82 protein-coding genes, 2 tRNA genes and 1 pseudogene are annotated in these 94275 nt (G+C 61.2%); 46 read left to right on the top strand and 39 right to left on the bottom strand.

Features of this window, described 5'->3' with window-relative positions:
* Positions 1 to 385, top strand: a pseudogene (locus AC1MDC_RS19445) (hypothetical protein); the annotation flags it as partial.
* Positions 386 to 444: 59 nt separating this feature from the next.
* Here AC1MDC_RS19445 and AC1MDC_RS19440 read toward each other — a convergent pair.
* The 4 genes from AC1MDC_RS19440 to rsgA form a co-directional block, all read right to left on the bottom strand.
* Positions 445 to 930 carry a toll/interleukin-1 receptor domain-containing protein gene (locus AC1MDC_RS19440; protein WP_085701321.1) on the bottom strand — a complete coding sequence of 162 codons (486 nt, stop codon included), beginning with the start codon at positions 928 to 930 and terminating at the stop codon, positions 445 to 447.
* The gene (locus AC1MDC_RS19435) at positions 930 to 1889 is read right to left on the bottom strand and encodes a caspase family protein (RefSeq protein ID WP_085701320.1); all 960 of its coding nucleotides are present in this window, start codon (positions 1887 to 1889) and stop codon (positions 930 to 932) included. Before AC1MDC_RS19435 ends, AC1MDC_RS19440 begins: the two co-directional genes overlap by 1 nt.
* A 2-nt stretch (positions 1890 to 1891) precedes the next feature.
* Positions 1892 to 2299, bottom strand: a complete 408-nt coding sequence (locus AC1MDC_RS19430) for a TIR domain-containing protein (RefSeq protein WP_480393512.1) — start codon at positions 2297 to 2299, stop codon at positions 1892 to 1894.
* Between the two features lie 210 nt (positions 2300 to 2509).
* Positions 2510 to 3541 carry a small ribosomal subunit biogenesis GTPase RsgA gene (gene rsgA, locus AC1MDC_RS19425; RefSeq protein WP_085701318.1) on the bottom strand — a complete coding sequence of 344 codons (1032 nt, stop codon included), beginning with the start codon at positions 3539 to 3541 and terminating at the stop codon, positions 2510 to 2512.
* A 107-nt stretch (positions 3542 to 3648) separates the two neighbouring features.
* Between rsgA and orn the strand changes: the two genes are divergently transcribed.
* Both orn and AC1MDC_RS19415 read left to right on the top strand, forming a co-directional pair.
* Positions 3649 to 4191 carry an oligoribonuclease gene (gene orn / locus AC1MDC_RS19420; RefSeq protein ID WP_007950739.1) on the top strand — a complete coding sequence of 181 codons (543 nt, stop codon included), beginning with the start codon at positions 3649 to 3651 and terminating at the stop codon, positions 4189 to 4191.
* 83 nt (positions 4192 to 4274) lie between these two features.
* Complete coding sequence (locus AC1MDC_RS19415) at positions 4275 to 4886, top strand: trimeric intracellular cation channel family protein (RefSeq protein WP_039766632.1); 612 nt, start codon at positions 4275 to 4277, stop codon at positions 4884 to 4886.
* On the opposite strand, the gene queG is transcribed toward AC1MDC_RS19415, so the two are convergent.
* Complete coding sequence (gene queG, locus AC1MDC_RS19410) at positions 4868 to 5947, bottom strand: tRNA epoxyqueuosine(34) reductase QueG (protein WP_480393511.1); 1080 nt, start codon at positions 5945 to 5947, stop codon at positions 4868 to 4870. The two genes, AC1MDC_RS19415 and queG, sit on opposite strands and share 19 nt — an antisense overlap.
* 63 nt (positions 5948 to 6010) lie before the next feature.
* Here queG and AC1MDC_RS19405 point away from each other — a divergent pair, with 63 nt between their 5' ends.
* From AC1MDC_RS19405 to AC1MDC_RS19350, 12 genes are all read left to right on the top strand, one after another.
* A complete protein-coding gene (locus AC1MDC_RS19405; protein ID WP_085701316.1) occupies positions 6011 to 7510 on the top strand; it encodes an NAD(P)H-hydrate dehydratase in 1500 nt (499 codons plus the stop codon).
* Complete coding sequence (gene tsaE, locus AC1MDC_RS19400) at positions 7498 to 7968, top strand: tRNA (adenosine(37)-N6)-threonylcarbamoyltransferase complex ATPase subunit type 1 TsaE (RefSeq protein WP_085701315.1); 471 nt, start codon at positions 7498 to 7500, stop codon at positions 7966 to 7968. Before AC1MDC_RS19405 ends, tsaE begins: the two co-directional genes overlap by 13 nt.
* Positions 7969 to 8019: 51 nt before the next feature.
* Positions 8020 to 9405, top strand: a complete 1386-nt coding sequence (locus tag AC1MDC_RS19395) for an N-acetylmuramoyl-L-alanine amidase (protein ID WP_371917950.1) — start codon at positions 8020 to 8022, stop codon at positions 9403 to 9405.
* On the top strand, positions 9402 to 11309 hold the full coding sequence (gene mutL / locus AC1MDC_RS19390) for a DNA mismatch repair endonuclease MutL (RefSeq protein ID WP_227234263.1): 1908 nt from the start codon (positions 9402 to 9404) through the stop codon (positions 11307 to 11309). Before AC1MDC_RS19395 ends, mutL begins: the two co-directional genes overlap by 4 nt.
* The gene (miaA, locus tag AC1MDC_RS19385) at positions 11309 to 12280 is read left to right on the top strand and encodes a tRNA (adenosine(37)-N6)-dimethylallyltransferase MiaA (RefSeq protein WP_480393510.1); all 972 of its coding nucleotides are present in this window, start codon (positions 11309 to 11311) and stop codon (positions 12278 to 12280) included. The genes mutL and miaA overlap by 1 nt, the downstream gene beginning before the upstream one ends.
* 93 nt (positions 12281 to 12373) lie before the next feature.
* On the top strand, positions 12374 to 12634 hold the full coding sequence (gene hfq, locus AC1MDC_RS19380) for an RNA chaperone Hfq (RefSeq protein ID WP_007902656.1): 261 nt from the start codon (positions 12374 to 12376) through the stop codon (positions 12632 to 12634).
* Positions 12635 to 12646: 12 nt separating this feature from the next.
* Entirely contained in the window at positions 12647 to 13948 is a 1302-nt protein-coding gene (gene hflX / locus AC1MDC_RS19375) for a ribosome rescue GTPase HflX (protein WP_085701311.1), read from the top strand.
* 96 nt (positions 13949 to 14044) lie between these two features.
* Positions 14045 to 15214, top strand: a complete 1170-nt coding sequence (gene hflK, locus AC1MDC_RS19370) for an FtsH protease activity modulator HflK (RefSeq protein ID WP_085685164.1) — start codon at positions 14045 to 14047, stop codon at positions 15212 to 15214.
* Positions 15214 to 16083, top strand: a complete 870-nt coding sequence (hflC, locus tag AC1MDC_RS19365; protein WP_085701310.1) for a protease modulator HflC — start codon at positions 15214 to 15216, stop codon at positions 16081 to 16083. The genes hflK and hflC overlap by 1 nt, the downstream gene beginning before the upstream one ends.
* A gap of 313 nt (positions 16084 to 16396) precedes the next feature.
* Positions 16397 to 17584: an ATP phosphoribosyltransferase regulatory subunit gene (locus AC1MDC_RS19360; protein WP_007950716.1), complete on the top strand. Its 1188-nt coding sequence runs from the start codon at positions 16397 to 16399 to the stop codon at positions 17582 to 17584.
* 54 nt (positions 17585 to 17638) lie between these two features.
* Positions 17639 to 18931, top strand: coding sequence for an adenylosuccinate synthase (locus AC1MDC_RS19355; RefSeq protein WP_085701309.1), 1293 nt, complete (start codon positions 17639 to 17641; stop codon positions 18929 to 18931).
* 140 nt (positions 18932 to 19071) lie between these two features.
* The gene (locus AC1MDC_RS19350) at positions 19072 to 21006 is read left to right on the top strand and encodes a methyl-accepting chemotaxis protein (protein WP_480393509.1); all 1935 of its coding nucleotides are present in this window, start codon (positions 19072 to 19074) and stop codon (positions 21004 to 21006) included.
* Positions 21007 to 21047: 41 nt separating this feature from the next.
* On the opposite strand, the gene AC1MDC_RS19345 is transcribed toward AC1MDC_RS19350, so the two are convergent.
* From AC1MDC_RS19345 to AC1MDC_RS19330, 4 genes are all read right to left on the bottom strand, one after another.
* Positions 21048 to 22613 carry an ABC transporter permease gene (locus tag AC1MDC_RS19345; protein WP_480393508.1) on the bottom strand — a complete coding sequence of 522 codons (1566 nt, stop codon included), beginning with the start codon at positions 22611 to 22613 and terminating at the stop codon, positions 21048 to 21050.
* Positions 22613 to 23623, bottom strand: a complete 1011-nt coding sequence (locus AC1MDC_RS19340) for an extracellular solute-binding protein (RefSeq protein ID WP_085703405.1) — start codon at positions 23621 to 23623, stop codon at positions 22613 to 22615. The genes AC1MDC_RS19345 and AC1MDC_RS19340 overlap by 1 nt, the downstream gene beginning before the upstream one ends.
* A gap of 191 nt (positions 23624 to 23814) precedes the next feature.
* Positions 23815 to 23901, bottom strand: a tRNA-Leu gene (locus AC1MDC_RS19335).
* Positions 23902 to 24081: 180 nt separating this feature from the next.
* Positions 24082 to 24168: transfer RNA gene (locus AC1MDC_RS19330), tRNA-Leu, on the bottom strand.
* Between the two features lie 225 nt (positions 24169 to 24393).
* On the opposite strand from AC1MDC_RS19330, the gene rnr reads away from it, so the two are divergent.
* The 11 genes from rnr (at position 24394) to AC1MDC_RS19275 (ending at position 41193) form a co-directional block, all read left to right on the top strand.
* Positions 24394 to 27024: a ribonuclease R gene (gene rnr / locus AC1MDC_RS19325; RefSeq protein ID WP_234206343.1), complete on the top strand. Its 2631-nt coding sequence runs from the start codon at positions 24394 to 24396 to the stop codon at positions 27022 to 27024.
* Complete coding sequence (rlmB, locus tag AC1MDC_RS19320) at positions 27021 to 27788, top strand: 23S rRNA (guanosine(2251)-2'-O)-methyltransferase RlmB (RefSeq protein WP_085701305.1); 768 nt, start codon at positions 27021 to 27023, stop codon at positions 27786 to 27788. Before rnr ends, rlmB begins: the two co-directional genes overlap by 4 nt.
* A 308-nt stretch (positions 27789 to 28096) precedes the next feature.
* Positions 28097 to 28525, top strand: coding sequence for a 30S ribosomal protein S6 (rpsF, locus tag AC1MDC_RS19315; RefSeq protein ID WP_007950702.1), 429 nt, complete (start codon positions 28097 to 28099; stop codon positions 28523 to 28525).
* Positions 28526 to 28553: 28 nt separating this feature from the next.
* Complete coding sequence (gene rpsR / locus AC1MDC_RS19310; protein ID WP_002551829.1) at positions 28554 to 28784, top strand: 30S ribosomal protein S18; 231 nt, start codon at positions 28554 to 28556, stop codon at positions 28782 to 28784.
* A 36-nt stretch (positions 28785 to 28820) separates the two neighbouring features.
* Positions 28821 to 29711, top strand: coding sequence for a YybS family protein (locus AC1MDC_RS19305; RefSeq protein ID WP_234206345.1), 891 nt, complete (start codon positions 28821 to 28823; stop codon positions 29709 to 29711).
* A 19-nt stretch (positions 29712 to 29730) separates the two neighbouring features.
* Entirely contained in the window at positions 29731 to 30177 is a 447-nt protein-coding gene (gene rplI / locus AC1MDC_RS19300; protein ID WP_003186385.1) for a 50S ribosomal protein L9, read from the top strand.
* A 120-nt stretch (positions 30178 to 30297) separates the two neighbouring features.
* A complete protein-coding gene (gene dnaB, locus AC1MDC_RS19295; protein ID WP_085701303.1) occupies positions 30298 to 31695 on the top strand; it encodes a replicative DNA helicase in 1398 nt (465 codons plus the stop codon).
* 112 nt (positions 31696 to 31807) lie between these two features.
* Positions 31808 to 34111: a YgiQ family radical SAM protein gene (locus AC1MDC_RS19290; protein ID WP_085701302.1), complete on the top strand. Its 2304-nt coding sequence runs from the start codon at positions 31808 to 31810 to the stop codon at positions 34109 to 34111.
* A 338-nt stretch (positions 34112 to 34449) separates the two neighbouring features.
* Entirely contained in the window at positions 34450 to 37725 is a 3276-nt protein-coding gene (locus AC1MDC_RS19285) for a transglutaminase family protein (RefSeq protein WP_480393507.1), read from the top strand.
* A gap of 88 nt (positions 37726 to 37813) precedes the next feature.
* Entirely contained in the window at positions 37814 to 40300 is a 2487-nt protein-coding gene (locus AC1MDC_RS19280) for a circularly permuted type 2 ATP-grasp protein (protein WP_085703409.1), read from the top strand.
* Positions 40300 to 41193 carry a transglutaminase family protein gene (locus AC1MDC_RS19275; protein WP_085685125.1) on the top strand — a complete coding sequence of 298 codons (894 nt, stop codon included), beginning with the start codon at positions 40300 to 40302 and terminating at the stop codon, positions 41191 to 41193. The genes AC1MDC_RS19280 and AC1MDC_RS19275 overlap by 1 nt, the downstream gene beginning before the upstream one ends.
* A 128-nt stretch (positions 41194 to 41321) precedes the next feature.
* Here AC1MDC_RS19275 and AC1MDC_RS19270 read toward each other — a convergent pair whose 3' ends face one another.
* The gene (locus AC1MDC_RS19270; RefSeq protein WP_085701299.1) at positions 41322 to 41501 is read right to left on the bottom strand and encodes a hypothetical protein; all 180 of its coding nucleotides are present in this window, start codon (positions 41499 to 41501) and stop codon (positions 41322 to 41324) included.
* 68 nt (positions 41502 to 41569) lie between these two features.
* Positions 41570 to 42157 (bottom strand): LOG family protein, encoded by a 588-nt coding sequence (locus AC1MDC_RS19265; RefSeq protein ID WP_085701298.1) that lies wholly within the window; start codon positions 42155 to 42157, stop codon positions 41570 to 41572.
* Positions 42158 to 42495: 338 nt separating this feature from the next.
* On the opposite strand from AC1MDC_RS19265, the gene azu reads away from it, so the two are divergent.
* On the top strand, positions 42496 to 42942 hold the full coding sequence (azu, locus tag AC1MDC_RS19260; RefSeq protein WP_085701297.1) for an azurin: 447 nt from the start codon (positions 42496 to 42498) through the stop codon (positions 42940 to 42942).
* Between the two features lie 55 nt (positions 42943 to 42997).
* Here the strand turns inward: azu and nadE are convergent, their stop codons facing one another.
* The 5 genes from nadE to AC1MDC_RS19235 form a co-directional block, all read right to left on the bottom strand.
* Entirely contained in the window at positions 42998 to 43825 is an 828-nt protein-coding gene (gene nadE / locus AC1MDC_RS19255) for an ammonia-dependent NAD(+) synthetase (protein WP_085701296.1), read from the bottom strand.
* Between the two features lie 4 nt (positions 43826 to 43829).
* Entirely contained in the window at positions 43830 to 45053 is a 1224-nt protein-coding gene (gene pncB / locus AC1MDC_RS19250; protein ID WP_480393506.1) for a nicotinate phosphoribosyltransferase, read from the bottom strand.
* Between the two features lie 79 nt (positions 45054 to 45132).
* Positions 45133 to 45363, bottom strand: coding sequence for a hypothetical protein (locus tag AC1MDC_RS19245; protein WP_139834851.1), 231 nt, complete (start codon positions 45361 to 45363; stop codon positions 45133 to 45135).
* Positions 45356 to 45625 carry a hypothetical protein gene (locus AC1MDC_RS19240; protein WP_480393505.1) on the bottom strand — a complete coding sequence of 90 codons (270 nt, stop codon included), beginning with the start codon at positions 45623 to 45625 and terminating at the stop codon, positions 45356 to 45358. Before AC1MDC_RS19240 ends, AC1MDC_RS19245 begins: the two co-directional genes overlap by 8 nt.
* 136 nt (positions 45626 to 45761) lie before the next feature.
* On the bottom strand, positions 45762 to 47222 hold the full coding sequence (locus AC1MDC_RS19235) for an alanine/glycine:cation symporter family protein (protein WP_480393504.1): 1461 nt from the start codon (positions 47220 to 47222) through the stop codon (positions 45762 to 45764).
* A gap of 176 nt (positions 47223 to 47398) precedes the next feature.
* On the opposite strand from AC1MDC_RS19235, the gene AC1MDC_RS19230 reads away from it, so the two are divergent.
* Complete coding sequence (locus AC1MDC_RS19230) at positions 47399 to 48208, top strand: helix-turn-helix domain-containing protein (protein ID WP_480393513.1); 810 nt, start codon at positions 47399 to 47401, stop codon at positions 48206 to 48208.
* Between the two features lie 3 nt (positions 48209 to 48211).
* Here AC1MDC_RS19230 and AC1MDC_RS19225 read toward each other — a convergent pair whose 3' ends face one another.
* Entirely contained in the window at positions 48212 to 49114 is a 903-nt protein-coding gene (locus tag AC1MDC_RS19225; protein ID WP_085701292.1) for a LysR family transcriptional regulator, read from the bottom strand.
* Positions 49115 to 49275: 161 nt separating this feature from the next.
* Between AC1MDC_RS19225 and amaB the strand changes: the two genes are divergently transcribed.
* The 8 genes from amaB to AC1MDC_RS19185 all read left to right on the top strand — a co-directional run bounded on the left by amaB (position 49276) and on the right by AC1MDC_RS19185 (position 59274).
* Positions 49276 to 50766 (top strand): L-piperidine-6-carboxylate dehydrogenase, encoded by a 1491-nt coding sequence (amaB, locus tag AC1MDC_RS19220; protein ID WP_266202091.1) that lies wholly within the window; start codon positions 49276 to 49278, stop codon positions 50764 to 50766.
* A gap of 165 nt (positions 50767 to 50931) precedes the next feature.
* Entirely contained in the window at positions 50932 to 52215 is a 1284-nt protein-coding gene (gene amaA / locus AC1MDC_RS19215) for an L-pipecolate oxidase (protein WP_085701291.1), read from the top strand.
* Positions 52216 to 52579: 364 nt separating this feature from the next.
* On the top strand, positions 52580 to 53713 hold the full coding sequence (locus AC1MDC_RS19210) for an ABC transporter substrate-binding protein (protein WP_085701290.1): 1134 nt from the start codon (positions 52580 to 52582) through the stop codon (positions 53711 to 53713).
* A gap of 256 nt (positions 53714 to 53969) precedes the next feature.
* Positions 53970 to 54884: an ABC transporter permease subunit gene (locus tag AC1MDC_RS19205; protein ID WP_085701289.1), complete on the top strand. Its 915-nt coding sequence runs from the start codon at positions 53970 to 53972 to the stop codon at positions 54882 to 54884.
* A gap of 3 nt (positions 54885 to 54887) precedes the next feature.
* A complete protein-coding gene (gene livM, locus AC1MDC_RS19200) occupies positions 54888 to 56189 on the top strand; it encodes a high-affinity branched-chain amino acid ABC transporter permease LivM (RefSeq protein WP_085701288.1) in 1302 nt (433 codons plus the stop codon).
* Positions 56186 to 57058 (top strand): ATP-binding cassette domain-containing protein, encoded by an 873-nt coding sequence (locus tag AC1MDC_RS19195; RefSeq protein ID WP_085701287.1) that lies wholly within the window; start codon positions 56186 to 56188, stop codon positions 57056 to 57058. Before livM ends, AC1MDC_RS19195 begins: the two co-directional genes overlap by 4 nt.
* Positions 57055 to 57771 carry an ABC transporter ATP-binding protein gene (locus AC1MDC_RS19190; RefSeq protein WP_085703415.1) on the top strand — a complete coding sequence of 239 codons (717 nt, stop codon included), beginning with the start codon at positions 57055 to 57057 and terminating at the stop codon, positions 57769 to 57771. The genes AC1MDC_RS19195 and AC1MDC_RS19190 overlap by 4 nt, the downstream gene beginning before the upstream one ends.
* 738 nt (positions 57772 to 58509) lie before the next feature.
* The gene (locus AC1MDC_RS19185; RefSeq protein WP_085701286.1) at positions 58510 to 59274 is read left to right on the top strand and encodes an SDR family oxidoreductase; all 765 of its coding nucleotides are present in this window, start codon (positions 58510 to 58512) and stop codon (positions 59272 to 59274) included.
* 43 nt (positions 59275 to 59317) lie between these two features.
* Here AC1MDC_RS19185 and AC1MDC_RS19180 read toward each other — a convergent pair whose 3' ends face one another.
* The 7 genes from AC1MDC_RS19180 to AC1MDC_RS19150 all read right to left on the bottom strand — a co-directional run bounded on the left by AC1MDC_RS19180 (position 59318) and on the right by AC1MDC_RS19150 (position 64646).
* Positions 59318 to 60451, bottom strand: coding sequence for an AGE family epimerase/isomerase (locus AC1MDC_RS19180; protein WP_480393503.1), 1134 nt, complete (start codon positions 60449 to 60451; stop codon positions 59318 to 59320).
* Between the two features lie 195 nt (positions 60452 to 60646).
* A complete protein-coding gene (locus tag AC1MDC_RS19175; protein ID WP_480393502.1) occupies positions 60647 to 61219 on the bottom strand; it encodes a HupE/UreJ family protein in 573 nt (190 codons plus the stop codon).
* A gap of 27 nt (positions 61220 to 61246) precedes the next feature.
* On the bottom strand, positions 61247 to 61861 hold the full coding sequence (gene ureG / locus AC1MDC_RS19170) for an urease accessory protein UreG (protein WP_007950645.1): 615 nt from the start codon (positions 61859 to 61861) through the stop codon (positions 61247 to 61249).
* Positions 61862 to 61883: 22 nt separating this feature from the next.
* Positions 61884 to 62558 (bottom strand): urease accessory protein UreF, encoded by a 675-nt coding sequence (locus AC1MDC_RS19165; protein ID WP_085701284.1) that lies wholly within the window; start codon positions 62556 to 62558, stop codon positions 61884 to 61886.
* A complete protein-coding gene (gene ureE / locus AC1MDC_RS19160; protein WP_085701283.1) occupies positions 62555 to 63055 on the bottom strand; it encodes an urease accessory protein UreE in 501 nt (166 codons plus the stop codon). Before ureE ends, AC1MDC_RS19165 begins: the two co-directional genes overlap by 4 nt.
* A 276-nt stretch (positions 63056 to 63331) precedes the next feature.
* Positions 63332 to 63964 carry a TetR family transcriptional regulator gene (locus tag AC1MDC_RS19155; protein WP_007950628.1) on the bottom strand — a complete coding sequence of 211 codons (633 nt, stop codon included), beginning with the start codon at positions 63962 to 63964 and terminating at the stop codon, positions 63332 to 63334.
* A gap of 175 nt (positions 63965 to 64139) precedes the next feature.
* Complete coding sequence (locus AC1MDC_RS19150; protein WP_085701281.1) at positions 64140 to 64646, bottom strand: hypothetical protein; 507 nt, start codon at positions 64644 to 64646, stop codon at positions 64140 to 64142.
* 382 nt (positions 64647 to 65028) lie between these two features.
* Between AC1MDC_RS19150 and AC1MDC_RS19145 the strand changes: the two genes are divergently transcribed.
* Positions 65029 to 67104, top strand: a complete 2076-nt coding sequence (locus tag AC1MDC_RS19145) for an AsmA family protein (protein WP_480393501.1) — start codon at positions 65029 to 65031, stop codon at positions 67102 to 67104.
* A 136-nt stretch (positions 67105 to 67240) separates the two neighbouring features.
* Here AC1MDC_RS19145 and AC1MDC_RS19140 read toward each other — a convergent pair whose 3' ends face one another.
* Together AC1MDC_RS19140 and AC1MDC_RS19135 are read right to left on the bottom strand one after the other, a co-directional pair.
* Complete coding sequence (locus AC1MDC_RS19140; protein WP_064379129.1) at positions 67241 to 67771, bottom strand: ferritin-like domain-containing protein; 531 nt, start codon at positions 67769 to 67771, stop codon at positions 67241 to 67243.
* A gap of 98 nt (positions 67772 to 67869) precedes the next feature.
* The gene (locus AC1MDC_RS19135; RefSeq protein ID WP_085703423.1) at positions 67870 to 68772 is read right to left on the bottom strand and encodes a LysR substrate-binding domain-containing protein; all 903 of its coding nucleotides are present in this window, start codon (positions 68770 to 68772) and stop codon (positions 67870 to 67872) included.
* Between the two features lie 119 nt (positions 68773 to 68891).
* Here AC1MDC_RS19135 and AC1MDC_RS19130 point away from each other — a divergent pair, with 119 nt between their 5' ends.
* From AC1MDC_RS19130 to AC1MDC_RS19120, 3 genes are all read left to right on the top strand, one after another.
* Positions 68892 to 69530: an FMN-dependent NADH-azoreductase gene (locus AC1MDC_RS19130; protein ID WP_480393500.1), complete on the top strand. Its 639-nt coding sequence runs from the start codon at positions 68892 to 68894 to the stop codon at positions 69528 to 69530.
* A complete protein-coding gene (locus AC1MDC_RS19125) occupies positions 69531 to 69836 on the top strand; it encodes a DMT family transporter (RefSeq protein ID WP_085701278.1) in 306 nt (101 codons plus the stop codon).
* A 91-nt stretch (positions 69837 to 69927) separates the two neighbouring features.
* Positions 69928 to 70818, top strand: coding sequence for an esterase/lipase family protein (locus AC1MDC_RS19120; protein WP_085701277.1), 891 nt, complete (start codon positions 69928 to 69930; stop codon positions 70816 to 70818).
* Between the two features lie 96 nt (positions 70819 to 70914).
* On the opposite strand, the gene AC1MDC_RS19115 is transcribed toward AC1MDC_RS19120, so the two are convergent.
* Positions 70915 to 71802, bottom strand: coding sequence for a DMT family transporter (locus tag AC1MDC_RS19115; RefSeq protein WP_085701276.1), 888 nt, complete (start codon positions 71800 to 71802; stop codon positions 70915 to 70917).
* A gap of 98 nt (positions 71803 to 71900) precedes the next feature.
* On the opposite strand from AC1MDC_RS19115, the gene AC1MDC_RS19110 reads away from it, so the two are divergent.
* From AC1MDC_RS19110 to AC1MDC_RS19100, 3 genes are all read left to right on the top strand, one after another.
* Positions 71901 to 72695 carry an AraC family transcriptional regulator gene (locus AC1MDC_RS19110; RefSeq protein ID WP_266202086.1) on the top strand — a complete coding sequence of 265 codons (795 nt, stop codon included), beginning with the start codon at positions 71901 to 71903 and terminating at the stop codon, positions 72693 to 72695.
* A 63-nt stretch (positions 72696 to 72758) separates the two neighbouring features.
* Positions 72759 to 73064, top strand: a complete 306-nt coding sequence (locus AC1MDC_RS19105; RefSeq protein ID WP_065258819.1) for a PsiF family protein — start codon at positions 72759 to 72761, stop codon at positions 73062 to 73064.
* Between the two features lie 214 nt (positions 73065 to 73278).
* Positions 73279 to 74292, top strand: coding sequence for an AI-2E family transporter (locus tag AC1MDC_RS19100; protein ID WP_085701018.1), 1014 nt, complete (start codon positions 73279 to 73281; stop codon positions 74290 to 74292).
* Positions 74293 to 74338: 46 nt separating this feature from the next.
* Here AC1MDC_RS19100 and AC1MDC_RS19095 read toward each other — a convergent pair whose 3' ends face one another.
* Positions 74339 to 75613 (bottom strand): Hsp70 family protein, encoded by a 1275-nt coding sequence (locus AC1MDC_RS19095; RefSeq protein ID WP_480393499.1) that lies wholly within the window; start codon positions 75611 to 75613, stop codon positions 74339 to 74341.
* Between the two features lie 293 nt (positions 75614 to 75906).
* Between AC1MDC_RS19095 and AC1MDC_RS19090 the strand changes: the two genes are divergently transcribed.
* On the top strand, positions 75907 to 76854 hold the full coding sequence (locus AC1MDC_RS19090) for a DnaJ C-terminal domain-containing protein (RefSeq protein WP_085685048.1): 948 nt from the start codon (positions 75907 to 75909) through the stop codon (positions 76852 to 76854).
* A gap of 23 nt (positions 76855 to 76877) precedes the next feature.
* On the top strand, positions 76878 to 77183 hold the full coding sequence (locus AC1MDC_RS19085; RefSeq protein ID WP_085701016.1) for a chaperone modulator CbpM: 306 nt from the start codon (positions 76878 to 76880) through the stop codon (positions 77181 to 77183).
* A 3-nt stretch (positions 77184 to 77186) separates the two neighbouring features.
* On the opposite strand, the gene AC1MDC_RS19080 is transcribed toward AC1MDC_RS19085, so the two are convergent.
* Positions 77187 to 78314 carry a sensor histidine kinase gene (locus tag AC1MDC_RS19080; protein ID WP_266202084.1) on the bottom strand — a complete coding sequence of 376 codons (1128 nt, stop codon included), beginning with the start codon at positions 78312 to 78314 and terminating at the stop codon, positions 77187 to 77189.
* A gap of 178 nt (positions 78315 to 78492) precedes the next feature.
* Between AC1MDC_RS19080 and AC1MDC_RS19075 the strand changes: the two genes are divergently transcribed.
* Positions 78493 to 85500 carry an NEL-type E3 ubiquitin ligase domain-containing protein gene (locus tag AC1MDC_RS19075; protein WP_480393498.1) on the top strand — a complete coding sequence of 2336 codons (7008 nt, stop codon included), beginning with the start codon at positions 78493 to 78495 and terminating at the stop codon, positions 85498 to 85500.
* A gap of 47 nt (positions 85501 to 85547) precedes the next feature.
* Here AC1MDC_RS19075 and ureC read toward each other — a convergent pair whose 3' ends face one another.
* From ureC to urtB, 10 genes are all read right to left on the bottom strand, one after another.
* Positions 85548 to 87248, bottom strand: coding sequence for an urease subunit alpha (ureC, locus tag AC1MDC_RS19070; protein ID WP_085701023.1), 1701 nt, complete (start codon positions 87246 to 87248; stop codon positions 85548 to 85550).
* A gap of 141 nt (positions 87249 to 87389) precedes the next feature.
* Positions 87390 to 87695, bottom strand: a complete 306-nt coding sequence (locus AC1MDC_RS19065) for an urease subunit beta (protein ID WP_085701013.1) — start codon at positions 87693 to 87695, stop codon at positions 87390 to 87392.
* Positions 87695 to 88228 (bottom strand): GNAT family N-acetyltransferase, encoded by a 534-nt coding sequence (locus tag AC1MDC_RS19060; RefSeq protein ID WP_085685035.1) that lies wholly within the window; start codon positions 88226 to 88228, stop codon positions 87695 to 87697. Before AC1MDC_RS19060 ends, AC1MDC_RS19065 begins: the two co-directional genes overlap by 1 nt.
* A 5-nt stretch (positions 88229 to 88233) precedes the next feature.
* The gene (locus tag AC1MDC_RS19055) at positions 88234 to 88767 is read right to left on the bottom strand and encodes a GNAT family N-acetyltransferase (protein WP_085703430.1); all 534 of its coding nucleotides are present in this window, start codon (positions 88765 to 88767) and stop codon (positions 88234 to 88236) included.
* A 9-nt stretch (positions 88768 to 88776) separates the two neighbouring features.
* On the bottom strand, positions 88777 to 89079 hold the full coding sequence (gene ureA / locus AC1MDC_RS19050; RefSeq protein ID WP_039766748.1) for an urease subunit gamma: 303 nt from the start codon (positions 89077 to 89079) through the stop codon (positions 88777 to 88779).
* Positions 89080 to 89112: 33 nt separating this feature from the next.
* Positions 89113 to 89952, bottom strand: a complete 840-nt coding sequence (locus AC1MDC_RS19045; RefSeq protein ID WP_480393497.1) for an urease accessory protein UreD — start codon at positions 89950 to 89952, stop codon at positions 89113 to 89115.
* 43 nt (positions 89953 to 89995) lie between these two features.
* Positions 89996 to 90694, bottom strand: coding sequence for an urea ABC transporter ATP-binding subunit UrtE (gene urtE / locus AC1MDC_RS19040; RefSeq protein WP_085685026.1), 699 nt, complete (start codon positions 90692 to 90694; stop codon positions 89996 to 89998).
* 45 nt (positions 90695 to 90739) lie between these two features.
* The gene (gene urtD / locus AC1MDC_RS19035) at positions 90740 to 91609 is read right to left on the bottom strand and encodes an urea ABC transporter ATP-binding protein UrtD (protein WP_085685022.1); all 870 of its coding nucleotides are present in this window, start codon (positions 91607 to 91609) and stop codon (positions 90740 to 90742) included.
* Entirely contained in the window at positions 91606 to 92685 is a 1080-nt protein-coding gene (gene urtC, locus AC1MDC_RS19030) for an urea ABC transporter permease subunit UrtC (protein WP_085701010.1), read from the bottom strand. The genes urtD and urtC overlap by 4 nt, the downstream gene beginning before the upstream one ends.
* A complete protein-coding gene (gene urtB, locus AC1MDC_RS19025) occupies positions 92685 to 94187 on the bottom strand; it encodes an urea ABC transporter permease subunit UrtB (RefSeq protein WP_480393496.1) in 1503 nt (500 codons plus the stop codon). The genes urtC and urtB overlap by 1 nt, the downstream gene beginning before the upstream one ends.
* Between the last annotated feature and the right edge of the window lie 88 nt (positions 94188 to 94275).

The raw sequence follows: 94275 nt of genomic DNA, 5'->3' as shown, positions 1-94275 counted from the left end.
TACGACGGCGATGGCGTTGTGGGAATGCATGCGCAGTTACATGGAGATCGGGCCAGAAGCATCGCCGGATGCCGCAGCGCTCAATTCAGGCGACAACCTGCGTTACTACGTCGATTACATGAAAGATAAAGCCAAAGAACGTGGCTGGTTCTTGACGTTGTTATGGGAAGGCGTATTCGGCGTATTCATTTTCAATGCACCTCTCGCGACTTATCTGCAAAGAAAAAAGCTATATCCGCCCCCCGACTTGCCCCATCCCGACATCATCGAATGGTCAAAACCCCTCCCTCCCGAACAATGGGCCAAACGCTCTCCTGAACTAGAGGTCGCCATCGCCCAGCGCGAGGCTGAACTCGCTGCACCGGCCAAAAGCGAGCGGGTTTGAGGCCGGCCCTGCACTCTGAATGCAAAAAAGCCGCGATAATCGCGGCTTTTTTGCGTCTGTCAGAACCCCCGCCGAATCCGGTTTTTCAGTTGTTCATGGAAGATTTCCGCGTTGCGTCTGTAGGTGCCGCTGAAGGATTCGTTACTTGAATCCAGCGTCATCGAGCGTTTGTTCGTCACTTCTTCACGGTAGGCGTCGATGAAGAAGTTCAGGTCGTTGGCCGTGCTCAGCTTCGGCCACTTGTCCAGGTACAGCGGCAGTTGGGCGGCGCCCGTTCTGAAGGAACAGATCCGTCGGTTGCTGATCGTCGCTTCGCCGATCTCGAACGGCACCCACCAGGACAACGCGGTTGACTCCGAGACCACCGCCAGCAGGTGGGTGCATTCAGTGATGTTGCGGGTGATGACCCCGGTGATGTCGTCGGTGGTCTGGGATTCGGGATCCAGCACGTCCAGATAGGTTTTGATATTGGCCTGCTTCAAGCGGGCATCGATCGCGAGGGCGTGGGCGCGGTCCATGTGGCGGTAGCTGATGAATACGGGCATCAGAAATGTCCTTTGAGGGCGAGTTCGCGGTAATAGGCACCCAGAGCTGTCAGGCGACACCCGGTAGAGTGCATGGCGGCGTAATACATGTGTTCGGCGTCCACCGGCTCGATCAGGCTGTGGCGGTTGCACATCTGCAACTGTTTGAAGATGTCACCGTGATCGGGATCGAACGAGGCGGCGGTGGGTTCGAAACTGGGGTCTAGCCGGAAGACAAAACTCGGTTCCGGAAACCAGTCCTTGAGCTTGCGCAGGGTTTCTTCGGCGATCAGCGGTGCGACCTCGCGCAGTGGTACGAACTGCGACACATTGGTCTTGAACACCGGCCGCTGCTCCCAGGCCCCCAGGGCATTGTCGACGAACGAGTAAACGCTGCCGGGAGTGACCTTGCCCAGCACGTTGGCGGCACCGCCATGCAGGGCTTGAAGCAGCAGGTCCGTGAACACGCCATGGCCACGGCTTTCCAGGGCGGACTGTTCTTTTTTGCAGGCGGTGAGAATGGTCACGCCTTCGCCGATCAGGCTGCTGCCGCCGCGCAAGTTGCGCACGGCACCGGCGGCGCCAGCCTGGCAGCAATCAAGGATGATGATTTTGTTCTTGATCTGCTGGGCGTTGTCGGCCCACTGCAGAATGTCGCTGATGCGAATGCCGTCGCCGCCGGGCTGATAGTCCTGGGGGATCAGCAACCCTTCATCGATGCTGGTATCGAACTGGCCATGGCCGGCGAAATACAGAAGCGCAACATCGCAGTCGCCCGAGAACAGGCTTTGGATGTGCTGCCTCATGGCCGTGAGCGAGAGGTCCTCCTCCGCCGAAGTCAGCACCTTGCTGCTGAAGTTGGGCCGTCCGCTGGCATGGCGCTCCAGCACCGAGGCCATGGCCATTGCATCATTGTTGCAGCCGCTGAGCGGCGAAACGTGGGTGTAGTGGTTAATGCCGATAAACAGTCCCTTGCGCATGATTACACCGCCGTATGAAGGCGTATGGCGCTGACGATGCTGTTGGTATTCCACGCACATTCGACATGCGCGGCGTCGCTGACCACTTTTGCGGTGCGTTCGGCGCCATGGGGACGAATCGCGATGATCACCTTGCCTAGACGTTTGGCAATCTCGATTTCCTTCTGAATCCATTTGCTGTAGGCCGAGTACATACCGGCCATGACCAGCACTGCCGAGCATGGGCGGATCTTGTTTTCGATGGCCTCTTCCAGCTCCTTGTCAGTGCGGGCGTCGATGATCGGATTATGCGGTGGCACCGAGAAATTCTTGAAGGTGAACGTCGGGTGATCGCTGAGCAGGCGGATCAGATTGTCGTGGGAGCCGGAGTAGTTCCAGGAGTGGCTGATGAACAAATGGTAGGTTTGCATGGGGCCTCGGAGGTCGCGACAGTGCGAAGGAGGAACCCAATGTAGGCATCTGGCGTGTGCCAACAAGGCCTGAGCGGTGAAAGAGAAATGTCCTGCAAGCAGGTGTGGGCGGAGCTGTCAGAAAGGTCTGATGTTTAACAGGTTACCGGGTTTGTCAGACGCGGTCCGACACACGGCAGCCCTCGGGCGAGGTGCTGCCGTCGCGGATGTTCAGTAACCGTTTTCCGGCAAGCTGGCGATGATCGAGCGGTAGCTGTTCATCCGCTGCTGCTGGATGCGTCCGTCTTCAAGGGCCTTGAGCAGTGCGCAACCGGGTTCGCGGTCGTGCTTGCAGTCGCGGAAGCGGCAGGTGCCGAGCAGGTCGTTGAACTCGATGAAGCCGGCTTCAACGTCGGCGCGGCTGACGTGGCCGAGGCCGAATTCACGGATGCCCGGGGAGTCGATCAGTTCACCGCCGCCAGGGAAGTGGAACAGCCGCGCGGTGGTCGTCGTGTGCTGACCCTGACCGGACCACTCGGACAATGGGCCGACACGGGTTTCGACATTCGGCAACAGGCTGTTGACCAGCGACGACTTGCCCACACCCGACTGGCCGACGAACACGCTGATGCGCCCGTCGAGTTGTTTCTGCAATTGCTCCATGCCGTTGCCATGGTGCGCCGAGACTTCCAGCACCGGGTAACCCAGCGTGCGGTAGACGGCCAGCAGAGCATTCAGCGCAGGGGCGTTCTGTTCGTCGATCAGGTCGAATTTGTTCAGCAGCAGCAACGGGCGGATGCCGGCGTGCTCGGCCGCGACCAGATAGCGGTCGATCAGGTTGGCATGGGGCTCGGGCATCGGGGCAAAGACGATGACGATCATGTCGACGTTGGCGGCCACCGGTTTGAGCTGGCCACGGCTGTCCGGACGGCACAGCTCGGTGGTGCGCGGCAGTTGCGCGACGATCACGCCGATGCCCTGGTTGCCGGCGCGCCAGACCACCTGGTCGCCTGTCACCAGCGCCGGCAGGTTGGCGCGCAAGTGGCAGCGGAAGACCTGGCCGGCCAGTTCGCCGTCAACGGCCTCGACCTCGACCTGCACACCGAAGTGGGCGATCACCAGGCCGTGTTGCTCCGGGCCCAGATCGCCGCCTTCAAGCGCCTCGACTGCTGAGGACTCGCGTTTGGCGGCGCGGGCGGCGCGCTCGCCCTGAATCTTTTCGATGCGCCAGTTTTGACGACGATTGAGTTGGCGTTTGGCCATGGGTGTTCCGTCTGAAGAATGCAGCGATTAGGTAAAACGGCCGCGAGTTTAGCACGCCCGGCAGGCTGCCTAGGCTAAACTGCGCAGCATTGCTCAGGAGCCGAAATATGCAAAACCCGCAGAATCTGATCTGGATCGACCTGGAAATGACCGGTCTGGATCCGGAAAACGACGTCATCATCGAAATGGCCACCATCGTCACCGACAGTGACCTGAACACCTTGGCCGAAGGTCCGGTGATCGCCATCCACCACAGCGACGAAGTCCTCGCCCGCATGGACGAGTGGAACACCCGCACGCACGGCAACTCCGGCCTGACCCAACGCGTGCGCGACAGCCGCGTAAGCATGGCCGAGGCGGAAGCCGAAACCATCGCCTTCCTCGAAAAGTGGGTGCCGAAGGGCAAGTCGCCGATCTGTGGCAACAGCATCTGCCAGGATCGCCGCTTCCTTTATACCCACATGAAGTCGTTGGAAAGTTACTTCCACTACCGCAACCTCGACGTCTCGACGCTCAAGGAACTGGCCGCACGCTGGGCGCCGGACGTGCGAGACAGCTTCAAGAAAGGCAGCACTCACCTGGCGCTGGATGACATCCGCGAATCCATCGCCGAGCTGCAGCACTACCGCAAGCATTTCATCAAGTTCTGAGATCGGCACCCGCGCCGGGGCGCCCTCTTTTGGTGCCTCGGCGAAGTGAGTAGACTGCGCGCCTTCCTGCCAGGATCGCCACCATGTTGCTGATGCTCTATCTCGTCGCCATTACTGCCGAAGCCATGACTGGCGCCCTGTCTGCGGGACGTCGCGGCATGGACTGGTTCGGCGTGGTGCTGATCGCCTGCGTCACGGCTTTGGGCGGCGGTTCGGTGCGCGACGTGCTGCTCGGGCATTACCCGCTGACTTGGGTGAAGCATCCGGAATACCTGGTGCTGACAACGATTGCGGCGATGATCACCGTGTTCACCGCACGCTGGATGCGTCACCTGCGCTCGCTGTTTCTGGTGCTCGACGCGGTCGGTCTGGTGGCATTCACTCTGATCGGCTGCATGACCGCCCTGGAAATGGGCCATGGCATGCTGGTGGCCTCGGTCAGCGGCGTGATCACCGGGGTATTCGGCGGCATCCTGCGCGACATCTTTTGCAACGACATCCCGCTGATCTTCCGCCGCGAACTCTACGCCAGCGTCTCGTTCGCCGCGGCGTGGTGCTACATGCTCTGTCTGTTTCTCAACGTGCCGAGTGAACAGGCGATTCTGATCACGTTGTTTGGTGGTTTTCTACTGCGGCTGTTGGCGATTCGTTTCCACTGGGAAATGCCGAAGTTCGTCTATAACGACGCGCCTTGACGGTCGGCGTGCTGTTTCAGCGCCCATTCCACATGTTCGCGTACCAGCTCTGAGGGGGAATCGCGTCGTGCCTTCAGTGCTTCCAGCACTGGAATGCTCGATGGCGCATTTCCCAACCCCACCGCCAGATTGCGTAGCCAGCGCTCGTATCCCGCGCGGCGTAGCGGCGAACCTTCGGTGCTGCTGAGGAATTTGTCTTCATCCCACAAGAACAGCTCGGCCAGCTCGGCGTTGTCCAGATTGTGTCGTGGCTTGAAGTCGATTTCGCCGGACGGGCGGGCGAAGCGGTTCCACGGGCAGCAGATCTGGCAGTCGTCGCAGCCGAACACGCGGTTGCCGATCAGCGGTCGCAGATCTTCGGGGATGGCGTTCTTAAGCTCGATGGTCAGATAGGAAATGCAGCGTCGCGCGTCCAGCACATAGGGGCCGACGAAGGCGTTGGTCGGGCAGATGTCGAGGCACGCGGTGCAGCGTCCGCAATGTTCGGTGCTGTGGGGTTCATCCACTGGCAGCGGCAGGTCGACGAACAGTTCGCTGAGAAAAAAGTAACTGCCAGCCTTGCGGTTCAGCACCAGGGTGTTTTTGCCGATCCAGCCCAGCCCGGCCTGTTCGGCGATGGCTTTCTCCAGCACCGGTGCGCTGTCGACGAAGGCGCGAAAACCGAACGGCCCGATCTCGGATTGAATCCTGTCCGCCAGTTGTTGAACGCGTTTACGGATCAACTTGTGATAATCGCGGCCCAAGGCATAACGCGAGATGTAGGCCTTTTCCGGTTTGGCCAGCAATTGCGCCATTTGTGTGTCGCCCGGCAAGTAGTCCATGCGCAGCGACACCACGCGCAAGGTGCCCGGCACCAGCTCTTCGGGGTGCGAGCGTTTGCTGCCGTGGGCGCCCATGTAATCCATTTCGCCGTGGTAGCCGGCCTCGAGCCAGCGTTGCAGGTGCTGTTCATGCTCGGCCAGATCCAGACCGCTGATGCCGACTTGCTGGAAGCCCAGCTCGCGGCCCCAGTCCTTGATGGATTGGGCGAGGGCAGGCAGATCTGTGGTGATGGCGGACATGAGGCGAGAGAAACCGGAGCTGAGGTGCGTATAATTCTGCCAGACATCGGAGCCCGAAGACGCATGCCGAACACTAAAGATCAATTACCCGACGCGCTGTACCGTGCCGCGCAGGTGCGTGAACTCGATGCACGACTGATCGCCGCCGGCACGCCTGGCTTCGAATTGATGCAGCGTGCCGCCCATGCCACGTGGCGCGCGCTGGTACGCCAATGGCCGGCCGCGAATCAAATGACGGTGCTGGCCGGGCACGGCAACAACGCCGGCGATGGTTATCTGGTGGCAGCGCTGGCCCATCGGGCGGGTTGGCAGGTTCAGGTGCTGGCTGTCGGCGAGCCGCAACGCTTGAAGGGCGATGCCGCCGTGGCACACGCCGAAGCCGTGGCCGATGGTGTCTCGATTGCCCCATGGGATCTGTCCTGCGAGTTGCGCGGTATCGTCGTTGACGCGTTGCTCGGCACCGGCCTGAGCGGCGATGTGCGTGAGCCCTACGCCGCTGCGATTGCGGCGATCAATGCCAGTGGACTGCCTGTGGTGGCGGTCGATATCCCTTCCGGGTTGTGCGCCGACACCGGTCATGCGCTGGGTGATGCGGTACACGCTGACCTCACCGTGACGTTCATCGGCCTGAAGCTCGGGCTGTTCACGGGTGCGGCGGCGGATCATGTCGGCGTACTGCTGTTTAACGACCTGCAGGCGCCTGCCGAACAATTCAGTGACTTGCCTGTCGCCGCTCGCCGGCTCAACGTGGCGAACCTTCCGCGTCTGGCTGCCCGTTCGCCGGCCGCGCACAAGGGACGATTTGGTCATGTGCTGCTGATCGGCGGTGATCACGGGTTTGGCGGGGCAATCCTGCTGAGTACCGAAAGCGCGTTGCGCAGTGGTGCCGGGATGGTCTCGGTCGCGACGCGCCCGGAACATGTCCCGGCGGCGCTGAGCCGGATACCGGAAGCCATGGCACTGGGCGCTTCTTCGGCCAATCAATTGATGGGGCTGCTGGAAAAAGTGTCCGTGCTGGTGGTCGGGCCGGGGCTGGGTCAGGCCGGTTGGGGCAGGGCGCTGTTGTCAGCTGCCGCCAATGCGCCGTTGCCGCAGGTGTGGGATGCCGATGCGTTGAACCTGCTGGCTTCCGGTTTTGTCAGTCTGCCCAGGGATTGCGTGATCACGCCGCATCCGGGGGAGGCCGCGCGGCTGCTGGGGATCAGCACCGCCGAGGTGCAGGCCGATCGTCCGGCGGCGGCGCTGGCATTGAGCAAAAAATATACAGCGGTGGTGGTGCTCAAGGGCGCGGGCAGTCTGATTGCTCATCCCGATGGTCGTCTGGCGCTGTGTCATCAAGGCCATCCGGCCATGGCCTCCGCGGGACTCGGCGATGTGCTGGCCGGTCTGACCGGCGCGCTGCTGGCTCAGGGCATGGACGGTTTCGATGCCGCGTGCCTGGCGGTCTGGCTGCACGCCAACGCCGGTCTGCAACAAGGTAAATTCGGCCGTGGGCTGGCGGCCAGTGATCTGATTCCAGTCATTCGTCAGTTGTTGGAGGAGCATGCACCGTGTCTGAAGTAACCCTGTACCTGGCCGATGAACAGGCCATGAGCGACTTTGGCGCACGCATCGCCCGTATCACCCAGGGCCATGGCCTGATCTTTCTCGAAGGCAACCTCGGGATGGGCAAAACCACGTTGTCGCGGGGCATCATTCGCGGTCTGGGGCACATCGGGGCAGTGAAAAGTCCGACCTTCACCTTGGTCGAGCCCTACGAGATCGGTGACATCCGGGCCTTCCACTTTGATCTGTATCGCCTGGTCGATCCGGAAGAGCTGGAGTTTCTCGGGATCCGCGACTATTTCGAAGACGATGCCCTGTGCCTGATCGAATGGCCCGATAAAGGTGCAGGCTTTTTGCCAAAGCCTGACCTGACCATTACCATTAGCCCGCAAGACAGCGGACGTTCGCTGACCATTTTGTCCCAGGGCTCGCGCGGCGAGGCCTGGTGTGCCGCTTTGGCATTGGAAACCAATTGAATGATGGGGTTAGGTATGCGCTTTCGCGCGTTGGTGGCTGCCGCTGGACTGATGTTGATGGCAGTAACCGTCAACGCTGTGGCCGACACGAAGGTCAACAGCGTGCGCCTGTGGCGGGCGCCGGACAACACGCGACTGGTCTTCGACCTGACAGGCCCGGTGCAGCACGGCGTCTTCACGCTGACCGCGCCGGATCGCCTGGTGATCGACATCAACGGCGCCACCCTCGGCGCGCCGTTGAATGTGCAGACGGCCAATACACCGATCACCGCCATACGTTCGGCCCAGCGCACGCCGACCGACCTGCGGGTGGTCATCGACCTGAAGAAGGCCGTCACCCCGAAAAGCTTCTCGCTGGCGCCGAATGCGCAGTACGGCAACCGTCTGGTGGTCGACCTGTTCGACAATCCGGCTGACGCCGCCCCGCCGCCTGCGCCTTCGTCGACTCCAACGGTTGCGACCGTTCCGGCGGTGCCCGTCACCCCGGCCGAGCCGGCGATCAAACTGCCACCCGCCCCGGCCGGCAAGCGCGACATCATCGTGGTCATCGATGCCGGACACGGTGGTGAAGACCCGGGTGCATCGGGTTCTCGCGGTCAGCGCGAAAAGGACGTGGTACTGCAGATCGCCCGCGAGCTGCAGCGTCAGGTCAACGGCATGAAAGGCTTCCGTGCCGAACTGACCCGTACCGGCGACTATTTCATCCCGCTGCGCGGCCGTACTGAAATCGCCCGCAAGAAAGGTGCTGACCTGTTCGTCTCGATCCACGCCGACGCTGCGCCGTCTGCGGCCGCGTTCGGGGCGTCGGTGTTCGCCCTGTCCGACCGCGGTGCCACCTCGGAAACCGCCCGTTGGCTGGCCGACAGTGAAAACCGTTCCGACCTGATCGGCGGTGCCGGCAACGTCAGCCTTGATGACAAGGACCGGATGCTGGCCGGCGTTCTGCTCGACCTGTCGATGACCGCCTCGCTGACCTCCAGCCTCAATGTCGGCCAGAAAGTCCTGACCAACATTGGTCGGGTCACCCCGCTGCACAAACAGCGTGTGGAGCAGGCCGGGTTCATGGTGCTGAAATCTCCGGACATCCCGTCGATCCTGGTGGAAACCGGCTTCATCTCCAACGCCAACGAAGCGAACAAGCTCTCGGCAGCGAGCCACCAGCAGGCGCTGGCGCGCTCGATCAGCAGTGGCGTACGCCAGTTCTTCCAGCAGAATCCGCCACCGGGCAGTTACATCGCCTGGCTGCGTGATTCGGGCAAGATCGCTCAGGGACCGCGTGATCACCGGGTAGGCCCGGGTGAAACCGTGGCGATGATTGCCGTGCGTTACCAGATTTCGCCTGCCACGCTGCGCAGTGCCAACAATCTGAAAAGCGATGATCTGAAAGTCGGTCAGCACCTGACCATTCCCGGCACCGAACTGGCGTCCAAAGAATGAATCAGGTCCTGAACGCTGCCCGCATCGAACTGCTCAGCCCGCGGCTGGCGAACCAGATCGCCGCCGGTGAAGTGGTCGAGCGTCCGGCCTCGGTGATCAAGGAGTTGCTGGAAAACAGCCTCGATTCCGGCGCCAGGCGCATCGACGTCGATGTCGAACAGGGTGGTGTCAAACTGCTGCGAGTGCGCGACGACGGCAGCGGCATTTCCGCCGATGACCTGCCGCTGGCTCTGGCCCGTCACGCCACCAGCAAGATCCGCAATCTGGAAGACCTCGAACAGGTGATGAGCCTGGGCTTCCGGGGCGAGGCGCTGGCGTCGATCAGTTCCGTGGCGCGTCTGACGCTGACCTCGCGCACCCGTGATGCCGATCAGGCCTGGCAGGTCGAGACCGAAGGCCGTGACATGGCGCCTCGCGTGCAGCCTGCTGCCCACCCGGTCGGCACCTCGGTGGAAGTCCGTGACCTGTTCTTCAACACCCCGGCGCGGCGCAAATTTCTCAAAACCGAAAAAACCGAATTCGATCACCTGCAGGAAGTGATCAAGCGTCTGGCGCTGGCGCGTTTCGACGTGGCGTTCCATTTGCGTCACAACGGCAAGACCATCCTCAGCCTGCATGAAGCCCACGATGATGCGGCCCGCGCCCGGCGTGTGGCGGCGATCTGCGGTTCGGGCTTCCTGGAGCAGGCGTTGCCGATCGAGATCGAGCGCAATGGTCTGCATTTGTGGGGTTGGGTCGGTCTGCCAACCTTCAACCGCAGCCAGGCGGACTTGCAGTATTTCTTCGTCAACGGCCGTGCGGTGCGCGACAAACTGGTGGCACACGCGGTGCGTCAGGCTTATCGCGATGTGCTCTTCAACGGCCGGCATCCGACGTTCGCGCTGTTTTTCGAGGTCGATCCGGCAGCGGTCGACGTCAACGTGCACCCGACCAAACACGAAGTGCGCTTCCGCGACGGGCGCATGGTGCATGACTTCCTGTATGGCACCTTGCACCGTGCTCTCGGCGATGTGCGACCGGAAGATCAGTTGGCCGGGTCGGTCACGACTGCGATCGTCCGGCCAACCGGCCTTGAAGCCGGGGAATTCGGGCCGCAGGGCGAAATGCGTCTGGCAGCCAACGCGTTGCTGGAGCAGCCGCAGGCGCAACCAGCGTTCAACACCGCTTCGGGTGCCAGCGCGGGCGGCGCTTATCAGTATCAATACACGCCGCGCCCGCAATCGACCGTGCCGGTAGCTGAGGCCCAGGCTGCGTATCGCGAGTTTTTTGCGCCGCTGCCCGAGGCGAATGCCAACGCGCTGCCGGCCGGTCAGGAAGACATTCCGCCGCTGGGCTACGCGCTGGCCCAGCTCAAGGGCATCTACATTCTGTCCGAGAATGCTCAGGGCCTGGTTTTGGTGGACATGCACGCTGCTCACGAGCGGATCATGTATGAGCGCCTGAAGATTGCCATGGCCAGCGAAGGCCTGAGCGGTCAGCCGCTGCTGGTGCCGGAATCGCTGGCGGTCAGTCAGCGCGAGGCCGATTGCGCCGAAGAGCATGCGGCATGGTTCCAGCGCCTCGGTTTTGAATTGCAGCGCCTTGGCCCGGAAACCCTGGCCATCCGGCAGATCCCGGCCCTGCTCAAGCAGGCCGAAGCCAACCGACTGGTGGGCGATGTGCTGTCGGACTTGATGGAATACGGCACCAGCGACCGGATCCAGGCGCATCTGAATGAACTGCTGGGCACCATGGCCTGCCACGGCGCGATTCGCGCCAACCGGCGCCTGGCCCTGCCGGAAATGAACGGCCTGCTGCGTGACATGGAAAACACCGAGCGCAGCGGTCAATGCAACCATGGCCGACCGACCTGGACCCAACTGGGCCTGGACGATCTGGACAAACTGTTCCTGCGCGGTCGTTGATGAGCCAGCTTCCTCCAGCGATTTTCCTGATGGGCCCGACCGCTGCGGGCAAGACAGATCTGGCCATCGAGCTGACCAAGGTACTCCCGTGCGAGCTGATCAGTGTCGATTCGGCGCTGGTCTATCGCGGCATGGACATCGGCACTGCCAAGCCGTCCAAAGAATTGCTGGCCGAGTTTCCCCACCGGCTGATCGACATTCTCGACCCGGCCGAAGCCTATTCGGCCGCAGATTTCCGTCGCGATGTGCTGGAGGCCATGGCCGAGATCACCGCACGCGGAAAAATTCCGCTGCTGGTGGGCGGCACGATGCTCTATTACAAGGCTTTGATCGAAGGTCTGGCGGACATGCCGGCGGCCGATCCCGAAGTTCGCGCGCAGATCGAAGAAGAGGCTGCACGCCTTGGCTGGCAGGCCCTGCACGATCAGTTGGCGGTCATCGATCCAGAGTCTGCGGCACGTATCCATCCGAACGATCCACAACGACTGAGTCGTGCGCTGGAAGTTTACCGGGTCAGTGGTCAGAGCATGACTGAACTGCGGCTGAAACAATCTGTACAAAGTACCGAAGCGGTCGCATCGGGATTGCAACAATTGCCCTATACTGTCGCGAATCTGGCGATTGCTCCAACTAATCGTCAGATACTGCACGAGCGCATTAAACAAAGATTCACAAATATGCTGGAACAGGGATTCATCGACGAGGTCGTAGCCCTGCGTAATAGAAGTGACCTGCATGCCGGGTTGCCGTCTATACGTGCGGTAGGCTACCGCCAGGTCTGGGACTACCTGGATGGCAAGCTGACGTCGGCCGAGATGCAGGAGCGGGGCATCATCGCCACGCGCCAATTGGCCAAACGCCAGTTCACCTGGCTGCGCAGCTGGAAGGATTTGCACTGGCTCGACAGTCTGGATTGCGACAATCTGCCACGCGCCTTGAAATACCTTGGGACGATCTCCATATTGAGCTGAGTCCTTGCAATTGCCGTCTATCCTTGGGGGTGTGGCGGCAAAAGCCATCTGTTTACCTATTTTTTATATTGAATCCTTAAAGGAGTGCGGCACATGTCAAAAGGGCATTCGCTACAAGACCCTTACTTGAATACTTTACGTAAAGAGAAAGTGGGGGTTTCCATCTACCTGGTAAACGGGATCAAACTGCAAGGCACGATCGAGTCGTTCGACCAGTTCGTTATCCTGCTGAAGAACACCGTCAGCCAGATGGTTTACAAACACGCTATCTCTACAGTCGTGCCGGTTCGTCCAATTCGTCTGCCAAGCGCAACCGAATCCGAAGCAGGTGACGCTGAGCCAGGTAACGCCTGATAGGAGTCTCCTTTGTTCTTTGAGCGCCACGGTGGTGGTGAACGAGTCATCCTCGTTCACTTGGATGGACAGGACCCTGAGGCGCGCGAAGATCCGCAGGAGTTTCAGGAACTGGCAAATTCGGCTGGCGCCGAGACCGTTGCGTTTTTTAACGTGCCGCGTCATCGGCCAACCGCCAAATACCTGATTGGCAGCGGCAAGGTCGAGGAACTGCGCGACCTGGTTCACGCCAAAGAAGCCGATCTGGTCATCTTCAATCACACCCTTACGCCCAGTCAGGAACGTAACCTCGAACGTGTCTTCGAGTGTCGCGTGATTGACCGTACCGGTCTGATTCTCGATATTTTCGCCCAACGCGCCCGTACCCATGAGGGCAAGCTCCAGGTAGAACTGGCCCAGCTTGACCACATGAGCACCCGGCTGGTTCGCGGCTGGACTCACCTTGAGCGTCAGGGTGGCGGTATCGGCCTGCGCGGTCCGGGTGAAACCCAGCTCGAAACCGACCGGCGACTGCTGCGGGTTCGCCTGCGCCAGATCAAGGGGCGGCTGGAAAAAGTGCGCAGCCAGCGCGAACAGTCGCGTCGCGGCCGCTCGCGTGCGGATATCCCAACCGTGTCTCTGGTGGGATACACCAACGCCGGTAAATCCACACTGTTCAATAACGTGACGAAGTCCGAGGTGTACGCGGCTGACCAGCTGTTCGCCACGCTCGACCCGACCCTGCGCCGTCTGGATCTGGATGACCTGGGGCCGATTGTTCTGGCCGACACCGTGGGTTTCATCCGCCACTTGCCGCACAAACTGGTCGAGGCATTTCGGTCTACGCTCGAAGAGTCGAGCAATTCCGACCTGCTGTTGCACGTGATCGATGCGGCCGAACCGGATCGCATGTTGCAGATCGAGCAGGTGATGGTGGTGCTGGGCGAGATCGGTGCCCAGGACTTGCCGATCCTCGAGGTCTATAACAAACTCGATTTGCTTGAAGGCGTTGAGCCACAAATCCAGCGCGATGAAAACGGCAAGCCTCAGCGGGTCTGGCTGTCGGCGCGTGATGGCACCGGTCTGGAATTGCTCGAGCAGGCGATTGCCGAGTTGTTGGGCAGTGACCTGTTCGTGGGAACCCTGCGCCTGCCTCAGCGGTTCGCGCGTCTGCGTGCCCAGTTCTTCGAACTGGGTGCGGTGCAGAAAGAAGAACACGACGAAGAAGGGGTCAGCTTGCTGGCCGTTCGATTGCCACGCTCGGAGCTCAATCGACTGGTCAGTCGTGAAGGCGTTGTGCCGACGGAGTTCATCGAGCAACACACTTTGCAATAAAAGCCTGGCAAAGCGGTTGTGCCGCAACGGCAGGCATTCTGTAGCATTGGTCGGCGCGCCGTGGGTGCGTCTTTGCTTTATCAGATGGAGAGCGCTATGGCTTGGAATGAGCCGGGTGGCAACTCGAACAATCAGGATCCTTGGGGTGGCAAGCGTCGCAACAACGGCGACCGCAAGGGGCCGCCGGATCTCGACGAGGCCTTCCGAAAGCTGCAGGAAAGCCTGAACGGGTTGTTCGGTGGTGGAAAAAAACGCGGTGATGACGGTGGCGGCTCGGGCAAGAGCGGCGGCTTCGGCGGCCTGCTCGGCATCGGCCTCGTCGTGCTGGCGGCGGTCTGGCTGTACAGCGCGGTGTACGTCGTGGACGAGCAGGAGCAAGCCGTGGTGCTGCGCTTCGGCAAGTACTACGAGACTGTCGGTCCCGGCCTGAACATCTATTTCCCGCCGATCGACAAGAAGTACATGGAGAACGTCACGCGTGAGCGTGCCTACACCAAGCAGGGCCAGATGCTGACCGAAGACGAGAACATCGTCGAAGTGCCGCTGACCGTGCAGTACAAGATCAGCAACCTGCAGGACTTCGTGCTGAACGTCGACCAGCCGGAAATCAGCCTGCAACATGCGACCGACAGTGCGCTGCGCCATGTGGTGGGTTCCACCGCGATGGATCAGGTGCTGACCGAAGGTCGTGAGTTGATGGCCAGCGAGATCAAGGAGCGTCTGCAACGTTTCCTCGATACCTATCGCACCGGTATCACGGTCACCCAGGTCAACGTACAGAGCGCAGCGGCACCGCGTGAAGTGCAGGAAGCCTTCGATGACGTGATCCGCGCCCGTGAAGACGAACAGCGTTCGCGCAACCAGGCTGAAACCTACGCCAACGGCGTGGTGCCGGAAGCTCGTGGTCAGGCCCAGCGCATCCTCGAAGATGCCAACGGTTACCGTGACGAAACGGTCTCGCGCGCCAAGGGTGAGGCGGATCGCTTCACCAAGCTGGTTGCCGAGTATCGCAAGGCGCCCGAGGTTACTCGCCAGCGTCTGTACCTGGACACCATGCAGGAAGTCTTCAGCAGCACCAGCAAGGTACTCGTGACCGGCAACAAGAACGGCCAGAGCAATCTGCTTTACCTGCCGCTGGACAAGATGATTCAGAACAGTTCGGGCAGCAATGCGCCGGTCACCGGTTCGGCTGCCGCCAGCAACAACACGGACGTCACGCCGCATGTCACTGACCTGCCGCAGTCGCGTACAAGGGAGACCCGCTGATGAGCAATAAATCGCTGATCGCCCTGATCGTTGGCGTTGTTGTGGTACTGATTGGCTGGAACTGCTTCTACATCGTCGCTCAGACCGAGCGCGCGGTGTTGCTGCAATTCGGTCGCGTGGTTCAGGCTGACGTCCAGCCGGGTCTGCATGTGAAGGTTCCATACGTTAACCAGGTGCGTAAATTCGACGCACGTCTGATGACGCTGGATGCGCCGACGCAGCGCTTCCTGACGCTGGAAAAGAAAGCCGTGATGGTCGATGCCTACGCCAAGTGGCGCGTGAAAGATGCCGAGCGCTTCTACACCGCAACGTCCGGCCTCAAGCAGATTGCCGACGAGCGTCTGTCCCGTCGTCTGGAATCGGGCCTGCGTGACCAGTTCGGTAAGCGCACCCTGCACGAAGTGGTGTCGGGTGAGCGCGATGCGCTGATGGCTGACATCACGGCGTCGCTGAACAAGATGGCGGAAAAAGAGCTGGGTATCGAAGTCGTCGATGTCCGGGTCAAGGCCATCGATCTGCCGAAAGAAGTGAACCGCAGCGTGTTCGAACGTATGAGCACCGAGCGTGAGCGTGAAGCTCGCGAGCACCGCGCCAAAGGTAACGAGCTGGCCGAGGGCATCCGTGCCGACGCCGATCGTCAACGCCGCGTGTTGCTGGCTGAAGCCTATCGTGAATCCGAAGAGATTCGCGGTGACGGCGACGCCCAGGCCGCTGCGATCTACTCCAAGGCCTACGGTCAGGATCAGGATTTCTACGCGTTCTACCGTAGCCTGCGTGCCTACCGTGAAAGCTTCGCGAACAAATCCGACGTCATGGTCCTCGACCCAAGCAGCGACTTCTTCAAGTATCTGGAGAAGGCCAAGCCTTGATACGACGTTGACCTGAATTACTCCGCCCGGCGGCTAAAACCTCGGGCGGGGTGATCCTTTGGGAAAACGTGTGTATGATGCGGCAGCCGGGAAATTCCCGGCTTTTTTGCGTCTGCACGTTTGATTGCTGTTTTTGTTGCAGAAGATCGGGTTGAATGGCCCGACAGTTTTTCGAGGAAAGTGATGGGCGAAGCCGGTAACAGGCCTTTCGCCGCGTCGTTCATGCGCGTGCGTTTTGAACGGGCCGGTCATTTTCTGCTTCACTCAAGGCTCGCCCTCGGGCTGGCCGCCCGGATCTAAGGGGAATGGCGTAATGGCAACGGTAGACCGCTGGCTGCTGCCAGATGGCATCGAAGAAGTACTGCCACCGGAAGCGGCGCGCATTGAAGTCGCGCGTCGTCAGGTGTTGGATCTGTTCCAGAGCTGGGGTTACGAGTTTGTCGTGACTCCCCATATCGAGTACCTGGAATCCCTGCTGACCGGCGCGGGCCAGGACCTGGATCTGCGTACCTTCAAGGTCATCGACCCGCAATCGGGCCGGCAGATGGGTTTCCGTGCCGACATCACGCCGCAAGTGGCGCGCATCGATGCGCACACCCTTCGTCGCGAAGGCCCGAGCCGTCTGTGCTACGCCGGCAGCGTGCTGCATGCCCAGCCGCGTGCCTTGTCGTCTTCGCGCAGCCCGATCCAGCTGGGCGCCGAGTTGTACGGCGATGCCAGCCCGAGCAGCGATGTCGAAGTCATCAGCCTGATGCTGGCCATGCTGCAACTGGCCGACGTGCCGGACGTGCACATGGACCTCGGGCATGTCGGCATCTACCGCGGTCTGGCTCAGGCGGCCGGTCTGTCGGGTGAAGTCGAGCAGCAGTTGTTCGATGCACTGCAACGCAAGGCCATCGACGAGGTCATTACCTTGACCGAAGGTCTGCCGGCCGATCTGTCCGGCATGTTGCGTGCGCTGGTCGATCTGTGCGGCGGCCGTGAAGTACTGACCGCTGCCCGCGAGCGTCTGGCCAATGCGCCGGCGCCAGTACTGGCGGCGCTGGAAGATTTGCTGGCGATCGCCGAGCGTCTGTCGGTGCGCTTCCCGGAGCTGCCGCTGTACTTCGACCTGGGCGAGCTGCGCGGTTATCACTATCACACCGGTGTGGTGTTCGCGGTGTTCGTGCCGGGTGTTGGCCAGTCCATCGCTCAGGGCGGTCGCTACGACGACATCGGCGCCGACTTCGGTCGCGCCCGTCCGGCCACCGGCTTCTCCACCGATTTGAAAACCCTGGTGACCCTGGGGCGTGCTGAGATCGAGCTACCGTCTGGCGGTATCTGGATGCCTGACAGTACGGATGCGGCACTCTGGCAGCAGGTTTGCCAGTTGCGCAGTGAGGGTCAGCGTGTCGTTCAGGCATTGCCTGGACAACCTTTGGCCGCCGCCCGTGATGCGGACTGCGACCGGCAATTGATCCAGCAGAACGGGCTTTGGCAAGTATCGCCACTGGCTTCCTGAGTTTTCCTGCCGGCCACCGCCGGCACCAAGTTTGCGCGAATGAGGACAAGTGTTATGGGTAAGAATGTCGTAGTCCTGGGCACCCAATGGGGTGATGAGGGCAAAGGCAAGATCGTTGATCTGCTGACCGAACATGCTGCCGCCGTAGTGCGCTACCAGGGTGGCCACAACGCTGGCCACACCCTGGTGATCGACGGTGAGAAAACCGTCCTGCACCTGATCCCGTCGGGCGTGCTGCGCGAAGGCGTGCAGTGCCTGATCGGCAACGGCGTGGTGGTTGCACCTGACGCCCTGCTGCGGGAAATCACCAAGCTGGAAGAGAAGGGCGTACCGGTTCGCGAGCGCCTGCGCATCAGCCCATCCTGCCCGCTGATCCTGTCCTACCACGTGGCACTGGACCAGGCTCGTGAAAAGGCCCGTGGCGAGATGAAGATCGGCACCACCGGTCGCGGCATCGGCCCGGCGTACGAAGACAAGGTTGCACGTCGCGGCCTGCGCATCGGTGACCTGTTCCACCGTGAGCGTTTCGCCGCCAAGCTGGGCGAGTTGCTGGATTACCACAACTTCGTACTGGTCAATTACTACAAAGAGCCGGCCATCGACTTCCAGAAGACACTGGACGAGTGCATGGAATACGCCGAACTGCTCAAGCCGATGATGCTCGACGTCACCGCCGAGCTGCACGACCTGCGTCGCGCCGGCAAGGACATCATGTTCGAAGGCGCTCAGGGTTCGCTGCTGGACATCGACCACGGTACTTACCCGTACGTGACCAGCTCCAACACCACTGCCGGTGGCATCGCGACCGGTTCAGGTGTCGGCCCGATGTTCATCGACTACATCCTCGGTATTACCAAGGCCTATACCACGCGCGTCGGTTCGGGTCCGTTCCCGACCGAACTGTTCGACGATGTTGGTGCGTTCCTCGCCAAGCGTGGTCATGAGTTCGGCGCCACCACCGGTCGCGCCCGTCGTTGCGGCTGGTTCGATGCCAACATTCTGCGTCGCGCCATCGACGTCAACAGCATCTCGGGCCTGTGCCTGACCAAGCTGGACGTGCTGGACGGTCTGGAAACCATCAACATCTGCGTGGGTTACAAGAACGCTGATGGCGCCATGATCGATGCACCGACCGATGCTGACAGCTACATTGGCCTGGAGCCGGTGTACGAGCAGATGCCGGGCTGGAGCGAATCGACCCTGGGTGCCAAGACCCTGGAAGAGCTGCCACAGGCTGCACGCAACTACATCAAGCGCATCGAAGAGCTGGTCGGCGCGCCGATCGACATTATTTCGACGGGCCCGGACCGCAACGAAACCATCGTTCTGCGCCACCCGTTCGCTTGATAAGTCGTTGATGTAAAAACACAAAGGCCCCTTCATCGGGGCCTTTGTCGTTTATGCCTGTTGGGCGGCATGACCTTTGCTGTGATTCTGTCTACAAGAGTGCCATCAAATTAATGGCGTCAGAAGTAGAGGGATTCAAAGTGTCAGCCGTTCTCTCACTGTTACAAAGCCGTCTGTTGCGGCCCGTGTTCGTTACCCTTGGTATCGCCCTTTTGGTGCAAGTGCTGGTGGCCGTTGCCCTGACGCGGAGCACCGTGACTGCGCTGGAAGCCGATCTCGGCACCCGCCTGGGCGCCGACAGCCAGAAATTGTCCGGTGAGCTGGAGCAGGCCGGGCGCGAAGTCACATTGAGCCTGGACAACCTGTCCTCAAGTACCCGTCAGCGTCTGACCGCCGGTCTTTCCTCGCGTCTGAAGGACGAGCAGGCGCAGTTGCGTGCGACGCTGGAAAAAGACCTGAAGGATTCGGCCAATGACATGGCTCAGTTGCTGGCCTCGGTGGCGCCTCGCGCCATGTGGGACAGCGACGTGCCGACCCTGTCCGAATTCGCCCGCCGGGCCCAGCGCAATCCCAACGTGCTGTTCGTGGTGTATGACGACGCCACCGGCCAGCATCTGACCCGCTACCTCAACCGTGAAAACCCGATCAACAAGGCCCTTTTGGAAAAGGGCCAGGGTGAGCGGGCACTGGATAAAGTGCTGGATGCGGCGAAGAACGATCCGTCGGTCTACTACCTGGAAGCCTCGATCAACCCCAATGGCGTGGAGATCGGCAAGGTATTGATGGGCGTCTCGACTGCTTCGGTGGAAGCCGATCTGGCGGCACTCGATCAGCGCTTCGCGGCGCTGATTGCCAGCAGCGATCAACTGGTCGGCGACAGCCTCAAGGGCGCTGCGGCCGACAGTGCCACCGCCATGCGTGCGCGCTTGCAATCGGCGCAGTCCACGGCTGCCGAAATGAAGGCCAACACCACCAGTACCGTGCAGGATGCTGCAGCCACCCTGCGCTGGCGCATCGGCATGGGCCTGGCGCTGGTCGGTGCCGGCGTGTTGTTGCTGCTGGCGGTCGTGCTTGGTCATCGAGTGGTCAAACGCCTGAAAATGCTCAATGCGGCGATGGATGATCTGGCAGCAGGCGAGGGCGATCTGACCAAGCGTGTGCAGATCAACAGCAAGGACGAAATCGGCGACATGGCTTCGGCGGTCAACCGCTTTGTGGATAAGTTGCAGCCAATCGTGCGTGAGGCCGGGGATGTGGCTCAGCGTACCGGTGTGGAAATCGGCGCCATGACTCTGCGCAACGCCGGTGCCGATGCGGCGGCCGGGATGCAGCGTGATGAAGTGGCTGAAAGTCTGCGGGCACTGTCGCAAATGGCCGACGAAGCACAGTCGGAAAGCCATGCGATGCAGGCCGCGTTGAAACAGGTGGTGGATATTCGGCAGGCCACCGACGAGAACACTCGCACTTCGGCGAAGGTCGGCAGCCTTATCGAGGCGTTGGCGGGACAGGTCGATACCGGGGCGAAAGTCATCGAACGGCTGGCGCAGCAAAGTGAACAGATCGAAGTGGTGCTGACCGTGATTCACGGTATCGCCGAGCAGACCAACCTGCTGGCGCTCAACGCCGCCATTGAAGCGGCCCGGGCGGGCGAGACCGGTCGCGGGTTTGCGGTGGTGGCGGATGAAGTCCGCGCGTTGGCGAGCAAGACCCAAAGTTCCACCGGCGACATTCAGGCGCACATTGTGGCTTTGCAGCAGGGAGCCCGTGAAGCGGTGGAAGCGATCGGCCAGGCCGGGCGTCAGGCCAGCGAAGGCTTGCTGGTGCTGCGAGACAGCGCGCGGTTGCAGCAGTCGGTTCAGGCGTCGGTCGAGCAGGTGCATGCGGCGATCGGGCTGGCGACTCAGGCTGCGGCGCATCAGGCGCAGGGCGCGCAGGCAGTGCGTGGGCGGGTCGAGACGATTCATGCTCAGGCCGAGAAAGCCGCTCAGGCGGTGGTCGAAACCACGGCCAGCGGCAAGGTGCTTGATGGTCTGGCGGCGCAGCTCAAGGCGAGTCTGGGGCAGTTTCGGGCTTGATGTGACAGGCAAAAAAAATCGCAGCCTCGGCTGCGATTTTTTTATCGGCTCAAATACATCCGGGTCGTCAGCAGGTAAACGGGCAATCCCGATACCACAATCAACAACGCCGCATAAGGCGCTGCCGCTGCAAACTCGACATTAGCGGTGTGCGCCCAGACTTCCGTCGCCAAGGTGTTGAGCCCCGTCGGACTCAGCAGCAACGTTGCCGTCAACTCCTTCATGGCATCCAGAAACACCAGCGCAAAGGCGGCGCCCAGTGCCGGGAAGATGATTGGCAGGGTCACTCGGCAGAACGCCGTGAACGACGATGCGCCCAGCGTGCGGGCGGCTTCTTCGAGTTGCGGTGCGGCCTTGTTCAGCGCCGTGCGGATCGGTGCCTGAGCCAGCGGCAGAAACAGCAGCGCATAGGCGATCAGCAGTAGCGCGGAGGTCTGGTACAGCACCGGCACGTAATGCAGGGCGAAATACACCAGCGTCAGGGCAATCACCAGTCCCGGCAGGGCGTGCAGCAGATAGGGCAGGCGTTCGGCCCAGATCGCCAGTTGGCCTTTGTAGCGCACTACCAGCAATCCGACCGGTACCGCCAGCACCAGACACAATCCCGCGCCACCCAGCGATAGCGCCAGTGAAGACAGCAAGGCTTCAGTGATTGCGGCCACCGGAAAGGCCGCTGACGATCCCACGGCGAGCCAGTAAGCCAGCATGCCCAGCGGAATCCCGCTGCCGACAACCGCCAGCATCAGGCAATACAACTGGCCTGCGATCGCCCACGGCCCAAGTCGCACTTGTTCAGCCCGACGCGCCGCGCCCTGGCCGGTACGCACATGGCGGCCCTTGCCACGCACGCGCAGCTCCAGCCACAACAGCATCAGGCACAGCACCAGCAAAACCGCCGACAGCATCGCTGCGTTGGCATTGCTGAATTCCAGTTCGAATTGCTGATAGATCGCGGTGGTGAAGGTTTGCAGGCCAATGATCGACAGTGCGCCGAACTCCACCAGCATGTGCAATGCAATGAGTAGCGAACCAGCCAGCAGTGAAGGCCAGAGGAGGGGCAGGGTGACACGGAAAAAAACGCCCAAGCGATTCTGGCCCAGCGTCCGTGCCGATTCCTCAAGGGAGGGATCAAGATTGCGCAGCGTGGCGGCTACCGGCAGAAAGATCAGCGGGTACTTCGACAGGCTCATCACCAGGATCGCCCCGCCGAGTCCTTCGAACTGCGCGCTGAGCGAAACCCAGGTAAAGCTGCTGACAAACGCCGGCACCGCGAACGGCAGGCAAAGAATCACGCCCCACAGCCGCCGGCCCGGCAGGTTGCTGCGCTCCAGTAACCAGGCCAGCGACAGGCCGATCACGCCACAAGTCACCGTCACGCCAACCATCAGCGCCAGTGTATTGCGCAGCAGGCCGAATACGTACGGGCGCCACAGCAAGTGCAGCGCTTCGGTCCAGCCCGCTTGCCAGGCTTTGAGGCCGACGTAGGCCAGCGGCAGCAGGCTCGTGACCACCAGCAGCAACACCGGCAGCACCAGCCAGATCGACGGCCGCTTGCGCCGTGGCACGTAACCCCCGCGCGTGGCGGGGGCGGATAACGATGTGGTCATCAGTTCAGGCCAACTTCGCGTTCCAGCTCCAGCGCTTCTTCGGCATTGCCGAGATCGGCGGGCGTGACATCCGGTGCTTCCAGTTCGTTGAACGGCTTGAGACCGCGATCCGATTCCATGCCTTTATGCAGCGGGTATTCGGCAGTGGTCTGGGTGATGACGCGCTGGCCTTCTTCGCTGGCCATGTAGGCGAGGAACTGCTGGGCTTCTTTTGGATGTTTGCTGGATTTCAGCACGGCTGCACTGGACACGGTGATCAGGCCGCCAACGTCGCCGCCGGTGAAGTAATGCAGTTTCGAATCAAGCTGACCTTTTTCCCGCTGCAGGGCGAACCAGTAATAGTTGTTCACCAGTACGGTGGCGACTTCGCCGTTTTCCACAGCCTTGAGGGCGACCATGTTGTTGCTGTAGGTCTTGCCGAAGGCGCGCAGTCCGGTCAGCCATTCTTCGGCGGCGTCGCGACCGTGCTTCTTGATGATGGCGACTGCCTGTTCCTGGAACGCGCCGCTGGTCGGTACGAAACCGACCTTGCCTTGCCACTGCGGGTCGGCGAAATCCAGCACCGATTTTGGCAGGTCTTTTTCATCGACCAGTTTCGGGTTGAAGGCCACCACGCGAACCCGGGCGGTGACGCCGATCCAGGTGCCGTTGCCGGCGACGTATTCTTTCGGCAGAACGGCCAGGGTCGCGTCGTCGGTCTTGGCCAGCAGGCCGAGTTCGCCGAGGTTGTTCAGCGGTGGGGATTCTTCGGTGTAGATGACGTCGGCGGGAGAGCGGTCGCCTTCTTCGATGATCTGGCTGGCCAGCTGATTGCTGCTGCCCTTGCGTACATTGACGTGAATGCCGGTCTTGGCTTCGAAGGCTTTGGCGATGGCGTCGCCGACCTCCTTGTGCTGACCGTTATAGAGAGTCAGGGAAACCGCGTCGGCAGCCTGGGTGAGGGGAGTGGCGAGTGCCAGGCTGAGCAGGGTGAAGGTCAAGCCGCGGCGCAGGGTATTTCGAAACATCATTCGCAGGGTTCCTCACTGTCGCATTGCAAAAACTTGCAACAATGATAAACGATATTGTTTCTCAAGTGCGCCTTGTGGGCAAAGGGTAGGTTTGGTAGACGTTTGGATTCATCTTTTCCAGACCCCGGAAACGCAAAAAACCGCTTTCGCGGGTTTTTGTGAAATTCAAGATCGTGACCTTGAATTTGAATTGGTGCCCAGAAGAAGACTCGAACTTCCACGACCGTAAGGTCACCAGCACCTGAAGCTGGCGTGTCTACCAATTTCACCATCTGGGCTTCATCTTCAGCGTTGCCGCCGTTGATGTGGCGCACTATACGGAGCGCCTTTTGATCTGTAAACCCCTGATTTGATTTTAATAAATCATTTTCAGAAAAATTCCGGGCGCAGAATGCACAAAACCCGCTTTCGCGGGTTTTGTGTGGGTCTTGAAACTGATCTAGTCTCAAACTCGAAATTGGTGCCCAGGAGAAGACTCGAACTTCCACGACCGTAAGGTCACCAGCACCTGAAGCTGGCGTGTCTACCAATTTCACCACCTGGGCATCTCGCCAACGTGTGTACGTCGTCGATGGCGCGCACTATACGGAGCGTGTTTTTAACTGTAAACCCCTGCCAGCAAAAAAAATGGTTTTTTTTACCAGCGGTGTTCAAAACGCCCTTCAGGCGTCGATACAAGGCTCCAGACGCGCCTTATATAGTCGGAAATTTCCCGTTTGATGGCGCCTATGCCAAACTAACCCGCATATAGACAAGGTGAAAACTCTCTAATGGCCGATTGGCAGTCCCTCGATCCCGAGGCCGCTCGTGAAGCGGAAAAATATGAAAACCCTATTCCCAGCCGCGAACTGATCCTTCAGCACCTTGCTGATCGGGGTTCGCCTGCTGCCCGCGAGCAACTGGTCGAAGAGTTTGGTCTGACCACGGAAGACCAGATTGAAGCCCTGCGCCGCCGCCTGCGCGCCATGGAGCGCGACGCTCAACTGATCTACACCCGCCGTGGCACGTATGCGCCGGTGGACAAGCTCGACCTGATCCTCGGCCGCATCAGCGGTCACCGCGACGGCTTCGGCTTCCTGGTGCCGGATGACGGCTCCGACGACCTGTTCATGAGCCCGGCGCAAATGCGTCTGGTGTTCGACGGCGACCGTGCCCTGGCCCGTGTTTCCGGGCTGGACCGTCGTGGTCGTCGCGAAGGTGTGATCGTCGAAGTGGTGTCCCGTGCCCACGAAAGCATCGTCGGCCGTTACTTCGAAGAGGGCGGTATCGGTTTCGTCGTCGCGGACAACCCGAAGATCCAGCAGGAAGTGCTGGTGACGCCGGGCCGCAACGCCAACGCCCAGATCGGTCAGTTCGTCGAGGTGAAAATCACCCACTGGCCGACTCCGCGCTTCCAGCCGCAAGGCGATGTGATCGAAGTCGTCGGCAACTACATGGCGCCGGGCATGGAAATCGATGTCGCCCTGCGCACCTACGACATTCCGCACGTCTGGCCTGAAGCCGTTCTGAAGGAAGCCGGCAAGCTCAAGCCGGAAGTCGAAGAGAAAGACAAAGAGAAGCGCGTCGACCTGCGCCATCTGCCGTTTGTCACCATCGACGGCGAAGATGCCCGCGACTTCGACGATGCGGTCTATTGCGAAGCCAAGCCCGGCAAACTGCGCCTGTTCTCCGGCGGCTGGAAGTTGTACGTGGCGATTGCCGACGTTTCCAGCTACGTGAAGATCGGTTCGGCTCTGGACAACGAAGCCCAGGTCCGTGGCAACTCGGTGTACTTCCCCGAGCGCGTGGTGCCGATGCTGCCGGAGCAGCTCTCCAACGGTCTGTGCTCGCTGAACCCCCACGTCGACCGTCTGGCCATGGTTTGCGAGATGACCATCTCCAAGTCCGGCGAAATGACCGACTACTGCTTCTATGAAGCGGTGATTCACTCTCACGCCCGTCTGACCTACAACAAGGTCAGTGCGATGCTGGAAACGCCGAAGGCCGCCGAAGGTCGCAAACTTCGTGGTGAATACACCGACGTCTTGCCGCATCTGAAGCAGCTCTACGCGCTGTACAAGGTATTGCTGGCTGCCCGTCACGTGCGTGGCGCGATCGATTTCGAAACGCAGGAAACCCGGATCATCTTCGGTTCCGAGCGCAAGATTGCCGAAATCCGTCCGACCACCCGCAACGACGCGCACAAGCTGATCGAGGAATGCATGCTGGCGGCCAACGTGGCCACCGCCGAATTCCTGAAGAAGCACGAGATCCCTGCGCTGTACCGCGTCCACGACGGCCCGCCACCGGAGCGTCTGGAAAAACTGCGTGCGTTCCTGGGTGAGCTCGGTCTGTCCTTGCACAAAGGCAAGGATGGCCCGTCGCCGAAGGATTATCAGGCCCTGTTGGCCAGCATCAAGGACCGTCCGGATTTCCACCTGATCCAGACCGTGATGCTGCGCTCCCTGAGCCAGGCGGTGTACAGCGCCCAGAACGAAGGCCACTTCGGCCTGAATTACGAAGCCTATACCCACTTCACCTCGCCGATCCGTCGTTACCCGGACCTGCTCACGCACCGGGCGATCCGCAGCGTGATCCATTCGAAACAGGACACCCCGCACGTTCGTCGTGCCGGCGCGATGACCATTCCGAAGGCGCGCATCTATCCGTACGACGAAGCAGCGCTGGAGCAGCTCGGCGAGCAGTGCTCGATGAGCGAGCGCCGTGCCGACGAAGCGACCCGCGATGTGGTGAACTGGCTCAAGTGCGAGTTCATGAAGGATCGCGTGGGCGAATCGTTCCCGGGCGTGATCACTGCCGTGACCGGTTTTGGTCTGTTCGTCGAACTGACCGATATCTACGTCGAAGGTCTGGTGCACGTCACCGCACTGCCGGGCGACTACTACCACTTCGACCCTGTGCACCACCGCTTGGCGGGCGAGCGCACCGGTCGCAGCTTCCGTCTTGGCGATACCGTTGAAGTGCGCGTCATGCGCGTCGATCTCGACGAGCGCAAGATCGACTTCGAAATGGCTGAAAAAACCATCAGCGCGCCGATCGGCCGCAAGAAGCGTGGCGCCGAGGCGACTGCTCCGGCGGCCAAGGCTGTGGAAGAAAAAGCTCCGGCAAAAACCGCCAGCCGTCGTCCGGCCAAGGAAAAAGCTGTCGAGGCCTATCGTCCGAGCGATGCCGTGGCGAAAAACGCCGAGCTGCGCAAAAGCCGTGAATTGAAAAAGGCCTTGCTGGCCGACGCCAAGAGCGGTGGTAAAGCGGCGTCCGGGGGAAAGACCGGACGGTCGGCGCCTGACAAGGCCTCCGGCGGCAAGACAGCCAAGCCGAGTAAACACCGCAAGGGCCCGCCGAAAGCGGGTTCCGCTCCAGCCAAAAGCGGCGGGGCACGTAAACCGAAGGCGAAGTCATGAGTCAGTTGGAAAAAATCTACGGCGTTCACGCGGTAGAAGCGTTGCTGCGTCACCACCCTAAGCGCGTCAAGCAGATCTGGCTGGCCGAAAGCCGTAACGATCCGCGAGTGCAGACGCTCATTGAACTGGCCAACGAAAACCGGGTTCAGATCGGTCAGGCCGAGCGCCGCGAAATGGATGCCTGGGTCGAGGGCGTGCACCAGGGCGTGGTGGCGGACGTTAGTCCGAGCCAGGTCTGGGGCGAGGCGATGCTCGACGAACTGCTAGATCGCACCGAGGGCGCGCCGCTGTTGCTGGTGCTCGACGGCGTGACCGACCCGCACAACCTCGGCGCGTGCCTGCGTTCGGCGGACGCAGCCGGTGCTTTGGCGGTCATCGTGCCGAAGGACAAGTCGGCCACTCTGACGCCTGTCGTGCGTAAAGTGGCCTGCGGCGCGGCGGAAGTGATTCCGCTGGTGGCCGTCACCAACCTTGCGCGCACCCTGGAAAAACTCCAGCAACGCGGGTTGTGGATTGTCGGCACGGCGGGTGAGGCCGAGGTCAGCATCTATGACCAGGACCTGACCGGCCCGACCATCCTGATCATGGGTGCCGAAGGCAAAGGCATGCGTCGCCTGACTCGCGAGCATTGCGATTACCTGGTGCACCTGCCGATGGCCGGTAGCGTCAGCAGTCTCAACGTTTCCGTGGCGACAGGCGTGTGCCTGTTCGAGGCCCAGCGCCAGCGCGGTGCCAAGGCCAGGGCGGCTGCCAAAAAGCCTTGAGCCATACGGCGATTAAAATGTGGGAGCGGGCGTGCTCGCGAAAGCGGAGTTACATTCAGCATCATTGTTGAGTGTTTCCCCCCAATCGCGAGCAGGCTCGCTCCCGCAGTGCTTTGTGGTGTGACCCGCAATGGTGACTGTTCAAATAATCACCAATTGCCTTGCACCTCTTCAGTCCCTTCTCTACAATTGCGCCCCTTGCTGTGGCGGCAGGCATGCATGTGCCCCGCGCCAGCAAGTCCATAAGTGTCATTCACTCCTTGTCTGACCGTTTTTGAGCGGCAGGCTACAACCCGTAAGGAGCATTCATGCGTCATTACGAAATCATCTTTCTGGTCCACCCTGACCAGAGCGAGCAAGTCGGCGGCATGGTTGAGCGTTACACCAAGCTGATCGAAGAAGACGGCGGCAAAATCCACCGTCTGGAAGACTGGGGCCGTCGTCAACTGGCCTACGCAATCAACAATGTTCACAAGGCTCACTACGTGATGCTGAACGTTGAGTGCACCGGCAAGGCCCTGGCCGAGCTGGAAGACAACTTCCGCTACAACGATGCTGTGATCCGTAACCTGGTCATCCGTCGCGACGAAGCCGTTACCGGCCAGTCCGAGATGCTCAAGGCTGAAGAAAACCGCAGTGAGCGCCGTGAGCGTCGCGAACGTCCTGAGCACGATGGCAGCGCCGATGGCGATGACAGCGATAGCGACAGCGACAACAGCGATAACGCTGACGAGTAATCCACGGACCTTTTAAGGAGCCTATCAAATGGCACGTTTCTTCCGTCGTCGTAAATTCTGCCGCTTCACCGCTGAAGACGTGAAGGAGATCGACTACAAAGATCTCAACACTCTGAAAGCCTACGTATCCGAGACCGGCAAAATCGTTCCAAGCCGCATCACCGGTACCAAAGCTCGTTATCAGCGTCAGCTGGCCACCGCTATCAAGCGCGCCCGCTTCCTGGCCCTGCTGGCCTACACCGACAGCCACGGCCGCTGAGACCGGGCAGTCGACAAGTAGCAAAGGATTGAATGCATGCGTGCCTTAGCTGAGTTCATCATGCGCGGCCGTATGCAGGCCACTCTTGTAGTGGCCGGGTGTGCAACATTGCCGTTGTTGTATTGGTTGGGTGCTGCCGCCGGAAGCCTGGTGCTTCTGCGGCGCGGATTGGCCGACGCCCTGGGCGTCGTGTCGCTGGGACTGCTGCCGGCATTGATCTGGTGGTTGTATGCCGATGACCCACGTGCGCTTCTGGTGCTGCTGGGGTCTTCGGGGCTTGCGCTGGTGTTGCGCGCAAGCGAGTCCTGGGTCCGTACGCTGCTGGTCAGCGTGGCCATGGGGCTGGTGTTTTCAGTGGTGCTCGGGGCGGCGTTTGCGCCCCAGATCGAGATGCTGGCGCAGGCCTTGATAAAGGTCATGCCCGCGCTTCTCGGTGATGCCTACCAACATTTGTCGGTAGACGAGCAGGCGCATTTCGCGTCGCTGATCGCACCGGTCCTGACCGGCCTGATTGCGGCCTTGTTGCAGATCGTCAGCGTGCTGAGCCTGATTGTCGGGCGGTACTGGCAGGCGTTGTTGTACAACCCGGGTGGTTTTGGTCGCGAGTTTCGCGCCATCCGGATCCCGCTGGGGCTGGCGATGTTACTGCTGGCGTTGATGCTTCTGGGCCCGAACCTCGGTGCACAGATGGCCATGTTGACGCCGTTGTGCAGTGTACCGCTGGTGTTCGCCGGGCTGGCCCTGATTCACGGGCTGGTGGCGCAAAGGCGACTGGCCGGTTTCTGGCTGGTGGGGTTGTACGTGACGCTGTTGCTGTTCATGCAGCTGATCTATCCGTTGCTCGTGGTTCTGGCCATTGTCGACAGCCTGATTGATTTTCGCGGTCGGGTGTCGAAAGACACCGATAACGCGAACGGTGAAGGTTAAAAGTTAAGAGGATTTCCACATGCAACTGATCCTTCTGGAAAAAATCGCCAACCTGGGCAACCTGGGCGACAAAGTAAACGTTAAGGCCGGTTACGGCCGTAACTACCTGCTGCCTTTCGGCAAAGCCACCGCTGCGACCGCTGCCAACCTGGCTGCGTTCGAAGAGCGTCGCGCTGAGCTGGAAAAAGCCGCCGCAGACCGTAAAGCATCGGCTGAAAGCCGTGCTGCCCAACTGGCCGAGCTGGAAGTGACCATCACTGCCACCGCTGGCGACGAAGGCAAGCTGTTCGGTTCGATCGGTACTCACGACATCGCTGACGCACTGACCGCCTCCGGCGTTGAAGTTGCGAAAAGCGAAGTTCGTCTGCCGAACGGCACCATCCGCAACGTGGGTGAATTCGACGTGGCTGTGCACCTGCACGCCGAAGTTGAAGCCACCGTACGCGTTGTCGTGGTAGCAGCTTAAGCAACACCCTGATCGACTGGCGGCTTGTCCGGCAGACGGTTAACATCGGGCACGATCCTGTTTACAGGTCGTGCCCTTTGTCTTTCTGCACTCCCTGCTTTTCCTGATTAAAAAGTGGCCATGAACGAAATCTCCGCTCCCGAGCAATATGATCTGCAAACCGCCGCGCTGAAGGTGCCGCCGCATTCCATCGAGGCCGAACAGGCCGTGCTCGGTGGTCTGATGCTGGACAACAACGCCTGGGAACGGGTGCTCGATCAAGTCTCCGACGGCGATTTCTACCGACATGACCACCGTCTGATTTTCCGAGCGATCGCCAAACTGGCCGATCAGAACCTGCCCATCGACGTCGTGACCCTTGCCGAACAACTGGACAAGGAAGGTCAGACCTCGCAGGTCGGCGGCCTCGGTTATCTTGGCGAGCTGGCGAAAAACACGCCGTCCGTCGCCAACATCAAGGCCTATGCGCAGATCGTCCGCCAGCGTGCGACGTTGCGTCAGCTGATCGGTATCAGCACCGAAATTGCCGACAGCGCCTTCAACCCCGAGGGTCGCACCGCCGAGGAAATCCTCGACGAAGCCGAGCGGCAGATCTTCGCGATTGCCGAGGCCCGGCCGAAAACCGGCGGCCCGGTGGGTGTCAATGACCTGCTCACCAAGGCCATCGACCGCATCGATACGCTGTTCAACACCTCGGATGCGATCACCGGCCTGTCCACCGGCTACACCGACCTCGACGAGAAGACCAGCGGCCTGCAACCGGCCGACTTGATCATCGTCGCCGGCCGTCCGTCGATGGGTAAGACGACTTTCGCGATGAACCTGGTGGAAAACGCCGTGTTGCGCAGCGACAAGGTGGTGCTGGTGTACTCCCTCGAGATGCCAGGCGAATCGCTGATCATGCGTATGCTGTCGTCCCTCGGTCGGATCGACCAGACCAAGGTGCGTTCCGGCCAGCTGGAAGACGACGACTGGCCGCGCCTGACCTCGGCGGTCAATCTGCTCAACGATCGCAAGCTGTTCATCGACGACACCGCCGGTATCAGCCCGTCGGAGATGCGTGCCCGGACCCGGCGTCTGGTGCGCGAGCACGGCGACATCGGCCTGATCATGATCGACTACCTGCAGTTGATGCAGATTCCCGGCTCCAGTGGTGACAACCGGACCAACGAGATTTCCGAGATCTCCCGATCCCTGAAAGCCCTGGCCAAGGAATTCAACTGCCCCGTGGTTGCCCTGTCGCAGCTCAACCGCTCCCTGGAGCAACGTCCCAACAAGCGTCCGGTGAACTCCGACTTGCGGGAATCCGGAGCGATCGAGCAGGACGCCGACGTGATCATGTTTGTGTACCGGGACGAGGTGTATCACCCGGAAACCGAACACAAGGGCATCGCCGAAATCATCATCGGCAAGCAGCGGAACGGCCCGATCGGTTTCATCCGCCTGGCCTTCATCGGCAAGTACACGCGCTTCGAAAACCTCGCGCCGGGCAGTTACAACTTCGACGACGACGAGTAACTCCGCCCTCGTCTGACAGCCCATGATATTTCCGACCACAGCCGTCGGAATTGGTCATTTTTTGTGCTATATTCCGCGCCCGCGATTTTGCACCTCAACACCGGTCATCGACATGCAAGCAGCCAAGCCGTTATTTGACTATCCAAAATACTGGGCCGAATGTTTCGGGCCGGCGCCATTTCTGCCGATGAGCAGGGAGGAGATGGATCAGCTTGGCTGGGATTCCTGCGACATCATCATTGTCACGGGTGATGCCTACGTCGATCACCCGTCGTTCGGCATGGCGATCATAGGCCGGCTGCTGGAGTCGCAAGGCTTCCGCGTCGGGATCATTGCCCAGCCTGACTGGCAGTCCAAAGACGACTTCATGAAGCTCGGCGAGCCGAACCTGTTCTTCGGCGTCGCGGCCGGCAACATGGACTCGATGATCAACCGCTACACCGCGGACAAAAAAATTCGCTCCGACGACGCCTACACCCCGGGCGGCATGGCCGGCAAACGTCCGGATCGTGCGAGCCTGGTCTACAGCCAGCGCTGCAAGGAAGCCTACAAGCACGTGCCGATCGTGCTCGGCGGCATCGAAGCCTCCCTGCGCCGCATCGCCCACTACGACTATTGGCAGGATCGCGTGCGCAACTCGATCCTGATCGACGCCAGCGCCGACATCCTGCTCTACGGCAACGCAGAGCGAGCGATTGTCGAAGTCGCCCAGCGTCTGTCCTACGGTCACAAGATCGAAGACATCACCGATGTGCGCGGCACCGCGTTCATCCGTCGTGACACCCCGGCGGGCTGGTACGAAGTCGACTCCACGCGCATCGACCGTCCGGGCAAGATCGACAAGATCATCAACCCGTACGTCAACACCCAGGACACGGCGGCTTGCGCCATCGAGCAGGAAAAAGGCCCTGTCGATGATCCGCAGGAAGCCAAGGTCGTGCAGATCCTGGCCAGCCCGAAAATGACCCGTGACAAGACCGTGATCCGCCTGCCGTCGATGGAAAAGGTGCGTAACGATCCGGTCCTGTATGCCCACGCCAACCGCGTGCTGCACCTGGAAACCAACCCGGGCAACGCCCGCGCGCTGGTGCAGAAGCATGGCGAGATCGACGTCTGGTTCAACCCGCCGCCGATTCCGATGACCACTGAAGAAATGGACTACGTGTTCGGCATGCCTTACGCACGTGTCCCGCATCCAGCGTATGGCAAGGAAAAGATCCCGGCCTACGACATGATCCGCTTCTCGGTGAACATCATGCGTGGCTGCTTCGGCGGCTGCACCTTCTGCTCGATCACCGAGCACGAAGGCCGGATCATCCAGAACCGTTCCGAAGAGTCGATCATTCGCGAAATCGAAGAGATCCGCGACAAGGTGCCAGGTTTCACCGGCGTCATCTCCGACCTCGGCGGCCCGACCGCGAACATGTACCGCATCGCCTGCAAGAGCCCGGAAATCGAATCCGCGTGCCGCAAGCCGTCCTGCGTGTTCCCGGGCATCTGTCCGAACCTGAACACCGACCACTCGTCGTTGATCCAGCTGTACCGCAGCGCCCGTGCGCTGCCGGGCGTGAAGAAGATCCTGATCGCCTCGGGTCTGCGCTACGACCTCGCGGTTGAATCGCCGGAATACGTCAAGGAGCTGGTGACCCACCACGTCGGTGGTTATCTGAAGATCGCCCCGGAGCACACCGAGGAAGGTCCGCTCAACCAGATGATGAAACCGGGGATCGGCACTTACGACCGCTTCAAGCGCATGTTCGAGAAGTTCTCGAAGGAAGCGGGCAAGGAGCAGTACCTGATTCCGTACTTCATCGCGGCCCACCCGGGCACCACCGATGAGGACATGATGAACCTGGCTCTGTGGCTCAAGGGCAACGGTTTCCGTGCCGACCAGGTGCAGGCGTTCTATCCGTCGCCGATGGCCTCGGCCACCGCCATGTATCACTCGGGCAAGAACCCGCTGCGCAAGGTCACCTACAAGAGCGACGGCGTGACCATCGTCAAGAGCGAGGAGCAGCGCCGCCTGCACAAGGCGTTCCTGCGTTATCACGATCCGAAGGGCTGGCCGATGCTGCGTGAAGCGCTGATCCGCATGGGCCGTGGCGACCTGATCGGGCCGGGCAAGCACCAGTTGATCCCGCTGCATCAGCCGGCCACCGACAGCTACCAGAGTGCCCGTCGCAAGAACTCGACGCCGGCCGGCAGCCATAAGGTCGCGAAAGAGAAGACCACCAAGATCCTTACCCAGCACACCGGTCTGCCACCTCGTGCCAGCGACGGCGGCAATCCTTGGGACAAGCGTGAACAGGCCAAGGCCGCGGCATTCGCCCGCAACCAGCAGGCCGCCAAGGAGCGCAAGGAAGCGGCGAAAGGCAAAGGGCCGAAACCGGCACGCAAGCCGGTCGTACCGCGCTGAAACGCACTTGAGCTGAACAGAACGCCAACCTTCGGGTTGGCGTTTTGCTGATCGTTCCCACGTCGAGGCGTCGAACCGTCTGTGTGGGAATGCCTCTAGGGACGCTCCGCGTCCAGTGACGCAGAGCGTCACGGGCTGCATTCCCACGCGGGAGCGTGGGAACGATCAAGTACCAAGCTGCTTTCGCAACATTTGCGTGCAACTGTGCCAAACCATTTCACCGCATCGCCCGATTTTGGTGCTGTACTGCCCTGAGCATTCCGGGAAAGCGCCCAAGCCTCTGCATGGCATAAGTCTTGCGCGCTTTCGAATACGCTTGGGCTCGCAGGAGGCACGCCGTGTCGATTCATGTCGCATTGCATCACGTCACGCATTACCGCTACGACCGCGCTGTCGAACTCGGCCCGCAGATCGTGCGTTTGCGCCCGGCTGCCCACAGCCGCACGCGGATTCTGTCTTATTCACTGAAGGTCTCGCCCGAGCAGCACTTCATCAACTGGCAGCAGGACCCTCAGGGCAACTACCTCGCACGCCTGGTGTTTCCCGAGAAAACCGCCGAACTGCGGATCGAGGTCGATCTGCTGGCCGAGATGGCGGTGTTCAATCCGTTCGACTTTTTCCTCGAGCCCTACGCCGAGAAAATCCCCTTCGCCTACGCCGCCGATGAACGCAAGGAACTGGCGCCGTACCTCGAAACCCTGCCGCTGACGCCGAAGTTCAAGGCGTACCTGGACGCCATCGACCGCACGCCGCTGCCGGCCGTGGATTTCCTGGTGGCGCTCAACCAGCGTCTGAGCGAAGACATCAATTACCTGATTCGCATGGAGCCGGGCGTACAGACCCCGGAGCACACGCTTGAACACGCCTCCGGCTCTTGTCGCGACTCCGCATGGCTGCTGGTGCAACTGCTGCGCAATCTCGGACTGGCGGCACGTTTCGTCTCCGGTTACCTGATCCAACTGACGGCCGACGTGAAAAGCCTCGACGGCCCGTCCGGCACCGAAGTGGACTTCACCGACCTGCACGCCTGGTGCGAGGTGTACCTGCCCGGCGCCGGCTGGATCGGTCTTGATGCGACCTCCGGACTGTTCGCCGGGGAAGGGCATATTCCGCTGGCCTGCAGTCCCGATCCGTCCTCGGCGGCGCCGATCAGTGGAATGGTGGAGCCTTGCGAATGCGAGTTCAGCCACGACATGTCGGTGGAACGGATCTGGGAAGCCCCACGCGTCACCAAGCCCTACACCGATGAGCAATGGCTGGCGATCCAGGCGCTGGGTCGGCAGATCGATGCCGACCTGCTGGAAGGTGATGTGCGCCTGACCATGGGTGGCGAACCGACCTTCGTATCCATCGACGACCCCGACGGCGCCGAATGGAACACCGCCGCGCTGGGCCCGGACAAGCGCCGGCTCTCCGCCGAACTGTTCCAGCGCATGCGCAAGCACTACGCACCCAAAGGGCTGGTGCATTTCGGCCAGGGCAAGTGGTATCCGGGCGAGCAACTGCCGCGCTGGTCGCTGAATTGCTACTGGCGTCGCGACGGCGTGCCGATCTGGCACAACAACGCGCTGATCGCCGATGAGCAGCAGGACTACGGCGCCGATGGCGCACTGGCCGGGCGTTTTCTGGCGAGCGTCGCCGAACGCCTGAAGCTGCCGACACGCTTCGTGTTCCCGGCCTACGAAGACAATTTTTATTACCTCTGGCGCGAGGGCGCCTTGCCGAGCAACGTCAGCGCCGAAGACTCGCGTCTGGAGGAACCTCTGGAACGTGCGCGACTGCGCAAGGTGTTCAGTCAGGGGCTGGACAAGGTCATCGGCCAGGTACTGCCGCTGGCGCGCACCGCCAAGGGCGATCAATGGCAGAGCGGGCGCTGGTATCTGCGCGATGAACATTGCCGGCTGGTGCCGGGGGATTCACCGCTCGGCTATCGCCTGCCGTTGGGCTCGCAGCCCTGGGTGAGGGCGGCGGAGTATCCGTTCATTCATCCGAATGACCCGAATCAGGACTTTCCCGAACTGCCCGAAACATCGCAGCTCAATGATCACCGTGAGCCGGCTGCGGTGGACGAGCGTGTGCCGAAGATTGACGAATCCGCCGACTGGCTGACCCGCACGGCATTCTGCGCCGAGGCCCGGGAAGGCCGGTTGTACCTGTTCATGCCACCGCTGGAGCGGGTCGAGGATTATCTGGAACTGGTGGCTGCCATCGAAGCCACTGCCGAGGAACTGCATTGCCCGGTATTGCTGGAGGGTTATGAGCCGCCGAGCGATCCGCGTCTGAGCAACTTCCGCATTACGCCGGATCCCGGCGTGATTGAGGTCAACGTACAGCCGTCGGCGACCTGGGATGAGTTGGTCGAGCGCACCGAGTTTCTGTACGAAGAAGCGCGCCAGACCCGACTGTCCACCGAGAAATTCATGGTCGACGGACGACATACCGGAACCGGCGGCGGCAACCATTTCGTGCTTGGTGGCGCGACTCCGGGCGATTCACCGTTTCTGCGCCGTCCGGATCTGCTGCGCAGCCTGATCAGCTACTGGCACAACCATCCTTCGCTGTCCTACCTGTTTTCCGGACTGTTCATCGGCCCGACCTCTCAGGCGCCGCGAGTCGATGAAGCGCGCAACGATGCGCTATATGAGCTGGAAATCGCTTTCGCGCAGATGCCGGCGCCGGGAGAAGACTGCCCGCCGTGGCTGGTCGATCGCTTGCTGCGCAACTTGCTGATCGACGTCACCGGCAACACCCACCGCGCCGAGTTCTGCATCGACAAGCTGTATTCACCGGATGGCGCCACCGGGCGCCTCGGTCTGCTGGAGTTGCGCGCGTTCGAGATGCCGCCCCATGCGCGCATGAGTCTGGCGCAACAGCTGTTGTTGCGGGCGCTGGTGGCGCGGTTCTGGCGCGAGCCTTATGCGCCGCCGAAGCTGGTGCGTTGGGGTACGGAATTGCACGACCGCTTCCTCTTGCCGCACTTCATCGAGCAGGACTTCGCCGACGTCATCGTCGAACTCAACAATGCCGGTTACCCCTTGCGCGCCGAATGGTTTGCGGCGCATCTGGAGTTCCGCTTTCCCAAGGTCGGCGACTACACCGTCAACGGTATCGAACTGGAATTGCGTCAGGCCCTTGAACCCTGGCATGTGCTGGGCGAGGAGGGCGCGGCGGGCGGTACGGTGCGCTATGTCGATTCATCGCTGGAGCGCTTGCAGGTCAAGCTTTCGGGGCTGCCGCCGCAGCGTTATCTGCTGACCTGCAATGGCATCCCGGTGCCGCTGCAATCGACCGGCCGGGTGGGCGAGTTTGTTGCCGGTGTGCGTTTTCGCGCATGGCAACCGGCCAACTGCCTGCAACCGACGATCCCGGTGCATGCGCCGCTGGTGTTCGACTTGCTTGATACCTGGATGCAGCGCTCGCTGGGCGGTTGCCAGTACCACGTCGCGCATCCGGGCGGGCGCAATTACGAAACGCTGCCGGTCAACGCCAACGAAGCGGAGAGCCGGCGCATGGCGCGTTTCTTCCGCATCGGACATACGCCGGGGAAACTTCCTATACCGAATCTGACTATTTCCGACGAGTTTCCGATGACACTCGATTTACGACGCTTTTGATTCGTACACGACCCCCGGATTTTTCGTATATCCGGGCGTCATGTGCCTGCGTTAGTCTGACCGAACCTTGCCGGCTGCCGAGCTTTCCATGCCTGACCTGCTTGACCGCTACCCGCTTACGGCGGGCACCTATCACGAACTGCTCGACGACAGCGGAGCGGTGCGCCCGCACTGGCGGCGACTGGTCGACCAATTGCAGCGCAGCACTCCGGCGCAACTGGCGCAGCGCCAGGCGTTGCTGACCCGGCAGATTCAGGAAAACGGCGTCACCTACAACGTCTATGCCGACCCCAAGGGTGCGGATCGTCCTTGGGAGCTGGACCTGCTGCCCCATGTGATCGCCGCCGATGAGTGGCAACAGCTGTCTGCCGGAATCGCCCAGCGCGCGCGGCTGCTCAATGCGGTGCTGGCGGACCTGTATGGCCCGCAACAGTTGATTCGCGAAGGCTTGCTACCGGCGGAGCTGGTGTTCGGTCACAACAACTTCCTCTGGCCCTGTCAGGGCATTGCGCCGCCGGATGGGGCCTTTCTGCATCTGTATGCCGTGGATCTGGCGCGCACGCCGGACGGGCGCTGGTGGGTGACGGCGGATCGTACTCAGGCGCCATCGGGTGCCGGTTACGCGCTGGAAAACCGCACCATCGTGTCCCGTGCCTTCCCCGAGATGTACCGGGATATGAAGGTGCAGCATCTGGCCGGATTCTTCCGCACCTTGCAGGAAACCCTGGCCCGTCAGGCGCCTTGCGACGATGACGCACCGCTGGTGGTGTTGCTGACCCCAGGGCGTTTCAACGAGAGCTATTTCGAACATCTTTATCTGGCGCGCCAGCTCGGTTATCCGCTGGTGGAGGGCGGTGACCTGACGGTGCGCGATGCCACGGTCTACCTGAAGACCCTCAGTGGCCTGCGCCGGGTACACGCGATCATGCGCCGGCTCGACGATGACTTTTGCGATCCGCTGGAGTTGCGCACGGATTCGGCGCTCGGCGTTCCGGGATTGCTGGAGGCGGTGCGTCAGGGCCGAGTGCTGGTGGCCAATGCGCTGGGCAGCGGGGTGCTGGAGTCGCCGGGGCTGCTGGGTTTCCTGCCGAAGATCAATCAGTACCTGTTCGGCGAAGAGCTGATCCTGCCGTCCATTGCCACGTGGTGGTGCGGTGAGGTGCCGGTGTTGGCCCAGGCGCTGGAGAAACTGCCGGAGCTGTTGATCAAACCGGCGTTTCCGTCGCAAAGCTTCGCTCCGGTTTTTGCCCGGGATCTGAGCGAAAAACAGCGTGAAAGTCTCGCCGCGCGCATGCAGGCCCGTCCTTATGCGTACGTTGCGCAAGAACTCGCGCAGTTGTCCCAAGCACCGATCTGGCAGCCCGAGGACGGGCAACTGCAACCCCGGGCAATCGGCATGCGCATGTACGCCGTGGCCAGTCACGACGGTTATCGGGTGCTGCCCGGTGGGCTGACCCGGGTCGCGGCCGAAGCCGATGCTGAAGTGGTATCGATGCAGCGCGGCGGCGCGAGCAAGGACACCTGGGTGCTGGGGGATCGGCCGCCGAGCGGCGAGCAGTGGAAAGCCCAGCGCAACATCGGCGTGCCTGATCTGGTGCGCCGCGATCCGTATCTGCCGTCGCGGGTGGTGGAGAACCTGTTCTGGTTCGGCCGTTACTGCGAGCGTTGCGACGACAGTGCACGGCTGCTGCGGATCATGCTGGCGCGCTACGTCGACGGCGATGACCCGCAGGCCCTGCAGGCTGCCGTGGAGCTCGGCGAGCGACTGATGCTGCTGCCGGACGAAGGCAAGCTGCCGGAGCGCCTGCTCGCGGCACTGCTCGGCGAGGACTGGTCGTTCAGCCTGCGCTCCAACCTGCAACGCTTGCAGTGGGCTGCATCCCAGGTGCGCGGCAAGCTGTCCCGTGAAAACTGGCAGGCGCTGGTGGAGCTGCAACGCGAGGCTTCGGAGCTGGACACCGACGAACCGGATTTTGGCGAACTGCTGGATTTTCTCAACCGATTGGTGATGTCGCTGGCGGCGCTGTCCGGGTTTGCTCTCGATGACATGACCCGCGACGAAGGCTGGCGTTTCCTGATGATCGGCCGGCGGATCGAGCGCCTGCAGTTTCTCAGCAGCAGCCTCGCGGGATTCCTGCGCGGCGCCGGGGCGTTCGATCAGGCCGGGCTTGAGTGGTTGCTGGAGTTGGGGAATAGCAGCATCACCTATCGCTCGCGTTATCTGGCGGTGGCGCAATTGATTCCGGTGCTCGACCTGTTGCTGCTGGATGAGCAGAACCCCCATGCGGTGCTGTTCCAGTTGAAGCTGGTGACCCGCACCCTCAAGCGTCTGAACGATGATTTCGGTGTGCCGAGGGAGGCTGGATTGCCGCCGCTGGTCGAGCGTCTGGCGCGTTTCGACCTGAGCTGTCTGGAGAATCCGCTGTTCGGCGAATCCAGCGTGCGCGCGGCCCTCGATGGTCTGGCGGATCTGTTGCAGGAGATCGCCGACGCCAGCAGTCAGGTGTCGGATCGTCTGGCGCTGCGCCATTTCGCCCATGTCGATGATGTCAGCCAGCGCACGGTGTCCGTCTGATGAGCGCCCATTACCAGATCTTTCACGACACCTGCTATCGCTATGACAGCCCGGTGTCCCTGGCTCAGCAACTGGCGCACCTGTGGCCGCGCGAATGCGAGTGGCAGCGCTGCACCGAACAGCAATTGCTGATCAGTCCGGAGCCGACCACCCGCCGTGACGAGCAGGATGTGTTCGGCAATCCGCTGACCCGCCTGGCCTTCGAACGGCCACACGATGAGTTGCAGGTCAATGCACGGCTGACGGTCGAGGTGCTGGCACGGCCCGTGGTGGATTTCCATCAGTCGCCGGCCTGGGAATTGACGCGTAACGCGCTGACCTACAGCAGCCAGCCGCTGTCTGCTTCGTTGCTGGAAGCCTGCCGCTATCGATTCCAGTCGCCCTACGTGCACCTGAAGCGCAGTTTCGTCGAGTTCTCGGAGAGCTGTTTCCCGGCCGGCAGACCATTGATGCTGGGTGTGCAGGCCCTGATGCAGAAGATCTTCAGCGAATTCACCTTCGACGCCGAAGCCACGCAAGTCGCGACGCCACTCGTTGAAGTGCTGGAGCGCCGGCGCGGGGTCTGTCAGGACTTCGCGCACTTGATGCTCGCCTGCGTGCGATCACGCGGGTTGGCGGCGCGTTACGTCAGCGGCTATCTGCTGACTCAACCGCCACCGGGGCAGCCACGGTTGATCGGTGCCGATGCGTCCCATGCCTGGGTTTCAGTGTTTTGCCCGGTGCTGGGCTGGGTGGATTTCGACCCGACGAACAATGTGCAGCCGGCGCTGGAGCACATCACCTTGGCCTGGGGGCGGGATTTCTCCGATGTGTCGCCGTTGCGCGGGGTGATATTGGGCGGTGGCAATCACGACCCGGAAGTCCGCGTCACCGTGATGCCTCTGGAGGAGTGAAGATCAAATGTGGGAGCGGGCTTGCTCGCGAAAGCAATATGTCAGTCACATCCATCGTGAATGTCACGGCGCTTTCGCAAGCAAGCCCGCTCCCACAGGAATTGCGTTCAGTGGTCCTGCGATATTGCTCAGGCCTCGGGTGCCTGGTCTTTCGGTGCCTCAACATCATCATCGGTCGCCACTTCACCGTCAGGGTTCAGTGCCGCTTCTTCAGCCATCTGTTTCTTGCGCTGAAGCTTTTCCTCTTTCTTCTGTTCCTTGGCCAGGTCACGTTGACGTTTGGCGAAGGAGTAATTGGGTTTGGCCATGGGCGATCCTCTGGGGTCGAAGGTGAGGTTGAGCGGCGCGTATTCTGCCCTGTATCGGTGCCCGGCGGTTAACCGGGTTTCTGGTCGACCCATTTGGGCGTGACGGTGGGCTTCCAGTTATCGAGGGCTTCGAGCAGCGTTTGCGGCGATTCACTCACTTGCAGCATGTCACGGTGTGGTGCGCGAACGAAGCCTTCGCCGACGATGTGATCGAGAAATGCAGTGAGTTTGCTGTAGAAGCCGTTCACTTCCAGCAGGCCCAGCGGCTTGCCGTGGTAGCCGAGCTGGCCCCAGGTCCAGACTTCGAACAGCTCTTCCAGGGTGCCGAGGCCGCCGGGAAGGGCGATGAACGCATCGCTGAGTTCGGCCATCCGCGCCTTGCGCGCGTGCATGCCGTCGACTACTTCCAGACGTGTCAGGCTTTTGTGACCGATTTCCTTGTCCATCAGGCTCTGCGGGATGATGCCGATCACTTCGCCACCGGCCGCCAGCGCGGCATCGGCGACAATCCCCATCAGGCCGACGGCGCCACCGCCATAGACCAGGGTCAGCTTACGTTCGGCGATAGCCTTGCCGAGGGCAATGGCGGCTTCGGTGTACGCCGGGGTGGTGCCGGCGTTGGCACCGCAAAATACACAAACGGATGTGAGAGACATGCCTTCCTCCTGGGTCAATCGGTCACAGGGTAATGGCTGGCACGCCCTGATCCAAGGGCTAGACTTCGTGTTTCGGGGTTTCATAAGTACCGCTGGCACCACAGGCGTAGGCGGCGAGCAGACTGCACAACAGGCTGTTGAAGGACATGACGGATGCTCCGGTTGAGTTGAGCCCTGAAGATACGTCCCGCCCAAACGTCTGGCTGTTAGATTGTTTCGATGAGTGTCATAGCCTGAAAGTTGTATACAATTTTTGACTCAAGTCATAGGAACTTGCGAAGATTTCAGGCAGTCTTCCAACCATTCGTGTTTTGTTAACCCTGCCTTGGAGATTCACCATGTTTTCCAAAGTTGTTGCGGTATCCCTGCTGGCGCTGGCCAGCAGCCAATTGATGGCTGCCGAGTGCAAAACCACCGTTGACTCCACCGACCAGATGTCCTTCAACACCAAGGAGATCGTGATCGACAAGAGCTGCAAGACCTTCACCGTCGAACTGACCCACTCCGGCAGCCTGCCGAAGAACGTCATGGGCCATAACCTGGTGATCAGCAAAGAAGCCGACATGCAGCCGATCGCCACCGACGGCCTGGCCGCCGGCATCGACAAGAACTACCTGAAGGACGGCGACGAGCGCGTCATCGCTCACACCAAAATCATCGGCGCCAAGGAAACCGACTCGCTGACCATCGACGTATCCAAGTTGAAGGCTGACGAAAAGTACGGCTTCTTCTGCTCGTTCCCGGGCCACATCTCGATGATGAAAGGCACCGTGACCCTGAAGTAAGCAACACAAGGTCAAAAAAAAGCGTCCCGAGGGACGCTTTTTTTATGCCCGGAATTCAAGGCGCAAACGGCATGACGCGCTTGTGATGAGTCTTTTTGTAGGTGTTGACGATGATGTCGAACGCCTCCTGACGCACCGGCTCGCCGTGCAGGAAAGCGTCGATCTCGGCGTAGGTCACGCCGTGGGACGCTTCGTCCGGTTTGCCCGGCGACAGGTCTTCCAGATCCGCCGTCGGCACTTTTTCCACCAGCGATTCCGGTGCCCCGAAGCTGCGGGCGATGGCCCGGACCTGGTTTTTCACCAGACCGCTCAGCGGTGCGAGATCGCAGGCGCCGTCACCGAACTTGGTGAAGAAACCCATTACCGCTTCCGCCGCGTGGTCGGTGCCGATCACCAGACCATGGGCCGCGCCGGCGATCGTGTACTGGGCGACCATGCGCATCCGCGCTTTGGTGTTGCCGAGCACGAAATCCACCGACACCGCGTGCTTGCCTTCGAACGCTGCGACTTCGCTGGCCAGGGATTTCACTGCCGGGCCGATGTTGACGGTGTGGCGCTCGTCCGGGGCGATGAAGTCCACCGAAGCCTGGGCATCGTGCTCATCGAACTGCACGTCGTACGGCAGGCGCACGGCGATGAACTTGTAGGCCTCGTCACCGGTGCGCTCGCGCAGTTCACGCACGGCGCGCTGGGCCAGCAGACCTGCGGTCAGCGAGTCGACACCGCCGCTGATGCCCAGCACCAGGGTCTTGAGCCCGGAATTGGTCAGGCAATCCTGGATGAAGGTGATGCGTCGGGCGACTTCCGCTTCGAGGGCCTGGTAATCGGCGAACGGCGGCTGAACGTTGAGCTGTTCAGCAATCTCACGCTGTACGGCTTGCATGAATTCACTCCTTGCTAGAAAGGCTGGAAACGGCAGGAACCTGGAAAACGTGTCGCAAATAGGCGACGAAATTCGGGTCTTTGCAGTGGGTCTTGCCCGGCTCGTCGGAGATCTTCGCCACCGGTTGGCCGTTGCAGGCGGTCATTTTAAGCACGATGCTCATCGGTTCGACACCCGGAATGTCACAGGTCAGGTTGGTGCCGATGCCGAAGCTGACATTGATCCGCCCCCGCAGTGCCCGGAAGATCTCCAGCGACTTTGGCAGCGTCAGGCTGTCGGAGAACACCAGAGTCTTGCTCATCGGATCGATGCCGAGCTTGTGATAGTGGGCGATGCATTTTTCGCCCCACAGCACCGGATCCCCGGAATCGTGGCGCAAGCCGTCGAACAGCTTGGCGAAGAACAGATCGAAGTCGCCGAGGAAGGCATCGGTGGTGATGCAGTCGGTCAGGGCGATTCCCAGCAGGCCGCGGTACTCGCGGACCCAGCAATCGAGGGCGGCAATCTGGCTGTCGATCAGTCGCGGGCCGAGTTGCTGGTGCGCCATGATCCACTCGTGGGCCATGGTGCCCAGTGGTTTCATGTCCAGCTCCCGGGACAGGTGTACGTTGCTGGTGCCGACAAAACGCCCGGGGAAATCGTGCTTGAGCACGTTCACCACTTCTTCCTGCACCCGGTAGGAAAACCGTCGACGGGTGCCGAAATCGGCGACCTGCAACTGCGACAGCTCGTCGGCCGAGGCGTTGGCGGTCAGCCAGTCGAACTTGCGATACAGCTGCTCGCGGGCCTGTTCCAGCACCGTCTCACGGTAGCGATAACGGTTGCGCACTTCGCTGACGATCGCCAGCAGCGGCACTTCGAACAGGATCACGTGCAGCCACGGCCCACGCAGACGGATGAACAACTCGCCGTTCTCGATGCCGGTGTGCAGGTAGCGCAGGTTGAAGCGGAACAGACCGAGGAAACGCAGGAAATCCGGCTTGAGGAACGAGATGCGCTCGAGAAAGCTCAACTGATCGGCGCTCAGACTCAACTCGGCCAGACGCTCGACCTGAAAGCGGATCTCCGCCAGATACGGACGCAGATCCTCACTGTTACGGCAACGAAACTCCCATTCGACTTCGACGTTGGGGTAGTTGTGCAGCACCGCCTGCATCATCGTCAGTTTGTAGAAGTCGGTGTCGAGCAGGTTCTGCACGATGCGATCGGCAAACACACTCTCGCTCATAACGGGGTCTCCAGGCGGGCCGCGCATTGGCGCGGTATCAATCAATGGCGCTAGTGGCGCATATCCTGAATGAAGATTGCTAGCGATTTTTTGCTCGGTGGCCTGCTTTCGTCTTTGAAGGCTTTTGCTTTTTTTGTCCTGAAGCAGTTTTTTGTTCGGGATACACATCGAGCGCCGCTTGAATGACCCGCTCAAGTCGCTCCCAGCTTTTTATGTACTCTTCGAGAAGCGAATGCCTAGGGATGAGATTTGTTTCAACCGCTTTGATCATTGCTGCCCTGAGCATTGCATAAGTGGCTGCTTCAGGCATTGGCGAAGCCCCCCTTGAAGGAAAGCTGATCGAGTGTCTCAACGCCATCCTGAAGCAATACATAAACTGGGAGTAGCAGTCGGTAAAGATCTGAGTCATTGATGTCCTTGATGGTTACGGATGTCAGAGTCTCTAAAAGGTCGACAGCCGCGCGGATTCTGAAACTGGCATCTTCGAATAGTTCGCTGGGCGCGGCGTGTGTATCTATTAAATAGGTCGGGCTGTTGGTCGAGTTGGCTTTAAGTGGGGAATAACGATTCATCGGGCGCGTCCTGATAATTGTTTTCGGCTTAATGAGTAGAAGAGCTGTTTGTTCTTTAATTCGATTCGGTGAAGTACTTGTGTATTGGTTAGCTGAGCCATCGCGGGTCAAATGGCTCAGCACTCGGCCTGATTTTTCAAGCTGATCGTGTAGTTGCTTCGTTGGTTACCGATGACGAACTGCGATTTATTGTTTGTACTTCCCTTGGTTGCGGCGGCCAGGCCAATGGGTCGAGATCAAGATCAAGAAACTTGCTGGAGTCGAAAAGGGGCGTCTTGATTCCGATACGACGCTGCTCGTCGTAATCTCGCAAGATCCGCAGGCAAACTTTAAACAGCAGTGCCATGGATACAAGGTTGACCAGCGCCAGCAACGTCATGGTGATGTCGGCGAAAGCAAGCACGGTCGAAAGATCCTCTACCGCCCCCCATAACACCAAAACCAATACCAGCGATCGGTAGAAGAACAGCGTTTTTCGGGGTTCGCCAAACATGAACCGAAGGCTGTTTTCCCCGAGGTAGTAGTTGTAGAGCATCGCCGTGAAGACGAACAGCGCCAGCACCACACTGATGAACATTCGCCCCCATTCACCGACCACGGCTGCCAACGAGTTTTGCGCCAGCGCAACGCCGTCGCCCTCAAATCCCGGCGAGTAGAAACCCGAAAGCAAAATGAGTAATGCCGTGCACGTACAAATCACGAACGTGTCGATGAATACGCTGAATGCCTGCACGACACCCTGTGCCACCGGATGGTCGGTTTTCGCCACGGCAGCAACATTGGGAGCGCTGCCCAGTCCCGCTTCATTGGAAAACACACCGCGTCTCACCCCCATGACTATTGCGCTGCCGACCAATCCACCAAAGGCCTGATCCAGACCGAATGCACTGCGGATGATGGTCATCAGCATTGGCGTAACCTGATCGAACTGCAGCACGATCACATAACTCGTAACGCCGATGTAAGCGAGAACCTTCAGCGGCACCAACAGGTCGGCTACGGCAGCTATTCGTTTTATCCCGCCCATGAAAACTACCCCGAGCAGTAGCGCCAATATGAGCCCTGACCCTATCGGCGCCAGACCGAAAGCGTCTTTCAGCGAATGTGAGACCGCATGTGATTCGAGACCATTGATTGCAAATCCAAACGTCACCAGCAGCAGAAGTGCTGCAATTGATCCGAGCCAGCGTTTGCCCAGTCCGTGCTCGATGTACCAGGAGGGCCCGCCTCGAAACAGGCCATTCCCATCGCTACGTTTGTAGAGCTGGCCCAGTGTGCATTCGAAGAAGCTGCTCGACATGCCGAGCAACGCTGTCATCCACATCCAGAACACGGCACCGGGGCCTCCCATGCTCACAGCAATCCCTACCCCGACGATGTTGCCCGTGCCCACCCGCCCGGCGAGGCTGAGGGTCAATGCCTGAAGCGAACTCAGTTGGCGACTGCCGCTGCGCCAACTGCCCGGTAAAACGGTAAACATGTGCAGGAAATATCTGAACTGGACAAACCTTGATCGGATGGTGAAATAGCTACCCAGTCCAAGGACTACAGGGATCAAAACCTTACCCGAAAGAAAGTCGTTGATGATGTCTAGCATTCAAAGCTCCTTGCTATTGAAAGTGCTGGCGTTTTTTATTGGCTGGTCAATTCCTGAAACCTTTCAGGGCTCGTAATATCCGGCCATATTTCGTTGGGCGCAATTTCGCAAGTTGCTTAAAAGTGATGCGGGTTGCTGCTATGTTTGTGTCTTCTAAAATCGTTTCAGGAATATTTATGTGGGAGTTTCTTCCAGCTAACTTAAGGCTTTTGTGCAGCTACTACAGATCTGTCGCGGAAGTCTGTAGGAAGATTCGAATTAATCGTGGGCAATTTAATAAGTATCTATGTGGGAATAGTGTGCCTACAGCTTTCAACTTGAAAAGAATCTGCGACTTTTTCGGGGTCGAGGCGTTTGAAATAGCGCTTCCGACAGAGCAATTCATCACACTGATCGGCATGAGATCGAGGAATCCCGGCACGGTCGAAGAACAAACTGCTTCGCAGAGAATGCTTGGACACCTGCGTCAACACTCCTCGTCGGAACTCAAGGTGCATACTGGTTACTACTACGAGTACTACCACGCTATGACGGAGCCTGGCTCGATCCTGTGCTCGCTGGTGCACGTCCGTGAAGAGGGATCAGACATCGTCTATGAGCGAAACGAGTGCTTACAGATTGCGGGTGCCGAAGGTGAGTTTGAAAGGTATCGATACATCGGGTTCGCTTACTACCTCAGAGATCGCCTGTTCCTTATCGACTACGAGTCACTGACCTCGAACGAGATCAGCCAGACCATTCTCATACCAAGCTTCAAGAGCTGCATCACTCGGCTTAACGGTCTGAAAATGGGCGTGTCCGCTGCGGATAATCGTGCTCCGGCTTGTTCGCGAGTCGTTTGGGAATATCTGGGCCAGGAAATCAATCGGATCGATGCCTATCGCCGAGTACGTCTTTATGACGTTGATGATCCGGTTATCGATGACGACCTGCGTGCGCGACTCACTCAAACCAAAGTCGTGGATGGGTTGTTTGTTATTGCCTGACCTTTAGCTAATAGGACTGTCGATCTGCTCCAGCATCCACTTCACGAAATCCCGTACCTTGGGTACTTCCGCCGCGTGTTCCGGGTAGGCCAGGTAATACGCATCGCTGCTGGGCATTGCATGCTGCCAGGGAATGATCAGTTTGCCGTCGGCCAATTCCTCTTCCACCAGAAACCTCGGCAGCAGGGCGACGCCGCAGCCGACCTGAGCGGCGCGGATGCACATATAAAAGGTTTCGAAGCGCGGGCCGTGGTAGCTGTGCTCGGTCTGGTAGCCCTGGCTGTCGAACCAGTCGTGCCACGCTTGCGGGCGCGAAGCATTCTGCAGCAGGACCATATCGGTGAGTTGCGTTGGATCAGTCAACGGCGTGTCCGGCAGGCTGCCGGGCGCGCAGACCGGCACCAACTCTTCGCCGAACAACTTCAGGCATTCGGTGCCGGGGCGTGAACCCTGGCCGAAATAGAACGCCAGATCGCTGCGCCCTTGCAGCAAATCATCGGCTTCCTGTTCGTTGCACAGATCCAGATGAATCGACGGATGGCGCAGGCGCCAGCCCTTGAGGCGCGGCACCAGCCAGCGTGCGCCGAAGGTCGAGGGCGTGGAAACGCGCAGGACTTCGGTCTCGCCGCCGTAGGAACGCAGGTAATGGGTCGACATCTCGACCTGGGTCAGTATTTTTCTGACTTCCACCAGGTACAGATCGCCAGCCGGGGTCATCTGCAAACGGCGGCGTACCCGGCGGAACAACAAGTGCTGCAGCAATTCTTCGAGCTGCGCCACCTGCTTGCTGACAGCGCTCTGGGTCAGGTTCAGTTCCTCGGCGGCCCGGGTGAAACTCAGGTGCCGGGTCACGGCCTCGAAGCACTGCAACGCGGTGATCGACGGCAAGTGGCGTTTGTTCAGCATGGGCGATCCTTTTCTTGTCTTTCTGCGCAGCATGAATAAACGGAATGATATCTCGCGTAAAGGTCGTTTGTTGCACAGCCTTCCTGACGCTACAACTAAAGGTCTGCCCGGTCGTGAAAACGCGCCCGCACACATTCAGTTTTTTGCTTGAGGAGTGACCCATGGTTGCCGCATTGCTTGATCGTCTAGGTGTGAACCCGGCCCTGTACCAGAACGGCAAAGTGCCGGTGCATTCGCCCATCGACGGCAGCCGCATCGGCGCCGTGAACTGGGAAGGCCCGGCCGAAGTCGAGCAGCACATCAGTCGCGCTGATCATGCGTTCGAACAATGGCGCAAGGTGCCAGCCCCGCGTCGCGGCGAGCTGGTGCGTCAGTTCGGCGAAGTGCTGCGCGAATACAAGACCGAGCTCGGCGAACTGGTGTCCTGGGAAGCGGGCAAGATCACCCAGGAAGGCCTCGGTGAAGTGCAGGAGATGATCGACATCTGCGACTTCGCCGTCGGTCTGTCCCGCCAGTTGTACGGTTTGACCATCGCCTCCGAGCGCCCGGGCCACCACATGCGTGAAACCTGGCATCCGCTGGGCGTGGTCGGCGTGATCAGTGCATTCAACTTCCCGGTCGCGGTGTGGGCGTGGAACACCACGCTGGCGCTGGTCTGCGGCAACCCGGTGGTGTGGAAACCTTCGGAGAAAACCCCGCTGACCGCGCTGGCCTGTCAGGCGCTGTTCGAACGCGTACTGAAGAATTTCAGCGATGCCCCGGCGCACCTGAGCCAGGTAATCATCGGCGGTCGCGATGCCGGCGAAGCGCTGGTGGATGACCCGCGTGTCGCGCTGATCAGCGCCACCGGCAGCACCCGCATGGGCCGCGAGGTGGCGCCGAAAGTCGCCGCACGCTTTGCCCGCAGCATTCTCGAATTGGGCGGCAACAACGCGATGATTCTCGGCCCGAGCGCCGATCTGGACATGGCCGTGCGCGCCATTCTGTTCAGCGCCGTCGGCACTGCCGGCCAGCGGTGCACCACATTGCGGCGCCTGATCGCCCATGAATCGGTGAAAGATGAGATCGTCACCCGCCTCAAAGCCGCGTACTCCAAAGTCCGCATCGGCCATCCGCTGGAAGGCAACCTGATCGGCCCGCTGATCGACAAGCACAGCTTCGAAAACATGCAGGATGCGCTGGAGCAGGCGCTGAGCGAGGGCGGTCGGGTGTTCGGCGGCAAGCGCCAACTGGAAGATCAATTCCCGAATGCCTACTACGTGTCGCCGGCCATCGTTGAAATGCCGGAGCAGAGCGATGTGGTGTGCAGCGAGACCTTCGCGCCGATCCTTTACGTGGTCGGCTACAGCGATTTCGAAGAGGCGCTGCGCCTGAACAACGCCGTGCCTCAAGGCCTGTCGTCGTGCATCTTCACTACCGATGTGCGTGAGGCAGAGAAATTCATGTCGGCAGTCGGCAGTGACTGCGGCATCGCCAACGTCAATATCGGCCCGAGCGGTGCCGAGATCGGCGGCGCGTTCGGCGGCGAGAAAGAAACCGGCGGCGGTCGAGAGTCGGGCTCGGATGCGTGGCGCGCGTATATGCGCCGGCAGACCAATACCGTGAACTATTCGCTGGAGTTGCCGCTGGCGCAGGGCATAACGTTCGACTGACAGTTTTCTCAAAGCTATTGATCGTTCCCACGCTCTGCGTGGGAATGCTGCACCGAACGCTCCGCGTTCGCTTTCGGGACGCAGAGCGTCCCTGACTGCGTTACCACGCAGAGCGTGGGAACGATCTTTTAGGTGTGTTTGGCAGGTTTCTGTTGGAGTCTGGCAATGCCGTTACGCGAAGAATGTCTGTGGGAAAAACTCACGCCGCAACGTCCGGATAACACGGCGCTCAGGGGCGAGGTCAAGGTTGATGTCTGCGTGATCGGCGCCGGATTTACCGGGCTGTCGGCGGCGCTGCATCTGTTGGAGAAGGGCAAAAGCGTCTGTGTGCTCGAAGCCCATCGCGCCGGGCATGGCGGCTCCGGGCGCAACGTCGGACTGGTGAACGCCGGGATGTGGATCCCGCCGGACGAGATCGAGGCCGGCTTCGGCGAAGCGGTCGGCAGCCAGCTCAACCGCATGCTGGGTGCGGCGCCGGCGCTGGTGTTCAGCCTTGTGGATAAATACAACATCGATTGCCAGTTGCGCCGCGAAGGCACCCTGCACATGGCGCACAACGCCAAGGGTGAGGCGGATCTGCGCAGTCGCGAAGAACAGTGGAAGCGCCGGGGGGCGCCGGTCGAACTGCTGACCGGCAAGGCGTGTGAGCAGGCGACCGGTACGCAAAAGATCGCCGCTGCGCTGCTCGACCGGCGCGCCGGTACGCTCAATCCGATGGCTTATGTCACGGGGCTGGCCAACGCTGTCATCAACCTTGGCGGTCAGATGTTCGATCACTCCCCGGTCGCGCGTCTTGAGCGCCAGGGGCCGAAATGGTCGGTGCAGACCGAACAGGGTTCGGTGCTCGCCGAGCAAGTGGTGATCGCCTCCAATGCCTACACCGAAGGCGACTGGACCGAACTCAAACGCAATTTTTTCCCCGGTTACTACTATCAGGTCGCTTCGGTGCCACTCACCGAAGATGCCGCTCAGGAAATCCTCCCGGGTGGGCAGGGCTCGTGGGATACCCGTCAGGTGTTGAGCAGCATCCGCCGTGACAAGGACGGGCGTCTGTTGCTGGGCAGTCTCGGCAACGGTAATCAGAAACCGACGTGGTTCCTCAAGGCCTGGGCCGACCGGGTGCAGCAGCATTACTTCCCCAATCTCAAACCTGTGGAGTGGGAATGCACCTGGACCGGGCGCATCGCTTTCACTCCCGATCACCTGATGCGCCTGTTCGAACCGGCGCCCGGACTGGTGGCCGTCACCGGTTACAACGGCCGTGGCGTGACCACCGGCACTGTGGTCGGCAAAGCCTTCGCCGACTACCTGTGTAACGGAAATCCTCAGGCATTGCCGATTCCCTTCGCACCGATGCAACCCCTGACGGGTGCGGGCTTGCGCAGTTGCCTGTACGAGGCCGGATTCTCGCTGTATCACGCGGGCCAGTGCCTGCGGATCGTCATCTGAGTGTTGAAAATTGTTGCGTGACGCGGCGCTTTTCAATGTAGCGACTAGCCTGTAATGGTGCGGGTTGTAGCAGTCCCGCACCAGCAGTGTGCAGTTCGGTGACGCGGGCTGTTACAGGCTGGTTGCACGTCGTTTGGTGCCGCGGTTGCAATGATGGCGCGTGCGGGTTGCGCCTTGAAAAATAATTGGTTTCACCTTCCGCGGTTTAGACGGTTGCACGCCCAATGAAAATGGGAACGAAACAGTCGAAATAACAAGAAAGCAGCGACTTTTTGAAGAATAAAAAACCGATGGCACGGCCCTTGCTCTGAGCATTCAAGTGAAGTCGCAGTGCCAACTAAAAAAAACCTTGGAGCACCACCTCATGTCCCAGACGTTTTACAAGAAAGGCTTTCTGGCCCTCGCAGTGGCTACTGCGCTGGGTGTTTCTTCGTTTGCACAAGCTGATGTGAAAATCGGCGTGGCGGGTCCGATGACGGGCGCCAACGCGGCATTTGGCGAACAGTACATGAAAGGGGCACAAGCGGCGGCCGACGCGGTCAACGCGGCGGGCGGCGTCAACGGGGAGAAAATCGTTCTGGTCAAGGGCGATGACGCCTGCGAGCCGAAACAGGCGGTGACGGTCGCCAAGGACCTCACCAATCAGAAAGTCGCCGGTGTGGTCGGCCACTTCTGCTCGTCCTCCACCATTCCTGCGTCCGAGATCTACGACGAAGCCGGCATCATCGCGATCACCCCGGGCTCCACCAACCCGCAGGTGACCGAGCGCGGCCTGAGCGCCATGTTCCGCATGTGCGGGCGTGACGACCAGCAAGGCATCGTCGCCGGCGATTACATCGTCGACGTGCTCAAGGGCAAGAAAGTGGCCGTGCTGCACGACAAGGACACCTATGGTCAGGGCCTGGCCGATGCGACCAAGGCTCAGCTGGAAAAACGCGGCGTGAAGCCGGTGCTGTACGAAGGCCTGACCCGTGGTGAAAAAGACTTCAGCGCCGTGGTCACCAAGATCCGCGCGGCCGGTGCCGACGTTGTCTACTTCGGTGGCCTGCATCCGGAAGCCGGTCCACTGGTCAAGCAACTGCGTACCGAAGGCCTGAAAGACGTGAAGTTCATGTCTGACGACGGCATCGTGACCGACGAACTGGTGACCACCGCCGGCGGCCCGCAATACGTCGACGGCGTGCTGATGACCTTCGGCGCCGACCCGCGTCTGCTGCCGGACAGCAAAACCGTGGTAGACGCATTCCGCAAGGCCGGCACCGAGCCTGAAGGCTACACCCTGTACGCCTACGCCTCGATCCAGGCACTGGCCGCCGGTTTCAATGGCGCCAAGTCCAACAATGGCGAAGACGCTGCCAAATGGCTGAAAGCCAACCCGGTCAAGACCGTGATGGGCGAGAAGACCTGGGACGCCAAGGGCGACCTGAAAGTCTCCGACTACGTGGTTTACCAGTGGGACAAGGACGGCAAATATCACCAGCTGGAAAAGCAGAAGTAACGGCTGACGCGATCAGTTGATCCCACTCATCCCATGTGGGAGCGAGCTTGCTCCGGGCGGCGTTCCGACGAAGACGGAATCACAGGCAACATCCCTGTTGAATGTTTAACCGCTTTCGCGAGCAAGCTCGCTCCCACAGGATCCTGTGGTGGTCGGGCTGACTGCGCTCTGACAATGCTCCGACGTAAATCTGTATTTTTCCTAGAAGAACCGCGCGCCCCCGGGTGCGCAGGTTCTCACTGCGTGAGATTGCGTTATGGATGGTATTTTCCTGCAGCAACTGGTCAACGGCCTGACCCTCGGGTCGGTCTATGGCCTGATCGCCATCGGCTACACAATGGTCTACGGCATCATCGGCATGATTAACTTCGCCCACGGCGAGGTTTACATGATTTCCGCTTACCTCGCGGCAATCAGTCTGGCTCTGCTGGCTTACTTCGGTATCGAATCCTTCCCGCTGCTGATGCTCGGCACACTGGTTTTCACCATCGTCGTCACGGGTGTGTATGGCTGGGTCATCGAACGCATCGCCTACAAACCACTGCGCAACTCGACCCGACTGGCTCCGCTGATCAGTGCCATCGGTATCTCCCTGATCCTGCAAAACTATGCCCAGATCAGCCAGGGCGCCCGCCAACAGGGTGTTCCGACGCTGCTCTCCGGCGCCTGGCGCATCGATGTCGGCTCGGGCTTCGTCCAGCTGACCTACACCAAAGTCTTCATTCTCGTCGCGGCGTTCGTCGGGATGGGCCTGCTGACCTACGTGATCAAGTACACCAAGCTCGGCCGCATGTGCCGCGCTACCCAGCAAGACCGCAAAATGGCATCGATCCTGGGGATCAACACCGACCGGGTGATTTCCTATGTGTTCATCATTGGTGCAGCGATGGCGGCCCTGGCCGGCGTGCTGATCACCATGAACTACGGCACGTTCGACTTCTACGCAGGCTTCGTCATCGGCATCAAGGCGTTTACCGCCGCGGTGCTCGGCGGGATCGGCTCGCTGCCTGGCGCCATGCTCGGCGGGATCATCCTCGGGATCTCCGAGTCGCTGTTCTCGGGCCTGGTCAACTCCGACTACAAAGACGTGTTCAGCTTCTCGCTGCTCGTACTTGTTCTGGTTTTCCGGCCTCAGGGCCTGCTGGGCCGTCCTCTTGTGTCGAAGGTGTAAGCGATGTCTTCAACCACTGCAAAATCCATTGATGTGAAAAAGAGCCTGGTTGAGGCGATTCTCGCCGGTCTGATCGCCCTGATCGTGTTCGGGCCGATTGTCGGCGTGGTACTCGACGGCTACAGCTTCAACCTCGAACCGACCCGCGTGGCGTGGATCATTGCCATCGTCATGGCCGGCCGGTTTGCCCTGAGCCTGTTCCTGCAAACCCCCAGGGGCCTGAAAATCCTCGAAGGATTCGAGAGCTCCGGTTCAGGCGTGCATGTGCTGCCCGCCGATCACAAATCCAGGCTGCGCTGGATCATCCCGCTGCTGATCGTGATCGCCGTGATCGTGCCTTTCGTTTCCAACTCGTACCTGCTGGGCGTGGTCATCCTCGGACTGATCTACGTGCTGCTGGGGCTGGGGCTGAACATCGTGGTCGGTCTCGCCGGCCTGCTCGACCTGGGTTACGTGGCGTTCTACGCCATCGGCGCCTACGGTCTGGCGCTCGGTTACCAGTACCTCGGGCTGGGCTTCTGGACGGTGCTGCCGCTGGCGGCGATCACTGCCGGACTCGCCGGTTGCATCCTCGGTTTCCCGGTGCTGCGCCTGCATGGCGACTACCTGGCGATCGTGACCCTGGGCTTCGGTGAAATCATTCGTCTGGTACTCAACAACTGGCTATCGCTGACTGGCGGCCCTAACGGCATGCCGGCGCCACTGCCGACCTTCTTCGGTCTGGAGTTCGGCAAGCGGGCGAAAGATGGCGGGGTGCCGTTCCACGAGTTTTTCGGCATCGCCTACAACCCGGACGTGAAGTATTACTTCATCTATGCGGTGCTGTTCCTGGTGGTGCTGGCCGTGCTTTACATCAAGCATCGTCTGGTGAAAATGCCGGTCGGCCGCGCCTGGGAAGCCCTGCGCGAAGACGAAATCGCCTGCCGCTCGATGGGTTTGAACCACGTGCTGGTCAAGCTCTCGGCGTTCGCCATCGGTGCATCCACGGCGGGTCTGGCGGGTGTGTTCTTCGCCACCTACCAAGGCTTCGTCAACCCGACCTCGTTCACCTTCTTCGAGTCGGCGCTGATCCTCGCCATCGTCGTGCTCGGCGGCATGGGCTCGACCATCGGTGTGGTGATCGCAGCGTTCGTGCTGACCGTCGCCCCGGAACTGCTGCGCGGCTTCGCCGAATACCGCGTGCTTCTGTTCGGGATCCTGATGGTGTTGATGATGATCTGGCGACCGCGCGGGCTGATCCGCATCAGCCGTACCGGGGTCACTCCACGCAAAGGTGCCATTCACTATGAGAGGACTGCGCCATGAGTGAAGTCGTACTCTCTGTTGAAAAACTGATGATGCATTTCGGTGGCATCAAGGCCTTGAGCGATGTCAGCCTGAAGGTCAAACGCAACTCGATCTTTGCCCTGATCGGCCCCAACGGCGCCGGCAAGACCACGGTATTCAACTGCCTGACCGGCTTCTACAAGGCCTCCGGCGGCAAGATCGAACTCAACGTGCGCGGCCGGCAGACCAACGTCATCCAGCTGCTGGGCGAATCGTTCAAGCCGACCGACTTCGTCTCACCGAAAAACTTCGCCAGTCGTCTGTACTACAAGATGTTCGGTGGCACCCATCTGGTGAACCGCGCGGGCCTGGCCCGGACGTTCCAGAACATTCGCCTGTTCAAGGAAATGTCGGTGCTGGAAAACCTGCTGGTGGCGCAGCACATGTGGGTCAACCGCAACATGCTGGCCGGCATCTTCAACACCAAAGGCTATCGCAAGGCTGAAAGCGACGCGCTGGACTGCGCGTTCTACTGGCTGGAAGTGGTGGATCTGGTGGACTGCGCCAACCGTCTGGCCGGTGAACTGTCCTACGGCCAGCAACGCCGTCTGGAAATCGCCCGGGCCATGTGCACGCGGCCGCAGATCATCTGCCTCGACGAACCGGCCGCCGGCCTCAACCCTCAGGAAACCGAAGCGCTGAGCGCGATGATCCGGCTGCTGCGCGACGAGCACGATCTGACCGTGGTGCTGATCGAACACGACATGGGCATGGTAATGAGCATTTCCGATCACATCGTGGTGCTGGACCACGGCATCGTCATCGCCGAGGGCGGTCCGGATGCCATTCGTAACGATCCGAAGGTGATCGCAGCCTACCTGGGCGCCGACGAAGAGGAAGTCGTATGACGCAACCCATCCTCGAACTCAAGGATCTGGACGTGTTCTACGGCCCGATCCAGGCCCTCAAAGGCGTTTCGCTGCAGATCAACGAAGGCGAAACCGTCAGCCTGATCGGCTCCAACGGTGCGGGGAAGTCGACGCTGTTGATGTCGATCTTCGGCCAGCCTCGCGCGGCGGGCGGGCAGATCCTCTATCAAGGCGTAGACATTACCCACAAGTCATCGCACTACATCGCCTCCAACGGCATCGCGCAGTCGCCGGAAGGGCGGCGGGTGTTCCCCGACATGACCGTCGAGGAAAACCTGCTGATGGGCACCATCCCGATCGGCGACAAGCACGCCAAGGAAGACATGCAGCGCATGTTCGAGCTGTTTCCGCGGCTCGAAGAACGCCGCAATCAGCGCGCGATGACCATGTCCGGCGGCGAGCAGCAGATGCTTGCCATCGCCCGGGCGCTGATGAGCCGGCCCAAGCTGTTACTGCTGGATGAGCCGAGCCTGGGCCTGGCGCCGATCGTGGTGAAACAGATTTTCGCCACCCTGCGGGAGCTGGCGAAAACCGGCATGACCATTTTCCTCGTCGAGCAGAACGCCAACCATGCGTTGAAACTGTCCGACCGGGCCTACGTGATGGTCAACGGCGAGATCCGCCTGACGGGCACCGGCAAGGAGCTGCTGGTGAACGAGGAGGTGCGTAACGCTTACCTCGGCGGTCACTGACCGTTTGGAGTTGTCCACAAGCCCCTATGCGTGAGTGTCGGGGCTTTTTTACGTCTGCTCGTCCATTGAGCACCAGGACTTTCGGGAAATTGTGGAAAACAAAATCGCCAACCTGCCAAAGCGCGACATAAAGCCGCTGCAAATGGCTGTTTTTCCACAGTTTTGACTTGTCCCCGTTTGCTGTGGAGCTGGCTGTGAATAACGTGGGTGTAGCTGGCTGAAAGCCTTGAAAACCGTGGCTTGCAGAGGTGTGTTTGTTTTTTGAACAGTGTGTTTTTGCTGAGGGGAAGGCCCGTTTGTCAACCTTTTTATCGAGGTGAAAAACGACGCGGATCGCTGTGGTCATTCCTGTGGATAAGTCTGTGATTAAACTCTGGAAAGACTCGGCTGAGGGCCGTAATTGCTGGCCTCGCGCAATCATGGCCATGACCGGCCGGTCGTGCGAAATGCTCTTGCCGGCACAACTGATTGTGCAGGGTCAAGCAAAAAACTTTCTGAATCGCCCGCAAAGCCTTGTGTGGCGCGGCTTTGCGCTTTCCCACTTGCCCCCGGAAACTGTGGAAGGGCTTGTGGATAACGTGCGTGCACATGGCTACAGGCCACGGTGCGTATGGCGTAGCGGCCGTTGATCAATTAGTGAGCAGGATTCGGTGGTTGCCGGCTAAAGCAGGGCCGGGCATGCTGCCCGCTGATTTCTATTCCAATGGCTGCCCCTGCGGCCGAAGCAAGGAGAACACGATGTCCAACACCCTGTTTATCACCGGCGCGACCTCCGGTTTTGGTGAAGCCTGTGCCCGTCGTTTTGCCGAGGCCGGCTGGAAACTGGTGCTGACCGGTCGTCGTGAAGAACGCCTCAACGCGCTGTGCGCCGAGCTGTCGAAGCAGACCGAAGTGCATGGGCTGGTGCTGGACGTGCGTGATCGTAAGGCGATGGAGGAGGCGATTGCCAACCTGCCGCCGTCGTTCGCCAAACTGCGCGGCCTGATCAACAACGCCGGGCTGGCGCTGGGCGTGGACCCGGCACCGAAGTGCGACCTCGACGATTGGGACACCATGGTCGACACCAACGTCAAAGGCCTGATGTACAGCACGCGTCTGCTGCTGCCACGCCTGATCGCTCACGGTCGCGGCGCCGGCATCGTCAACCTGGGCTCTATCGCTGGTAACTATCCGTACCCGGGCAGCCACGTCTACGGCGCGACCAAGGCGTTCGTCAAACAGTTCTCGCTGAACCTGCGTTGCGACTTGCAGGGCACTGGCGTGCGCGTCAGCAACATCGAGCCGGGCCTGTGCGAGAGCGAGTTCTCGCTGGTGCGTTTCGGCGGTGATCAGGCGCGTTACGACGCGACCTACGCCGGTGCCGAGCCGATCCAGCCGCAGGACATCGCCGAGACGATTTTCTGGGTACTGAATGCCCCGGCGCACATCAACATCAACAGCCTGGAACTGATGCCGGTCAGCCAGACCTGGGCGGGTTTTGCCATCGAGCGCAACAAGGCTTGAACCGGATAACGACCTGTCGCCAGCACAGCTGGCGATTTATCCGTCAGCGGAGATATTCCGCCAGACCGGCATAGCAGGTCGCCAAGTGATACGGCGTGGTCGACGGCATGTCCTTGCGGCTGACCTCGCCTCGCTCGTCGCGGCATTCATGCCAGCCACCGGTATGCAGGAAGCGCTGCTGCAACGCCTGCAATTGGCGCAGCACCGCGCTTTCACTGTCCGGGCGTAATGTCAGGGCGCGCAGGTATTCGGCCTGGGCCCAGATACGTTGGGTCGAATCTTTTGGCCGCCCGTCCATATTCAGATCAAGCATGGCCCGCACCGCGCCGGACGATTGCACCACGCCGTACTGCTCGGTGAAGGCAAAGGCCCGGTCCAGCGCGGCATGCAGTTTCGAGCTGCGCAGCAGGGGCGAGGACTCCAGCAGGAAATACCACTCGAACTGATGGCCAGGCTCATACCAGTTATCCACAGCTCCCAGCGGTTTTTCCATCAGCACACCGGCTTGCGGATCAACGAAGTGCTTGTGCATGGCTGTGCATAACTCGCTCAGCGCTTGCTTGACCTTCGCGTCTTCGCGCACAGCCAGCGTGGCCAGGAATGCCTCGGCCAGGTGCATGAGCGGGTTTTGCAGCGGGCCGGTTTCCAGCGTGATCCAGTCACGGTCCAGGCAGGCTTCGTAGAGGCCATCACCAGTGGCGAAACGCCGGCCGATGACTTCCAGCGCGGCGTTGAGCGTGGATTCCACCAACGGCTCGCGAGACTTGTCCCAATAGTGGGCGCATGCGAACAGGATGAAGGCGTGGGTGTAGAGATCCTTGCGCTGATCCAGCGGTTTGCCCTGCGGATCGACGCTGTAGAACCAGCCGCCGTGTTCGGCATCGTGGAAATGCCGCTGCAGGGAACGGAACAGCGCAGCCGCGCGGACTTCGGCGTTATCCACAACCCCGATCAGGCTGGAAAACAGATACAGCTGCCGTGCGCAGGCCATCGCTCGATAGCGCTGCGTTGGCAGCGGCTGATGCGCGGCGTCCAGCGCCTCGTAAGGCAACGCCATGTCGGCGTTCCAGCCCGGTCCTTGCCAGAGGGGCACGATCACGTCCAGAAAGTGCTGTTGCACTTCACCGAACAGGGCGGTCAATTCAGGCAGGGAGGTGGAGCGGGAAGCGTGGGGCATGGGCGGACGTCGTCACGGCAGGGGCGATTGCGCGACATGGTAGCAGAGCAACGGCGTGATGAGACGCGGTGTCTGTCAGTCCGCCTTCGTCGGATCGCCGCCCGGACCAAGCTCGCTCCCACATTGGTTTTGCAGCGTTTACAAACCTTGTGGGAGCGAGCTTGCTCGCGAAGAGGCCTGATCAGGCGATAGAAATCATCCGGCCAGCAACCACGCACCGGTCACCGCCGAAGCCGCTCCGGCCAGGCGAACCAGCGGCGCGGCCGCCTGAGGCAGAAAACGCACGACCGCATAACCCGCAGCATGCAGTGCAGCCGTTGCGATCACGAAACCTGCGGCATAGGCCCATGGGCTCGACATGTCCGGCAGCTCCAGGCCATGGGCCACGCCATGGAACAGCGCAAACAGCGCCGTCGCCGCTACCGCCATCACCAGCGGCGGACGCACCGTCAGTGCCACCGCCAGGCCCAACGCCAGCACCGACGCGGCAATCCCGCTTTCCAGCGCCGGCAACTCCAGCCCTTCAAATCCGAGCAGGCCGCCGATCAGCATGGTACCGACGAAGGTGCACGGCAGCGCCCAGCGCGCGGCGCCTTGTTGCTGCGCCGCCCACAGACCGACGGCCACCATCGCCAGCAAATGGTCGAGGCCGCCGATCGGGTGGCTGATGCCGGCCACCAGGCCAGAGTCGCCATGGCCGGGGTGGGCGAAGGCCAGGGCCGGTGCCAGCAGCAGTGCGACGGCGCCGAGAATGCGTTTGAGTGTCATGGATAAGCTTCCTTGTTGATCAGTGAATCAGGCTGCGGTCAGCAGGCCCTGGCGTTCGATGAAGGCGATGATGTCTTCCAGGCCCTGACCGGTTTTCTGGTTGCTGAACACGAACGGCTTGCCGTTGCGCATGCGTTGGGTGTCGCTGTTCATCATCTCCAGCGAGGCGCCGACCAGTGGCGCGAGGTCGATCTTGTTGATCACCAGCAGGTCGGATTTGCAAATGCCGGGCCCGCCCTTGCGCGGCAGCTTGTCGCCGGCCGACACGTCGATCACGTAGATGGTCAGGTCGGACAGTTCCGGGCTGAAAGTCGCGGAAAGGTTGTCGCCACCGGACTCCACCAGAATCAGGTCCAGCCCCGGAAAACGCCGGTTCAGTTGATCCACCGCCTCGAGGTTGATCGAGGCGTCTTCGCGGATCGCGGTGTGCGGGCAGCCGCCGGTTTCAACGCCGATGATCCGCTCCGGTGCCAGCGCTTCGTTGCGCACCAGGAAGTCGGCGTCTTCGCGGGTGTAGATGTCGTTGGTGACCACCGCCAGGTTGTAGCGCTCGCGCAGCGCCAGGCACAGGGCCAGGGTCAATGCGGTCTTGCCGGAACCGACCGGGCCACCGATGCCGACGCGCAGGGGTTGTGTGTTCATGTGATTCTCCAGATAAAAGGCCCTAGGAACGGAACAGGCGGCTGTACTGGCGCTCATGGGCCATGCACGCCAGGGACAGACCGAACGCGGCGCTGCCAAGGTGTTCGGGATTGATTCGGGTGGCGTCCTGCTGCGCCTGCTGCAGCAGCGGCAGCAGTTCGCTGGTCAGGCGCTGCGCGGCTTGCTGGCCCAGCGGCAGGGTTTTCATCAGCACCGCGAGCTGGTTTTCCAGCCAGCTCCACAGCCACGCAGCGAGGGCGTCTTGCGGGCTGATCTGCCAGGCGCGGGCCGCAAATGCCCAGCACAGGGCCAGGTGCGGTTCGGTGCATTGCTCAAGAAAATCGCGGGCCGGTGCGTCGAGCTCGGGCAAGCCGTGGAGCAACTGCTGCAACGAGTAGCCCATCTGCCGACTCTCCAGATGCAGTTCGCGGGTTTCGCGGCTGGCGCGGTGGCTTTCGCAGAGCCTGTGCAATTCATCCCAGCTTTCGTTTGCCGCAGCCTGGCAATGGGCGAGCAGCATGGGGGCTTCGAACCGGGCGAGATTGAGCAGTAACTGATCGCTGATCCAGCGCCGGGCGCTGTCCGGGCTGTCGACGCGGCCGTTATCCACCGCCATCTCCAGGCCCTGGGAATAGCTGTAGCCTCCAATCGGCAATTGCGGACTGGCCAGGCGCAGCAGCGCCCAGGCCGGGTTCACAAACGGACGCCGAACTGATGGAGTTTCGGCGCGTAGTTGAAGTCCTCGTCACCGTGCCGCGAATGATGATGGCCGCCACCGTAGGCGCCGTGTTCCGGCTGGAACGGTGCTTCGATCGATTCCACGGCGGCACCGAGCTGTTCGAGCATCGCTTTGAGCACGTAATCGTCGAGCAGCCGCAACCAGCCGTCACCGACTTGCAGCGCAACATGGCGATTGCCCAGGTGATAGGCCGCGCGGGTCAGTTCGAAGGCGTTGGCGCAGGTGACGTGAAGCAATTGTTCGGGGCGGGCGCAGACCCGGACGATCCGGCCATCTTCGGCTTGCAGGCATTCGCCGTCGTACAGTGGTGGCTGGCCGCGCTCCAGAAACAGACCGACGTCTTCGCCTTCGGCACTGAAACAGCGCAGCCGGCTTTTGCTCCGGGCTTCGAAGCTCAGGTGCAACTCGGCGGCCCAGACGGGTTGGGGGTCGATTCTGCGATGAATCACCAGCATCGGAAAGCTTCCAGCAATGGACAATGCTCAGGCTAGAGCAAGGGGCTTGCCAATCGGACGATATGTAGGAAAACCCTGTCGGAGCGTAGCGGATGTTTCAAGATGTTGCAGGATTGTGAGGTGTTTTGGTGCATGAAGTTTTTTACATGCACCAAACAAGAGCCAGTGTGGGAGCGAGCTTGCTCGCGATGGCTTCCGCCCAGTCATATAAAGTTGACTGACACACCGCTATCGCGAGCAAGCTCGCTCCCACAGGGTATTGGGGCTGGAGAGGAATTATTCGGTACTACCAAGGCCTTGCCAGTGCTTCAACCCGATAAAGATGAAGCGCAACTGCTGGGTGATCTTCGCCTGTGGCGTCAGATGCTCGGGCAGGGCTTCGGCCGGCGGGTCGATGATGTCCGGCAGGGTGGCAAACACCGATTTGACGATCAGGTCCGCCATCACGCTCAAACCTTCGCGATTGAGGTGCTGAAGTTTGGGCATCAAGGCCAGATCCGCCGCCAGGTCGGAGCTGATGTCCTCGCGCAAACGGCCAATGGCCTGACGCACCGGCAACGATCCGCCGTACTGCTCACGGGCGAGAAACAGGAACTGCGAACGGTTGGCGCTGACCACGTCGAGGAAGATCCGCACCGACGCATCGATGATCCCGCCCATGACGAATTCGTTGTGGCGCACCAGGCGGATGGTTTCGCGGAAGGTCTGGCCGACTTCGCTGACCAGTACCAGGCCGAGTTCGTCCATGTCGGCGAAATGCCGGTAGAAACCGGTGGGCACGATGCCGGCGGTTTTCGTCACTTCACGCAGGCTCAGGCTGCCGAATCCTCGGCCGCTTTCCATCAAGTGGCGGGCAGCGTCCATCAGGGCGTTGCGGGTCTGTTGTTTCTGTTCGGCGCGGGGCAGCATCGCAAGGGTGTGTTCTTAGACAAGACAAGCGCCGCACTCTAGCAAATCGGCTTTGTCGGCGTCGAACGGCAGCGGGGGAGAGGGAGCAGGGAAATTTCGACTTCTTTAATACCGGCTGATGAAAAGTCAAAAGCCCAATCCGGGGATTGGGCTTTTTTTCCAGGCCGCCATGGGCTTAGCTCAAAGCGCTGTTGCGTTCGATCACGCGGTCACCACCACCTTCGGCCAGGGTTTGACCTTGTGGGGTTTTGTCGTAGCCGTCAGCAGCGAGGGTCTGACCTTGTGGGGTACGGTCGCCACCGTCAGAAGCCAGAGTCTGGCCTTGTGGGGTACGGTCACTACCGTCAGATGCCAGGATTTGACCTTGTGGAGTGCGATCCGAGCCGTCTTGAACCAGACCTTTCTCTTCCAGGCGATCACGGCCGCCTTCAGCTACGAATTGACCTTGAGGGGTTTTGTCATAGCCATCTTGAACCAGGCCTTTTTCTTCCAGGCGGTTACGACCGTTTTCAGCCAGGGTCTGGCCTTGTGGAGTGCGGTCCGAACCATCAGCGGCAACAGTCTGGCTGAACACCGAGTGGCTGGTTTTGACTTGCGGAGTCGCTTGATCGGCAGCTGGCAGAGCGAAAGCGGTGCTGGCCAGCATCGAGAGGGTAAGACTGAACAGAAGTTGGCGTTTCATGATGGGTTGCTCCTTGGGAGGGCGATAAAGTGGGTACGAGGGCAATGCTACTCTCGATAAGTCGATATAAAAGTTCATAAACACAATGGTAATAATCAACAGAATTGATTGTTCGCTTGGGAGGCTCTAGCTCGGGCGTTTCAGGCGGGCGGTTTTGCACTGCGGTGGGTATTTTCCACCCACTTGCGCCCCGCAAATGTGCGGGGCCGGTAACGCCCATTCGACCGATCGGTCAGAATGGCGACCGTTTTTTGCCCTCGATAGGGCTTTGGATTAAACCTGCGGGCTGTTTGTCAGTCACAGATTTCATGAGGGCCATCATGGCCCGTCGTTTCAGCTGCGTCGTGCCAATGGATGCAGTCGTCTTCAGGAGCTTTGTGCAATGACGCGCGCGCGTAAAATCTTCGCCTGGACCTTCACCACCCTCGTGCTGCTTCTGGCGGTGCTGGTGCTGATCATCGTGTTCTTCGACTGGAACCGGATCAAACCGCCGCTCAACGCCAAAGTTTCGGAAGAACTGCATCGACCGTTTGCCATCAACGGCAATCTGTCGGTGGTCTGGCGGCGCGAACTCGACGAGGGCGGCTGGCGCGCCTGGGTGCCGTGGCCGCATGTGGTGGCCGAAGACCTGACTCTGGGCAATCCCGACTGGTCGAAGCAGCCGCAGATGGTCACCCTGAAAAGGGTTGAATTGCGCATTTCGCCGCTGGCCTTGCTGGCACAACGGGTGACGATCCCGCGCATCGACTTGACCGAACCGAACGCGCAATTGCAGCGCCTTGCCGATGGCCGCGCCAACTGGACCTTCAAGTTCGATCCCAAGGATCCGGATGCCGAGCCCTCGAACTGGGTGGTCGACATCGGTGCCATCGGTTTCGACAAGGGCCACGTCACCCTGGATGACCAGACCCTCAAGACCAACCTCGATCTGTTGATCGACCCGCTGGGCAAGCCGATTCCGTTCAGCGACATCGTCGGCGACAAAGCGGCGAAAACCGCACAGGACAAGGGCGGCGCGCCGCAGGATTACGCCTTCGGCCTGAAAGTCACCGGCCAGTACCACGGCCAGAAACTCGCCGGCCACGGCAAGATCGGCGGCCTGCTGGCCCTGCAGGATGCGAGCAAACCGTTCCCGTTGCAGGCCCAGGCGAAAATCGGCGATACCAGCATCGAACTCGCCGGTACCCTGACCGATCCGCTCAATCTCGGTGCTCTCGATCTGCGCCTGAAACTGGCAGGCGCCAGCCTCGGCAACCTGTATCCGCTGACCGGCGTAACACTGCCGGACACCCCGCCGTACGCCACCGACGGTCATTTGATCGCCAAACTGCACGAGTCGGGCGGTGCGCAATTTCGCTATGAACAGTTCAACGGCAAGATCGGCAGCAGCGACATCCATGGTGATCTGGCCTACGTCGCCAGTCAGCCACGGCCCAAGCTGAGTGGTGCGCTGCTGTCCAATCAACTGCTGTTTGCCGACCTCGCGCCGCTGATCGGGGCCGACTCCAATGCCAAGCAGAAGGCCCGTGGCGGCGAGAGCAAACAGCCGGCGGACAAGGTGCTGCCGGTGGAAGAGTTCAAGACCGAACGCTGGCGCGACATGGACGCCGACGTCGAATTCACCGGCAAGCGCATTGTCCACAGCGAAGAACTGCCGTTCACCGACCTCTATACCCACCTCAAACTCAACGACGGCGAACTGAGCCTGGAGCCGCTGCGTTTCGGCGTGGCCGGCGGCAATCTCGACGCGCAGATTCGCCTCAACGGTCGCACCGAGCCGTTGGAGGGCCGGGCCAAACTGACCGCGCGCAAGTTCAAGCTCAAGCAGCTGTTCCCGACCTTCGAACCGATGAAGACCAGTTTCGGCGAGCTCAACGGCGATGCCGATATCACCGGTCGCGGCAACTCGGTGGCCAAATTGCTGGGCGGCGCCAACGGCAACCTGAAGATGCTGATCAACGACGGCGCGATCAGTCGCGAGTTGATGGAACTGGCAGGTCTCAACGTCGGCAACTACGTGGTCGGCAAGATCTTTGGCGACAAGGAAGTGAAGATCAACTGCGCGGCGGCGGACTTCGATATCAAGACCGGCCTGGCGAGCACGCGGCTGTTTGTGTTCGATACCGAGAACGCGATCATCTACATCGACGGCACGGCGAACATGGCGACCGAGCAACTGGATCTGACCGTGACGCCGGAATCCAAGGGCTGGCGCCTGATTTCCCTGCGTTCGCCGCTCTATGTACGCGGCAAGTTCATCAAGCCGGATGCCGGGGTCAAAGCCGTGCCGCTGATGTTGCGCGGAGCAGGGATGGTGGCGCTGGGTGTGATCGCTGCGCCGGCGGCGGGGCTGCTGGCGCTGGTGGCGCCGAGCGGTGGCGAGCCTAACCAGTGCGCGCCGTTGCTGGAGCAGATGAAGGCGGGCAAGGCGCCAGCAACTGTCAAACCCACCAAGTAATTGCTGCAACTCAGATCGTTCCCACGCTCTGGAATGCATCCCGGGACGCTCCGCGTCCCAACAGCGGATGCAGAGCGTCCATGGCGGCATTCCCACGCAGAGCGTGGGAACGATCGGTCGGTGGGGTTAGCGGGGATTAGAGGTCTTTCAGGATATCCGCCATGTCATCCGCATGCTCTTCTTCCTGAGCCAGGATGTCTTCGAAGATCCGGCGCGTGGTCGGATCCTTTTCACCGATGTACTGGATGATCTCGCGATAGCTGTCGATGGCGATCCGCTCGGCCACCAAGTCTTCGTAAACCATTTCCTTCAAGGTGTTGCCGGCCACGTATTGCGCGTGGGACATCTTCGACAGCAGGTCAGGGTTGAACTCAGGCTCACCGCCCAGTTGCACGATGCGCTCGGCGAGACGGTCGGCATGTTCGGCTTCCTGAGTGGCGTGCTCAAGGAATTCGTCGGCGGCGACGTTGGCTTTCAGGCCGTTGGCCATGAAGTAGTGGCGCTTGTAGCGCAGGACGCAGACCAGTTCAGTGGCCAGCGATTCGTTGAGCAGGCGCAGCACTTCTTCACGGTTGGCGCTGTAGCTTTCGGTCACCGCGCCATTTTCCACATGCTGGCGTGCGCGCTCGCGCAGGGTTTGAACATCAGACAAATGCAGGTCACTCATTTCAGTCTCCTGGAGGCTAATCCAATTGGCGTCACGTTCTGCTGACGTGATCGTTACCTGGTTGTGAGTGATAAACACCGCAAAAAGTTTTGTCGGATTCAGCGCGGGACATGCCCGGACAGCTGTGCTTCTTCGCGCAGCCAGGCAAAAAACGCTTTCACCGGTGGATGCCGCTCACGGCCCGGTACACAGAGGGCGCTGTAACCGGCACCGTCGACCTGCACTTCACCCTTGTACGGCACCAGCAAACCATTGGCGACGCTCTCCGACACCAGAATGTTGCTCGCCAGCACCAGCCCTTGCCCGGCGATGGCCGCTTGCAGGGCGTAATGCTCTTCGTCGTATTCGCGGACGGCCGGGTGCTGATTCAACCAGTTCTCGCCTGATTGTGCGCACCACGCTTCCCAACCGTGGGCGTAGAGCTTCGAGTTGTGCCAGCGCACGCTGATCAGCGCCGGGGTGCGACGGGCGGCCAGTGCCACCTGTTCCGGCGAGCCGTACACGCCGAACGATTCATCGAAGAGGCACAACCCGTAGAGGTTCGGGTAGTCGTCGAGGCTGTAGCGCAGCACCAGATCGACGCTGGCGTCCTGATGCAGGTCGATGACTTCGCAGTGGGTGTCCAGTCGCACATTGATGTTCGGGTGCTTGGCATAAAACCGCCCCAGTCGCGGCACCAGCCACAGCGCAGCGAACGCGGCGGTGGTCGACAGCGTCAGGTTGCTGCCGCTGCGTTGCGGACGCAACGTGTCGACGCTTTGCGCCACCTCCAGAAACGCGCCGTGCAGGCTGCGAAACAGCCGCTCGCCACCCTCGGTCAGGCGCACCTGGCGCGGCAGGCGTTCGAACAGCGCCACGCCGAGCCAGTCCTCCAGCGAGCGGATTTGATGGGAAATCGCCGTCGGCGTCACCGCCAGTTCTTCGGCGGCCGCCTTGAAACTCAACAGGCGTGAGGCGGATTCGAACGCGCGCAGGGCGGTCAGGGGCAAGGCAGCGAACATGAAAACTCCACGGATGAAATCAATTCATCCAGACTGATTTTTGCTCATTTGAGCCGACGATATGAGCGCTGCAATCTGGCGCCACACAGTCACTCAAGTCTAGCCCCGAGGAGATTCAGATGAGCAAGATTCTTGCGATCCATGCCAGCCCACGCGGTGAGCGTTCCCATTCGCGGCGCCTGGCGGAAAGTTTTCTCAGCGCCTGGCAAGTCCGTCATCCACAGGCTCAGGTCACCCGCCGTGAAGTCGGGCGGGCGCTGATTCCGGCCGTGAATGAAGCGTTTGTCGTGGCGGCGTTTTACCCGGAGCCCGAGGCTCGACCGCTGACAATGCAGGCCGATCTGGCGCTCAGCGATCAACTGGTGGGCGAGTTGTTCGATCATGATCTGCTGTTGATTTCCACGCCGATGTACAACTTCAACGTGCCCAGCGGCCTCAAGGCCTGGGTCGATCAGATCGTGCGTCTGGGCCTGACGTTCGACCATACGCTGGACAACGGCATCGCCCAGTACACGCCGCTGTTGCACGGCAAGAAGGCGCTGATCGTTACCAGTCGCGGTGGTTTCGGATTCGGCCCGGGCGGGGAGCTGGAGGCGCTGAATCACGCCGATCCATGGTTGCGCACGGCGCTGGGTTTCATCGGCATCAACGACGTCACGGTGGTCGCCGCCGAGGGCGAGGAATCCGCCGAGCGCACCTTCGCGGTGTCGGTGGCCGAGGCCGAGCAGCGCTTGCTCGACCTGGCCCGGGAGTTCTAGGTGGCCTGGCTGTTTCTGCTGATCGCGGCGGGGTTCGAGGTCACCTTCGCCATGGGCATGAAGTACGCCGAAGGTTTCACCCGGCTGTGGCCGTCGCTGATCACCGTGGTTGCGGCGGTGGGCGGGGTGTACTTCCTGACCCTGGCGATGCGCGAGTTGCCGGTGAGCATCGCTTATCCGGTCTGGACCGCCATCGGTTCGCTCGGCACGGTGTTTCTCGGTTTTGCCCTGCTGGGTGAGAGCCTGACGCTGGTGAAGTTGCTGTCGGTGGGGCTGATTGTGGCGGGGGTAGTGGGGCTGAAGTAGGCTGGTCGTGGAGTTGTCATCATCGAGGAGGATGCTTGGCGGGCGTTTTGCACGCCCTGCATCCACTTACCGACCACAAGGATGTTTGCCCATGTCGCAAGATTCGGCCACACGTTATCCCCTGGTGCTGGTGCCGGGAATGCTCGGTTTTATCCGTCTGGTGCTGTATCCGTACTGGTACGGGATCATCAAGGCGTTGCGCCGGGGTGGTGCGACGGTGATTGCGGTGCAGGTGTCGCCGCTCAATTCCACCGAAGTGCGCGGCGAGCAGTTGCTGACGCGCATCGATGAAATTCTCCGTGAGACCGGCGCGGCCAAGGTCAATCTGTTCGGCCATAGCCAGGGCTCGCTGACGGCGCGTTATGCGGCGGCCAAACGTCCGGATCTGGTGGCTTCAGTCACGTCGGTGGCCGGGCCCAATCACGGTTCGGAACTGGCCGACTATCTGGCGAAGCATTACCCGGCGGACAGCGCCAAGGGCCGAGTCCTTGAGGCGCTGTTGCGTTTTGTCGGCTGGCTGATGGCGCTGCTGGAAACCGGCTACCACGGGCCGAAACTGCCGGTGGATATCCACGCCTCGCACCATTCCCTGACCACCGAAGGCGTGGCGCTGTTCAACCAGCGTTATCCACAGGGCCTGCCGCAAACCTGGGGTGGGCACGGGGCGGAAGAGGTCAACGGTGTGCGTTATTACTCGTGGTCCGGCACGTTGCAGCCGGGCAAGACCGACCGCGGTGGCAACCTGTTCGATGGCACCAATCGCAGTTGCCGGTTGTTCGCCAAAACCTTCGTGCGTGAGCCGGGGCAGTGCGACGGCATGGTCGGACGCTACAGCTCGCACCTGGGCACCGTCATCGGCGATGACTACCCGATGGATCACTTCGATATCGTCAACCAGTCGCTGGGACTGGTTGGCAAAGGGGCGGATCCGGTGCGGCTGTTTGTCGAGCATGCCGCGCGGTTGAAAGCCGCCGGGGTTTAACCGTTAAACCGAGGTATCGTTCTTCGCGAGCAAGCTCGCTCCCACATTTGGAATGCGTTCCCCTGTGGGAGCGAGCTTGCTCGCGAAGAGGCCGGATCAGGCGACGCTGAGTTTGCGGCCGAGGACAGTGGTCCAGCGCTCGGAAAGAACCACACCCCCCAGCGTCAGCAAGCCGCCGACCAGGTGATACATCGCCAGCTGTTCCTTTAGCACCACCGCTGCAATCAGTGCGGTGATCAGCGGCAGCAGGTTGAAGAACAGCGTGGTCCGGCTCGGCCCCAGGCGCTGCACGGCCTGCATCCACGCCAGCGGCGCGAGCATCGAGGCCAGCAGGCACGCGTAGAGCACCAGCGGAATGTTCTGCAGGGTCAGGCCGGTCTTCGGTGAAACGGCATACAGCGGAAACAGCACCACCACCGCCACCAGCACCTGCAAATACAGCAACACCAGTGGCGGCAGGCGCAGCTGCCATTTTTTCAGCAGGGTGCTGTAGATCGCGTAGGCGAGGGTGGCGATCAGCATCATCGCGTCACCCAGGTTAACGCCGTGTTGCAGCAATGCGCCGAGGCTGCCGGACGACACCACCACCAGCACGCCGGCGAATGACAGCACCGCACCGACCAATGCGCCGGCGGTCAGGCGCTGGCCGAGGCTGATGATCGCCATGGCCAGCGACATCAACGGCATCAGTGACAGGATGATGCCCATGTTGGTGGCGCTGGTCAGGGTTGCGGCGAAGTAGGCCAGGCTCTGGTAGACCGCCATGCCGAGCACGCCGAGGATGAAGATCCTGCCCAGATTCGGGCGGATCTGCGGCCAGTGCGCGATCACCTTTTTCAGCATGAACGGCGTGAACAGCAGGCCGGCGAGCAACCAGCGGTAGAAGCCGATCTCGGCGGGGAAAATTGCACCGACCGCGAGCTTGTTGATCACGGTGTTGCCGGCCCAGATGAAAATCGCCAGCAGGGGAAACGCGTATTGCATGGGAAGAGAAACCAGTACGTTGATGAACGCTGATTATCCTCTGTCTGGATACAGGCCTATACTGCGAACCGGACAACCCGCCCCTGATTCCGGACAGCATGAACAGTAAGCACATCGACCTGCTGGATTTCAGCGAACTGCCGTCGGCGGTGTATTTCCGCTATGCCGACTTCAACGCTCATGAATACGCCGCACCGCACCGCCATCCGTGGGGCACGCTGGAGTACGCGGCCCACGGTGTGCTGCACATGGATGTCGACGGCAACCGCTTCATGTCGCCGCCACAATACGCAGTGTGGGTGCCGCCGCAGGTCGAGCACAGTTTCTACAGCCATCAGCCGGTCAACTATCGGGCGGTGTGTCTGGCGCCGGAGGTGTGTTCCGACTTGCCGGCGCAGGCCTGCACCCTGGCAATCAGCGACATCCTCAAGGCGATCCTCAAGGACTTCGCCGCCCGTGATGTGAAGATCCCCGCGTTCGAGGCCGACCAGAGACTGGCCCAGGTACTGGTGGATCAGCTGCGTCAGGCGCCGGTTCACCAATGCTATTTGCCTTACGCCAGCAGCCCCGGCTTGCTGACCATCCTCGAAACCCTGCAGGCCGAGCCCGGCAACAACCAGCCGCTGGCGCACTGGGCGGCGCAGGTGCATGTCAGCGAACGCACCCTGGCCCGGCAATTTGTGCGGGAGTTGGGAATGAGTTTCGGCGAATGGCGCCAGCGGCTGCGTTATCTGGCGGCAATCGAGGCGCTGGAGTCGGCGCGCAGCGTGCAGGAAATCGCCTTCGATCTCGGTTACAGCAGCGGCTCGGCCTTCATCGCCATGTTCGCCCGGCAGGCCGGATGTACCCCGGAGCAATACCGGCGCAGTCACCTGGAGAGCAGGAAGGTGTAACAAGCTTTGACTACACTCAGCCGGAGGCCGTATCCATCGATGCGGCGACAAGGAGAAAACTCCATGAAGATGCTGCGTGTCCCTTTGTTGATGATCGGTCTGCTGCTGTGCTCCCAGGGTTTCGCCGCCACGGCGCAACAGAACAAAATGACCACCTGCAACGCCGACGCCACGGCCAAGAGCCTCAAGGGCGACGAGCGCAAAGCCTTCATGAGCACTTGCCTCAAGGCCGCCCCGGCCGCCAATGACGCCAAGACCCTGACCCCGCAGCAGGAAAAGATGAAGACCTGCAATGCCGACGCCAAGACCAAGGCCCTGACCGGCGATGCGCGCAAGGCGTTCATGAGTGATTGCCTGAAGAAAAAATAAACGCCGGAACTTTGTGGTGAGTGTGCTGGCCCTTTCGCGAGCAAGCTCGCTCCCACACCGGATTCGTGAGCAACGCAGTACAACTGTGGGAGCGAGCTTGCTCGCGAAGAGGCTGCTCGGGGCAGCGGCAATCTCAAACCCTGCATATCCCTAGTGCTCGCCTCGGATCGCTGGCAGACTGCCAATCCTTTTACGCCGTTCGTTTTGAGGCTGTATGCCAACGTTTTCTGAGCGTCATGTAGTGTTCTGGGTCAGTTGCATCATCATTTTCGGCGGTCTGTTGCTGGTGTTGCCGTTGCGATTGTTGCCCAGTCTGTTGGCAGGATTGCTGGTGTACGAGCTGGTCAACATGCTCACCCCGCAACTGCAACGGCTGATCGAAGGCCGGCGTGCGCGCTGGCTGGCGGTGGCGCTGCTGGGCACGCTGGTGGTGAGTGTGCTGACGCTGATCTTTGCCGGCGCCATCAGTTTCCTGCTGCATGAAGCGGAAAACCCTGGCGCTTCTCTCGACAAATTCATGGGTGTGGTTGACCGTGCGCGCGGGCAGTTGCCGCCGTTCATCGATGCCTATCTGCCGGCCAGCGCTGCCGAGTTCCGGGTGGCCATCGGTGAGTGGGCGAGCAAGCATTTGTCCGAACTGCAATTGGTGGGCAAGGACGCGGCGCACATGTTCGTGACGCTGCTGATCGGCATGGTGCTCGGCGCGATCATCGCCTTGCAGCGCGTACCGGACGTCACCAAGCGCAAACCGCTGGCGGCCGCACTGTTCGACCGTCTGCACCTGCTGGTTCAGGCGTTTCGCAACATCGTGTTCGCACAGATCAAGATTTCCCTGCTCAATACTTTCTTCACCGGGATCTTCCTGGCGGTGATCCTGCCGCTGTTCGGGATCAAGCTGCCGCTGACCAAGACCCTGATCGTGCTGACGTTCCTGCTGGGTCTGCTGCCGGTGATCGGCAACCTGATGTCGAACACGCTGATCACCATCGTCGGCCTGTCGCTATCGATCTGGGTGGCGATTGCGGCGCTGGGCTACCTGATCTTTATCCACAAGCTGGAATACTTTCTCAACGCGCGCATCGTCGGCGGGCAGATCAGTGCCAAGTCCTGGGAGTTGCTGCTGGCGATGCTGGTGTTCGAGGCCGCGTTCGGCCTGCCGGGAGTGGTGGCAGGGCCGATCTATTACGCGTATCTGAAGAGTGAGTTGAAGCTGGGCGGGATGGTTTAGTAGGCGATCGTTCCCACGCAGCGCGGGAACGATCATCAGTGCAGTGTCAGTTCATCGAGCCATAACGCTTCATGGCTTCAATCGCCAGGCCGCTACCAATGCTGCCAAAGATATTCCCTTCGACATGCCGCGCGTTCGGCAGCATTGCCGAGACGCTATTGCGCAACGCCGGAATACCGCTGGAACCGCCGGTGAAGAACACCGTATCGACCTGACCGACCGCCACGTTGGCGTCTGCCAGCAACTGGGTGACGCTGCCGCGCACGCGCTCGAGCTGCGATTCGATGGCCGACTCGAACAGTGCCCGGGTCAATTCAACGCTCAGACCCGGCTCGATGCGATCCAGCGCCACATGGCGGCTGTCGTTGTGGGTCAGCTGGATCTTGGTTTCTTCCACTTCCATCGCCAGCCAGTGCCCGGCGCGCTGTTCGATCAGCTTGAACAGACGGTCGATGCCGCCGGTGTCTTCGATGTCGTAGCGCATGCTGCCCAGGGCCAGGGTCGATTTCTGTGAGTACACCGAGTTGATGGTGTGCCAGGTCGCCAGGTTCATGTGATGACTGGTCGGCATGAACGCGCCGCTTTTCATGCGGCTGCCATAGCCGAACAGCGGCATCAGGCCTTGCAGGCTCAGTTGCTTGTCGAAGTCGGTTCCGCCGATGTGCACGCCGCCGGTGGCGAGGATGTCGTCGTGACGGTTATCCACACCGCGACGCTCGGGCGACAGGCGCACCAGCGAGAAGTCCGAAGTACCACCGCCGATGTCGACGATCAGTACCAGCTCTTCCTTTTCGATGGTCGACTCATAGTCGAACGCGGCGGCAATCGGCTCGTACTGGAAGGAAACGTCCTTGAAACCGAGCTTGCGCGCCACTTCCACCAGGGTGTCTTCGGCTTCCTGGTCGGCCAGCGGATCGTCGTCGACGAAGAACACCGGGCGGCCCAGAACAACCTGCTCGAACTCACGACCGGCGGCAGTTTCGGCGCGGCTCTTGAGCTGGCCGATGAACAGCCCGAGCAAGTCCTTGAACGGCATCGCCGTGCCGAGGACGCTGGTGTCGTGCTTGATCAGTTTGGAACCGAGCAGGCTCTTGAGCGAGCGCATCAGCCGGCCTTCGTAGCCTTCCAGGTATTCGTGCAGCGCCAGACGGCCGTAAACCGGGCGACGCTCTTCGATGTTGAAGAAGACCACCGACGGCAGGGTGATCTTGTCGTCTTCCAGCGCGATCATCGTTTCCACGCCGGGGCGCAGCCAGCCGACGGTGGAGTTGGACGTGCCGAAGTCGATGCCGCAGGCACGGGCTGGAGAGGCGTCTTTCATGGTCTTTCGGTTCCGGTCAAAAAAACGGCCGCGCAGTGTATGTCAGTGCGCGACAGATTCGAAAGCCGGTCATCTGCTATTTAGCGACTAAGCTTGCTTGAAAGTCGGCGCTTTGCCCCAAACTTGCTGGCATGGGCCGGCAGACACACCGGCGGTCGCAAGAACCGCTGTCCACTGCCGATAAACTTCTGCTGCGCCACCCGGTCACAAACTTGAGATCGGTCAACCCGGCACGCGCAAATCGGCGCATGCTGGCAACGGCGCGAAATCGTTAACGGATGGTGATTCCTTCGATGGACTTCAAAGACTATTACAAGATACTCGGCGTGGAGCCGACGGCGGACGACAAGGCAATCAAGGCTGCCTATCGCAAGCTGGCGCGCAAATACCACCCCGATGTCAGCAAGGAAAAGGACGCCGAGGCCAAGTTCAAGGATGCCTCGGAAGCCTATGAAGCGCTGAAAAGCGCCGACAAGCGCGCCGAATACGACGACCTGCGGCGCTACGGCCAGCACGGGCAGCCGTTCCAGGGCCCGCCGGGCTGGCAGAGCCGTGGCGGTTTCGGCGGCGGTGGCGACACCGGCGACTTCTCGGACTTCTTCAGTTCGATCTTCGGCAATCGCGGCCCCGGTTTCGGTGGCGGCGCTGGCCGGCAATCCCGCAGCGCCGGACGGCGAGGGCAAGACGTGGAACTGGAACTGCCGATCTTTCTGGAAGAGACGCTTTCGAACGAATCGAAAAAGATCAGCTTCCAGGTGCCGCAATACAACGGCTCGGGCCAGCACGTCAGCAACACCAGCAAGAGCCTGAACGTGAAAATTCCGGCGGGCGTGACCGACGGCGAGCGCATCCGCCTCAAGGGCCAGGGCGCACCGGGCATCGGTGGCGGCGCCAATGGCGATCTGTACCTGACCATCCGTTTCGCGCCACACCCGAAATTCGATGTCGAAGGCGAAAACCTGATCATCACCTTGCCGCTGGCACCATGGGAACTGGCGCTGGGCGCCGAAGTGGCCGTGCCGACCCTGACCGGCAAGATCAACCTCAAGGTCCCGGCCGGCAGCCAGAACGGCCAGCGCATGCGCGCCAAGGGCCACGGTCTGCAGAACAAGGCCGGCGAACGCGGTTATCTGTTCGTCCAGCTCAAGGCCGTGATGCCCAAAGCCAACGGCGATGACGTCAAGGCGCTGTGGCAGGAACTGGCGAAGAAAGCCGCCTTCAATCCGCGCGAGAACTTCTGATACTGACGACGGAGTAGCCCATCATGAGCAGCCCCCTGATCGTTCAACTGGACATGGCAGAATTCTGTGAGGCGGCCGAGTTGTCGGACGTCTACGTGATCGAAATCGTCGAACACGGCATCCTCGAACCTCAGGGCGCGCAGCCCAGGGAATGGCGCTTCACCGACTACGAACTGGCCCTGGCCAAACGCGCCGCCAAACTGCGGCGCGACCTTGACCTGGAATGGGAAGGCGTTGCCCTGGCGCTGGACCTGCTGGAAGAGGTGAAGGAGCTGCGGGCCGAGAACCGCATGCTCCGTCAGCGGCTGGGGCGGCTGGTGGTCGAGTAGCGCTCAGGCCTGTCTGGGCAGCATCACGCTGAACAGCGTTCCTTCGGCTTCGCTTGAGCTGACTTCGATGGTTCCGCCGTGGGCGGTCACCACTTCCTTGACGATAAACAGGCCCAGCCCGAGGCTGGTCGAGGCCTGACCGAGCTCTTCATTGGAGCTACGCACCAAGGGGTCGAAAATCGTGCCGATGGCTTCTTCGGAAATCGGCTCGCCATGGTTGTGCACCGTCAGGCTCACGACATCGCCTTCACCTTTCAGCGTCACGATCAGATCCCGCGGGTGAGTCCCGTACTGCAAGGCGTTGCCGATCAGGTTTTGCAGCAGTTGTGCCAGTCGACCGGAGTCCCAGACACCCCGCGTATCGCCTTCGATGATCAGCGTCGGATCGCTTTGCGGGTTGCCGGCACAGGCTTCGGCAATCGCTGCCCGCGCCGCATCGGCCAAGTCCATCGGCGCGGGCTCTATCGGCAGGCTCTTGCCCAGGCGACTGCGCACCAGTTCCAGCAGATCGCTGACCATCGCCGCCATGTGCCGCGCACCTTGCTTGATGCTCAACGCACAGCTCAGCGCATCGCCCTCCAGAGCTGTTTTGCGCATCAGCAACTCAGTAGACATGCTGACCGCTTGCAGCGGTGCGCGCAGGTCGTGACCGAGGATCGCGAGGAAAATGTCGCGCGAGCGGTTGACCTGCTCGGCGTAGGCGGCGGTCGACTCGGCGAGGGCTTCATCGATGGCTTCGTTGAAACGGATCATGTCCTGGAAGTACGCCATGTCCGGGGTTTCCAGACTGTTGGCCCAGAGGCGGATCACGCAGGCGCGCAGATGGCGGAATTCCGATGTCATCTGCACCAGGTCAAAGCCCACGGCATGGCGCAACTCACCGTGGCTGGCACCGGCCTCATCCAGGCTCGGGGTTTTCTCCGGGCCTTCGCCCTTGGCCTTGGCGATTTGTTCGCGGGCGGTTTGTGTGGTGTCCATGTCCCGCGCGGCGGCCAGCAGGATGGCCTTGGCATGGTCGCGCAGCGCCGCCTGATCCATGGTGTCGGCCGCCGGGCTGATGGTCCTGGCGAACTGTTCCCACTCCTCGACGATGTGATCCGCGTGTTGCCTGATGAATTCGGATAAACGCATGACCGGGTTCCTGGAAATTCAAGGCGGGGCGTTCGAATATTAGACCCTTTGCGCGGGAATGAAAGCGCCGCTCCAGCCTGAAACGTCCGCTGACAAGCTGCCCCGTTGCGATATTTATGTACCGCAGCCACGGAGGTCGGTCATGGTCTGCTTTTGCTCCATTTGAAGGAGTGAAACCATGTCCGAAATCCCTGCCGCTTCATCTTCCCCGGACCCCGTTGCAGCGCCGAGCCCCTTTGTAACGCAAAGTCTGCACGCCGACCTGCTGCAGCGGTCCAGTCCCGGATGGCTGATCGATGCTTCGCAGCGCCAGCGTGAGGCGTTGAAGCATACCGATGTCGCCACACCGGACTGGTACAGGCACGCATCCCGCGATCAACGCAAAGCCGTGGGCGATGCCTTGACCTCCAGCCTCGCCGCTCAGGCACGGCTGGACAATGCCATGTCGGATTTTCAGGACATCGATCGCTTCGCAGCGCCCTTGCTGACCCAGGCCCTGAAGGACCGGTTCAACGTGACCCTCGACGTCAACAAGACCTGGCTGGTGCTGAACAAACCGGTGGAGGTGGGGATTTTCGCCATCGAAATCGATTCTTTCCAGGTCCTGAAACTGCCTTTGCTGCAAGCAGCGCTGCACAATTTCGAAGCCCGCGAATGTAAGGGCGGGGCCTTTCATCGAACTTCGGGATTTCGCATTGAAACCTCGAAACCGGGCACCCTGGAACCGTTAACCACCCGTTTGACAGTCGAGCAGTTCACCGGACTGTGCCGTTCGCTGGACATCGGAGCGAAGTATCAGGATTACCTTAAGGCGTTTCTGTACCCCAAGGATGCGGTGGCCAGGAATGTGCTGCGCGACAAGTTCATCGACGCCCACAAGACTGCTTTGCGGGCAGCGGCCGAAGTGGCGCTGCTCACGGGCGATATCGGGCGCGAAGACTACGCCTCGATTCGCTCGATCCTCAATGGCGAGCTTGCGCCGCGCCAGGGCAAGCGGCAGATCTGGTTCTGCGATCTGGGCCTGATGGGGCGGCGCATGACCGGCTGCGTGTTGTTCGCGATCTGCGAGAAGTACCGCTACAGCGACGACTCGATCCTGTATATCCCGGGCGATCCTTATCACCCGCTCAATCGTTACAAGGGCCAGGAAATCGAAGCGATGTTCAAGCAGCGCTTCACTGCGCGCGATGCCACGCAGGCTCATCCGGCGGACCCGAATGCGTATCAGCGGTTCTTCAGTCAGTTCGTGGCCTATGCCGACCGGTCTTACTATTTCAGTCAGTTCACCGATGACAAGCCAGGCCGAACGGCCTTACAAAGATTGACGCCCTACGCTCCACTGCTTAATGAGGCTTTCAAGGCCATCAACCCGATCAGCGGGACGTTTGTCGGCATCCGCGAGTTGCCGCCTGCGCCTGCCGTCGAGCAGGTCCCGAATCCTGATCCGTATCTGAATCCCGTGGACTTGTCGCGCAAGGGCCACGGGATCTGGGCGGACAATGTCGACCTGTGGGAATACCTGTTCGATCAGCATCGCGATCGACTGATCGCCGATGCCCGTAGCCACGCCGTACCCACCGCGGATGTCGATGCCAGGGTGCGCTCGGAAAAACTCGCCGGGTTGCTCAATCTCGGAATGCTGGTGCTGACCGGTGTTTCGATGTTCGTGCCGGTGCTGGGGGAATTGATGATGGGGGTGATGGCCGGGCAACTGCTCGACGAAACCTTTGAAGGCGCCATCGAATGGAGTGAGGGCGATCGCAAGGCCGCGAAGGCGCATCTGATCGATGTCGCGCAGAACCTGGCATTGATCGCCCTGATGGCAGGTGGCGGTAAAGCGTTCGCCAGGCTGACGACTGCCAGGCCGGTGCCGGCCATCGAGAACCTGCATCAGGTGCAGATGCCCGATGGCACCACCCGCTTGTGGAAGCCTGACCTGAGCGCTTACGAGAGTCCGGTGAAACTGGACTCGCGCGCAGCGCCCAATGCGCTGGGGCAATACGAAGTCGGGCAGGACAAATACATCCAGCTTGACGGCAAGACGTATCGGCAGACTTATGACGAGTCGCTCAAAGCGTGGCGTATCAGCCATCCAAGTGATCCGCAGGCCTATCATCCGCCGTTGGCGCACAACGGCGCCGGCGCCTGGCGACACACGCTTGAGCGTCCGCAGCGCTGGGATCGACTGAAACTGCTCAGGCGGATCGGCCACAGTACTGACGCCTTCGCCGACGAACAGTTGCTGATCCTTGGCGACGTGGCCGGTGTCAGCGATGAAGCCCTGCGCAAAATGCACCTGGACAACGCCTTGCCTCCCCCGGAGCTGGCGGACGCCATGAGACTTTTCCGCGCCGAACGGGATGCCGGACTGATCGTCGAACAGGTGGCCGGTACGCAACCCATCGACGAGCGATACCTGCAGGTTTTGCCCTTGCTGCCCGAGATGCCACGCTGGCCGTGGGGGCGGCAGTTGCAGGTCTACGAGTCTCCTGATTTGTCGGGTAGTGCGCTGCGTTACGGGACACGGCGCGGTGGCAGGGCGCCCATCCGGATCAGCCGGGCCGAGGTGCTTAGCGGTGGGTTGCCGGCGCGGATTCTGGCCTCACTGGATGAGGCCGAAGTGGTTGGATTACTCGGTGATGAGCCTGCACGGGTCGCCGCCGTGAGGCCGCTGGAACTGGCCCGGCAGATCGGCGATTTTGCCGACGCTCGCAAACCGGCGCTGCTCGAGAGCCTTTTACGGCCCGTCGATCCTGTTGCGCCACGGATCGCGAAATTGCAGCGAAGCCAGCCAGGCCTGACAGAGCGGGCCGCGCAGACTGTGTTGCATCAGGCGAATGCCGACGAACTCGCGCGGCTGGACAGTTCACCACGCGTTCCCCTGCATTTGCAGGAGCTCAGTCGCGAGTATGCCGGTGAAGGGCGCCTGACCCGGGCCATGGCCGGGCTGCACGGCGAAACCATGGCGTCGAACGATAGCGCCCGACTGGCGCTGCATGCATTGAGCAGACTACCTGGCTGGCCTGGCGATGTACGTCTGGAACTACGCGCAGGCGGTGTCGGCGGACCGCTGATCGATGCCATTGGCAGCGAGGCCGCGCCGCATCACAAATTCGTGGTCAGGAACGGTACGGCCTGGCAGGCCTTTGACGATCGTGCTGAAACACTCAACAGTATGCCCGCCAGAGGGGACAACTTTTACGCCTCGCTGATGCACGCGCTGCCCGATGAGGCTCGGCGCTCGATCGGATTGCCACAGGTGGGGCAAAGCAGGGAACTGCAACGCGCGATCATTGATTACGCACGCACTCATCGCACGGCGTGCGCGCAGGTGTTTCGACCCGCCGCCCGTTGGTTCAGGCCGCCTCGTCGCATGGCTTCCGGGCGGCTGGGGTATCCGGCCAGTGGTGAGAGCGCCGGGCTGGATCCGGTGTTGACCAGCCACGTCCAGGCACTCTATCCCGGACTGAGTGACGCACAGGCCCGAGGTTTCATTCTCGAACAATGGCGCCTGGGCAAGACCGATCAACAGATCTTCCATCTGCTCAACAATCGCATGAGCGAATGGCGACAGCTTGAAACGACACTTGATCAATGGTCGATGTCACCGGACCTGCGCCAGCGAGAGTCCCGCGACGCAATCATCAAGGATGGCTGGCGCAATGCACCGTTGGCGGGACACGATCCTGAAGCGGCGCGCCTCACCCTCATCAGTGATGCGCCATTGCCACCACTGGCGGCAGATTTCGCCCACGTCCGCGAACTGACCCTGCGCGCGCCGGTGGTCGCCGAAACGCTCGCCGTGTTTCCCAATGTCGAGAGGCTGACACTGACCACGAGTACGGCGGAGTTCGAGAAGACGCTTGCGACGCTGAAGTCGCTGCGGCACATGACCCGTCTGAAACTTTCGACGCCGTTGACTGCGACTGTGGCGACGCGGCTTCGAGAGTTGAGCCGGCTTGAAGAGTTTGAGCTGCACTGTACCGGTGGCGGGATGAATCCAGTCGTACCGACGACCCTTGATGTCAGCGGCATGCGGCAGTTGCGCAGGCTCGAAGTCAACGCCCTGCAAATGGACCAATGGCCGCGCGGTGTGCTGGACCTGCCCCGGCTCGAGCGCTTGAACCTGCGCTCGACCGCCATCAACAGCCTGCCGGTGGACATCTATGAAGGGCACCAGCGCCTGTTGTCCGGTCTGTCTCTGGACTGGTCGAGGTTCACGCGACGAGTGTTCAAGCCGATCTACGAGTTTGTCCGCAGCCAACCCCGGCATCTGCTCGATCTGGACGAAATGGTTGCCGATTACTGTCGCGGCGAACTCAAGCGTTTCGTCCGCATGGAGTCCGGCCTGCTCGATGTCTTGAACAATGGCTTCAAAGCGCAATTTACCGATGCGATGAGCCGGTTTGCGGCCATCGAAACCCTGAGCGAGCAGTTCAACGAACTCAATCGGTTGCAGGAGTGGGTGGGGTCCGAGCCGACCGTGTTCAACGGCGGAACAGCACGCTCGGAAGTGGCTGAAGCGCTGATGAGCAGTTGGCGCAGCGGGTTGCTTCAGCGCTATGGCACACGCACTGAAAGCGTGTTTTACAACCTGTATGTCAGTTTTCCCAACGACACCTCGGTGCTGGATATCGCCGGTTCGCCGATGGAGAGTCTGCCAACCCTGTCTCCTGAAGGTTTCAACCATGTCCGCAACCTGTATCTGGCAGGGTTAAAGGCCCCGCTGGAGCAAATGCGCGGTTTTCTCCGTACTTTCCAGCACCTCGATACGCTGGATCTGAGCGATTGCAATCTGTCTGCGTTGCCGCTGGAGCCAGGTGATCTGCCGACGCTGGAAACCCTGAACCTGCATGACAATCCATTGAGCAATATTGATGTGCGCGGCATGAACCGACTGAGGGCGCTCGACCTGAGCAAGACTGCCATCGATCAATGGCCGACCGGTGCCGAGACGCTGCCCGAGCTGACCTGGCTGGATCTCAGTGACAGCCGCCTGACGTCGTTACCGCAGGCGTTGCTGTCTCGTGATCAGCTGTTGCTCGACACCAGCCTGACCGACACTCCGCTGAGTCCGCAGGCGCGTGCCGATCTCGCTGCTGCCCGGTCGCGGATCGAGGACAGCCATGGCCTGGTCGCCGGCTCGCTGCAACGCTTTGCACTGGAAGAGCCGCGTCACCGGACACCGCCCATGGAAAGCGGCTCGGTGGTTGCTCGACGCCTGTTGCCGCTGCCACCGTTGCCGACGGGCGAAGGTCCGGTAACGTGGGAAGCGCGTTTGCGGCGGCTGCGCCCGGATTACGACGCCGCCCGTGCGCAGACGTCCATTGAACAGATGCGGGACGCCGGCCTGGTCGATACACAGATCAGTGCCCGGATCGCGCAATGGGAGCAGTCATTCGAGTCGCTCACCCGGCGCCTGAACGACTGGCTGTTCACCCATGAAACCCGGGGCACGCACTGGGTCGTATCGTCGCGCAGCCGCCAGCTCGCCGCGCAGCGCATCATCAGGTGCTGGCGCGAAGGTTCGATTGACTGGAACGGCGTGGCAGATCACGAATTGAGCCTCGACGGTCTACAGGTGGGTAATCTGCCTGAGCTGGGCGAATCAATGCCTGCGGTGAGCAATCTGAATCTGTCCGGGGTCAAGCTCACCACAAGTGGTTCGAACGGTTTTCTCGGGGCATTTACGCAGCTGCGTCGGCTCAGTCTCAGCGGCAACCATCTGTTGGCAATTCCTGAACCTGTTGCGCAGATGCGCTTGCTGGAACGGCTTGAGCTGTCGTCCACGGGCCTGGCGCAATCCACACCCATGTATCCGATCCTTCAGGGGCTGGAGCAATTGCGCTGGCTGGATCTGAGCCATAACAGCCTGTACACGTTCGATGTCACTGGCCTCGGGCGCCTGGAACGGCTGGACCTGCGTGACAATCTGCTGGCTGCCTGGCCTGACGGTGTATTGCAGTTGCCGAATCTGCAAGCGGTCGATCTGAGCAGCAACGAAATCGCGTCGATTCCTTCCGAGCTGTATGACGGCACTCATACCGCGCTGATCGCGAGCAGCAACCTGTCGGAGAATTACGAAATATCGCAGCAAAGCCTTGTCCGGTTGCGAGCGTACGCCGATACCCAGGGACGCCATGAGGTGCTGGGCATTACCTATGCCGACATCGACCGGATGATCGATGACATGGATAGCACCACTGAAAGCGACGGTGAGGGTGCGGGGCTCGAGAGCGAGCCGGAGCCGGATGAAGTTCTTTTGACGCCTGCTCAAGGCATCCTCGAACAACAGGCCGCTCCGTGGATGGAAAGCGTTGCCCAGGAGGATGTCGCGTCATATCGGATGATGTGGCAGCGATTGGCTGGCGAACCCGACAACGCTGCGTTCTTCCATCTGTTGTCGCGGATGCCGGATACCGAAGAGTTCCGGGTTTTTCGTGCCGACCTGACCCGGCGAGTATGGAAAATCGTCGAGACGATCGATGGCAGCCAGGAGCTGCGCGACACGGTATTTTCCATGGCGACCACTCACTCCACCTGTGTCGACGGGCGAACCCTGGCGTTCAGTGAAATCGAGGTCAAGGTGTTCGAGTACAACGCCTTGCGCCATTTGCAGCCCGGCCTTGCGGAAAAGGGACGCGCCTTGCTCGACTTGTCACGGCAGCTGTTCCGTCTGGGCGAGGTGGAAAAACTCGCCGCCCGCAGCATGGACCGTCATGCCGATCCGGCGGAGGTGCGTCTGCAGTATCGAATCGGCCTGACCTCGGGCTGGGAGGATGGATTGCAGCTCCCGGGTCAGCCCGGCCAGATGCGGTTCGCCCGGCCGATCAGGGGCGAAGAGCTGGCAGCCGCGCGTGCTGCGGTGGTGAAGGCCGAGAAAAGCGTGCGGTTCTATGAGGACCTGATCAGCCGCGAATACTGGGTGCAATACCTGAACGAGAAATATCCGGAGGCGTTCGCCGCGCTTGGCCGCCATGCCGATGAGCAACTCGAAAGCCTGGAAGGTGAACACGAAGACGTGAGCAGCACGGCCTATCGCGAGGCGGTGCAGATGCTTGAGGTCGAGCGCAGCATTGAGCGCAATACGAAACTGATCGAGTTGTCGCACCTTGAGACCGGCGAACCGATGCCCACCGCCACCGAGGGCACTTCGCAAGACCTGATGAACGCTTCCGCTCGATGATCACCACAGCCCTGGGCGTCGACTGTCTCGACGCCCAGGGCTTTGTCTCAGAACAGGAAGTAACGCTGCGCCATCGGCAGGGTTTCGGCCGGTTCACACCAGAGCAATACGCCGTCGGCCTTGACCTGATAGGTCTGTGGGTCGACGTCGATGTTGGGCAGGTAATCGTTGTGGATCAGGTCGGTTTTCTGCACGTCGCGACAACCTTTGACCACGGCGATTTTCTTCTTCAGGCCCAATGCATCGGGCAGTCCCGCCTCCTGCGCGGCCTGGCTGATGAAGGTCAGGCTGGTGGCGTGCAGCGAGCCGCCGTAGCTGGCGAACATCGGGCGGTAGTGCACCGGTTGCGGGGTTGGAATCGAGGCATTGGCGTCGCCCATCAGGCTCGCGGCGATGGCACCGCCCTTGAGGATCAGCGTCGGTTTCACGCCGAAGAACGCCGGGCGCCAGAGCACCAGATCGGCCCATTTGCCGACTTCCACCGAACCCACTTCATGGCTGATGCCGTGGGTGATCGCCGGGTTGATCGTGTACTTGGCGATGTAGCGCTTGGCGCGGAAGTTGTCGTTGCCTTCGCCGTCCTGCGCGAGCGGGCCGCGCTGTTTTTTCATCTTGTCGGCGGTCTGCCAGGTACGCGTGATGACTTCGCCGACGCGGCCCATGGCCTGGCTGTCGGAGCTGATCATCGAGAACGCGCCGAGGTCGTGGAGGATGTCTTCGGCGGCAATGGTTTCGCGGCGGATGCGGCTTTCGGCGAACGCCACGTCTTCGGCGATGCTCGGGTCGAGGTGGTGGCAGACCATCAGCATGTCGAGGTGTTCGTCGATGGTGTTGCGGGTGAAAGGCCGGGTCGGGTTGGTCGAACTCGGCAGCACGTTGGCGAAACCGCAGGCCTTGATGATGTCCGGCGCATGGCCGCCGCCGGCACCTTCGGTGTGATAGGTGTGGATGGTGCGACCCTTGAACGCGCCGAGGGTGGTTTCGACGAAACCGGATTCGTTGAGGGTGTCGGTGTGGATCGCCACCTGCACGTCGTACTGGTCGGCGACGCTCAGGCAGTTGTCGATGCTCGCCGGGGTGGTGCCCCAGTCCTCGTGGAGCTTGAGGCCGATGGCGCCGGCCTTGACCTGTTCGATCAACGGCTCCGGCAGGCTGGCGTTGCCCTTGCCGGTGAGGCCGATGTTCATCGGGAACGCATCCGCTGCCTGGAGCATCCGCGCCAGGTGCCACGGTCCGGAAGTGCAGGTGGTGGCGTTGGTGCCGGTGGCCGGGCCGGTGCCGCCGCCGATCATGGTGGTGACGCCGCTCATCAGCGCTTCTTCGATCTGCTGCGGGCAGATGAAGTGGATGTGGGTGTCGATGCCACCGGCGGTGAGGATCATGCCTTCGCCGGCGATCACTTCGCTGCTGGCGCCGATGGCGATGGTCACGCCGGGCTGCACGTCCGGGTTGCCGGCCTTGCCGATCGCGGCGATGCGCCCGTCCTTGAGGCCGACGTCGGCCTTGACGATGCCCCAGTGGTCGATGATCAACGCGTTGGTGATGACGGTGTCGACCACTTCTGCCGCCAGCAACTGGCTCTGGCCCTGGCCATCGCGGATCACTTTGCCGCCGCCGAATTTCACTTCTTCGCCGTAGGTGGTGAAGTCCTGCTCGACCTCGATCCACAGCTCGGTGTCGGCCAGGCGCACCTTGTCGCCGACGGTGGGGCCGAACATGTCGGCGTAGGCTTGTCTCGAGATTTTCATGCGCATGCCTTGAGATTCAATTGTTTTTGAGACTGTTCGCTTCGCTCACAGATTCGCGAGCAAGCTCGCTCCCACAGAGGGAATGCGATCACCTGTGGGAGCGAGCTTGCTCGCGAAGGGGCCTGCGCAAACGGTATAACTTCAGAGGTCACCCATGACCCGCCCGGCAAACCCGAACACTCGGCGATGCCCGGCGTATTCCACCAGTTCCACCTCGCGGCTTTGTCCCGGCTCGAAGCGCACGGCGGTGCCCGCCGGGATGTTCAGGCGCATGCCACGGCTGGCGGCGCGGTCGAAGGTCAGGGCGTCGTTGGTTTCGAAAAAATGGTAGTGCGAGCCGACCTGGATCGGCCGGTCGCCGCTGTTCGCCACTTTCAGGCTGACCGTGCGACGACCGACGTTGAGTTCGATGTCGCCGGGCTGGATCCGGTATTCGCCGGGAATCATCAGTTCGCTCCTTGCAGGACTTTGTAATAGAGGGCCGTCGGGCGATAGGTGCCGTTCGGGTCGCAGGCGTAATCGGGGATTTCCCCGGCGCGGGTGTAACCCAGGGCCTTGTAGAAATCTTCGGCGGGGGAGCCGGCCTCGGTGTCGAGGTAAAGCATGCCGCGCTTGTACTGGCGGGCCGTCAGTTCCAGCGCTTGCATCAACTGCTGGCCGAGGCCGCGCCGCCGGGCGTGTTCGCGTACCAACAGCTTCTGCACCTCGGCACGGTTCAGGCCGTTGGCCTTCTGGCACAGGCTCAACTGGACGCTGGCCTGCACTTGTTCATCCTTGACCACCACCCACAGCAAGACGTTGCCCTTGTTCAGGTTGTCCTGCACGTCGTCGAAATAGGCGCGGGCCTGAGCGGCATCGAGGTCGGCCATGAAGCCGACGCTGGCGCCATAACCAACGGCGTCGAGCAGCAGGTCGATCAGGCCCTGACGATAGTGCGCAAAACTTTCCGCATTGACGCGTCGCAGTTGGGCGGGGTTCATCGTTATCACTCCTTGTTGGCGGGCGGTGGCTCCGCGCCAGGATTGAGGGTCAGTTGCATGAAGGTCAGGTCGAGCCAGCGGCCGAACTTGGTGCCGACTTGCGGCATCTGCCCGGTGGTAATGAAACCGGCGCGTTCGTGCAGGCGGATCGACGCGGCGTTGCCGCTCTCGATGGCGGCGACCATGATGTGTTTGCCGCAGGTTTTCGCGCGTGCGATCAGCGCGGTCATCAGTTGCGGGCCGAGGCCGTTGCCACGCTGGTCGCTGCGCACGTAGACCGAGTGCTCGACCGTGTGGCGGAAACCGTCGAATGGCCGCCAGTCACCGAACGAAGCGTAGCCGAGGGTGGCGTTGTCGGCGTCGACGATCACCAGGATCGGATAACCCTGGGCCTGACGCGCGCTGAACCATGCCTGACGGTTGCCGAGGTCGACGGCGGATTCATTCCAGATCGCCGTGGTGTTGAGCACGGCGTCGTTGTAGATGTCGCGGATCGCCGGCAGGTCGGCGTGCAGTGCATCGCGGATGGTGTAAGTCATGGCGCGGCCTCAGACGATCGGTTGGTGGACGGTGACCAGTTTGGTGCCGTCGGGAAACGTCGCTTCGACCTGAATCTCCGGGATCATTTCCGGGATGCCTTCCATCACTTGATCGCGGGTCAGCAGGGTCGTGCCGTAATGCATCAGTTCGGCCACGGTCTGGCCGTCACGGGCGCCTTCAAGCAGCGCCGCCGAGATATAGGCCATGGCTTCCGGGTAGTTGAGCTTCACGCCACGGGCCAGTCGCCGCTCGGCAACGAGGCCGGCGGTGAAGATCAGCAGCTTGTCTTTTTCGCGTGGGGTCAGGTCCATCGTTTGAAATCCATTGTCGGCAGTTGAAGAAAATCAGGTATTCCAGATTCGGGGAGGCAAGGCTTCGCGGCCAAGCAACGCAGGCCTGAGCAATCGCCACAGATCGATCAGCCACGCCCGCGCCAGCAACGCTTCGCTGGCCAGGCAACGGGCGACCAAAAGACCGGGCAACTGCGTCAGATCCCCGCGCACGTCGTGGCCCAGCGAGCGGCAGCGCTCCAGCCGTTCGGCATCGATCTCGCCGGTCACCAGCAACGTCGCGAACACCGGATTGCCATCCAGCCCGATCGGCGAATCAAGCAAACCGTCGGCGCCGACGATGCGCTGGCGTTCGTGCCAAAGCAGTCGGCCATCGCGGCGAATATCCAGATGCGCCTGAAAATGCCCAAGATCGAAACGCTCGCCACTGGCCGGACGACCCAGCGCTATCACGTCCCAGTAGAACAGGCGCGCATTGCCTTCAAGATCGATCGAGGTCGCAAGTTCCGCCTGGGCGGCGCTGTAGACGATGGTTTCCTGGGGCAGCCATTCCAGTGTCGCGCCATCAGCAATATGCAGCTTCAGCGACTGATAGGCGGGGCCTGCCGCGCGATACCACTTGGCCGCGCCGGGGCTGGTGATCTGCGCCCAGGCGCCTTGTTCGACGCGGGCGCTGATGTCGAGCCGGTCACCGCCGGCAATCCCGCCCGGCGGGTGGACGACGATGTGCTGGCAGACCTCGGGCCCTTCGGCGTACAGATGCTTTTGCACCCGCAACGGGCCTAAGTGCCGGCGTCGGGTCGGCCGCGTGCAATCGCCGAAGCGGGCATAGGCCAGCTCCAGCTCGGCGTGCCAGCTCGGGGTAAACAGGGCAGTCGCAACAGGTAAGTTCATGTTTTCTGATTATCGTTAGGACGCTACAGATTAGACCGTAACCTCAAATAGTCACCAGCCCGCGTACACCTTCGGCTTCCATATTCTCGCCCCGGCCCTGCTGCACGATCTCGCCCCGGGACATCACCAGGTACTGATCGGCCAGTTCGGCGGCGAAATCGTAGAACTGCTCCACCAGCAGAATCGCCATGTCGCCACGGGCCGCGAGTTTCTTGATCACCGCGCCGATTTCCTTGATCACCGACGGCTGAATGCCCTCGGTTGGCTCGTCGAGGATCAGCAACCGTGGACGGCTGGCCAGCGCGCGGCCGATCGCGAGCTGCTGTTGCTGACCGCCGGACAGGTCGCCACCGCGCCGCTGTTTCATTTGCAGCAGCACCGGGAACAGCTCGTAGATGAACGCCGGAACCTCTTTGGCTTCGCTGCCGGGAAAGCGCGACAGGCCCATCAGCAGGTTCTCTTCCACGGTCAGCCGGCCGAAGATTTCCCGGCCCTGGGGCACGTAGGCGATGCCGGCGTGCACCCGTTGATGCGGCTTGTACGTGGTGATCGGTTGGCCTTCCCAGTTCACCGCGCCTTCCTTGGCCGGCAGCAGGCCCATCAGGCATTTGAGCAACGTGGTCTTGCCCACGCCGTTGCGCCCGAGCAGGCAGGTTACTTCGCCGACCTTCACGTCAAAGCTCAGGCCGCGCAGGATGTGGCTACCGCCGTAGTACTGGTGCAGCTTGTCGACTTGCAGCATGTTCAAATTCTCCCCGGTGATCGTTCCCACGCTCTGATTTCCTCTTCAGCGGCCGAGATAGACTTCGATCACGCGCTCGTTGTCCTGCACCTGTTCCAGTGATCCTTCGGCCAGCACGCTGCCCTGATGCAGCACGGTGACGTGGTCGGCGATCGAGCCGACGAAGCCCATGTCGTGTTCCACCACCATCAGCGAATGCTTGCCCGCGAGCGACTTGAACAGTTCGGCGGTGAACTCGGTTTCGGCATCGGTCATGCCCGCCACCGGTTCGTCGAGCAGCAGCAGTTGCGGGTCCTGCATCAGCAGCATGCCGATCTCCAGAAACTGTTTCTGCCCGTGGGACAGCAGCCCCGCCGGACGATTGACCGAGGAGGTCAGGCGAATGGTGTCGAGCACTTCGCTGATCCGGTCTTTCTGCTCGCCGCTCAACTTCGCCCGCAGGCTGGCCCACACCGACTTGTCGGTCTTCTGCGCCAGCTCCAGGTTCTCGAACACGCTCAAGGCTTCGAACACCGTCGGTTTCTGGAACTTGCGACCGATGCCGGCCTGGGCGATCTGCACTTCGCTCATTTGCGTCAGGTCGAGGGTTTCGCCGAACCAGGCCTTGCCGTGGCTCGGGCGGGTCTTGCCGGTGATGACGTCCATCAGGGTGGTCTTGCCCGCGCCGTTGGGGCCGATGATGCAGCGCAGTTCGCCGACGCCGATGTACAGGTTCAGATTGTTCAACGCCCGGAAGCCATCGAAGCTGACGCTGATGTCTTCCAGGGTCAGGATCGTGCCGTGACGGGTGTCGAGGCCCGGACCGACGCGTTGCCCGAGGCCGATCGAGTCGCGGCTGGTGCCTTCGTCCTTGTTGGGCTCCACCGGGAAAAAGGCCGGTTCCAGCATGAATTCAGCGCTCGCCGTGACTCTCATGATTCACCTCGTTTCTTCAGCAGACCGATCACGCCTTTGGGCAGGTACAACGTCACGACGATGAACAGCGCGCCGAGGAAGAACAGCCAGTATTCGGGGAAGGCCACGGTGAACCAGCTCTTCATGCCGTTGACCACGCCGGCGCCGAGCAGCGGGCCGATCAGGGTGCCGCGTCCGCCCAGGGCTACCCACACGGCGGCTTCGATCGAGTTGGTCGGCGACATTTCGCTCGGGTTGATGATCCCCACCTGCGGCACGTACAACGCACCGGCCAGACCACACAACACCGCGCTCAAGACCCAGACGAACAGCTTGAAACCGCGCGGGTCGTAGCCACAGAACATCAGGCGGTTTTCCGCATCGCGCAGCGCCGTCAGTACCCGGCCGAACTTGCTGCGGGCCAGGCGCCAGCCGATGAACAGACTCGCCACCAGCAACAACACCGTTGCCAGAAACAGCACCGCGCGAGTGCCGGGTTCGGTGATGCCAAAACCGAGGATCGTGCGGAAATTGGTGAAGCCGTTGTTGCCGCCGAAGCCGGTCTCGTTGCGGAAAAACAGCAGCATCCCGGCGAAGGTCAGGGCCTGGGTCATGATCGAGAAATACACGCCCTTGATCCGCGAGCGGAAGGCGAAAAATCCGAACACCAGCGCCAGCAGTCCCGGTGCCAACACCACCAGGCACATTGCCCAGAGGAAGTTGCCGGTGCCGCTCCAGTACCACGGCAATTCGGTCCACGACAGAAAGGTCATGAACGCCGGCAGGCCATCACCGGCAGCCTGACGCATCAGGTACATGCCCATCGCATAACCGCCGAGGGCGAAGAACAGACCGTGGCCCAGCGACAGCAGACCTGCGTAACCCCAGACCAGATCCAGTGCCAGGGCGACGATGGCGTAGCAGAGAATCTTGCCGACCAGTGTCAGGGTGTAAGCCGAGACATGCAGCGCACTGTCCGTCGGCAGCAGCGACAGCAGCGGCAGGGCGATCAGCAATGCGAGAACGACCGCGCCGATGGCGAGCGTGACTTTCGGGCCGGCCTTTTGTGTGGCCGTGACTAGTAGAGGCTGGTTCATCAGTCGATCACCCGTCCTTTCAGTGCGAAGAGGCCTTGCGGACGTTTCTGGATGAACAGAATGATCAGCGCGAGGATCAGGATCTTGCCGAGCACCGCACCGATCTGCGGTTCGAGAATCTTGTTGGCGATGCCCAGGCCGAACGCGGCGAACACGCTGCCGGCCAGTTGGCCGACGCCGCCGAGCACCACCACCAGGAACGAGTCGATGATGTAGCTCTGGCCCAGATCCGGGCCGACGTTGCCGATCTGGCTCAGGGCAACGCCACCGAGCCCGGCAATGCCCGAGCCGAGGCCGAAGGCGAGCATGTCGACACGCCCGGTGGGCACACCGCAGCAGGCGGCCATGTTGCGATTCTGGGTGACGGCGCGCACGTTCAGACCGAGGCGGGTCTTGTTCAGCAGCAGCCAGGTCAGCACCACTACGAACAATGCGAAGGCGATGATCACGATGCGGTTGTACGGCAGCACCAGATTCGGCAGCACCTGAATCCCGCCGGACAGCCATGCCGGGTTCGCCACTTCAACGTTTTGCGCACCGAACAGCAACCGGACAAGCTGGATCAGCATCAGGCTGATGCCCCAGGTCGCGAGCAAGGTTTCCAGCGGGCGACCGTAGAGGTGACGGATCACCGTGCGCTCCAGTGCCATGCCGATGGCGGCGGTGACGAAGAACGCCACCGGCAGCGCGATCAGCGGATAGAACTCGATGGCCTGCGGGGCGTAGCGCTGGAACATCAACTGCACGACGTAGGTCGAGTAGGCGCCGAGCATCAGCATTTCGCCGTGGGCCATGTTGATCACGCCGAGCAGGCCGAAGGTAATCGCCAGACCGAGTGCCGCGAGCAGCAGAATCGAACCGAGGGACATGCCGCTGAAGGCTTGGCCGAGCAGTTCCCCGACCAGCAGTTTGCGCTTGACCTGGGCGAGGCTGGTTTCGGCGGCGGTGCGCACATTGGCATCGGTTTCGACCCCGGGTTCGAGCAAGCCTTCGAGGCGGGTGCGGGCCAGCGGGTCGCCGGTTTCACCGAGCAGGCGCACGGCCGCGAGGCGCACCGCCGGGTCGGTGTCGACCAGTTGCAGGTTGGCCAGCGCCAGGCTCAGGGCGGCGTGGACGCTTTCGTCTTGTTCGCCAGCCAGTTGCCGGTCGAGGAATTTCAGCTGCGCCGGTTTGGCGCTTTTCTGCAATTGCTGCGCGGCGCTCAGACGGATTTTGGCGTCGGCGGCGAGCAATTGGTGGCTGGCCAGTGCGGTATCGATCAGACCCCGCAGGCGGTTGTTCAGGCGCACGGTCTTGGGTTGGCCGTCGACGGTCAGCTCGCCTTGTTGCAGGGCGTTGATCAGTTCGACACGGGCCGGATCGGGCTGCGCGGCCCAGGCTTCCAGCAGTTTGGCCTGTTGCATCGGGTTGGCGGCGACGAAGTCTTCGGCGTCCCCGGCATGGGCGGCCATCGGCAGCAAAAGCGCCAGGGCCAGGATCAAGCGGTAAAGGGCAGTGGGCATATGAAATGGCCTTGCGTAGTGATCGTTCCCACGCTCAGCGTGGGAATGCAGTCCGGGACGCTCCGCGTCCCAAAAGCGGACGCAGAGC

This window comes from Pseudomonas sp. 1, from assembly GCF_056626735.1.
The sequence above is the reverse complement of the archived record's forward strand: the minus strand, read 5'-3'. Positions and strand labels throughout refer to the sequence as shown.

Excerpts from the sequence above, each read along its gene's own strand:
- urtC (WP_085701010.1), bottom strand. The coding sequence starts at position 92,685 with ATGAACCAGCCTCTACTAGTCACGGCCACACAAAAGGCCGGCCCGAAA.
- hflC (WP_085701310.1), top strand. The coding sequence starts at position 15,214 with ATGAGCAATAAATCGCTGATCGCCCTGATCGTTGGCGTTGTTGTGGTA.
- AC1MDC_RS19175 (WP_480393502.1), bottom strand. The coding sequence starts at position 61,219 with ATGACACTCAAACGCATTCTCGGCGCCGTCGCACTGCTGCTGGCACCG.
- ureC (WP_085701023.1), bottom strand. The coding sequence starts at position 87,248 with ATGAAAATCTCGAGACAAGCCTACGCCGACATGTTCGGCCCCACCGTC.
- urtB (WP_480393496.1), bottom strand. The coding sequence starts at position 94,187 with ATGCCCACTGCCCTTTACCGCTTGATCCTGGCCCTGGCGCTTTTGCTG.
- AC1MDC_RS19280 (WP_085703409.1), top strand. The coding sequence starts at position 37,814 with ATGCCTGACCTGCTTGACCGCTACCCGCTTACGGCGGGCACCTATCAC.
- AC1MDC_RS19240 (WP_480393505.1), bottom strand. The coding sequence starts at position 45,625 with ATGAATCGTTATTCCCCACTTAAAGCCAACTCGACCAACAGCCCGACC.
- AC1MDC_RS19225 (WP_085701292.1), bottom strand. The coding sequence starts at position 49,114 with ATGCTGAACAAACGCCACTTGCCGTCGATCACCGCGTTGCAGTGCTTC.
- AC1MDC_RS19230 (WP_480393513.1), top strand. The coding sequence starts at position 47,399 with ATGTGGGAGTTTCTTCCAGCTAACTTAAGGCTTTTGTGCAGCTACTAC.
- livM (WP_085701288.1), top strand. The coding sequence starts at position 54,888 with ATGTCTTCAACCACTGCAAAATCCATTGATGTGAAAAAGAGCCTGGTT.
- rpsR (WP_002551829.1), top strand. The coding sequence starts at position 28,554 with ATGGCACGTTTCTTCCGTCGTCGTAAATTCTGCCGCTTCACCGCTGAA.
- AC1MDC_RS19245 (WP_139834851.1), bottom strand. The coding sequence starts at position 45,363 with ATGCCTGAAGCAGCCACTTATGCAATGCTCAGGGCAGCAATGATCAAA.
- AC1MDC_RS19235 (WP_480393504.1), bottom strand. The coding sequence starts at position 47,222 with ATGCTAGACATCATCAACGACTTTCTTTCGGGTAAGGTTTTGATCCCT.
- AC1MDC_RS19275 (WP_085685125.1), top strand. The coding sequence starts at position 40,300 with ATGAGCGCCCATTACCAGATCTTTCACGACACCTGCTATCGCTATGAC.
- rlmB (WP_085701305.1), top strand. The coding sequence starts at position 27,021 with ATGAGTCAGTTGGAAAAAATCTACGGCGTTCACGCGGTAGAAGCGTTG.
- AC1MDC_RS19290 (WP_085701302.1), top strand. The coding sequence starts at position 31,808 with ATGCAAGCAGCCAAGCCGTTATTTGACTATCCAAAATACTGGGCCGAA.
- pncB (WP_480393506.1), bottom strand. The coding sequence starts at position 45,053 with ATGAGCGAGAGTGTGTTTGCCGATCGCATCGTGCAGAACCTGCTCGAC.
- AC1MDC_RS19355 (WP_085701309.1), top strand. The coding sequence starts at position 17,639 with ATGGGTAAGAATGTCGTAGTCCTGGGCACCCAATGGGGTGATGAGGGC.
- AC1MDC_RS19075 (WP_480393498.1), top strand. The coding sequence starts at position 78,493 with ATGTCCGAAATCCCTGCCGCTTCATCTTCCCCGGACCCCGTTGCAGCG.
- orn (WP_007950739.1), top strand. The coding sequence starts at position 3,649 with ATGCAAAACCCGCAGAATCTGATCTGGATCGACCTGGAAATGACCGGT.
- AC1MDC_RS19060 (WP_085685035.1), bottom strand. The coding sequence starts at position 88,228 with ATGAACCCCGCCCAACTGCGACGCGTCAATGCGGAAAGTTTTGCGCAC.
- AC1MDC_RS19190 (WP_085703415.1), top strand. The coding sequence starts at position 57,055 with ATGACGCAACCCATCCTCGAACTCAAGGATCTGGACGTGTTCTACGGC.
- nadE (WP_085701296.1), bottom strand. The coding sequence starts at position 43,825 with ATGCAAGCCGTACAGCGTGAGATTGCTGAACAGCTCAACGTTCAGCCG.
- urtE (WP_085685026.1), bottom strand. The coding sequence starts at position 90,694 with ATGCTGCAAGTCGACAAGCTGCACCAGTACTACGGCGGTAGCCACATC.
- AC1MDC_RS19440 (WP_085701321.1), bottom strand. The coding sequence starts at position 930 with ATGCCCGTATTCATCAGCTACCGCCACATGGACCGCGCCCACGCCCTC.
- AC1MDC_RS19140 (WP_064379129.1), bottom strand. The coding sequence starts at position 67,771 with ATGAGTGACCTGCATTTGTCTGATGTTCAAACCCTGCGCGAGCGCGCA.
- azu (WP_085701297.1), top strand. The coding sequence starts at position 42,496 with ATGTTTTCCAAAGTTGTTGCGGTATCCCTGCTGGCGCTGGCCAGCAGC.
- AC1MDC_RS19270 (WP_085701299.1), bottom strand. The coding sequence starts at position 41,501 with ATGGCCAAACCCAATTACTCCTTCGCCAAACGTCAACGTGACCTGGCC.
- AC1MDC_RS19185 (WP_085701286.1), top strand. The coding sequence starts at position 58,510 with ATGTCCAACACCCTGTTTATCACCGGCGCGACCTCCGGTTTTGGTGAA.
- AC1MDC_RS19205 (WP_085701289.1), top strand. The coding sequence starts at position 53,970 with ATGGATGGTATTTTCCTGCAGCAACTGGTCAACGGCCTGACCCTCGGG.
- urtD (WP_085685022.1), bottom strand. The coding sequence starts at position 91,609 with ATGAGAGTCACGGCGAGCGCTGAATTCATGCTGGAACCGGCCTTTTTC.
- rplI (WP_003186385.1), top strand. The coding sequence starts at position 29,731 with ATGCAACTGATCCTTCTGGAAAAAATCGCCAACCTGGGCAACCTGGGC.
- rpsF (WP_007950702.1), top strand. The coding sequence starts at position 28,097 with ATGCGTCATTACGAAATCATCTTTCTGGTCCACCCTGACCAGAGCGAG.
- ureE (WP_085701283.1), bottom strand. The coding sequence starts at position 63,055 with ATGCTGGTGATTCATCGCAGAATCGACCCCCAACCCGTCTGGGCCGCC.
- rsgA (WP_085701318.1), bottom strand. The coding sequence starts at position 3,541 with ATGGCCAAACGCCAACTCAATCGTCGTCAAAACTGGCGCATCGAAAAG.
- mutL (WP_227234263.1), top strand. The coding sequence starts at position 9,402 with ATGAATCAGGTCCTGAACGCTGCCCGCATCGAACTGCTCAGCCCGCGG.
- AC1MDC_RS19045 (WP_480393497.1), bottom strand. The coding sequence starts at position 89,952 with ATGAACTTACCTGTTGCGACTGCCCTGTTTACCCCGAGCTGGCACGCC.
- AC1MDC_RS19340 (WP_085703405.1), bottom strand. The coding sequence starts at position 23,623 with ATGATGTTTCGAAATACCCTGCGCCGCGGCTTGACCTTCACCCTGCTC.
- ureA (WP_039766748.1), bottom strand. The coding sequence starts at position 89,079 with ATGGACCTGACCCCACGCGAAAAAGACAAGCTGCTGATCTTCACCGCC.
- AC1MDC_RS19055 (WP_085703430.1), bottom strand. The coding sequence starts at position 88,767 with ATGACTTACACCATCCGCGATGCACTGCACGCCGACCTGCCGGCGATC.
- AC1MDC_RS19435 (WP_085701320.1), bottom strand. The coding sequence starts at position 1,889 with ATGCGCAAGGGACTGTTTATCGGCATTAACCACTACACCCACGTTTCG.
- AC1MDC_RS19430 (WP_480393512.1), bottom strand. The coding sequence starts at position 2,299 with ATGCAAACCTACCATTTGTTCATCAGCCACTCCTGGAACTACTCCGGC.
- AC1MDC_RS19130 (WP_480393500.1), top strand. The coding sequence starts at position 68,892 with ATGAGCAAGATTCTTGCGATCCATGCCAGCCCACGCGGTGAGCGTTCC.
- AC1MDC_RS19065 (WP_085701013.1), bottom strand. The coding sequence starts at position 87,695 with ATGATTCCCGGCGAATACCGGATCCAGCCCGGCGACATCGAACTCAAC.
- AC1MDC_RS19110 (WP_266202086.1), top strand. The coding sequence starts at position 71,901 with ATGAACAGTAAGCACATCGACCTGCTGGATTTCAGCGAACTGCCGTCG.
- AC1MDC_RS19095 (WP_480393499.1), bottom strand. The coding sequence starts at position 75,613 with ATGAAAGACGCCTCTCCAGCCCGTGCCTGCGGCATCGACTTCGGCACG.
- rnr (WP_234206343.1), top strand. The coding sequence starts at position 24,394 with ATGGCCGATTGGCAGTCCCTCGATCCCGAGGCCGCTCGTGAAGCGGAA.
- AC1MDC_RS19135 (WP_085703423.1), bottom strand. The coding sequence starts at position 68,772 with ATGTTCGCTGCCTTGCCCCTGACCGCCCTGCGCGCGTTCGAATCCGCC.
- miaA (WP_480393510.1), top strand. The coding sequence starts at position 11,309 with ATGAGCCAGCTTCCTCCAGCGATTTTCCTGATGGGCCCGACCGCTGCG.
- dnaB (WP_085701303.1), top strand. The coding sequence starts at position 30,298 with ATGAACGAAATCTCCGCTCCCGAGCAATATGATCTGCAAACCGCCGCG.
- hfq (WP_007902656.1), top strand. The coding sequence starts at position 12,374 with ATGTCAAAAGGGCATTCGCTACAAGACCCTTACTTGAATACTTTACGT.
- AC1MDC_RS19085 (WP_085701016.1), top strand. The coding sequence starts at position 76,878 with ATGAGCAGCCCCCTGATCGTTCAACTGGACATGGCAGAATTCTGTGAG.
- AC1MDC_RS19155 (WP_007950628.1), bottom strand. The coding sequence starts at position 63,964 with ATGCTGCCCCGCGCCGAACAGAAACAACAGACCCGCAACGCCCTGATG.
- amaB (WP_266202091.1), top strand. The coding sequence starts at position 49,276 with ATGGTTGCCGCATTGCTTGATCGTCTAGGTGTGAACCCGGCCCTGTAC.
- AC1MDC_RS19210 (WP_085701290.1), top strand. The coding sequence starts at position 52,580 with ATGTCCCAGACGTTTTACAAGAAAGGCTTTCTGGCCCTCGCAGTGGCT.
- AC1MDC_RS19115 (WP_085701276.1), bottom strand. The coding sequence starts at position 71,802 with ATGCAATACGCGTTTCCCCTGCTGGCGATTTTCATCTGGGCCGGCAAC.
- AC1MDC_RS19405 (WP_085701316.1), top strand. The coding sequence starts at position 6,011 with ATGCCGAACACTAAAGATCAATTACCCGACGCGCTGTACCGTGCCGCG.
- AC1MDC_RS19345 (WP_480393508.1), bottom strand. The coding sequence starts at position 22,613 with ATGACCACATCGTTATCCGCCCCCGCCACGCGCGGGGGTTACGTGCCA.
- AC1MDC_RS19120 (WP_085701277.1), top strand. The coding sequence starts at position 69,928 with ATGTCGCAAGATTCGGCCACACGTTATCCCCTGGTGCTGGTGCCGGGA.
- AC1MDC_RS19180 (WP_480393503.1), bottom strand. The coding sequence starts at position 60,451 with ATGCCCCACGCTTCCCGCTCCACCTCCCTGCCTGAATTGACCGCCCTG.
- AC1MDC_RS19360 (WP_007950716.1), top strand. The coding sequence starts at position 16,397 with ATGGCAACGGTAGACCGCTGGCTGCTGCCAGATGGCATCGAAGAAGTA.
- queG (WP_480393511.1), bottom strand. The coding sequence starts at position 5,947 with ATGTCCGCCATCACCACAGATCTGCCTGCCCTCGCCCAATCCATCAAG.
- AC1MDC_RS19150 (WP_085701281.1), bottom strand. The coding sequence starts at position 64,646 with ATGAAACGCCAACTTCTGTTCAGTCTTACCCTCTCGATGCTGGCCAGC.
- AC1MDC_RS19080 (WP_266202084.1), bottom strand. The coding sequence starts at position 78,314 with ATGCGTTTATCCGAATTCATCAGGCAACACGCGGATCACATCGTCGAG.
- amaA (WP_085701291.1), top strand. The coding sequence starts at position 50,932 with ATGCCGTTACGCGAAGAATGTCTGTGGGAAAAACTCACGCCGCAACGT.
- AC1MDC_RS19145 (WP_480393501.1), top strand. The coding sequence starts at position 65,029 with ATGACGCGCGCGCGTAAAATCTTCGCCTGGACCTTCACCACCCTCGTG.
- AC1MDC_RS19415 (WP_039766632.1), top strand. The coding sequence starts at position 4,275 with ATGTTGCTGATGCTCTATCTCGTCGCCATTACTGCCGAAGCCATGACT.
- AC1MDC_RS19305 (WP_234206345.1), top strand. The coding sequence starts at position 28,821 with ATGCGTGCCTTAGCTGAGTTCATCATGCGCGGCCGTATGCAGGCCACT.
- AC1MDC_RS19100 (WP_085701018.1), top strand. The coding sequence starts at position 73,279 with ATGCCAACGTTTTCTGAGCGTCATGTAGTGTTCTGGGTCAGTTGCATC.
- AC1MDC_RS19395 (WP_371917950.1), top strand. The coding sequence starts at position 8,020 with ATGTTGATGGCAGTAACCGTCAACGCTGTGGCCGACACGAAGGTCAAC.
- AC1MDC_RS19195 (WP_085701287.1), top strand. The coding sequence starts at position 56,186 with ATGAGTGAAGTCGTACTCTCTGTTGAAAAACTGATGATGCATTTCGGT.
- AC1MDC_RS19090 (WP_085685048.1), top strand. The coding sequence starts at position 75,907 with ATGGACTTCAAAGACTATTACAAGATACTCGGCGTGGAGCCGACGGCG.
- ureG (WP_007950645.1), bottom strand. The coding sequence starts at position 61,861 with ATGAACACACAACCCCTGCGCGTCGGCATCGGTGGCCCGGTCGGTTCC.
- AC1MDC_RS19265 (WP_085701298.1), bottom strand. The coding sequence starts at position 42,157 with ATGTCTCTCACATCCGTTTGTGTATTTTGCGGTGCCAACGCCGGCACC.
- AC1MDC_RS19105 (WP_065258819.1), top strand. The coding sequence starts at position 72,759 with ATGAAGATGCTGCGTGTCCCTTTGTTGATGATCGGTCTGCTGCTGTGC.
- hflK (WP_085685164.1), top strand. The coding sequence starts at position 14,045 with ATGGCTTGGAATGAGCCGGGTGGCAACTCGAACAATCAGGATCCTTGG.